The organism is Bacillus sp. PK3-067 (genome assembly GCF_056738645.1).
Map to the genome: position 1 here is coordinate 2,065,127 of NZ_CP096490.1, position 115,343 is coordinate 2,180,469.

119 protein-coding genes, 3 pseudogenes and 3 other annotated features (2 of these 125 running past the window's edge) are annotated in these 115,343 nt (G+C 33.8%); of the genes and pseudogenes, 98 read left to right on the forward strand and 24 right to left on the reverse strand.

From position 1 onward, the window contains the following. Positions 1-421, forward strand: partial view of a bacteriocin-processing peptidase family protein gene (locus M1D73_RS10780; protein ID WP_121868333.1) — the 3' portion only. 3,782 nt of this gene lie to the left of the window's left edge; the window shows 421 of its 4,203 coding nt (coding positions 3,783-4,203); its start codon lies beyond the left edge, outside the window; the stop codon is at positions 419-421. A gap of 92 nt (positions 422-513) precedes the next feature. Further along, positions 514-754: a binding site (T-box leader), on the forward strand. Between the two features lie 53 nt (positions 755-807). Beyond that, on the forward strand, positions 808-3,909 hold the full coding sequence (gene ileS / locus M1D73_RS10785) for an isoleucine--tRNA ligase (protein WP_121868332.1): 3,102 nt from the start codon (positions 808-810) through the stop codon (positions 3,907-3,909). Positions 3,910-3,961: 52 nt separating this feature from the next. On the opposite strand, the gene M1D73_RS10790 is transcribed toward ileS, so the two are convergent. Beyond that, positions 3,962-5,047: a DUF418 domain-containing protein gene (locus M1D73_RS10790; protein ID WP_001093114.1), complete on the reverse strand. Its 1,086-nt coding sequence runs from the start codon at positions 5,045-5,047 to the stop codon at positions 3,962-3,964. 1 nt (position 5,048) lies between these two features. Next, on the reverse strand, positions 5,049-5,633 hold the full coding sequence (locus M1D73_RS10795; RefSeq protein WP_000045218.1) for a TetR/AcrR family transcriptional regulator: 585 nt from the start codon (positions 5,631-5,633) through the stop codon (positions 5,049-5,051). A 330-nt stretch (positions 5,634-5,963) separates the two neighbouring features. Here M1D73_RS10795 and M1D73_RS10800 point away from each other — a divergent pair, with 330 nt between their 5' ends. Beyond that, a complete protein-coding gene (locus M1D73_RS10800) occupies positions 5,964-7,475 on the forward strand; it encodes a M36 family metallopeptidase (RefSeq protein ID WP_000482273.1) in 1,512 nt (503 codons plus the stop codon). Between the two features lie 107 nt (positions 7,476-7,582). Here M1D73_RS10800 and M1D73_RS10805 read toward each other — a convergent pair whose 3' ends face one another. Then, entirely contained in the window at positions 7,583-8,062 is a 480-nt protein-coding gene (locus M1D73_RS10805; RefSeq protein WP_121868331.1) for a hypothetical protein, read from the reverse strand. 222 nt (positions 8,063-8,284) lie between these two features. Further along, positions 8,285-8,498 (forward strand) — a binding site (T-box leader). A gap of 105 nt (positions 8,499-8,603) precedes the next feature. Here M1D73_RS10805 and aspS point away from each other — a divergent pair. The 3 genes from aspS to M1D73_RS10820 all read left to right on the forward strand — a co-directional run bounded on the left by aspS (position 8,604) and on the right by M1D73_RS10820 (position 12,764). Further along, positions 8,604-9,902, forward strand: a complete 1,299-nt coding sequence (gene aspS / locus M1D73_RS10810; RefSeq protein ID WP_000377346.1) for an aspartate--tRNA(Asn) ligase — start codon at positions 8,604-8,606, stop codon at positions 9,900-9,902. Positions 9,903-10,107: 205 nt separating this feature from the next. Then, positions 10,108-10,356: a binding site (T-box leader), on the forward strand. Positions 10,357-10,472: 116 nt separating this feature from the next. Continuing rightward, positions 10,473-11,813, forward strand: a complete 1,341-nt coding sequence (locus tag M1D73_RS10815) for a sodium-dependent transporter (RefSeq protein ID WP_000814537.1) — start codon at positions 10,473-10,475, stop codon at positions 11,811-11,813. A gap of 75 nt (positions 11,814-11,888) precedes the next feature. After that, positions 11,889-12,764: an alpha/beta fold hydrolase gene (locus M1D73_RS10820; protein WP_121868330.1), complete on the forward strand. Its 876-nt coding sequence runs from the start codon at positions 11,889-11,891 to the stop codon at positions 12,762-12,764. A 36-nt stretch (positions 12,765-12,800) separates the two neighbouring features. Here the strand turns inward: M1D73_RS10820 and M1D73_RS10825 are convergent, their stop codons facing one another. Further along, on the reverse strand, positions 12,801-13,376 hold the full coding sequence (locus M1D73_RS10825; protein ID WP_000155287.1) for a nucleotidyltransferase family protein: 576 nt from the start codon (positions 13,374-13,376) through the stop codon (positions 12,801-12,803). 35 nt (positions 13,377-13,411) lie between these two features. Continuing rightward, positions 13,412-14,209 carry a lipid II flippase Amj family protein gene (locus M1D73_RS10830; protein WP_000028911.1) on the reverse strand — a complete coding sequence of 266 codons (798 nt, stop codon included), beginning with the start codon at positions 14,207-14,209 and terminating at the stop codon, positions 13,412-13,414. Between the two features lie 190 nt (positions 14,210-14,399). Here M1D73_RS10830 and M1D73_RS10835 point away from each other — a divergent pair, with 190 nt between their 5' ends. The 8 genes from M1D73_RS10835 to M1D73_RS10870 all read left to right on the forward strand — a co-directional run bounded on the left by M1D73_RS10835 (position 14,400) and on the right by M1D73_RS10870 (position 20,760). Further along, complete coding sequence (locus M1D73_RS10835; RefSeq protein WP_000278486.1) at positions 14,400-15,065, forward strand: HAD family hydrolase; 666 nt, start codon at positions 14,400-14,402, stop codon at positions 15,063-15,065. Positions 15,066-15,269: 204 nt separating this feature from the next. After that, positions 15,270-16,709, forward strand: coding sequence for a GntP family permease (locus M1D73_RS10840; RefSeq protein ID WP_000424332.1), 1,440 nt, complete (start codon positions 15,270-15,272; stop codon positions 16,707-16,709). Between the two features lie 79 nt (positions 16,710-16,788). Beyond that, positions 16,789-17,991 carry an iron-containing alcohol dehydrogenase gene (locus M1D73_RS10845; RefSeq protein WP_001158674.1) on the forward strand — a complete coding sequence of 401 codons (1,203 nt, stop codon included), beginning with the start codon at positions 16,789-16,791 and terminating at the stop codon, positions 17,989-17,991. 180 nt (positions 17,992-18,171) lie between these two features. Continuing rightward, entirely contained in the window at positions 18,172-18,864 is a 693-nt protein-coding gene (locus M1D73_RS10850) for an aspartate/glutamate racemase family protein (RefSeq protein ID WP_000848563.1), read from the forward strand. 95 nt (positions 18,865-18,959) lie between these two features. Then, positions 18,960-19,433 (forward strand): SAM-dependent methyltransferase, encoded by a 474-nt coding sequence (locus M1D73_RS10855; RefSeq protein ID WP_000493257.1) that lies wholly within the window; start codon positions 18,960-18,962, stop codon positions 19,431-19,433. After that, a complete protein-coding gene (locus M1D73_RS10860; RefSeq protein ID WP_001223866.1) occupies positions 19,430-19,870 on the forward strand; it encodes a GNAT family N-acetyltransferase in 441 nt (146 codons plus the stop codon). Before M1D73_RS10855 ends, M1D73_RS10860 begins: the two co-directional genes overlap by 4 nt. A gap of 175 nt (positions 19,871-20,045) precedes the next feature. Further along, complete coding sequence (locus M1D73_RS10865; RefSeq protein WP_001050144.1) at positions 20,046-20,531, forward strand: DUF2975 domain-containing protein; 486 nt, start codon at positions 20,046-20,048, stop codon at positions 20,529-20,531. 10 nt (positions 20,532-20,541) lie between these two features. Then, a complete protein-coding gene (locus tag M1D73_RS10870) occupies positions 20,542-20,760 on the forward strand; it encodes a helix-turn-helix domain-containing protein (protein ID WP_000152532.1) in 219 nt (72 codons plus the stop codon). A 241-nt stretch (positions 20,761-21,001) separates the two neighbouring features. Here the strand turns inward: M1D73_RS10870 and M1D73_RS10875 are convergent, their stop codons facing one another. Both M1D73_RS10875 and M1D73_RS10880 read right to left on the reverse strand, forming a co-directional pair. After that, positions 21,002-21,529 (reverse strand): HAD-IIIA family hydrolase, encoded by a 528-nt coding sequence (locus M1D73_RS10875; protein WP_000181785.1) that lies wholly within the window; start codon positions 21,527-21,529, stop codon positions 21,002-21,004. A gap of 30 nt (positions 21,530-21,559) precedes the next feature. After that, positions 21,560-21,991, reverse strand: coding sequence for a GNAT family N-acetyltransferase (locus tag M1D73_RS10880; protein WP_000009777.1), 432 nt, complete (start codon positions 21,989-21,991; stop codon positions 21,560-21,562). Positions 21,992-22,144: 153 nt separating this feature from the next. Here M1D73_RS10880 and M1D73_RS10885 point away from each other — a divergent pair, with 153 nt between their 5' ends. From M1D73_RS10885 to M1D73_RS10910, 6 genes are all read left to right on the forward strand, one after another. Further along, positions 22,145-22,855, forward strand: a complete 711-nt coding sequence (locus M1D73_RS10885; RefSeq protein WP_000921912.1) for an ABC transporter ATP-binding protein — start codon at positions 22,145-22,147, stop codon at positions 22,853-22,855. Continuing rightward, a complete protein-coding gene (locus M1D73_RS10890) occupies positions 22,848-24,059 on the forward strand; it encodes an ABC transporter permease (RefSeq protein ID WP_000595449.1) in 1,212 nt (403 codons plus the stop codon). The genes M1D73_RS10885 and M1D73_RS10890 overlap by 8 nt, the downstream gene beginning before the upstream one ends. 267 nt (positions 24,060-24,326) lie before the next feature. Further along, positions 24,327-24,914 (forward strand): YpjP family protein, encoded by a 588-nt coding sequence (locus M1D73_RS10895; protein ID WP_001134421.1) that lies wholly within the window; start codon positions 24,327-24,329, stop codon positions 24,912-24,914. 106 nt (positions 24,915-25,020) lie between these two features. Beyond that, the gene (locus tag M1D73_RS10900; protein ID WP_025687389.1) at positions 25,021-25,656 is read left to right on the forward strand and encodes an HAD family hydrolase; all 636 of its coding nucleotides are present in this window, start codon (positions 25,021-25,023) and stop codon (positions 25,654-25,656) included. Between the two features lies 1 nt (position 25,657). Next, positions 25,658-26,044 (forward strand): VOC family protein, encoded by a 387-nt coding sequence (locus M1D73_RS10905; RefSeq protein ID WP_001094664.1) that lies wholly within the window; start codon positions 25,658-25,660, stop codon positions 26,042-26,044. Positions 26,045-26,055: 11 nt separating this feature from the next. Next, positions 26,056-26,988, forward strand: a complete 933-nt coding sequence (locus tag M1D73_RS10910; RefSeq protein WP_000692086.1) for an aminoglycoside phosphotransferase family protein — start codon at positions 26,056-26,058, stop codon at positions 26,986-26,988. A gap of 50 nt (positions 26,989-27,038) precedes the next feature. Here the strand turns inward: M1D73_RS10910 and M1D73_RS10915 are convergent, their stop codons facing one another. Further along, complete coding sequence (locus M1D73_RS10915) at positions 27,039-28,496, reverse strand: serine hydrolase (protein WP_000034322.1); 1,458 nt, start codon at positions 28,494-28,496, stop codon at positions 27,039-27,041. A gap of 198 nt (positions 28,497-28,694) precedes the next feature. On the opposite strand from M1D73_RS10915, the gene M1D73_RS10920 reads away from it, so the two are divergent. The 5 genes from M1D73_RS10920 to M1D73_RS10940 all read left to right on the forward strand — a co-directional run bounded on the left by M1D73_RS10920 (position 28,695) and on the right by M1D73_RS10940 (position 34,008). Beyond that, positions 28,695-29,651 carry a thymidylate synthase gene (locus tag M1D73_RS10920; protein ID WP_000679609.1) on the forward strand — a complete coding sequence of 319 codons (957 nt, stop codon included), beginning with the start codon at positions 28,695-28,697 and terminating at the stop codon, positions 29,649-29,651. A 19-nt stretch (positions 29,652-29,670) separates the two neighbouring features. Next, on the forward strand, positions 29,671-30,159 hold the full coding sequence (locus M1D73_RS10925) for a dihydrofolate reductase (protein ID WP_000637205.1): 489 nt from the start codon (positions 29,671-29,673) through the stop codon (positions 30,157-30,159). 156 nt (positions 30,160-30,315) lie between these two features. Continuing rightward, positions 30,316-32,301 (forward strand): penicillin-binding protein 3, encoded by a 1,986-nt coding sequence (pbpC, locus tag M1D73_RS10930; protein ID WP_001227241.1) that lies wholly within the window; start codon positions 30,316-30,318, stop codon positions 32,299-32,301. Positions 32,302-32,542: 241 nt separating this feature from the next. Beyond that, positions 32,543-33,178: an FMN-dependent NADH-azoreductase gene (locus M1D73_RS10935; protein WP_000170025.1), complete on the forward strand. Its 636-nt coding sequence runs from the start codon at positions 32,543-32,545 to the stop codon at positions 33,176-33,178. 110 nt (positions 33,179-33,288) lie between these two features. Next, positions 33,289-34,008: a lysophospholipid acyltransferase family protein gene (locus M1D73_RS10940; RefSeq protein ID WP_000616577.1), complete on the forward strand. Its 720-nt coding sequence runs from the start codon at positions 33,289-33,291 to the stop codon at positions 34,006-34,008. Positions 34,009-34,049: 41 nt separating this feature from the next. On the opposite strand, the gene trhA is transcribed toward M1D73_RS10940, so the two are convergent. Beyond that, the gene (trhA, locus tag M1D73_RS10945; RefSeq protein WP_000136889.1) at positions 34,050-34,706 is read right to left on the reverse strand and encodes a PAQR family membrane homeostasis protein TrhA; all 657 of its coding nucleotides are present in this window, start codon (positions 34,704-34,706) and stop codon (positions 34,050-34,052) included. 213 nt (positions 34,707-34,919) lie between these two features. On the opposite strand from trhA, the gene M1D73_RS10950 reads away from it, so the two are divergent. From M1D73_RS10950 to M1D73_RS10965, 4 genes are all read left to right on the forward strand, one after another. Next, on the forward strand, positions 34,920-35,105 hold the full coding sequence (locus tag M1D73_RS10950) for a twin-arginine translocase TatA/TatE family subunit (RefSeq protein WP_000492443.1): 186 nt from the start codon (positions 34,920-34,922) through the stop codon (positions 35,103-35,105). A 42-nt stretch (positions 35,106-35,147) separates the two neighbouring features. Next, positions 35,148-35,888 carry a twin-arginine translocase subunit TatC gene (gene tatC, locus M1D73_RS10955; RefSeq protein ID WP_481158019.1) on the forward strand — a complete coding sequence of 247 codons (741 nt, stop codon included), beginning with the start codon at positions 35,148-35,150 and terminating at the stop codon, positions 35,886-35,888. A gap of 329 nt (positions 35,889-36,217) precedes the next feature. Further along, entirely contained in the window at positions 36,218-36,469 is a 252-nt protein-coding gene (locus tag M1D73_RS10960) for a DUF2535 family protein (RefSeq protein ID WP_000629012.1), read from the forward strand. A gap of 154 nt (positions 36,470-36,623) precedes the next feature. Beyond that, complete coding sequence (locus tag M1D73_RS10965; protein WP_001169470.1) at positions 36,624-37,466, forward strand: DegV family protein; 843 nt, start codon at positions 36,624-36,626, stop codon at positions 37,464-37,466. Between the two features lie 329 nt (positions 37,467-37,795). Here M1D73_RS10965 and M1D73_RS10970 read toward each other — a convergent pair whose 3' ends face one another. Next, the gene (locus M1D73_RS10970; RefSeq protein ID WP_001129630.1) at positions 37,796-38,770 is read right to left on the reverse strand and encodes an MBL fold metallo-hydrolase; all 975 of its coding nucleotides are present in this window, start codon (positions 38,768-38,770) and stop codon (positions 37,796-37,798) included. A gap of 335 nt (positions 38,771-39,105) precedes the next feature. On the opposite strand from M1D73_RS10970, the gene M1D73_RS10975 reads away from it, so the two are divergent. Beyond that, a complete protein-coding gene (locus M1D73_RS10975; RefSeq protein WP_000833331.1) occupies positions 39,106-39,693 on the forward strand; it encodes an SCO family protein in 588 nt (195 codons plus the stop codon). A gap of 34 nt (positions 39,694-39,727) precedes the next feature. Here M1D73_RS10975 and M1D73_RS10980 read toward each other — a convergent pair whose 3' ends face one another. Next, on the reverse strand, positions 39,728-40,192 hold the full coding sequence (locus tag M1D73_RS10980; RefSeq protein ID WP_001288085.1) for an Hsp20/alpha crystallin family protein: 465 nt from the start codon (positions 40,190-40,192) through the stop codon (positions 39,728-39,730). Between the two features lie 217 nt (positions 40,193-40,409). On the opposite strand from M1D73_RS10980, the gene asnB reads away from it, so the two are divergent. From asnB to M1D73_RS11030, 10 genes are all read left to right on the forward strand, one after another. Then, positions 40,410-42,311: an asparagine synthase (glutamine-hydrolyzing) gene (asnB, locus tag M1D73_RS10985; protein WP_000333816.1), complete on the forward strand. Its 1,902-nt coding sequence runs from the start codon at positions 40,410-40,412 to the stop codon at positions 42,309-42,311. 93 nt (positions 42,312-42,404) lie between these two features. After that, on the forward strand, positions 42,405-42,764 hold the full coding sequence (locus tag M1D73_RS10990) for a GNAT family N-acetyltransferase (protein ID WP_000627523.1): 360 nt from the start codon (positions 42,405-42,407) through the stop codon (positions 42,762-42,764). A gap of 51 nt (positions 42,765-42,815) precedes the next feature. Continuing rightward, positions 42,816-43,145 (forward strand): hypothetical protein, encoded by a 330-nt coding sequence (locus M1D73_RS10995; protein ID WP_121868329.1) that lies wholly within the window; start codon positions 42,816-42,818, stop codon positions 43,143-43,145. A 102-nt stretch (positions 43,146-43,247) separates the two neighbouring features. Continuing rightward, positions 43,248-44,234 (forward strand): N-acetylmuramoyl-L-alanine amidase, encoded by a 987-nt coding sequence (locus M1D73_RS11000; RefSeq protein ID WP_121868328.1) that lies wholly within the window; start codon positions 43,248-43,250, stop codon positions 44,232-44,234. 238 nt (positions 44,235-44,472) lie between these two features. After that, entirely contained in the window at positions 44,473-45,435 is a 963-nt protein-coding gene (locus M1D73_RS11005) for an ABC transporter substrate-binding protein (protein ID WP_000581989.1), read from the forward strand. Positions 45,436-45,561: 126 nt separating this feature from the next. Then, positions 45,562-46,437 (forward strand): D-amino-acid transaminase, encoded by an 876-nt coding sequence (gene dat, locus M1D73_RS11010; protein WP_000648383.1) that lies wholly within the window; start codon positions 45,562-45,564, stop codon positions 46,435-46,437. A 98-nt stretch (positions 46,438-46,535) separates the two neighbouring features. After that, on the forward strand, positions 46,536-47,183 hold the full coding sequence (locus M1D73_RS11015; protein ID WP_001105288.1) for a nitroreductase family protein: 648 nt from the start codon (positions 46,536-46,538) through the stop codon (positions 47,181-47,183). 258 nt (positions 47,184-47,441) lie between these two features. Continuing rightward, positions 47,442-47,930 (forward strand): putative periplasmic lipoprotein, encoded by a 489-nt coding sequence (locus tag M1D73_RS11020; RefSeq protein ID WP_000713496.1) that lies wholly within the window; start codon positions 47,442-47,444, stop codon positions 47,928-47,930. Positions 47,931-48,055: 125 nt separating this feature from the next. Beyond that, positions 48,056-48,250, forward strand: a complete 195-nt coding sequence (locus tag M1D73_RS11025; RefSeq protein ID WP_033686893.1) for a hypothetical protein — start codon at positions 48,056-48,058, stop codon at positions 48,248-48,250. A gap of 114 nt (positions 48,251-48,364) precedes the next feature. Then, positions 48,365-48,913 carry a cysteine hydrolase family protein gene (locus M1D73_RS11030; protein ID WP_000816764.1) on the forward strand — a complete coding sequence of 183 codons (549 nt, stop codon included), beginning with the start codon at positions 48,365-48,367 and terminating at the stop codon, positions 48,911-48,913. Between the two features lie 29 nt (positions 48,914-48,942). Here M1D73_RS11030 and M1D73_RS11035 read toward each other — a convergent pair. Beyond that, positions 48,943-49,038: pseudogene (locus tag M1D73_RS11035) on the reverse strand (DNA mismatch repair protein MutT); the annotation flags it as partial. A gap of 224 nt (positions 49,039-49,262) precedes the next feature. Here M1D73_RS11035 and M1D73_RS11040 point away from each other — a divergent pair. From M1D73_RS11040 to adhP, 7 genes are all read left to right on the forward strand, one after another. After that, positions 49,263-49,700 (forward strand): Hsp20/alpha crystallin family protein, encoded by a 438-nt coding sequence (locus M1D73_RS11040; RefSeq protein ID WP_001245055.1) that lies wholly within the window; start codon positions 49,263-49,265, stop codon positions 49,698-49,700. 300 nt (positions 49,701-50,000) lie between these two features. After that, entirely contained in the window at positions 50,001-50,894 is an 894-nt protein-coding gene (locus M1D73_RS11045; protein ID WP_000055427.1) for a mechanosensitive ion channel family protein, read from the forward strand. A gap of 158 nt (positions 50,895-51,052) precedes the next feature. Further along, a complete protein-coding gene (gene casK, locus M1D73_RS11050; protein ID WP_001008465.1) occupies positions 51,053-52,171 on the forward strand; it encodes a two-component system sensor histidine kinase CasK in 1,119 nt (372 codons plus the stop codon). A 14-nt stretch (positions 52,172-52,185) separates the two neighbouring features. After that, complete coding sequence (gene casR, locus M1D73_RS11055) at positions 52,186-52,827, forward strand: two-component system response regulator CasR (RefSeq protein WP_000694623.1); 642 nt, start codon at positions 52,186-52,188, stop codon at positions 52,825-52,827. 204 nt (positions 52,828-53,031) lie between these two features. Next, entirely contained in the window at positions 53,032-53,886 is an 855-nt protein-coding gene (locus tag M1D73_RS11060) for a MurR/RpiR family transcriptional regulator (RefSeq protein ID WP_001119642.1), read from the forward strand. Positions 53,887-54,050: 164 nt separating this feature from the next. Further along, positions 54,051-54,914 (forward strand): PhzF family phenazine biosynthesis protein, encoded by an 864-nt coding sequence (locus M1D73_RS11065; protein WP_000704346.1) that lies wholly within the window; start codon positions 54,051-54,053, stop codon positions 54,912-54,914. A 293-nt stretch (positions 54,915-55,207) separates the two neighbouring features. Next, a complete protein-coding gene (adhP, locus tag M1D73_RS11070; protein ID WP_000649120.1) occupies positions 55,208-56,245 on the forward strand; it encodes an alcohol dehydrogenase AdhP in 1,038 nt (345 codons plus the stop codon). A gap of 150 nt (positions 56,246-56,395) precedes the next feature. Here adhP and M1D73_RS11075 read toward each other — a convergent pair whose 3' ends face one another. Both M1D73_RS11075 and M1D73_RS11080 read right to left on the reverse strand, forming a co-directional pair. Further along, the gene (locus M1D73_RS11075) at positions 56,396-57,415 is read right to left on the reverse strand and encodes an ABC transporter permease (RefSeq protein WP_000836565.1); all 1,020 of its coding nucleotides are present in this window, start codon (positions 57,413-57,415) and stop codon (positions 56,396-56,398) included. After that, positions 57,412-58,314 (reverse strand): ABC transporter permease subunit, encoded by a 903-nt coding sequence (locus M1D73_RS11080; RefSeq protein ID WP_000932683.1) that lies wholly within the window; start codon positions 58,312-58,314, stop codon positions 57,412-57,414. Before M1D73_RS11080 ends, M1D73_RS11075 begins: the two co-directional genes overlap by 4 nt. A gap of 560 nt (positions 58,315-58,874) precedes the next feature. Between M1D73_RS11080 and gntK the strand changes: the two genes are divergently transcribed. The 3 genes from gntK to gnd are packed head-to-tail and all read left to right on the forward strand — an operon-like array spanning position 58,875 to position 62,692. Then, on the forward strand, positions 58,875-60,413 hold the full coding sequence (gene gntK, locus M1D73_RS11085; protein WP_000450008.1) for a gluconokinase: 1,539 nt from the start codon (positions 58,875-58,877) through the stop codon (positions 60,411-60,413). 14 nt (positions 60,414-60,427) lie between these two features. Next, complete coding sequence (locus tag M1D73_RS11090) at positions 60,428-61,777, forward strand: GntP family permease (RefSeq protein ID WP_000260208.1); 1,350 nt, start codon at positions 60,428-60,430, stop codon at positions 61,775-61,777. Between the two features lie 18 nt (positions 61,778-61,795). Further along, entirely contained in the window at positions 61,796-62,692 is an 897-nt protein-coding gene (gnd, locus tag M1D73_RS11095) for a phosphogluconate dehydrogenase (NAD(+)-dependent, decarboxylating) (RefSeq protein ID WP_000765995.1), read from the forward strand. 68 nt (positions 62,693-62,760) lie between these two features. On the opposite strand, the gene M1D73_RS11100 is transcribed toward gnd, so the two are convergent. Continuing rightward, positions 62,761-63,438 carry a DUF2711 domain-containing protein gene (locus tag M1D73_RS11100; protein WP_000888154.1) on the reverse strand — a complete coding sequence of 226 codons (678 nt, stop codon included), beginning with the start codon at positions 63,436-63,438 and terminating at the stop codon, positions 62,761-62,763. 225 nt (positions 63,439-63,663) lie between these two features. On the opposite strand from M1D73_RS11100, the gene M1D73_RS11105 reads away from it, so the two are divergent. The 12 genes from M1D73_RS11105 to M1D73_RS11160 all read left to right on the forward strand — a co-directional run bounded on the left by M1D73_RS11105 (position 63,664) and on the right by M1D73_RS11160 (position 77,785). Beyond that, the gene (locus M1D73_RS11105; RefSeq protein WP_000526219.1) at positions 63,664-64,884 is read left to right on the forward strand and encodes a glycosyltransferase; all 1,221 of its coding nucleotides are present in this window, start codon (positions 63,664-63,666) and stop codon (positions 64,882-64,884) included. 34 nt (positions 64,885-64,918) lie between these two features. After that, complete coding sequence (locus M1D73_RS11110; protein ID WP_000420431.1) at positions 64,919-66,073, forward strand: CgeB family protein; 1,155 nt, start codon at positions 64,919-64,921, stop codon at positions 66,071-66,073. A gap of 144 nt (positions 66,074-66,217) precedes the next feature. Then, complete coding sequence (locus M1D73_RS11115; protein ID WP_000780355.1) at positions 66,218-66,754, forward strand: NADPH-dependent FMN reductase; 537 nt, start codon at positions 66,218-66,220, stop codon at positions 66,752-66,754. 1 nt (position 66,755) lies between these two features. Continuing rightward, positions 66,756-67,985: an MFS transporter gene (locus M1D73_RS11120; protein WP_183128501.1), complete on the forward strand. Its 1,230-nt coding sequence runs from the start codon at positions 66,756-66,758 to the stop codon at positions 67,983-67,985. A gap of 63 nt (positions 67,986-68,048) precedes the next feature. After that, positions 68,049-68,606, forward strand: a complete 558-nt coding sequence (locus tag M1D73_RS11125) for a YdcF family protein (protein ID WP_001045715.1) — start codon at positions 68,049-68,051, stop codon at positions 68,604-68,606. A 100-nt stretch (positions 68,607-68,706) separates the two neighbouring features. Next, positions 68,707-69,654 carry an ABC transporter ATP-binding protein gene (locus M1D73_RS11130; protein ID WP_000614069.1) on the forward strand — a complete coding sequence of 316 codons (948 nt, stop codon included), beginning with the start codon at positions 68,707-68,709 and terminating at the stop codon, positions 69,652-69,654. A 3-nt stretch (positions 69,655-69,657) separates the two neighbouring features. Next, the gene (locus M1D73_RS11135) at positions 69,658-71,169 is read left to right on the forward strand and encodes an ABC transporter permease/substrate-binding protein (protein ID WP_000181014.1); all 1,512 of its coding nucleotides are present in this window, start codon (positions 69,658-69,660) and stop codon (positions 71,167-71,169) included. A gap of 213 nt (positions 71,170-71,382) precedes the next feature. Next, positions 71,383-72,810, forward strand: a complete 1,428-nt coding sequence (locus M1D73_RS11140) for a basic amino acid/polyamine antiporter (protein WP_000129444.1) — start codon at positions 71,383-71,385, stop codon at positions 72,808-72,810. Between the two features lie 77 nt (positions 72,811-72,887). Continuing rightward, a complete protein-coding gene (locus M1D73_RS11145; RefSeq protein WP_000391445.1) occupies positions 72,888-73,148 on the forward strand; it encodes a hypothetical protein in 261 nt (86 codons plus the stop codon). A 105-nt stretch (positions 73,149-73,253) separates the two neighbouring features. Continuing rightward, a complete protein-coding gene (locus tag M1D73_RS11150) occupies positions 73,254-75,071 on the forward strand; it encodes an AAA family ATPase (RefSeq protein WP_000766187.1) in 1,818 nt (605 codons plus the stop codon). Continuing rightward, positions 75,061-76,911, forward strand: coding sequence for a hypothetical protein (locus tag M1D73_RS11155; RefSeq protein ID WP_481158020.1), 1,851 nt, complete (start codon positions 75,061-75,063; stop codon positions 76,909-76,911). Before M1D73_RS11150 ends, M1D73_RS11155 begins: the two co-directional genes overlap by 11 nt. 277 nt (positions 76,912-77,188) lie before the next feature. After that, on the forward strand, positions 77,189-77,785 hold the full coding sequence (locus M1D73_RS11160; RefSeq protein ID WP_000487796.1) for a hypothetical protein: 597 nt from the start codon (positions 77,189-77,191) through the stop codon (positions 77,783-77,785). A gap of 96 nt (positions 77,786-77,881) precedes the next feature. Here M1D73_RS11160 and racA read toward each other — a convergent pair whose 3' ends face one another. After that, a complete protein-coding gene (racA, locus tag M1D73_RS11165; RefSeq protein ID WP_000456023.1) occupies positions 77,882-78,424 on the reverse strand; it encodes a chromosome-anchoring protein RacA in 543 nt (180 codons plus the stop codon). 354 nt (positions 78,425-78,778) lie between these two features. On the opposite strand from racA, the gene M1D73_RS11170 reads away from it, so the two are divergent. Further along, positions 78,779-80,134, forward strand: a complete 1,356-nt coding sequence (locus tag M1D73_RS11170; protein WP_000356254.1) for a hemolysin family protein — start codon at positions 78,779-78,781, stop codon at positions 80,132-80,134. 132 nt (positions 80,135-80,266) lie between these two features. Beyond that, on the forward strand, positions 80,267-81,691 hold the full coding sequence (locus tag M1D73_RS11175; RefSeq protein ID WP_065382285.1) for an aldehyde dehydrogenase family protein: 1,425 nt from the start codon (positions 80,267-80,269) through the stop codon (positions 81,689-81,691). A 102-nt stretch (positions 81,692-81,793) separates the two neighbouring features. On the opposite strand, the gene M1D73_RS11180 is transcribed toward M1D73_RS11175, so the two are convergent. Next, entirely contained in the window at positions 81,794-82,186 is a 393-nt protein-coding gene (locus M1D73_RS11180) for a YueI family protein (RefSeq protein ID WP_000247558.1), read from the reverse strand. Between the two features lie 236 nt (positions 82,187-82,422). Between M1D73_RS11180 and M1D73_RS11185 the strand changes: the two genes are divergently transcribed. Beyond that, positions 82,423-83,556 carry a BA2291 family sporulation histidine kinase gene (locus M1D73_RS11185; protein WP_000425086.1) on the forward strand — a complete coding sequence of 378 codons (1,134 nt, stop codon included), beginning with the start codon at positions 82,423-82,425 and terminating at the stop codon, positions 83,554-83,556. Positions 83,557-83,589: 33 nt separating this feature from the next. On the opposite strand, the gene M1D73_RS11190 is transcribed toward M1D73_RS11185, so the two are convergent. Beyond that, positions 83,590-84,339, reverse strand: a complete 750-nt coding sequence (locus tag M1D73_RS11190; protein WP_000083284.1) for a DUF4397 domain-containing protein — start codon at positions 84,337-84,339, stop codon at positions 83,590-83,592. Between the two features lie 949 nt (positions 84,340-85,288). Between M1D73_RS11190 and M1D73_RS11195 the strand changes: the two genes are divergently transcribed. The 10 genes from M1D73_RS11195 (at position 85,289) to M1D73_RS11240 (ending at position 94,772) form a co-directional block, all read left to right on the forward strand. Continuing rightward, positions 85,289-86,599 carry an aspartate aminotransferase family protein gene (locus M1D73_RS11195; protein WP_001205882.1) on the forward strand — a complete coding sequence of 437 codons (1,311 nt, stop codon included), beginning with the start codon at positions 85,289-85,291 and terminating at the stop codon, positions 86,597-86,599. Further along, positions 86,596-87,294 (forward strand): acetate CoA-transferase subunit alpha, encoded by a 699-nt coding sequence (gene atoD / locus M1D73_RS11200; protein WP_000208102.1) that lies wholly within the window; start codon positions 86,596-86,598, stop codon positions 87,292-87,294. Before M1D73_RS11195 ends, atoD begins: the two co-directional genes overlap by 4 nt. Continuing rightward, a complete protein-coding gene (locus M1D73_RS11205) occupies positions 87,279-87,941 on the forward strand; it encodes a CoA transferase subunit B (RefSeq protein WP_000525293.1) in 663 nt (220 codons plus the stop codon). Before atoD ends, M1D73_RS11205 begins: the two co-directional genes overlap by 16 nt. Positions 87,942-87,956: 15 nt before the next feature. Further along, the gene (locus M1D73_RS11210) at positions 87,957-89,225 is read left to right on the forward strand and encodes a peptidase (protein WP_000436698.1); all 1,269 of its coding nucleotides are present in this window, start codon (positions 87,957-87,959) and stop codon (positions 89,223-89,225) included. Beyond that, the gene (gene ablB / locus M1D73_RS11215) at positions 89,222-90,121 is read left to right on the forward strand and encodes a putative beta-lysine N-acetyltransferase (protein ID WP_000878593.1); all 900 of its coding nucleotides are present in this window, start codon (positions 89,222-89,224) and stop codon (positions 90,119-90,121) included. Before M1D73_RS11210 ends, ablB begins: the two co-directional genes overlap by 4 nt. Before the next feature lie 164 nt (positions 90,122-90,285). Then, positions 90,286-91,671, forward strand: coding sequence for an arginine utilization transcriptional regulator RocR (gene rocR / locus M1D73_RS11220; RefSeq protein WP_011110073.1), 1,386 nt, complete (start codon positions 90,286-90,288; stop codon positions 91,669-91,671). A 210-nt stretch (positions 91,672-91,881) separates the two neighbouring features. Further along, positions 91,882-93,303 carry a lysine 2,3-aminomutase gene (gene kamA / locus M1D73_RS11225; RefSeq protein ID WP_000902142.1) on the forward strand — a complete coding sequence of 474 codons (1,422 nt, stop codon included), beginning with the start codon at positions 91,882-91,884 and terminating at the stop codon, positions 93,301-93,303. Continuing rightward, positions 93,300-93,572: a YokU family protein gene (locus tag M1D73_RS11230; protein WP_000995763.1), complete on the forward strand. Its 273-nt coding sequence runs from the start codon at positions 93,300-93,302 to the stop codon at positions 93,570-93,572. The genes kamA and M1D73_RS11230 overlap by 4 nt, the downstream gene beginning before the upstream one ends. A 72-nt stretch (positions 93,573-93,644) precedes the next feature. Continuing rightward, positions 93,645-93,860 (forward strand): YozE family protein, encoded by a 216-nt coding sequence (locus M1D73_RS11235; protein WP_000750717.1) that lies wholly within the window; start codon positions 93,645-93,647, stop codon positions 93,858-93,860. A gap of 249 nt (positions 93,861-94,109) precedes the next feature. Then, complete coding sequence (locus M1D73_RS11240; protein ID WP_000101499.1) at positions 94,110-94,772, forward strand: hypothetical protein; 663 nt, start codon at positions 94,110-94,112, stop codon at positions 94,770-94,772. A gap of 4 nt (positions 94,773-94,776) precedes the next feature. Here M1D73_RS11240 and M1D73_RS11245 read toward each other — a convergent pair whose 3' ends face one another. Further along, entirely contained in the window at positions 94,777-94,932 is a 156-nt protein-coding gene (locus M1D73_RS11245) for a DUF3930 family protein (RefSeq protein WP_000431486.1), read from the reverse strand. 149 nt (positions 94,933-95,081) lie between these two features. On the opposite strand from M1D73_RS11245, the gene M1D73_RS11250 reads away from it, so the two are divergent. From M1D73_RS11250 to M1D73_RS11270, 5 genes are all read left to right on the forward strand, one after another. Then, the gene (locus tag M1D73_RS11250; RefSeq protein WP_000658451.1) at positions 95,082-95,261 is read left to right on the forward strand and encodes a YozD family protein; all 180 of its coding nucleotides are present in this window, start codon (positions 95,082-95,084) and stop codon (positions 95,259-95,261) included. A 110-nt stretch (positions 95,262-95,371) separates the two neighbouring features. Continuing rightward, positions 95,372-95,554 carry a hypothetical protein gene (locus tag M1D73_RS11255; RefSeq protein ID WP_000473371.1) on the forward strand — a complete coding sequence of 61 codons (183 nt, stop codon included), beginning with the start codon at positions 95,372-95,374 and terminating at the stop codon, positions 95,552-95,554. Then, positions 95,554-96,375, forward strand: a complete 822-nt coding sequence (locus M1D73_RS11260; protein ID WP_000872063.1) for a serine/threonine protein kinase — start codon at positions 95,554-95,556, stop codon at positions 96,373-96,375. Before M1D73_RS11255 ends, M1D73_RS11260 begins: the two co-directional genes overlap by 1 nt. Beyond that, complete coding sequence (locus M1D73_RS11265) at positions 96,357-97,112, forward strand: sporulation protein (RefSeq protein WP_000486625.1); 756 nt, start codon at positions 96,357-96,359, stop codon at positions 97,110-97,112. The genes M1D73_RS11260 and M1D73_RS11265 overlap by 19 nt, the downstream gene beginning before the upstream one ends. A 77-nt stretch (positions 97,113-97,189) precedes the next feature. Beyond that, complete coding sequence (locus M1D73_RS11270) at positions 97,190-97,825, forward strand: phosphatase PAP2 family protein (protein WP_000833370.1); 636 nt, start codon at positions 97,190-97,192, stop codon at positions 97,823-97,825. Here the strand turns inward: M1D73_RS11270 and M1D73_RS11275 are convergent. Then, a complete protein-coding gene (locus M1D73_RS11275) occupies positions 97,815-98,696 on the reverse strand; it encodes a cation diffusion facilitator family transporter (RefSeq protein WP_000380385.1) in 882 nt (293 codons plus the stop codon). The two genes, M1D73_RS11270 and M1D73_RS11275, sit on opposite strands and share 11 nt — an antisense overlap. Positions 98,697-99,049: 353 nt before the next feature. Continuing rightward, entirely contained in the window at positions 99,050-99,364 is a 315-nt protein-coding gene (locus M1D73_RS11280) for a thioredoxin family protein (RefSeq protein ID WP_000658787.1), read from the reverse strand. 475 nt (positions 99,365-99,839) lie between these two features. Between M1D73_RS11280 and M1D73_RS11285 the strand changes: the two are divergent. The 6 genes and pseudogenes from M1D73_RS11285 to M1D73_RS11310 form a co-directional block, all read left to right on the forward strand. Next, positions 99,840-99,944: pseudogene (locus M1D73_RS11285) on the forward strand (2TM domain-containing protein); the annotation flags it as partial. Between the two features lie 231 nt (positions 99,945-100,175). After that, on the forward strand, positions 100,176-100,415 hold the full coding sequence (locus M1D73_RS11290) for a hypothetical protein (RefSeq protein ID WP_000960640.1): 240 nt from the start codon (positions 100,176-100,178) through the stop codon (positions 100,413-100,415). A 338-nt stretch (positions 100,416-100,753) separates the two neighbouring features. Beyond that, the gene (locus M1D73_RS11295; protein ID WP_000355695.1) at positions 100,754-101,029 is read left to right on the forward strand and encodes a hypothetical protein; all 276 of its coding nucleotides are present in this window, start codon (positions 100,754-100,756) and stop codon (positions 101,027-101,029) included. 144 nt (positions 101,030-101,173) lie between these two features. After that, complete coding sequence (locus M1D73_RS11300; RefSeq protein WP_000500097.1) at positions 101,174-101,425, forward strand: DUF3947 family protein; 252 nt, start codon at positions 101,174-101,176, stop codon at positions 101,423-101,425. Between the two features lie 137 nt (positions 101,426-101,562). Continuing rightward, entirely contained in the window at positions 101,563-102,099 is a 537-nt protein-coding gene (locus M1D73_RS11305) for a C1q-like domain-containing protein (RefSeq protein ID WP_002183539.1), read from the forward strand. Positions 102,100-102,252: 153 nt separating this feature from the next. After that, positions 102,253-102,828 carry a complement C1q domain-containing protein gene (locus tag M1D73_RS11310; protein ID WP_000122943.1) on the forward strand — a complete coding sequence of 192 codons (576 nt, stop codon included), beginning with the start codon at positions 102,253-102,255 and terminating at the stop codon, positions 102,826-102,828. Between the two features lie 687 nt (positions 102,829-103,515). Here the strand turns inward: M1D73_RS11310 and M1D73_RS11315 are convergent. After that, positions 103,516-103,710, reverse strand: coding sequence for a hypothetical protein (locus tag M1D73_RS11315; protein WP_000412555.1), 195 nt, complete (start codon positions 103,708-103,710; stop codon positions 103,516-103,518). A 265-nt stretch (positions 103,711-103,975) separates the two neighbouring features. Here M1D73_RS11315 and M1D73_RS11320 point away from each other — a divergent pair, with 265 nt between their 5' ends. The 6 genes from M1D73_RS11320 to M1D73_RS11345 all read left to right on the forward strand — a co-directional run bounded on the left by M1D73_RS11320 (position 103,976) and on the right by M1D73_RS11345 (position 109,013). Then, positions 103,976-104,566, forward strand: coding sequence for a hypothetical protein (locus M1D73_RS11320; protein ID WP_000392281.1), 591 nt, complete (start codon positions 103,976-103,978; stop codon positions 104,564-104,566). A gap of 478 nt (positions 104,567-105,044) precedes the next feature. Further along, positions 105,045-106,043, forward strand: coding sequence for a glycoside hydrolase family 25 protein (locus tag M1D73_RS11325; RefSeq protein WP_000540655.1), 999 nt, complete (start codon positions 105,045-105,047; stop codon positions 106,041-106,043). A gap of 202 nt (positions 106,044-106,245) precedes the next feature. After that, positions 106,246-107,097: a peptidylprolyl isomerase PrsA gene (locus M1D73_RS11330; RefSeq protein ID WP_121868324.1), complete on the forward strand. Its 852-nt coding sequence runs from the start codon at positions 106,246-106,248 to the stop codon at positions 107,095-107,097. 402 nt (positions 107,098-107,499) lie between these two features. Continuing rightward, positions 107,500-107,718, forward strand: a complete 219-nt coding sequence (locus M1D73_RS11335) for a hypothetical protein (RefSeq protein ID WP_000864275.1) — start codon at positions 107,500-107,502, stop codon at positions 107,716-107,718. Between the two features lie 249 nt (positions 107,719-107,967). Continuing rightward, a complete protein-coding gene (locus M1D73_RS11340; RefSeq protein ID WP_000050502.1) occupies positions 107,968-108,375 on the forward strand; it encodes a KH domain-containing protein in 408 nt (135 codons plus the stop codon). A gap of 302 nt (positions 108,376-108,677) precedes the next feature. Beyond that, entirely contained in the window at positions 108,678-109,013 is a 336-nt protein-coding gene (locus M1D73_RS11345) for a YolD-like family protein (RefSeq protein ID WP_002024004.1), read from the forward strand. Between the two features lie 208 nt (positions 109,014-109,221). Here M1D73_RS11345 and gerPF read toward each other — a convergent pair whose 3' ends face one another. Next, positions 109,222-109,437, reverse strand: a complete 216-nt coding sequence (gene gerPF, locus M1D73_RS11350; RefSeq protein WP_001141569.1) for a spore germination protein GerPF — start codon at positions 109,435-109,437, stop codon at positions 109,222-109,224. A 207-nt stretch (positions 109,438-109,644) separates the two neighbouring features. Between gerPF and M1D73_RS11355 the strand changes: the two genes are divergently transcribed. The 5 genes and pseudogenes from M1D73_RS11355 (at position 109,645) to M1D73_RS11375 (ending at position 112,214) form a co-directional block, all read left to right on the forward strand. Continuing rightward, positions 109,645-109,980, forward strand: a complete 336-nt coding sequence (locus M1D73_RS11355; protein ID WP_000651907.1) for a hypothetical protein — start codon at positions 109,645-109,647, stop codon at positions 109,978-109,980. A 44-nt stretch (positions 109,981-110,024) separates the two neighbouring features. Further along, a complete protein-coding gene (locus M1D73_RS11360; RefSeq protein ID WP_000915142.1) occupies positions 110,025-110,225 on the forward strand; it encodes a hypothetical protein in 201 nt (66 codons plus the stop codon). A gap of 142 nt (positions 110,226-110,367) precedes the next feature. Continuing rightward, positions 110,368-111,075: an SDR family oxidoreductase gene (locus tag M1D73_RS11365; protein ID WP_000823062.1), complete on the forward strand. Its 708-nt coding sequence runs from the start codon at positions 110,368-110,370 to the stop codon at positions 111,073-111,075. Positions 111,076-111,212: 137 nt separating this feature from the next. Continuing rightward, a pseudogene (locus M1D73_RS11370) lies at positions 111,213-111,887 on the forward strand (DUF6944 family repetitive protein). 114 nt (positions 111,888-112,001) lie between these two features. Next, a complete protein-coding gene (locus tag M1D73_RS11375) occupies positions 112,002-112,214 on the forward strand; it encodes a YqaE/Pmp3 family membrane protein (protein WP_000990233.1) in 213 nt (70 codons plus the stop codon). A gap of 67 nt (positions 112,215-112,281) precedes the next feature. Here M1D73_RS11375 and M1D73_RS11380 read toward each other — a convergent pair whose 3' ends face one another. After that, positions 112,282-112,491, reverse strand: a complete 210-nt coding sequence (locus M1D73_RS11380) for a KTSC domain-containing protein (protein WP_000977081.1) — start codon at positions 112,489-112,491, stop codon at positions 112,282-112,284. A 466-nt stretch (positions 112,492-112,957) separates the two neighbouring features. Between M1D73_RS11380 and M1D73_RS11385 the strand changes: the two genes are divergently transcribed. Continuing rightward, positions 112,958-115,343: the 5' portion of a PBP1A family penicillin-binding protein gene (locus M1D73_RS11385; RefSeq protein ID WP_001293963.1), read on the forward strand. 107 nt of this gene lie beyond the right edge of the window; the window shows 2,386 of its 2,493 coding nt (coding positions 1-2,386); its start codon is at positions 112,958-112,960; its stop codon lies off the right edge, out of view.

Here is a 115,343-nt window from a genome sequence, read left to right on the forward strand (position 1 = left end):
AAGAAAAGCAGAAAAGATTATCTTACAATTAACAGAGCAAACACCGTTTGTAAGTAGAGCATTTCTTGCTTTAGGAGAAATATATCAAAGTCAAGAAAGGTTTGAAGAGGCAATTCATGTATTAGAAAATGCTTCTATACATCATCCAAATGAAACAGCAATTCTTCTTTCTTTAGCATCTTCATATCATGGTGCCGGCCAAACGATAAAGGCAGAAAAAATAACAAATGAAGTATTAATAATTGACGCGAGTGATTTGTTAGCAAGATATGATCGAGCTTGTTATTTAGCACAGTTAAATAGAAATGAAGAGGCGAAGGAAGAGCTTGAATTTGTCCTTCGTGAGGATGAATCGGGATTCTTTGCTGAACTTATTGAGGATGATGAAAATTTAGCAGCATTGCGAGAGTTTGAAAAGTAATTGTATAAGAATAGGGGAAAAAGATAAGGATATATTTTGAATTAGTTGACAATTAGTTGCTAAATGGCATAAAATAACTTTTAACAAAGTATACAAATCTGAAGACGAGAAAGAGTAAAATAGTGAGCTGTTCTCCAGAGAGCCGGTATATTGCTGAAAGCCGGTGTGCAGACGTTATTTGAAAATCATCTCCGAGGAGCCGAGGCTGAAAGTAAGTAAGTCCGGACGGATGTCTACCGTTACAAAGAACACGTATGATAGTACGTTGCTAAGTGCTATTAGTGAAAAAGCTAATAGAATTAGGGTGGTATCGCGGGTAAACCCGTCCCTACTTTATAGGGACGGGTTTTTTGTGTGCTTTAAAATATTCAAAGGAGTGATTGTATATGGAAAAAGTAGATGTAAAAGAATCAGCTGTAGGAAGAGAAATGCGAATTTGCAAACAGTGGAACGAACAAAATATTTTCGAACAATCAATTCAGAATCGAGAAGGCGCACAGTCTTTCGTATTTTATGAAGGACCACCAACGGCGAACGGACTACCGCATGTAGGTCATGCACTTGGACGAACAATTAAAGACTTAGTAGCAAGATATAAAACGATGGCTGGTTATAAAGTGTTAAGAAAAGCAGGATGGGATACACATGGTTTACCTGTAGAATTAGGCGTTGAGAAGCAACTTGGTATTTCTGGTAAACATGAGATCGAAGAATATGGCATTGAACCATTTATTCAAAAGTGTAAAGAGAGTGTTTTCACATATGAGAAGCAGTGGCGCGAATTCACTGAAAGTATTGGTTATTGGGTAGATATGGATGATCCATATGTAACTTTAAAGAATCCATATATCGAAAGTGTATGGCATATTTTGGGGACAATTCATGAAAAAGGATTGTTATATAAAGGACATAGAGTTTCACCATACTGCCCAAGCTGCCAAACCTCATTGAGCTCACATGAGGTTGCGCAAGGGTATAAAACAGTAAAAGATTTAAGTGCAACTGTGAAGTTTAAAGTGAAAGATAGTGAAAATGAGTATTTCTTAGGTTGGACAACGACACCTTGGACACTTCCAGCAAACGTTGCGCTTGCTGTCCATCCAAATATGGAATACGTTAAAGCAAAACAAGAAAGTCATGTATACATTGTTGCGAAAGAACGTGTACAAGAAGTATTAAAAGAGAACTATGAAGTATTATCTGTTCATAAAGGCGAAGAATTATTAAACACATCTTATACAGCGCCATTTCCGATGAAAGAAGTTACAAATGGTTACCGCGTTATTGCAGCAGATTTTGTAACGGGAGATAGTGGTACAGGACTTGTTCATATTGCTCCAGCATATGGAGAGGACGATTATAGAGTTGTTCAAAGTGAAGGATTGTCATTCTTGCACGTTGTAGATGAAAAAGGTGAGTATACAGAGGCAGTACCATTTTTGAAAGGGAAATTTGTAAAAGATTGTGACGTGGATATCGTTCGTTATTTAGCGAAGGAAGGTTTACTGTATCATAAAGAAAAATATGAACATAGCTATCCGCATTGCTGGCGTTGTGATTCACCACTACTTTATTATGCAGGAGAAAGTTGGTTAATCCGAACAACTGCAATTAAAGATACATTTTTACAAAATAATGATTCTGTTACTTGGTATCCGGATCATATGAAACATGGGCGCTTTGGTAAGTTTTTAGAAAATATGGTGGACTGGAATATTAGCCGAAATAGATACTGGGGAACGCCATTGAATGTATGGGAATGTGAAAGTTGTGATCATCAGTTCGCACCGAAAAGCATTGCCGAATTAAGAAAGAATAGTACGAAAGAAACACCAGAAGATTTGGAATTGCATAAGCCTTATGTAGATGAAGTGCAAGTCTGCTGCGGGAAATGCGGAGGCACAATGAATCGTACACCAGAAGTGATTGATGTTTGGTTTGATAGTGGTTCTATGCCATTTGCACAATATCATTACCCATTTGAAAATAAAGAGTTATTTGAAGAGCAGTTTCCAGCGGATGTTATTGCAGAAGGAATTGATCAAACACGCGGCTGGTTTTATAGTTTATTAGCAGTATCAGCACTATATACAGGAAAAGTACCGTATAAACGAGTGTTATCACTAGGGCATGTTTTAGATGAAGAAGGGCAGAAAATGTCTAAAAGCAAAGGAAATGCACTAGATCCAGTTGATTTAGTAGATAAATTTGGTGCAGATGCGCTAAGATGGGCTTTACTTGTTGATAGTGCCCCGTGGAATGCGAAGCGTTTTTCTGAAAGAACAGTACTGGAAGCGAAATCTAAATTTTTAGATACATTAGTCAATGTGTATAGCTTCTACGTTTTATATGCAAATTTAGATGAGTATAATCCGAAAGAAACGTATGATGTAAAGCTTACGAAATTAGACGAATGGGTATTATCAAGATTGCATAGTACAACGAAAAAAGTGAGAACTGCACTTGATGATTATCAATTTACGAATGCAGCTCGTGAAATTGCAGCACTTGTAGATGAAGTGAGTAACTGGTATGTAAGACGCTCACGTAATCGTTTCTGGGAATCTGGTATGAACGCTGAGAAAGCAGCTGCGTATGAGACACTTCATGAAGTGCTTGTAACAATTAGTAAATTAATTGCACCATTTACACCGTTTGTCGCGGAAGACATTCATCTAAATTTAGAAGGAAACAGCGTTCATTTAGCCGATTATCCAGTTGTAAATGAATCACTACTTCAACCAAAATTAGAAGCGGAAATGGATGCTGTTTTACAAGTTGTTGAACTTGGAAGAAGTAACCGTAATCAGCATTCTTTAAAAGTAAAACAGCCGCTAGCAGAACTTGTATTACTTGAGCATAACGAGAATGATATGGATTGGGAATCTTATCGTGATATCGTTATGGATGAGTTAAATGTAAAAGCGTTCCATGTTGAACTCGATGAAACAAAATACACATCATATCAATTGAAGCTTAATTTTAAAACAGCGGGGCCAAAATTCGGTAAAAATGTGAATGCAGTGAATGGTTGGCTAAAACAATTATCACAAGAAGAAGTACAAAACTTTGTATCAACAGGAAGAGCAGTTTACGAAGCAACACCAGAAGGAGAAGTAGTTGTAACTGGTGAAGATGTGTTAGTTGAGAAAGTTGCAAAATCAGGATTCTCTAATACGACTAACGGACAATATACAGTTATGTTAGATACGAATGTAACGGAAGAATTGTTACAAGAAGGAGTAGCGCGTGAATTCATTCGTGCGGTTCAAGAATACCGTAAACAGTTGAATTTACCAGTTAATTTACGAGTCGATATTATTCTTGATACAGAAGAAGAACTACAGCGAACGTTAACGAACCATAAAGATTTATTGGAAGAAAACTTACTCGTTAAACAATTTACATTTGGTCACTTAACGAACGAAGATGATGAACTTTCTTTAGGTGAAACAAAACTTAGAATTAAATTAAGTGCAGCTAATTAAAGAAAAAAGGAAGTTGGAATGATTCCAACTTCCTTTTTTGTATGGAGGTAAATTAACTAGCTAATTTCCTCATAATCCATTCGATAGGTCCTCTAGAAAATTTCTTTCTCCATAATACGCTAAACAAAATACTGAAAATGAAAAATACAGTAGCAAATAATAAAACGAAAAGTAGTGTTTGATGTTCCATTCTATTGAATAGAATTAATGTCCCAATCCCGATAAATACATGACTTACATAATGAGTTAATGTTAATTGACCTGTTTGTATAATGGAAGTAACAAACCAATTATTTTCATATTTTTCAGTAATATAGAGGCAAAGTATTAATATAGCAATAGCAGATCCTGTTGCAGATAAAATGTACAATACATTTGGTAAAACGGGTCCTGTATTAAACAAAAATGTAGCAGCTGCTTTGCCAATGTGTGGAATGAAGTAGTACGTGAGCCCTTTTGATAAAAGTTCTATCAGTATGGTGAATGTAATACCGAGCAAGAGCAACCTATCTCTAATCTTTTTATTATGAAGATCTAATCTGCCAATTATCATACCGATTAAGAAGAATGAAAACCATGGGAAAAAAGGGTGATAACCATTAAAGAATAAATTGCGAAGAAAACCGTTAACTGTCCAGAAGTCTACATAGTTTATAAATGGAGTAGGGCCTCCCCAACCTTCGAAAGCATTGAAAGTAAGCTGAAGAGATTGTGCCAAGAGTAGGATAATAATAGATAAGAAGAGTAATGCTTTTTTTCGGACTGTAATGAGTAAGGCAGCAACGAAAAGGTAAACACCATAGTAGTGTAATATATCCCCAGTCCACTCCATTACGTATAAAAGTAATCCTAAAATAAATAAGAATAGTGCCCGTTTCCATATGATCTTTCGGCTATTAGAAATTTTTATTTTTTCATTTCTAGCAACAGAGGATCTAGTCATTAAAGATATTCCAATTCCAGCAAGTATAACAAACAAGGCAGAAGCTCTACCTTCAAAAAGTGACATTAAAGTTATTAAAAATGGGGGACCATTTCCTTCTGCACCTGTTATCACCATAAAATTAACAAGCAGCATACCAAACATCGCCAAGGCCCTAGCAAAGTCTAAGCCGATAATTCGTTTTTTAGTATTCAATTCAATCCCTTCTTTCAAAAATACTGTTTACAGCTTCCATCCATATTTGTCTATAATCTATATCCACATGTAACATCATAAAATTCCCGACATTATCAAGCACTAATGCTAACATATGAGCTTTTGAAACTAGATTTTTATTTTCAATTAATTGCAGCTCATTTGCTTTTGTAAGGAGTGATTCAAACCCTTGTAAATATTCTGTTTGCACAGTTAGTAATCGATCTTTGTACATATCATTTCTTGAAGATAGTAATACATATTCTTGCAACACACGATTAAAATAAGGATCGTTCTGCTGTTCATCAATTATTTTGAATCCAATTTCAATGCATTTCTCAATAAAATTTTCTTTCGTAAACTCTTCTGTATGGAAGAAGGAAGAAAACTGCATCGCAGCACATAATTCTGTGAAAATACATTCGATTAATGCATCTTTAGATTTAAAGTAATAATAAATGGACGGTTTAGCAATTCCGACTTCTTCAGCAATCATAGAATAGGTCGTTTTAGTAATGCCATGTCCGGCAAACAGTCGATAGCTTGCTTCCATAATTGAAGAGAGTGTTTCTTCACTTTTGCTCATAATAAAGCCTCCTACAAAAAGGTTATATAAATCGTATCATTCATAAATATTTTTTTCAACCTACCGTTAGGTAAAAAATATCCTGTTTTTTACAAAGTAATTTAAAAAGGTTAAGAGTTATGGAAATACTTTAGAAATATATTTCTAAAGTATTGTGTTCACTTTACACATAAATATTGAGAAAATTTCACTTACCCTAAATGGAAAGGTAATAGAAGTGTTCATAGAGAATTACTCGTAGATTCAATTTTTATCCATCCGTTTTGCGGGGAATGATTGCCTAGTGGTAATGGGATAAGGTTGAGCTACTTTATTAGGGGGAGTGGTTCTATGTTTAATAAAAAAATGGTGGCAATGGCAATGACCGTGCCGTTAGTAATGGGGACGATTTCTACGGTTTCGGCATTGGAAAAACAACAGCAAGTAAAGTTAGAAGCTTATTCGCCACAGAAAAAAGCAACTGAATATTTAAAAGAAAATGCTGCGCAGTATGGATTGAAAACAGATCTTTCAGACTTGCAATATATTTCTACAACAGAAACATCAGTAGCTTCATATGTTAGGTTCCAACAAGTTGTTAATGGTGCACCTGTATTTTCAAAACAAATAACAGTTACGCTTAACGGAGAGGGAAAGGGAGTACTCGCTGTTTCTGATTATCAGCCTGTTACAGGTGTGAAGGAAGTAACGACAAAAATTAGTGAAAAAGATGCAATACAAAAATCAATGGCGTATGTTGGAGAAGCAAGTGAGCAAAATTTATGGGCTCCTACAGATAAAGAGTTCGGATATATTGTTGAAGAAGGAATTGCTCGTCCAGTATATAAAGTTGTAGTCCATTCTAATAATCCATTTGGTGCATGGGAAACATTTATTGATGCAGAAAATGGAAAGTTAATTAAAAAGGTTGATATAAACCGAAAAGCTGAAGGGTCAGGAAAAGTATTTTTACCTAACCCAGTCGTATCTAGCGGTAGTAAAGTAGGCTTAAAAGATAATAACGATGCAGATTCAACAGCTCTAACGAACCAACTGAAAACTGTTACGTTAAAAGGTTTAGATGGAACAGGATTTTTAATTGGAGAATATGTAACGATTTCTTCAAAAGCGAAAACAAAATCTACGAATTTACAATTTAACTATACACGCGCAAATGATAGCTTTGAAGATGTTATGTCGTACTATCATATCGACACATTGCAACGTTACATTCAAAGTCTAGGTTTTAAAAATATTAATAACCGTTCGATAAAAGTGAATGTTAATGGTACAACTGATGATAACTCATTCTATTCTCCATCAACAAAAGCTTTGACTTTCGGTACTGGCGGTGTTGATGATGCAGAAGATGCTGGTATTATCGCACATGAATATGGGCATTCGATTCAAGATAACCAAGTTCCTGGCTTTGGTAGTTCAGCAGAAGGTGGAGCGATGGGAGAAGGATTTGGGGACTTCTTAGGTGCTACATATGAAGATGCAGTATCGACTACTGGATATGGTAAAGCATGTGTTGGAGAATGGGATGCGACAGCTTATTCTAGTTCAGATCCAACATGCTTACGCCGATTAGATAATAATAAAGTATATCCGAAAGATATAACGAATGAAGTGCATGATGATGGTGAAATTTGGGCTCAAGGCCAATACGAAATGGCACAAGCTTTTGGCCGTGATGTAGCAACAAAAATCATTTTACAATCACACTGGTCATTAACACCAAACTCTAAATTCAGTGATGGAGCGAAAGCGATTAAGCAAGCGGATGCTCTTTTATATGGCGGACAACATGCTGCTGATATTGATCGCATTTGGGCAGCGAGAGGCATTAGTACGAATTAATATAAAAAGTCGTGGCGTTTATAAGCCACGACTTTTTAATTTGCTTACGAACTGGTACTAGTAAATAAAGCTATATCAATGATAGTGTGAATATATCCGTATCCCATTTATTTTTTAGCTTCTTTAAAAACAAAATGCTCTTTAAATTTTCTAGACTCAACTTTTTGACCATTTCTCATGGAGCGGAAAGGGTGTTCTTGCCATGTAATAATTACATCAACCTCATCCGCTTTTGTAGCAACAGGTAAATTAGCGTGTTCAAATCCAGTTTTTCCACTTGCCAAACGACTTTCCTTTAGGGAAAAGAGTTCATATTTCGTTTTCTTATTTGGTTCGTTGTGGAATACTTCGACGTTTACATTATATACTTCATTATTCCCGACATTCTTTACTGAAAAATGATATGTTTGAAATTCATCTTTTTTAGCTTGAAGCATATTCTTGTTTGTTTTTTTCGGTTTATCAATATTCACTTGCCATCGATCAGAGTTTTGAGAGATTGGTAAAGATTTTGGTGAATAGGCATACGTTTCGTTTACTACAATTAAGCAAAACAAAAGGAGAAAGAAACTAATTGCTTTTTGCATAAACACACCTCGCTTTAAAATTTTTATTAATATGCGTAAATGAATTAGTTTTTATGTAAAAATTGGAAAATATTAAAGGTGTAATTTTGGATGTAATACATAAGAATATGTATTACAAAATTAACTTTTCACACTTTAGAAGAATCTAGGAGTTAGAAAATCAGAATGTTTTAAAAAAGGCTTGCATTTTATAAAGTAAGGAGTTAGAATACTCTGTAAATATAAAAAGTGATGATCAGGAAAAGTACATGGTGCAAAGATCTACAGAGAGCAGCCGGTTGCTGGGAAGGTTGCGATACCGCATGATGGAAAGACACCTGTGAGTGTTGCTTTGAACGTGATTATTAGTAAAAGCAAACGGTACCTACCGTTATCAGGGCTAAGATGGTCAGTATGACAATTTGGGTGGTACCGCGGAAAAAAATCCGTCCCTATTTATAGGGGCGGATTTTTGTATTCTTTGAAAGGGGGTGAGTGACCGTGGATGATGACGATGACAACAATAACGTAAATAAATATAAAATTACTGGAGGGAAAAATAATGGATTCAATAATGAAGCGTTCACTCACAAAAGAATGTACAAAGCAAAGTGGAAAGGTTGTATTACTTCAAGGATGGGTAAAAAAAATTCGGCACCTTGGAAATGTTAGTTTTTTATTATTACGGGACAGAACAGGAGTAATTCAATGTGTATTAGAAAATGAATTGGCCGGATATAAAGTTGATGTAGAAAGTGTTGTCCATGTAATCGGTGAGATAGTCGAGACATCGAAAACAGAATTGGGTGTTGAAGTACTTGCTCATGAAGTGAAAGTAATAAACGGTGCAGAGCCACTTCCATTTGAAATAAATAAAAAGAAGTTACAAGTTGGCTTAGATCAACTACTTAATGAGCGAGTAATATCATTAAGGCATGAGCGAACCGCAGCGATTTTTAAAGTGAAATCTACACTCGTTCAGAGCTTTAGTGAATTTCTTATAGAGAACGATTTCACACGGATCTTTACGCCGAAAATTGTTTCGCAAGGGGCAGAAGGAGGAGCAAATGTTTTTAAGCTTCCATACTTCCAAAAAGAAGCTTATTTAGCACAATCACCACAGTTTTATAAGCAAATGATGGTGGCAGGTGGGTTAGAACGAGTTTTTGAAATTGCACCTGTATATAGAGCGGAACATCATAATTCTTCCCGTCATTTGAATGAATATATATCGTTAGACGTAGAACTTGGTTTTATTCATGATTTTTATGAAGTGATGCAACTAGAAACGGATGTTTTACGATATATGTTTCAACAAGTAGCGAAAAAATGTGAAATAGAACTACAACTATTACAAATAGAAGTACCTGTTATTACTGAAATACCTAAAATTACATTGTTAGAAGCACAAGAAATTTTGAAAAGTAAGTATCGTAAAGAATCTCCTGTAGGGGATTTAGATACAGAAGGTGAAAAGTTACTAGGGAAATATGTAAAGGAAACATATAATAGTGAATTTGTTTTCATTACACATTATCCGAAAGAAGCGAGACCGATGTATACGATGCAAAATAAAGAGAATCCAGCTATTACTGATTCATTCGACTTATTATATAAAGGGCTAGAAATAACGTCAGGGGCACAGCGAATTCATAATTATGAATTGTTACTCGCTTCGTTTAAAGAAAAAGGATTACATCCAGAGAAATTTCAATCTTATTTAAATACATTCCGATATGGTTGTCCACCACATGGAGGTTTCGGAATTGGGTTAGAAAGGATTGTATATAAACTATTAGAATTAACAAATGTACGAGAGGCTAGTGCTTTTCCGAGAGATTGTACTCGTCTTATACCATAAAAAGAATCTTTGCGATTATCGCGAAGATTTTTTTTTAGTTCGTTTGAAAAGATGAAAATATAGACCCTTTCTTTTGCTAATAAGCTTAGTAAAAGTGAGTTATCAATATGAACCATTTCGACAAAAAATCAATATACCCCTTGACAGTTACAAATATAACCGATATACTTCATATTAATTTCAAAAGAAAATATATTCTAAATATTACAATGTGTTGAATAGGAGTAGTAAGGTCATGTATTTGTACAGAGAGCTATGGGTTGGTGTGACATAGTCAAATGACATCCTGAACTCGCCTAGGAGCAGTAAGGTGGAACGGAATTACATTCTTAGTAAATCTTAACGGTTAACCTTCGATATTAGGTTTGTAATCAAACGATTACTACTAAGGTGGATTCATAATGGAATCAATAAGGGTGGTACCGCGTTAAGTAAATGGCTTAGCGTCTCTTTATATAGAGATGCTAGGCCATTTTTTTATTATATGGAAGAAGAAATGGAGGGTTTATTTGAATAGGTTTATAAAATTTATTTATTTATATAAAAAGATTTAATTAGGAGGAAAATGAGATGAAACAGACGGAGCAATGGACTTCGAAATTAGGTTTTATAATGGCGGCAGCCGGATCAGCAATTGGACTTGGTGCGATATGGAAGTTCCCTTATATCGCTGGGAAGAGTGGGGGAGGAGCGTTCTTTTTAATATTTATATTATTTACTGTTTTAATTGGACTACCGCTACTTATAGCTGAATTTATGATTGGACGCAGTACGCAGAAACAAGCAGTTGGAGCATTTAAAAGCATCGCACCAAATACAGGATGGCATTGGATTGGACGCCTTGGTGTTGGAACGTGTTTTATACTACTTTCATTTTATAGTGTTGTAGGTGGATGGGTATTAATTTATTTATTCAGAGGAATAACTGGACAACTGATTACGCCAGGACAAAATTACGGCACATTATTTACTGAAACAATTGGGAATCCTGCTTGGGCTATTATGGGACATTTCGCTTTTATGTTCATTACGATATGGGTTGTATCAAAGGGTGTACAAAACGGAATTGAAAAAGCAAGTAAATATATGTTGCCAGCATTGTTCGTTTTATTTGTCGCTCTTATTATTCGTTCGTTAACACTTGATGATGCAATGAAAGGTGTGAAGTTTTTCTTACAACCAGATTTCTCAAAGATTACTTCGGAAAGTATTTTGTTCGCAATGGGGCAATCATTCTTTGCAATTAGTATCGGGATTTCAATTATGGTTACGTATAGTTCCTATTTAAATAAAAAAGAAAGTTTACCAAAATCAGCAATAACAATTGTTGGATTAAATTTATTTGTTTCATTATTTGCAGGTCTTGCTATTTTTCCAGCCGTATTTTCATTAGGAATGGAGCCAACAGAAGGACCTGGATTACTATTTATCGTATTACCATCTGTATTTAGTCAAATCCCATTCGGTGGATTTTTCTTAACAGTATTTCTTGCACTATTTACATTTGCGACATTAACATCAGCATTTTCTCTACTAGAAACTGTTGTTTCAGCATTAGCAAATGGTGAACAAGAAAAGAGAACGAAATTATCATGGCTGATCGGTTTCGGCATTTTTTTAGTAGGTATACCATCAGCGTTATCATTTGGAGTATGGAGTGATATTACGATTTTCGGAAAGAATATTTTTGATGCAGTAGACTTCTTATCTAGTAATATATTAATGCCACTTGGAGCACTATTTATTAGTATTTTCGTTTCATTCAAAATGGAGAAGAAGGTACTAGAAGCAGAGTTTTTTGTAGGTGGAAATTATGGAAAGAAAGTATTTACTTGTTGGGCATTTTTACTTCGATTTGTAGCACCACTTGCAATAATTATCGTCTTCTTAAATGTAATAGGAATTATTTAATATTAAATGTTATAATATTCAGTAAAAAAAGGGGTGGTGATCATAAAGGAAAATTTGATAGAAGCAGGGAAATACATGAATATTAGAGGGAAAAAGCTATACGTTGAAACACATGGAAATCCTAAAAATAAGCCAGTCTTATACTTGCATGGTGGACCAGGAGAAAGTTGTTATGATTTTTCATTTCATCAAGCGGAACGTTTAAAAGATTCTCTATATGTAATTATGATAGATCAAAGAGGTGTTTGTCGCTCAGAAGAAATTACTGAAGACGAAGCTTTTGGATTAAATGATTTGATTGAAGACTGTGAGGAATTAAAAAAAGTATTACAAATTGAGAAGTGGTCTATAATTGGACACTCTTTCGGTGGATATGTAGCATTGCTTTATGCGTCGATATATCCAAGTTCAATAGAGAAAATAATATTTGAAGGACCAACTTTTAATTTTGCATTAACAAGTAGGGCTTTGTTACAAAAAACAGGGCATTTATTAAAAAAGTATGGAAAAGAAGAAATAGCAAAAGAATGCTTTGCTTATTCATCTAGCGATGCTAGTTCAGAAGAGTTGTTAGAAGCTTATATAAGATTAAGCGCTGAATTAGAAGAAAAAAGAATGGAGATTTACAATAATAAGGAAGATAGGACAGATGAGAGGTTATACAGTGATGAAGAGTGGGAAATATTTTCAAATCGCTCCAAAATTCACTTTGATAGATTAAAATTAGAGGGAGCATGTCATACATCATTATTATCAAAAATAAAAGATGTACAAAATCTAATGTTATTAATAGTAGGAAAACATGATGTAGTAACGTGTGAAGAACAAATTAAAACATTTAATAAAGATGCCCGAAACGGCAAGTATATCGTATTTGAAGAGAGCGGTCATTCACCTCATTATGAGGAAGCAGATAGATTTGCAGAAACAGTCATACATTTTTTGAAATGAAGAAAAGGGTGCTTCTATAAATGAGAGGCACCCTTTCTAAATTTCTGGATATGTGATTGTGATGCTAGGCCACTTACTTTGCCAATTCTTTTTTATAACTCTGTTTTTGTACATATGTAATCGTTCTTTCGATTTAAGAAAATGAGCTGTTGGTTTCACTTGTAAGGAAAGGACATCTTCAATACCACATGGGGCTGTTAAGATAACGTTGTTTAGTTCATCAAGTGTAACTCCTAAAGCCGTTGCTGTTTCAGGGAATTTAGATATAGCATTAACAGAAGAAGAATATGGTGGCATATTATTCACTACATGCATACGAGCTTGATTTTTTACAGACCAAGGGATAGTAGCATCAATATTCATTAATTTCGTTTCTAATGATTGTTCGTATATCTCATCTTGATGTAGACTATCATAATAAATCACATCAACATCAGGCATAGCCGTTTTAGCTTCATAGTCATGTAAAGTATCCCAAATTTTAGAACGAACAAATCCGGCACAAATCCACCAATCAGGTAGCTCTAGTGATTTTGCCATTTGTAATACATTCATCATCCATTCGTCGTTTTCTATTAAGCGAATGATATCTTGTTCTGTTTGTATAGTCATTTGTTATCTCACCTGCTTTTTTTTAGAGAGTAAATTTAATTCATAAGCTTTATAATCCATGTAATCCAGTAAGCACCTGGTATGAATAACAGTTGAGCAAGTAATGTACCAAAAAGTCTAGAAATCATTAGCCAAGCATACATTTTACTCATTGCTTCAGCACCTTCTTCTGATTGAAGAGCTCGCTCTGTTAAAAGAGCAATACGTGGATCTAGTAGCACTGTTAATAAAATAGTAGCAAAACCATTAATAAGACCAGAAGCTGTAGTGGCTTTTGTTGCGAAAGCTGGAATTAAAAAAGAAGCATATAGTGCGGAAAGAACTCCCGCTGTATAAATTGCAGTAGCGAACATGTTAATAAGCATTATACGCTTTGGAATACCGCCGATACGCAGTCTATGAATCATTTCTAACTTTGGAAAGCGGACATATTTTTTTGTGTACTTTAATTTTTGAATGTTATTCGTTTTCATCATTCGAATGAAAGAACCGTCTGTTTCAAAGTTTTGAATGACATATCCAAATAGTTTTGTCAAAGTTGGATACAGTATAATCGCAAGCAATGTACCGATAGAAGCAGATAATAGTACAAGACGTATAATATGCTCTAAATCAATAGAAGGATCTAGTTTTGCTTCGTCCACAATCCCGCCAAGTAAAAAGGCTTGTAGTAAGTTTGACGTTCTTGAAATGAGTAATACGATTCCTACGACGGATAATGCGACAGCAATCTTCTTTAAACGAACCCCCGCTAATCGAATACTATAAGAGCTTGTTTCAACTGCGTGGATTACAATTGTGAAAGCCATTATAAAAATTAACGTAATTGACATTTGTTTCACCAGTTTCTATTAAAATAATTGTAACTTTTTTACTTTATCATATCTATCGTATTTTGTAACTGAAAGTATGTGACATATGGAAATTGATTTTTCGAAAAAATAGATAATGATAGTATAATAGGGAGAAGTGGAAGAGATGTTAGCAGTTATTTATACAGCAAATTAAGTGGAGGAATGAAACATGTATAAAACATTTCTATTTGATTTAGATGGAACTTTAACGGATCCGAAAGAAGGAATTGTAAATTCGGTTTTGTATGCGTTAAAAAAAGTAGGAATTGAAGAAGTACATATAAGTGAGTTAGATTCATTTATAGGTCCTCCTATTCAGCAATCATTCGTAGAGAGATATAATATGAGTGAAGGAGAGGTTGAACGTGCAGTTTTTTACTTCCGTGAGTATTTAAAGCAGCGTGGATTGTTTGAAAATAATGTATACGAGGGGATTCTGAAGCTCTTGCAACAATTAAAAAGTTCAGGGAATCGCATATTTGTAGCAACTTCAAAGCCCACTGTATTTGCGAAACAAGTTATAGAGCATTTTCAATTAACGAATTATTTCGAAGACATCATTGGAAGTAATTTAGATGGTACGAGAATAAAAAAAGAAGAAATAATTGCTCATATTTTACAAAAAAATGAAGAACTAAATAAAGAAGAAATGATAATGATTGGTGATAGAAAGCACGATATAATAGGTGCAAATCAGAATGGAATTGCTTCAATTGGTGTTTTATATGGCTATGGCTGTAAAAAAGAACTGACTGAAGTTAGTGCGACCTACATAGTGAAAGATGTTGAAGAACTGTATCATTTTTGTGTAGAGAAAAATTTAATACAGCAGTAAATATAGATTCTAGCAATCCCTTTATAACGTATGACGATGAATTCGTTTCTGTTTAAAGGGATTTTTCATATGTAATCGAATAATTATAATTAGACATTTTTAGCATAAAAATTTGTATGAATAAGAGGAGGGATGTCAGAATTAAAAGGTTAGTAGAAATTTATCAATAAAATTTAGAATATTCTGTTTAATGGAGGGGTAAAATTGGAGTTAGTTATTATATTATTAGCACTAAGTTTACTTATGTTCGTAGCATACAGAGGTTTTTCTGTTATTTTATTCGCACCGATATTTGCATTATTTGCAGTATTTTTGACAGAACCTAGTTATGTATTACCTTTCTTTTCTAATATCTTTATGGAGAAAATGGTTGGATTTATAAAATTATATTTTCCTGTGTTTTTATTAGGAGCAATATTTGGAAAAGTAGTGGAAATGTCAGGAATTGCAGATTCTATCGCAAAAACAATTATTGAGTTAGTTGGTGAAAAACGTACTATATTAGCGATTGTATTAATGGGGGCTATTTTAACGTATAGTGGTGTTAGTGTGTATGTAGTAGTGTTTGCTGTTTATCCGTTCGCAGCTAAGTTGTTTCGACAAGCTAATATTCCAAAGCGTTTAATCCCTGGAACGATTGTTCTTGGAGCAGTAACGTTTACAATGGATGCGTTACCTGGATCACCACAAATTCAAAATGTAATACCTACAACATTTTTTAAAACGGATATTTATGCTGCACCGATACTTGGGATTGTAGGAGCAATTTTTGTTCTTACAGTAGGTTTACTATATTTAGAGAGTAGACGTAAGAAGGCAAAAGCGGCAGGTGAAGGATACTTTGGTTTTAATGATGGAAATACTGAAATGGCAGCATCTTTGCAAGTAGAACAAAAAAATATGCCATTAATTAATAACATTGAAATCACAAGAGCACAACAACTTATTGCATTTATACCACTTATTTTAGTAGGTGTAATGAATAAAGTGTTTACTATTATGATACCGAAGTGGTATCCAAGCGGTTTTGATTTTTCTGCAATTGGTATGAAAGCATTTGGAAAAGTAGAATTAAGTGCAGTAGTAGGAATTTGGTCTGTAGAATTGGCACTTATTATAGGGATCTTAACAACGTTATTATTATATTGGAAGCGAGTAGTAACAGGTTTCCAAGCTGGATTGAATACAAGTATTGGTGGAGCGCTACTTGCAACGATGAATACAGGAGCTGAGTTTGGATTTGGTGGTGTCATTGCAGCACTTCCAGGTTTCGCAATTATGAGAGATGGCATCTCTGCTACTTTCACAAATCCGTTAGTGAATGGTGCAGTAACGACGAATATTTTAGCTGGAATTACAGGCTCGGCATCAGGAGGAATGGGAATAGTATTAAGTGCAATGGGAGATAAATTTATTGCAGCGGCCAATCAATTTGATATTCCATTAGAAGTTATGCACCGTATCGTATCAATGGCATCAGGAGGAATGGATACACTACCACATAACGGGGCTATTATTACTATTCTTACAGTAACAGGATTAACACATAAACAGTCATATAAAGATATATTTGCTATTACAATTTTGAAAACGGTTGCTGTATTTTTAGTTATCGCATTCTATACTTTAACAGGACTCTATTAAAAAATTTGAATCGTAAAGATTCATCAAATCGATAATTTATGTTATAAAATATTAATTAGGATAAGAAGGGGTGGGGGACTTGCAAGAGGTTTCTGAGTTTCGTATGCCAAAGTCGGTATTATATGGAAGGAATTCGCTTGAAAAACTGGGAGAACAATCAAAAAAGTTAGGGAAAAGAGCTTTTATAGTTACTGATACAATTATGGAGAAATTAGGATATGTTGAAAAGTGTATGCAACAACTAAATAAGAAAGGTATTACTGTTAGTACATATAATAAAGTGGATGCTGAGCCTACAAATATACACGTATTAGAAGCGTTATCTCTTTGTAAAGAGGAAAAGTGCGATTTTATTATCGGTATTGGTGGTGGAAGTTGTATTGATGCTGCGAAAGCGGTAGCGGTTTTATATACAAATGGTGGAGAAGTTGAGGATTATGTCCAAAAGGATATTAAAATAGAAAACAATCCACTACCACTTATTGCAATTCCAACAACTTCTGGTACTGGATCGGAAGTTACAAGTGTAGCAGTAATTACGAATAAAAAAACAGATGTAAAAATGATGATGAAGCATCCTAGTTTTATACCGAAAGTAGCAATTATAGATCCAGTTTTGACAAGTTCGTTACCCCCACAAATTACGGCAGCAACAGGAATAGATGCGTTATGTCATGCGATTGAAGCTTATATTTCTAAATTTTCACAACCACTTACAGATGTACTTGCTCTTTCAGCTATTGAAAGTATTATGAAATATTTACGTATAGCATATGAAGATGGACGTAATATGGAGGCAAGAGAAGCGATGATGATTGCTTCTTTACAAGCTGGAATTGCATTTTCTAATGCATCAGTTACATTAGTTCATGGAATGTCAAGGCCAGTGGGAGCATTATTTCATGTACCGCATGGAATATCAAATGCCATACTATTACCTACAGTGTTAGAGTTTACAAAAACAAGTGCAATGAAAAGGTTAGCAAAAATTGGACGTAGTTTAAATAAGGATTTGTATTCGAATTCTGATGAGGAAGTAGCAGACTACACACTTGGTGAAATAAAAAAACTTTGCTTTGATCTTCGTATTCCAAATTTAAAAGAATACGGAATCGATGAAATTGAATTTGAAAATGCTATTTCTAAAATGGCATCAGATGCAATTGAAAGTGGTAGCCCAGCTAATAACCCACGTGTTCCATCATATGATGAAATCAAAGAGCTGTATCGAGAGTGTTTTAATTATAAGTATAAAGAATTTATAAAAACATCAGATTGTTAATTTCAGAATATTCTATAAAAATTTCCTTGGAAATGAAAGTAGAATTATTCTTTATTATTTCCATATTTCCGTTAAAACAAGACTTTATATTCCAAACTTAAAGTCTTGTTTTATTATGTATAATATACACAATAAAACGTTGTTATTAGTTTTATAAAAATAGTTTAGGTAGGTGTTTATATGAAAACGATAGGTCTTATAGGTGGCATGAGTTGGGAATCAACTTCTGAATATTATCGAATTATTAATGAAGAAATAAAAGAGAGATTAGGAGGGCTACATTCAGCAAAATGTTTGATTAATAGTGTGGATTTTGAAGAGATTGAACGATGTCAATCTAGCGGAGATTGGGATGGTGCTGGAGAAATTCTAGGGAATGCGGCATATTCATTACAAAAGGGAGGAGCAGACTTTATAATCATTTGTACAAATACAATGCATAAGGTAGTTGAAAAAATAAAGGAAAAAATTGATATTCCAGTCTTACATATTGCTGATGCAACTGCAAAAGAAATTAAAAGAAAAGACATTCAAAAGGTTGGTCTGCTTGGAACTAAATATACAATGGAGCAAGATTTCTATAAGTCACGTATTGAAGAGCATGATATAAAAGTAATAGTACCATCAGGAACAAATAGAGAAAAAGTAAACGAAGTAATATATACAGAATTATGTTTAGGAAAAATAGTAGTTCAATCTAGAGAGTATTATAAAAGGGTTATAGAAGAATTAGTACAAGAAGGAGCACAAGGAATTATATTAGGTTGTACGGAAATAGGTTTATTAATAAAGCAAGAAAACGTATCAGTCCCGATATTTGATACGACCCATATACATGCAATTGAAGCGGTCAAGGTAGCTTTAGATAAATAGATTATAATTATATTATGTAAACTTAATTCGTATATCTGGAAAACATTCAGAAAATACTTTATAATGTAAGTGGTTACATTTGAGGGGGAATGCGTATGTTTTCAGTTCAACCAATCGCATTTGTACATAATGAAAGAAAGGAAATAAAAGATGATGAGTGGGGAGAAGTAAGATCCCGTATAACTTTAACTGAAATGTATGCAGAAAAAAGTATACAAGGGATTGAAGATTTTTCTCATATTGAAGTTGTTTTTTATTTTCATAAAGTAACTGACGAGCAAATTCAGTATTTTGCTAGACATCCTAGAAATAATAAGGATTATCCTGAAGTAGGTATTTTTGCACAGCGCGGGAAAAATCGTCCGAATCGCATAGGTGTAACAATTGTAAAGGTGATCAAAAGAGAAGGTAAATCAATTATTGTTGAGGGATTAGATGCTATTGATGGCACTCCTATATTGGATATAAAACCAATAATGAAAGAGTTTATGCCGACAGAAGAAATACACCAGCCTAAATGGGCAACGGATATAATGAGACAGTATTGGAAGGGGAATGGAGTAAAATGAGAATATATGAGGCAACAATTGCAGATTTAGATGGACTGGCATCAGTTTTTAATAACTATCGCATGTTTTATAGACAAGATTCTGATTTAGAAGGTGCAAAAGTATTTTTACGAAATCGAATTGAGAAAAAAGAGTCCGTTATTTTCGTAGCAGTTGAAGACGGCGAATATATTGGGTTCACACAACTATATCCATCATTTTCTTCCATTTCAATGAAAGAATTATGGATTTTAAATGATTTATTTGTACAAGCGGCGAAGCGTGGAGCCGGAACAGGTAAAAAATTATTAGAAGCTGCTAAAGAATACGCATTAGAGAATGGAGCAAAAGGTGTAAAATTGCAAACAGAGATTGATAATTTATCAGCACAACGATTATACGCTGAAAATGGCTATTTGAGAGATAATCGTTATTTCCATTACGAATTAACGTTTTAAAAAATTAAGTTGAAAGAGGCATTTTCAAGAAAAAGAATTTCTTTGTAATGAGAAATTCTTTTTTATTTTTGCCTAAATTAAAAAACATGACAAAAATAAAACGATATTTATTTATTGTTAAACAATAAATGTTGTGATAAAATTATGTTGCCATTAAATAAGTGAGGTATTGTAAATGAATCTTAAACGAAGTTCAACAATGTTCTTAAAAGTAATTATTTTTCTTGCTGGAATTTCAGTGCTTGCTTTATGCATATTTTTAGTGCCGGAAATGGCGGATTTCACAGCGAATTTGTATCCTAACATTACTCCGATAAAATATCTTGTTTTCATTGTAATGTATGGAGCCGCTGTGCCTTTTTACGTTGCTCTTTATCAGGCTTTCAATCTTTTACAGTACATTGATGAGAACACAGCGTTCTCGGAATTATCAGTAAAGGCGTTAAAGAATATAAAGCGCTGTGCAATTACAATCAGTGGTTTGTATGTATTAAGTTTGCCACTTTTTTATTTTATAGCGAAAAAAATGGACCCTCCTATTGGGTTAGTGGGACTCATTATCGTTTTTGCTTCGCTCGTTATCTCCGTTTTTGCTGCTATCCTCCAACGACTTATACAAGAGGCAATTCACATAAAATCAGAAAATGATTTGACGGTTTGAGGTGGCGGATATGACAATCATTATTAATATTGACGTCATGTTAGCAAAACGAAAAATGAGTGTAACGGAGCTTTCAGAGAAGGTTGGAATTACGATGGCGAATCTTTCTATTTTGAAAAATGCGAAAGCAAAAGCGGTTCGTTTTTCAACATTAGAAGCGATATGTAAAGCTTTGGAGTGTCAGCCAGGGGATATTTTGGAGTATAAAAACGATGAGAATACTCAATAAAAACAGATAACAAATGTAAATAATAGAAGTCAATAAAGAAGGGATAGCCACTAAGCTATTTCTTCTTTACGTTAATTGCTGTTACTAATAAAAAATATAATTTGAATTGCAATGTTTGCGTATCAAAAGGGAACTTGCTACCTTTTGAGGTGATCCGTTTTGTGGAATACAATTATTTGCCAAAAAGGCTATTTTAACTATGTTTTAAATTATTTCGGGTGAATCAAGATTTTCATTTGTATTATAGTTGATTTAAAACCCAGTTTGTTGCATCTTCAAAGTTATCTGCAATGTAGTTTGGTTCAATATGTGCCCATTTGTCTCGGTACGTATGCAAAGCATCATACCCAGCGCCTGTTCGGACTAGAATCGTAGTCGCATTTACTTTTGCTCCTGCAACAATATCAGTCCAACGATCACCAACTACAGCACATTGTGTTAAATTAAGTCCATGTTTTTTTGCTGCTTTAAGCAGCATGCCTGTACTTGGTTTACGGCATTCACAACCATCACCGTGTTTATGAGGACATACATAAATATCATCAAAACCGAAGCCTTCTAATTCTTGTACAAAATCGGCTACAGTTGCTATTCCATCTGCGATACCGGGTTGATTTGTGAAAGAGAAAATTTTTATATTTTTAGCTTTTAGTTTTTGCAAGGATGTTTTTGTGAATGGAAATAATGTAAAAGATCCTGGATAATGTATTGTAGTGTCACCACCAATTGTACCGTCACGATCAATGAAAATTGCTTTAATGTTTGTCATAGTTATAGTCCCTTCACTTTATAAAGTAGTTTAAAAATATTTTACAAATCGGTAGCCATTTACTTCATAACCTAATTTTTTGTAAAAAGGATGAGCTTCTACTCTTTTTGTTCCACTAACTAGCCATGTGCCAATGCAATTATGTTTCTTTGCTAATTGCTCGGCATAATCCATCAAAACTTGTCCAATGCCTTTCCGTCGTATGTTAGAATCAACGCTAATAATTGAAATCTCTCCATAACGTGTTACATCTTCTAAATTTTCACGTATACGAAATCCAAGTAATCCAAATATAGCTTCTTCTTCCTCGTAAACATATAAAAAATCAAACGGACTCATTTGTACGAATTGTAGGCGGTTGTTCATATCTTCATAGGAAATAGAGGAACCTTTTAATTCTTTCGTTAAAGAACAAAGTGCGTCTATATCATCTATCGTTGCTTCACGAATTTGAAAAGACATATTATCAACTCCAATAAAATGTAATCAAACATTTAATATTCTGTTAAAAAATGTTTTTTCCTGCTATGAAAATAAATATTTTATAATGATATATAGATAGTTATATGTTATTCTTTTCCTTGATTGTATTGGAAATGGAAAGAAGGGGAATGCATGTTAAAAGTAAATATCCGCTCAGCTGGATATGAAATAGGCGAAAAAACAATTCATGATATAGTTTTTTCTATCGAAAAAGGTGAACTAGTTGCTCTTATTGGAGCAAATGGTGCTGGGAAAAGTACGACGATTAAAACGATACTCGGATTACTTGTAAATATGGACGGTGAAATATCATTCGGTGAAAAGAAAAATCCGTATGCATACGTACCAGAACATCCAACATACTATGATTACTTGACGCTCTGGGAACATATTGAATTATTAATGGCAGCTCGTGGAAGTGAAATGGGAAGTTGGGAAGAACGAGCGGAACAATTATTACATACTTTTCGAATGAATAAGCATAAACATGAGTATTTATCAAAGTTTTCAAAAGGCATGAAACAAAAGTCTATGCTAATATTGGCGTTTTTAACTGAGCCAGATTTTTATATCATTGACGAACCTTTTATCGGTTTAGATCCAGTAGCTACGAAAGAGTTTTTAAATTATTTATATAAAGAAAAAGAGCGCGGGGCAGGAATTTTACTTTGTACGCACGTATTAGATACTGCTGAAAAAATTTGTGAAAGATTTTTACTCATTTCACAAGGTACATTAGTCGCAGATGGACATTTAGAATCTATTCAAATATTAGCGGAAATGCCGGGTAGTTCATTATTAGACTGCTTTGATGTAATTGTAAGGCGTGAACAACATGATTAAACAACAATTTTATAAGAGATTACGCCATGAACTTGAGCGGAAATGGAAGTCTATACGTTCGGTAACAGATTGGACAGTCGCATTATATATTATTCCAGCACTTATATTTATGGGAATCTATTATCGATCGCTATGGATAAATGAATTATCAACGGAAGAGACGATTTATTTCGGATTAGGATTACTCGCATTTTATCTAGTAACATATCCAAGAGGAGTTCGTTCATTTTTTGAGCAAGCGGATAGTTTATTTTTAATTTCGTATGCAACACATATGCGAAAATTAGTCCAGTATGGCATGATGTACACATTTGTTCGAATAGCGATAACGAATATAATAGTAGTCGTTATTATGTTACCAGTGTTGATGAAAAGTATCGAAGTAACAGAGATACAAGTCCTATTATTTTGGGTATTCTTTACTATATTTCGATTTATGTTGTCGTTGTTAACGAGATTTGTTCATGTACATGTGGGGAAACGATGGGTTTTATGGATTGTAAAAAATGTAGTATTTTCTATGAGCGTGTCCTTTTTTGGAATTAGTTTATTTTTTATTTATAAAAATCCGTTGTATTCAATTCTATTTATCGGTCTAGTAATTTTCTTAAGTAGTGTATTAGTAAAAGAGAAAATGAATTATAAAAAGTTCTTTTTTAAAGAAATCGAGAAAGAAAAGGAGGAAAGCATGCGCTGGACGAGCGGAATTATGCAAGTTGGTGGTCATGCGGCTAAACCGAGTAGTTCGAATAAAAAACCGTGGATGTTTCCGCGCTCTAAAAGACTTTTAGGGAAAAAAGCTGATTCTCGTATTGTCGAATCTTTTTTGAAAGAATTTTTCCGTACAAGTACTGCACGAATATTTTATATTCAAATTGTATGTATCAGTACTGCAAGTATAATTATGACTCCAAGGTGGATTGCAGCTATTGTTCTCGTATTTGCTGTAGTTGCAATTTCTCGCTATGCACGTGATTATTGGAATGAATTTACGAATAAGATGTTTCTTCGTTTATATTGTGATGAAGGGAAATTACTATTGTTAAGATGGAAGGCAGATCGTTATTTACTACTACCAGCAATACTTTTATATGGAATAGTTATACTTTCACAGTTTTATTTATTGCCAGCTGTGGTAGGCAGCGTTGTTTTTATTTTATTAATTGTATGGATTGTATTTGTACCATTAAAAAAGAGCCAGTGACGGCTCTTTTTCTAGTCTGTAACACATTGATAAATAAAATATACTAAAACGAGTATACTTGCGGCGGAATACATGACATCTAAAGTCATCTGATCGCCTCCTTATTGTTGTTGTATTTTTATTGTATGAAATCTTACAATTTCATATTCAAGTGAAAAATATGTGAACGTTAACAAAATTGTAAAGTGCAAAAATTACAATCATTTTGTATAATAGAAGAAACCACCGTTATATAAAAAATAATGAGTGAAAGGGGAGGGAACATAAATGCCAAATTGGTTTAGAAAAACCTTAGTCGCATTAATTACCGTGTTTACATTTGGTTTAGTGACGCCTCCTTCCATATTACTTGATAATGCCAAAGCTGCGGACAAGCCTACGAGCACAGCTGGGCAACAAAGTTTGGAGAGCACGTCCTATACATATGAAGAAACGAATGACAGGTTAACCACCGATACTTTTATTACTTATGCAATGCAAGAAGCAGAGAAGCAGTCGATGCAAAAGTTTGGTACTAAAATTGGTCCAGTAATTGAAGATGAGTTTAAAGATGTAATATTACCGAAAATTGAAGAGGCAATTGCTGAGCTTGCTAGTGATGTACCAGAAGATTCACTACAATCATTAGCGATTTCTCAAAAACCAGCTGGTGGAAATAATGAGAAGATTTTTCACGTCTACGATACGAAATCTGGAAATGATTTATTGCGTTTCCATGTAAGAAGAGATCATCCACCGCAAGATGGTTATTATTTTAATTTCCATTACCACCGTTTTGATGATGGATACTCTGGACATCATGAGTTAGGAAATATTTATTGGAATACGAATGTACCACCGAAATGGTTGTCTTAAAAAGAACAAGAGAAAATCTTGTTCTTTTTTATTTTTATAGAAGGGACAGACAACTATGTTGTTGAATAACATAGGTTTAGAAAAAAGAAGCAAAGGGAGTATGGGAATGCAAAAATATATTGTTTTTGACTTTGATGGCACATTAGTAGATTCACAAAATATATTTGTACCGATTTATAATCAACTTGCTGAAAAACATGGGTATAAAGCAGTAAAGGAAGACGAAATTGAACATTTACGTAAATTAACGATGCCAGAGAGATGTAAACAACTTAATGTACCACTGTATAAACTACCGATATTAGCGTTGGAATTTTATAAATTATATCAGCCTGCTATAAAAAATCTCGTTTTGTTCCATGGGATGAAAGAAGTATTAGATGAACTACATAAAAAAGGCTACGGAATTGCAGTCATATCATCGAACTCAGAAGAGCATATTCGGGCGTTTTTACACAAGAATGGTATCGAAAATATTCAAGAAGTGTATTGTTCTAAAAATTTGTTTGGTAAAGATAAAATGATAAAAAGATTTTTGAAATCAAAAAAAATAACAGAGAAAGATATGTTATATGTCGGTGATGAACAGCGAGACGTAGCAGCGTGTAAAAAGGCTGGAGTGAACGTAATTTGGGTATCTTGGGGATATGATGTTATTGAAACAGTGAAAAAAGATGCACCAGATTACATGGTTCATAAGCCGATGGAAATTGTGCAAGTAGTACAAGGAGCGTATTCTTAATATGAATACACTGCGAGCAGGCATTCATCATATTGAATTTTGGGTAGCAAATTTAGAGGAATCCATTTCTTTTTATAATAAGTTGTTTTCCATAATTGGGTGGAGAAAGTTAAATGAAATAGCATATAGCACAGGAGAAAGTGAAATATACTTTAAAGAAGTAGATGAGGAAATTGTAAGGACGTTAGGGCCTAGACATATTTGTTATCAAGCTATTCATAGAGAAGTAGTTGAGGAAGTAGCAGATTTTCTTTCTAGTACGAAAGTGAAGGTAATACGTGGTCCAATTGAAATGAATCATTATTCGGAAGGTTACTATACGATTGATTTTTACGATCCGAATGGATTTATTGTAGAAGTTGCCTATACACCAAATGCAGAAATGTAAGGGGAATAGATATGAAGATAATTACAGCATGGCAAAACAATATACAAATAGTAAAAAATGCAGTGGATATTAAAGAAATTTCTAAAGGTTTTTCACCTGATAAGAAATATATAATTACGAGTGCGAATAATGATAAATATTTATTGCGGACAGGCGATATAAAAGAGTATGAAAGAAAGAAAATAGAGTTTCAAATTTTAAATGAAATGCAAAATCGTAGTGTGCAAGCACAAAAACCAATTGAAATAGGTTTGTTGGCAGAAGAAGGTTTATGCTATGGCATCTTTTCGTATTTAGAAGGGGAAGATGCGAAGAAGTTATTGCCTACGTATTCACCAAAAGAACAATATGATATTGGTATAGAGGCAGGGAAAGATTTAGCAAAAATGCATACATATGAAGCTCCTAATAATATACTTCCATGGTATGAAAGAGCAATGAAAAAACATAGTAAATATTTAGAGGCATATAAAACATGTGGAATAAACATAAAAAATGATGATAAAATCATAAAGTTTATTGAAGAAAATGAAATATATTTAAAGAACCGCCCAAATCGATTTCAACACGATGATTTTCACTTAGAAAATATAATTGTACGGGATGGAAAATATGTAGGTGTTGTTGATTTTAATGGCTACGATTGGGGCGATCCACTTCATGATTTTGTGAAAATTGCACTGTTTGCAAGGGACATTAGTATTCCGTATTCAATCGGACAAATAGAAGGATACTTTAATAGAAAAATACCAGAGGAATTCTGGAAATTATACACGGTGTACGTTGGTATGACAGTTTTCTCCTCAGTTGTCTGGACATTACGAGCAGCGCCGCATATGTTAGATGATATGTTAGAGCGCCTTACTATAGTTTTAGAGGATCATAATAACTTTGAGTTATCGAAGCCAATTTGGTTTCAATCAGATAAGATTGATATGAAATAGAAAAGGTAGGTGTGATTCGCACCTACCTTTATTTTTTACCATCAAAATACTTATTTAATTTTCTTAAATGTAAGCGGCTGAGTACTTAATGTAGCTGGTACATGTAACTGAAGGGATGGGAATTCACCACTTACATTCATTTCATAAGCGAATAATAAGCTCATTTTCATTTGGAATAAGTCAACTTTTGCAGAGAAGATGTCGTAATGATGATGCCCTAATTGAATATCCATTTCCATAAATTGTACATATAACGAATCATCTCGTTTGTATACTTGTAATGTTCCGTATGCAGGATGTTCAAAAGTACCAGTATAATCCTCTAACTTGTGCGAAGGTGTAGTCCCTTTAATTTGTTCAGGGAGGGATTCAGTTGCTTCTTTCATCATTTCCTTCATTTTTTTAGTATCTTCTACAGCACGTTTATGCCAATCAATGGATTCTAATTCAAGTAGTTCGTCATAAATTTGATTAGCGAGATAAGTAGGAAGTAATGTTCCTCCAGCATTCGTTAAAATGACAAGGCCTATGTTTTCTGTTGGTATGAATGAAACAAGCGCTGAAAATCCATCGATATTACCGCCATGATGAATCACTTTTTTACCACGATAAGCGCTAATAAACCAACCAAGACCGTAACTATTTAATGGAGATTCAGGGAGTGATAAAACCGGTTGGTCTGGAATTGAATTGTGTGGTGTATACATTTGTTGTAATAATTCAGAGGAGATTAATTCATGATCTCCAAATTTTCCTTCATTTAAGTGGAGAAGTACCCAATTTGCCATATCTTCAATTGTGGAATTAATACACCCAGCAGCGCCAACTGTATCGATGTTACGGAATGGAACTGCTTTTATTTCACCGTCATTTTCAATGTAAGGTAAAGCGTAATCATCTGTAGTTTGTGAATCGTTAACAGAGAAGTTTGTATGTCTCATATTTAAAGGTTCTAAAATATGTTCTGTAGTGTATTGCTCCCACGTTTGATTTGTAATGTTTTCAACAATGTAGCTAATTGTTGCATACATTAAATTGTTATATAGAAATGCAGTTCGGAACGGTGCATCAAGTGGTAAATGTTTTATTTTTTCAACGAGATCTTTTCGAGATAAGGAAGAACTGTACCAAAGAGCCTCATGACGACTCACTCCAGTTCGATGAGAAGCTAAATCCCGTCCTGTAACTTGTGAGCTAGCAAGTAGTTCAGATAAAGTAAAGTTAGGTATATAAGACTGGATAGGGGTATCCCAATTAAACTTTTTTTGCTGTGCTAACAAGCTTAATGAAAGTGTGCCAAATGCTTTCGTTGAGGAACCGATTGCGAATCGAGTATTCGGTGTAACAGCCTCTTTTGTTTCTATATTACGATAGCCGAAACCTTCTGAAATAATAACTTCACCGTCTTTTATAACAGCGACAGCAGCACCAGGAACATTTAAATCCTTCATCATTTTTTCAGCCGTTGTTTGTAAAGAAGTCATAACAGGCGTTTCAATTTTAGACATACTTCTAACCTCCAAATATAAATTTTGTTCTACCGCACTATACTTTCGGTAATAGAAAATGAAAACCTTTTTATATTTGGAAAGTTAATAATTTTGTAAGAATTAGCGCAAGAAATTTTATTAATTAGGATTATTAAATTTATCATTTTTCATGTTATGATAAATTGCATATACGATTGAAAGAAGGTTTTCCTACATATGAAACATGCTGAAAATGAATACTTAAATTTATGCCGCCATGTAATGGAACATGGTACGAAGAAAGAAGACCGTACAGGGACAGGCACTGTATCTGTATTTGGATATCAAATGCGTTTTGATCTAAGTAAAGGTTTTCCTTTATTAACAACAAAGAGAGTACCGTTTCGCCTTGTAGCAAGTGAACTGCTTTGGTTTATGAAAGGTGATACAAATATTCGCTATTTATTGCAGCATAATAATAACATTTGGAATGAATGGGCTTTTAAGAGCTGGGTAGAAAGTGATGAGTATACTGGTCCTGACATGACTGATTTTGGTCTTCGCTCACAACAAGATGAAGAATTTAAAGTACAGTACGACGAGCAAATGGAATTGTTTAAAAAGAACGTTTTAGAAGATGATGAGTTCTCAAATAAATATGGTTATTTAGGAGACGTTTACGGTAAACAGTGGCGTGCTTGGAAAACGACAGCTGGTGAGACACTTGATCAATTAAAAGATGTAATTGAAATGATTAAAAAAACACCAGACTCACGTCGTTTAATCGTTTCTGCCTGGAATCCAGAAGATGTACCAAGTATGGCCTTACCGCCTTGTCATACGCTATTCCAGTTTTATGTAGCAGATGGAAAGCTTTCTTGTCAGTTATATCAAAGAAGTGGTGACATATTCCTTGGGATTCCATTTAACATTGCAAGTTACTCACTACTAACACATTTAATTGCACATGAATGCGGACTTGAAGTGGGAGAATTTGTTCATACAATTGGTGATGCACACATTTATACAAATCATTTTGAACAAGTAGAAAAGCAATTGGCACGTGAACCACGTCCATTCCCGAAACTTACATTAAATCCAGATGTGAAATCTGTTTTCGATTTTGAAATGGAAGATTTAACGATTGAAGGATACGATCCGCATCCAGCAATTAAAGCACCGGTTGCAGTATAATTGTAGAGGAGATGAAAAAATGATTGTTTCATTTATGGTCGCTATGGACGAAAATAGAGTAATTGGTAAAGATAATAATTTACCTTGGCGTTTACCGAGTGAATTACAATACGTGAAGAAAACAACGATGGGTCACCCGCTTATTATGGGAAGAAAGAACTATGAAGCGATTGGTAGACCACTGCCTGGAAGACGTAATATTATTGTAACTCGTAATGAAGGGTATCATGTTGAAGGTTGTGAAGTTGTTCATTCTGTAGAAGAAGTGTTTGAACTATGTAAAAATGAAGAAGAGATTTTTATTTTTGGTGGAGCGCAAATTTACGACCTCTTTTTACCTTATGTAGACAAGTTATATATAACAAAAATCCATCATGCATTTGAAGGAGATACATTCTTCCCAGAAATAGATATGACAAATTGGAAAGAGATTTTTGTAGAAAAAGGTTTAACGGATGAAAAAAACCCATATACGTATTATTACCATGTATATGAGAAACAACAATAATAAAAAAAGATTGATGTGAGAATTCGCATCAATCTTTTTATTTATATTCACCAATATAAGTTTATAGATGAGATTCGATAGTGCTATAATGATAGGTAGCATGTAAAAATGCTAAAATTTTCAAAAGTACTAATATAGAAAGAGGAGGAGAATCGATTGAGAAAGATATGGGGGATTCTTTTTCTTTGCTTAACATTCATGTTAGTTGGATGTGGTAAAGAAGAAAAACCACAAGAAGCGTTTGATACATATGTAAAAGCGTGGAATAAACAAAAATTTGCAGATATGTATGATCAACTATCAAAAAATGCAAAAAAAGATATTTCAAAGAAAGAGTTTACTGAGAAATATGAAAAAATTTATTCTGGTATCGAAGTGAAAGACTTAAAGGTAGAAACAGGGGAAGTAAAAGAAGATAAAAAAGATGAAGGCCCTGTTCCTTTTAAAGTAAGCATGGATACAGTTGGTGGTAAAATTACATTTGGTCATGAAGCAAAAATGGTGAAAGAAAAAGATGGAGATAAAGAATCTTGGAAAATAGATTGGACTCCTGATTTTATTTTCCCAGGCATGACGAAAGATAGTAAAGTGCGTATGCAGACAACACAGCCAAAACGTGGTGAAATATACGATCGTAATGGAAAAGGTCTTGCAACGAATGGGAAAGCTTCTGAAATCGGATTGATTCCTGAAAAGTTAGGCGATGCTGCTCCGCAAACGAAAGAAACAGTAGCGAAGTTATTAAATATGTCTGTAGAAGAAATTGATCAAAAATTAGCTGCTAAATGGGTAAAACCAGGGTATCTCGTACCAATTGGAATTTTGCCTGAAGGGGCAACACAAAATACGTACATTGATTTACCAGGTGTTTCAACAAAACCTGTAAATGTTCGTACATATCCGTTAGGGGAAGCAGCAGCTCATCTGACTGGTTATATTGGAAAGGTAAATGCTGAAGATTTAAAAACGCTACAAAAGAAAGGCTATCAAGCTGATGACCCAGTTGGTAAAGCTGGTTTAGAGCAAGTATTAGAGGAAAAGCTACGCGGTAAAAAAGGTGGCCGTGTCTTTGTAGAAGATGCGCAAGGAAAAGAAATTAAAAACTTGGCAAAAACAGATGCTGTTGATGGAGAAAATGTAACTTTAACTATTGATAGTGTTGTTCAAGAAAAAACGTATAATGAAATGAAGGGCGAAGCTGGTTCAAGTGCAGCAATTAATCCGAAAAGTGGAGAAACAATTGCACTAGTAAGTAGTCCAGCATATGATCCTAATATAATTGCACGAGGGACATCGAAGGCACAACGCGAAGCTTGGAATAATGATCCGAAAAAACCAATGACAAATCGCTTTACACAATTGTCGGTACCAGGTTCTGTATTTAAACCTATTACAGCTGCAATTGGTCTTGAAACGAAAACAATTAATCCAAAAGAAGAGTTGAAAATTGAAGGATTAAAATGGACAAAAGATTCTTCTTGGGGTAATTACTATGTAACGCGTGTGAAAGATGCAAATCCGATTGATCTTGATAAGGCGATGAAATACTCGGATAATATTTACTTCGCACAAGAAGCTTTGAAAATCGGAAAAGACAAGTTTATGAGTGAAGCAAAAAAATTCGGATTCGATGAGAAACTACCAATTGAATATGGATTCCCTGCTTCTAAAATTGCAAATGACGGCATTAAAAATGATATTCAAATGGCAGATACGGGATATGGACAAGGACAAGTATTAATGACTCCTCTTCATTTAGCTTTAACGTATGCGCCAATTGTAAATGATGGAACGATTCCGTCACCGTATATTATTAAAACAGATAAACAACCAAAAGCTTGGAAAGAAAATGTAATTTCTAAAGGAAATCAGGATATATTAAAAACTGCAATGACGAAAGTAATTAATGATCCAGATGGTACAGGGAAAATTGCTAAAATTGATGGTATGACTCTTGCTGGAAAAACAGGTACAGCGGAATTAAAAGTATCAAAAGAGGCCGAAGGAAAAGAACTAGGTTGGTTCGCTGCATTTGATTTAAATTCGCCAGATATGGTCATTACAATGATGATTGAAGATGTAAAAGGTAGAGGCGGAAGTAATATTCCAGCTGAAAAAGTAAAACATGTATTTCAAAAATAATATGTAATAGAAGGCTATCTCTATAGGTTGTAGAGGTAGCCTTTTTATATGAAAGAGTTTGTAATATCTGTATACTAAATTTTAAGGAAACAAAGTAAATCATTAACTTACGAAAAAAAAGTAGCTATTTTTTATTGACATTGATTAAAACTTTTTATATTATACTTACATAAGGTAAGTTATTAACTTTTAAAAAACAAATCTTGAATTAAAGATAAAGAGAAAAAAGGGAGAGAATACAATGACAAAAGTACTATTTATTACAGCAAATCCAAATTCAGCAGAAGGTTCTTTCGGAATGGCAGTAGGGGAAGCTTTCATCGAAGCTTATAAAAACGAACATCCACAAGACGAAGTTGTAACAATTGATTTATTCAACACTACAGTACCAGCAATTGATGCAGATGTATTTGCTGCTTGGGGTAAATTTGCAGCAGGTGAAGGCTTTGAAGCTTTAACTGAAGTTCAACAACAAAAAGTAGCAGCAATGAACACAAACTTAGAAACATTTATGAATGCAGATCGTTATGTATTCGTAACTCCAATGTGGAACTTTAGCTATCCACCAGTAGTAAAAGCATACTTAGATAACGTAGCAATCGCAGGTAAAACATTCAAATATACTGAAAATGGTCCAGTCGGCTTATTAGAAGGTAAAAAAGCACTTCACATTCAAGCAACAGGTGGCGTATATTCTGAAGGAGCATACGCAGCTGTAGACTTCGGTCGTAATCACTTAAAGACTGTATTAGGATTTGTCGGTGTGAATGATACTGAATATATTGCAGTTGAAGGCATGAATGCAAACCCTGAAAAAGCACAAGAAATTAAAGAAGCAGCAATTGCTAATGCTCGTGAATTAGCAAAACGTTTCTAATATAGAATGCTTAAAAAGTCCGAACACTTGCTGTTTGGACTTTTTTTCTTCTTTTTCCTTCGTTTGTCTAGTATAATGAAGGTCGGAATGATAATAGGTGGGGGTTCTGTATGATTCAAACGTTTTTTAAAATCTTTTATTTAATTTTAATCGTAATTGCGATTACACCGAGAATGTGGCGTCTTAAAAGACAAGTAAATACGATGGCGCCAAAAGAAAAAGATAATGCTGTGTATAAAACGACAAATTGGTTTGGTAAGAAAATGGTACGTGTAGCTGGAGGGGCAGTAGAAGTGAAAGGACTTGAAAATGTTCCGAAAGACAAGCCAGTACTAGTTGTAAGTAATCACCAAAGTAATATGGATATCCCTGTTTTACTAGGTTACTTAAATAAACCAATTGGATTCGTTTCAAAAGCAGAGATTAAAAAGTTCCCAGTTGTACCAACTTGGATGGAACTTATGAATTGTGTATTTATGGATCGTAGCGATCGTCGTCAATCTCTTCAAGCGATTAAAGATGGAATTGAACTATTAAAGAATGGACATTCTATCGTAATTTTCCCTGAAGGAACGAGAAGTAAGGGTGGCGAAGTTGGAGAGTTTAAGGCTGGTAGTTTTCATCTGGCAGTAAAGTCAGGTGTAGCAATTTTACCTGTAACGTTAGATGGTACATATAAGATGTTTGAAGCGAATGGAAATCGTATGAAGCCAGCTCATGCAACAGTAACAATTTCTAAGCCGATTACACCTGAAGATTATGCGAATATGGATATTAAAGAATTAACGAAGCATACACAGGAAGTTATCGCATCACAATTACATAAGTAATAAAAAAGGATTCAGCTTATAGTAAGCTGAATCCTTTTTTATTATGCTGTAGGTAAGACATAAAAGAGTACACAGAAGAACATCATCGCACTACCACCTAAAACGAACAGGTGCCATATGGCATGGTTGAAAGGTAGCTTTTCCCAAAGGAAGAATATAGCTCCGACAGAATATAAAATTCCACCTGCTAAAAGTAGTGAAAAACCATGTCCAGTTAGATTTTCATAAAGTGGTTTAATGGCAACGATTATGAGCCAACCCATAATGATGTAACATAAAGTTGAAGCCTTTATAAAGCGACGTACAAAGAAAATTTTGAAGACGATACCTCCGATTGCTAGTGTCCATATTATAGCAAGCAACGTCCATCCTAATGGGCCACGAAGTGTAATAAGTAGAAAAGGAGTATACGTGCCAGCAATCAATAAGTAAATGGCTGAATGATCTAAAATAGTAAATATTTTTTCTACTTTAGGATGATGAATGCTATGTAGCAATGTTGAAAACAAGTACAGTAAGAACATGCTTACACCATAAACAGTAAATGCAACTACAGCTGATGCGGTACCGTGCTTAGAAGCATGAATAATCAATATGATTAAGGCAGGGATGCTTAAAATGGCACCGATACCATGTGTAATTGCATTTGCAATTTCTTCTTTTACAAATTGGGTCATTCGTGTCATTTTTTCAGTCATAATGCAAATCCTTTCTACTATCATAAAATAATATGTCATTTCCCTTACCATATCATACACAAGAGCAATAGAAAATGAAATTTGTATAATTGATTATATTTTTGAATTTTTTTGACAAAAGACAATGGATTTGTTGACGTTTTCAAACTTTTTTGACAAAATAAAATTATGTAATAGTAGGACAAGGAAACTACTAATAAAGGGGATGGGGAAATGTTTTCAAATATTGGCTTTCCAGGGTTAATTTTAATTTTAGTAGCAGTACTCATTTTATTTGGACCTAAAAAATTGCCGGAAATCGGGAAGGCTTTAGGGGAAACGTTAAAAGAGTTTAAAAAATCAACGAAAGAATTGACAGATGACGCATTTCAAGAAAAGGAAAAGAAAGAAAAAATGTAGTGTATTTTCCTTGTAATGGATAAATAAAGTGTGGTGAACGAGATGGAAAATCGGGAAATGAGCGTAGTAGAACATATTGTTGAGCTTCGAAAAAGAGTAATATATACGGTGTTATCCTTTGTACTATTTTTAATTATTGGATTTACTTTTACAAAGGATATTTATTTTTGGCTTGTAAAAGATTTACCAATGAAATTAACTGTTCTCGGTCCAAGTGATGTATTGTGGATTTTTTTCTCGATTGCTACAGTATTTGCTATCGTTTGTACAATTCCTTTTGCTGCTATACAAATTTGGTTATTTGTAAAACCGGGTTTACATCCAAATGAACAAAAGATGACAATAATGTATATACCGGTATTGTCTATATTATTTATTGCAGGTTTATGTTTTGGATACTTTATTGTAATGCCGTTTCTATTTCACTTTTTAACTACGATAGGTAATGACATGTTTAATACGATGTTTACGACAGAAAAGTATTTTCATTTTGTACTTAATTTAACAGTTCCATTTGCTGTGATTTTTGAATTGCCAGTCGTTGTAATGTTTTTAACTAGTATTGGAATACTTACGGCGGAATTTTTAATAAAAATAAGAAGGTATGCTTACGTAGCATTAATTATCATTGCATCTTGTATATCACCGCCAGACTTTTTATCTCATAGTTTAGTTGCAGTGCCGCTTATTTGTATTTATGAAGTAAGTATTGCGTTATCAAAGGTTGTTAGTAAGAGGAAAAAGAAAAGAGAAGAAATGCAGTCGAAAAGTGCCTCGTTATAAAGGCACTTTTTTATTTATTTGTTATACTATAGCTATAAACGTATACAATATATAGAAGAAAAAAATTATAGAATCTCCAAAATTTAGACAAACTTTGCGCTTTTATAAGCTTATACTAAATGTATTAAACAATTGATGGATAATGAGATTCCCGTCTCAGAGATATTTAGGACGGAAAGGTGAATTAGGTGGAGATGAATAGAGTATAAATCTTCTAGCCATAAGGACTACAGAAATCATATAAGTCTGATTTTACTCCACTTTAAACAACGTGTTACAGCGCAAAGTAGAGGAAGTTCAAAAATCCAATGAAAAAGAGGATTGATATTGTGATTACGAAAAGTTTTTATTTCACTCATTCAACAGGGGATTGCATTAAAATATTCGAAATCCCTGTCCTACAGGCACAGCATCCATTATCGTTTCTAATTCAGTCTCGTCTTCAATTATTTATTGCAAAAATTCAAAAACAAAAACACCCAAGATTTTCGTATTCTTTCCGTGAATATTTACAAAATTGTTTGAAGTGGAATGATTATTTAAATGTATATAAAACAAATACCCTTGAAAAAAATGCATGATACGAAGTACGGACAGGGTTAGTAAACTCTGTCTTTTTCATTTTAGATATGAAAATATAATTAATTTGATGAAATTTCGTTCCAAATTGTTGAAAGCAATGGGAATACTAGTATAATAACAAGGAGAGCGTATTGGAAAGGGAAGAAGTATAGTATGCAAAAAATTAAAATTGTAACAGATTCAACGGCAGATTTATCACAAGACGTAATCGAAAAGTATGACATTCATGTTTTACCATTATCAATCTCTGTAAATGGACAAACATATTTAGATCGCGTTGATTTACAACCTGACGAATTTATTGAAGAAATGATTAAATCAGAGGAATTACCAAAAACATCACAACCAGCTATGGGTACATTTGTAGAAATGTATGACAAGCTAGGGGAAGATGGAAGCGAAGTCCTTTCTATCCATATGACAAGTGGAATGAGCGGTACTGTAGCAACTGCAAATAGCGCTGCATCAATGACTGATACAAAAGTAACAGTTGTTGATTCTCAATTTATTACACATGCTTTAGCATATCAAGTAATTGAAGCTGCAAAAATGGCAAATGACGGACGCTCACTAGAAGAAATTTTAAAACGTGTAGATGAAGTAAGAAAGAATACTCGTTTATATGTAGTAGTGGATACATTAGAAAACTTAGTGAAGGGTGGACGTATCGGTAAAGGAAAAGCGTTTATCGGTTCTCTACTTAATATAAAGCCAATTGCTAGTCTTGAAGACGGTGTTTATAATCCTGTAACGAAAGTTCGTAGCCAAGGCCAAATTGTAAAAACATTAGCTAAGTTATTTGAGCAAGATACGGCTGGAAAAGTCGTAAAAGCTGTTGCAATTCCGCATGCGAAAGCAATTCCTTTAGCTGAAAGTATGAAAGCGGCGGTTGAAAAAGTAAGTGGATTTGCTCAATCAGAAATTTTCTATACAACGCCTATTATTAGTACTCATACAGGTCCGGGCGCAATCGGATTTATGTATTTAGCAGAGTAATAAAAAAGCTACTTGAAAATATATTTCAAGTAGCTTTTTTATGTAAATAGAAAGTAAGAAATAAGAAGAGCTACACAGGCACTACCGCTAATGATATAGCGAGTCTGTAAATATTCATTCATAGAAAACACCCTTTATCCCGCTATTTGTGGACAGTAAAACTCTCTACCTCAAGTTTAGCTGGAGCAAAGAGGTTAGGTAGCGGGCTGCCCGTAAAAGCTTGATTGGTGAAGGCAAATAATCAGTGGGGATGAAGAAAACCCACTAATTAAAGTTTCACTATAGGATTTTCTATATTATATGTTGGATATAGAAAATCAGTCATTACGTTACACATGTAAAGTTTCAATTTTTTCGTTTATTTGCTTATTATTTGTTGCGTTACTATAAATAAAAGTTTGACCTAAAAAGAGTACATGCAGTTGTTCCCACGGTAACATGCGCAAATTCCAATTATTTCGAAGTCTAGTTATTGCTTCACGAGGTGTTTCATCGGCGAGTGCAAAAGCTCCGTAATGCATTGGTATAAAATGCGTAGCATTTAAATCTAAATAAGCTTGCACGGCCTCTTCAGGTGAAACATGAGATACTTTCATAAACCATTCTGGTTCATAAGCGCCAATGGGCATAAGAGCAATATCAATTAAAAAGCGTTCACCAATTTCTTTGAAACCTTGGAAATAGCCACTGTCACCACAAAAATATATGGTTTCCATAGTCGTTTCATTATCAATAATCCATCCACCCCAGTGAGACGTATTCATATCAAATAAGAATCTTCTCGTCCAGTGCTGAGCGGGTACGAAGTGAAAAGAAACTTCGTTAATTATCGTACTTTCCCACCATTTATACTCTTCTACATGTTTAAATTTCTTACGAGTAAATAATTTTTTTAATCCAATAGGTACAAGATATAGAACATCATCATTCAACTGGCGAAGAGTTGAAAAATCTAAATGATCATAATGACCATGTGAAATAAGGACAATATCAATTTTAGGTAGTGCTTCTATAGAGAGTCCAGGTTCTGTAAGTCTTGGAACTAGCTTTAATTTATTAGCCCATACTGGATCTGTTAATATATTAAGTCCATTCGTTTGGATAAGAAAAGTGGAATGCCCAATCCATGTGATAGTCGTTTTTTCAACATTACTTTGCAAAAATGCACTTTGTTTAACGGGTGATTGTTCTACTAAGAAAGAAAAATCTTTTTTGTTTTGCTTTCGTTCTTTACGCCAGCGTAAAAAAGAGCGAATTGATTTTTTGGTACTAACATTATCCATATTTTCATAGCGCTTTGCCATGAACATCACCTCATTTAAAATCGTTGTATTTGTATTGTACCGAAATGTTGTTAAGGAATACAGTGTAAAACATGGATTAATGTTTAAGGAATTGTTAAAAAATAGGGAGAGGTATTTACAAAAGTAACAATAAAATTAGTTTTATCACTTTTATTTAGAGAAATAATAGTAAAAAAATATATTTTGTCTAGTAATTCGCTTGAAATAAAAAAGTAACATACGTAAATTCGTACGATTTCGTGAACAAATGTAGTAAACAATTTTCTCGTAGTGTTAACTTTTGTTATTATAAACATAACCTATTTAAATTTAGGATAGAGAAAAGAGGTTTATAAATGAAGCGTTATCAAAAAATAATTGGTCTTATGGTTGTATTTTGTCTCTTTGTACTTGCTGGATGTAGTGAATCAGGTTCAAAGCTTCGTAAACCATTAAATTGGGATTTAGAAACCTTCCAATTTACCAATCAAGATGGAAAGAAATTTGGTACAAAAGATTTAAAAGGGAAAGTTTGGGTTGCAGATTTTATGTTCACAAATTGTCAGACAGTTTGTCCACCAATGACTGCAAATATGGCCAAGCTTCAAAAGATGGCAAAAGAAGAGAAATTAGACGTTCAGTTTGTTTCATTTAGTGTAGATCCAGACCTTGATAAGCCAGAAAATCTGAAAGCTTTTATTCAAAAGTTTACAGAGGATACTAGTAACTGGAATTTATTAACGGGGTATTCGTTAGAAGATATTACAAAGTTTTCAAAAGATAATTTCCAATCACTTGTAGATAAGCCGGAGAACGGTCAGGTCATGCATGGTACATCATTTTATTTAATTGATCAAAACGGAAAAGTAATGAAAAAGTATAGTGGCATTAGTAATACGCCATACGAAGACATTATACGTGATATGAAGCGATTAGTGGGTTGAAAATAAGGGTGCATAGCACCCTTATTTTTTTGCATTAGTCTATCGATAAAATGTCATGTTGCTGGGGAAGTTTCGGCGCCCGAATTTCTAATACGCCGTTTTGATAAGAAGCTTTTGCCGCTTTTTTATTAATTGAATACGGCAATTTAATCAATCTTGATGCTTCTGAAATGGAACGTTCTCGGCGATAATAGTTATGGGATGTTTGTTCTTCTTCCTCTTCAAGTATCTCTTCTTTTACAGAGACTTTTAAGTATTCACTTTGTATTTCAATTTGGATTTGTTCTTTTTGTATACCTGGTAGTTCAGCTGTAACAACGAGTTCTTCACCAACTTCATATAAATCTACAGGGAATGTTAATAAACGGTTTCCTTTTTGGAAAAAATGATTTAAATCAGCGATTACATTGCGAAGAGGTGTTTGCTCGAAGAAATCATCAATTTGCTTTAAGTAATTACGAACCGGTGGGCGAGAAGAATCTTTTTTTTCTTCACTCATGGTATTCCCTCCTAGAAATCAATTTGCAATATCATATGACAAAAGCGGAGAAAGGTGAGTGCCTAGTTTTCATGTTTTCATAAAAAATTGTTAAAAATGTGAAATGGAGTGATTTTTTTATAGTTTTTGGTCGCCATATTCAGTTGATTATGCTAGTATAAATAGGGTTGATATAGTAGTATAGAGACAGAATGAAAACTGAAAGAGGGTAAGAAGTATGTGTGGTTTTGTAGGATGTTTATGTGAAAACCCTAGAGAGTTTTCAGAAACAGAAAAACATCAATTTGAAAATATGAACACGATGATTTTCCACCGTGGTCCAGATGACGAAGGATATTTTCGTGATGAACATGTACAATTTGGCTTCCGCCGTTTAAGCATCATTGACTTAGAGGCAGGACATCAGCCGCTAACTTATGAAAATGATCGATATGTAATTATTTTTAATGGTGAAATTTACAACTATGTAGAATTACGTGAAATGTTACTTGAAAAAGGTGCAACGTTTGCAACGCAATCTGATACAGAAGTTATCATTGCATTGTATGCACATATGAAAGAAAAATGTGTAGATTACCTTCGTGGTATGTTTGCATTTATGATTTGGGATCGTGAAGAAAAGAAACTTTTCGGTGCACGTGATCACTTCGGTATTAAACCTTTATACATCGCACAACAAGGTGATACTACATTCTTCGCATCTGAGAAGAAAAGTATTATGCATGTGATGGAAGATAAAGGCGTTAATCCAACGTCACTACAACATTACTTTACGTACCAATATGGTCCAGAGCCAGAAACTTTAACAATTGATGTTAATAAAATCGAGCCTGGTCATTATTTCGTAAAAGAAATCGGTAAAGAGATGGAAATCCATCGCTACTGGAAACCTTATTTCAACGCTTCAAGTGCAACGAAAGAGGAGCATATCCAAGCAATTCGTGATGTGTTATATGATTCAGTAAAAGTGCATATGCGTAGTGATGTACCAGTAGGTTCATTCTTATCTGGTGGTATCGATTCATCTATCATCGCTTCTATCGCAAGAGAAATGAATCCAAATCTTTTAACATTCTCTGTTGGTTTTGAGCAACGTGGTTTCAGTGAAGTTGATGTTGCGAAAGAAACTGCTGAGAAATTAGGCGTTAAAAACCATAACGTATTCATTTCAGCGAAAGAATTTATGGATGAGTTCCCAAAAATCATTTGGCATATGGATGATCCTTTAGCTGATCCAGCAGCTGTACCATTGTACTTCGTTGCGAAAGAAGCACGTAAACATGTAACAGTTGTTCTTTCTGGTGAAGGCGCAGACGAGCTATTTGGTGGTTATAACATTTACCGTGAGCCAAACTCACTAAAAATGTTCTCTTACATCCCTAGTCCAGGTAAGAGCGTTCTAAAAGCATTAAGTGGTGCTCTTAAAGAAGGATTTAAAGGTAAGAGCTTCCTAGAGCGTGGATGTACACCAATTGAAGAGCGTTACTATGGAAATGCTAAAATCTTCCGTGAAGAAGAAAAAGCTGAATTAATGAAGTATTACAATGAAAGTGTTAACTATATGGATATCACGAAACCATTGTATAACGAGATTAAAGATTATGATGATGTAAGTAAAATGCAGTACATTGACATGTTCACATGGTTACGCGGTGACATTTTATTAAAAGCTGATAAAATGACAATGGCAAACTCATTAGAACTTCGTGTACCGTTCTTAGATAAAGAAGTATTCGATGTTGCATCTAAAATTCCAACTGAATTTAAGATTGCTAACGGAACTACGAAAGCTATTTTACGTGAAGCAGCACGCGGAATCGTTCCAGATCACGTATTAGATCGTAAAAAACTTGGATTCCCAGTACCAATTCGTCACTGGTTAAAAGACGAAATGCATGATTGGGCTATAAATATTATAAACGAAAGTAAGACAGAGCATTTAATCGACAAACAGTATGTATTAAACTTACTGGAAGCACATTGTGCAGATAAAGGCGATTATAGCCGTAAAATTTGGACTGTACTTGCGTTTATGGTATGGCACCAAATTTATGTTGAGCATAAATACGATACGAATAAGTTCCATGAAGAAACAAAACGTGCGTATAGCTTAGTTTAATTAGAAAAACCTTAAGATCGCATACGGTCTTAAGGTTTTTTTCATAAATAGGAAGTATTATTGATACAATAATAGTAAAAGGATGGACAACATATGATTACGTTTGAGAAAGTTACTGTAGAAAATGAAAGCGTTGTTAAAGAAATGTTTAAATCGCATAGTTTAGGTGAGAAAAAGGTACAGTACTGTGTGAAAGTTGATGATACATATATTGGTGTAATAGATTATAGTGTACAAGAGGAACGGGCTGTTTTATCACAGCTAATTATTCATTTTGATTACCAAGGTTACGGTTATGGTACAAATACGTATTTTACATTTGAAGAAATGATGAAACAAAGAAATGTGAAAGAAATAAAAGTGCTACAAGAGAAATTAACAGAAAAGGCGAAGTCTTTCATAGAGAGTTTTGGTTTTACTTCAGAAGATGAAGAGTATGTAAAGAAAATATAACGATGATTATTTATGCGATACAATAAATATAAGGCAGGTGGATGTATGACGATGACTTCTGGTCTTGTATTAATTGGAGGGTGCTTTATAGTAGCAGAATTATGTCATACAATCATTCGGAAAAGAATGATTAAGAAAAAAAAGCCGTATGAATTACAATACGTCCCTGTCTTTTTCATTATGTTTTGTATGCTTAGTACATTACAAAATCTAATAAACTTTCCACCACTTGTAAATGTTTTTTTAAAGTTCGGTTTACTTTATAGTGGTGTTGGAATAGCACTTTTATTTATTTTATTTTGCATACGTTATGTTCACTATCAATCGTATATATTTATTTTAAATTGGTTAAAGCAAGATGATAGAAACCGCCTTACATAAGGCGGTTTTTTTATTTGCAATTGTAACAGAATTTGTACATTTCACATAAAATAGGACGAGTAGAAATGCAAACATATTACAAGAAAGGGGCGGGGCAATAAAATGAAACTTGTTATAGACGCAGGGCATGGTGGATATGATTCTGGTGCTGTTGGTAATGGTTTAGTAGAAAAAAACTTAACACTTCAAATTGCTAGACGCGTTCGAGACATTTTAACGGTAAATTACCCAATTACAATTAAAATGACACGTGATAGTGATGTGTTTATTTCTTTATCTGAACGTGCTAATATTGCTAATGCTTTCAGTGCGGATTATTTTATTTCATTTCATATTAATAGCGGCGGGGGTACAGGTTTTGAAAGTTATATTTATAATGCGTTATCCAATAGCAGCACTGCATATGCAAAGCAACAAAAAATGCATACAGCTGTCAATCCTGTATTAACAAAATATGGTCTTCGTGATCGAGGAGCAAAAAAAGAAAATTATGCGGTATTAAGAGAAACCGCAATGGATGCAATTTTAACTGAGACTGCTTTTATTGATACAGCTTTTGATGCAAATTTATTAAAAAATCCACAATTTATTGAAGATCTAAGTCAAGCGTATGCAAATGGAATAGCAGCTATTTTTGGAGTAACTCCAAATCCACAACCTCCTAACCCACAACCGACACCTCAAACGAAGGGAGTCGCTTATGTTCTTGGGAAAAATGTAAATTTAAGAAATGGTCCATCAACTTCTTCCTCAGTTATTCGTCAATTAAATTCTCCAGAATCTTACGTTGTATATCAAGAAAGTAATGGATGGCTAGATTTGGGGAATGGACAATGGGTGTATAATGATCCTTCTTACATTAATTTTGTAAAGACAAGCAATAGTGATGGAAGCCCGATTGGGGTTGCATATATACAAGGGATGAATGTAAATTTAAGAAGTGGTCCATCAACTACATCTGCAGTTATCCGCCAATTAAATTCTCCAGAATCTTATTTAGTATATATAAATGAAAATGGTTGGTTAAACCTTGGGGGAAATCAGTGGGTATATAATGACTCAGCGTATATTAAGTATACTCAATATTAGGAATTGAAATGATAGTGCAATATGGATGCGTATCCTTGTTATGTATAACAAGGGTACGCATTTTAATAACAACATTTTTTTCATACTTATGCACTATGTTTTAAAAAGAAACATTAGAAAAGCGGATAGAATCTAAATAGTATATATTAAAAAAGTTTTCTGATATACATTGACAATGTATGTAAGATACATTAATCTTTAAATGTTAATGATAATCGATTTCATCTAGGGAGGACATATGATACATACTAAAAAACTAATTATGTTCTGCATTATGATACTCATGGTTGTAATTGCAGGATGTAGTAAAGAAGAGAAAAAAGAAAATAATATATCAGCGAAAGCAAAAGATTCATATACGGTAAAGCATGCAATGGGTGAAACGACAGTAAATGGTACACCTAAAAAAGTTGTTGTTTTAACAAATGAAGGCGCAGAGGCTCTCCTAGCTGTGGGCGTAACGCCAGTGGGGACTACGAAACCACGTGCTGGTGATGAATGGTATCCTCATTTAGCGAAAGAGTTAAAAAACACGGAAGTTGTAGGAACTGAACGTGATATTAATTTAGAGGCTGTAATGAAGCTTAAGCCAGATTTAATTATCGGAAATAAAATGCGTCATGAAAAAATATATGATCAGCTAAAAGAAATCGCACCAACTGTTTATGCAGAAACATTACGCGGTGATTGGAAAGAAAACTTTACACTTTATACAAAAGCTGTAAATAAAGAAAAAGAAGGGCAAAAAGCTCTTGATGATTATAAAAAACGCATTGAAGGAATGAAAGAGAAGTTAGGCGATAAATTGAATTCTAAAGTTTCTATTATTCGTTTCGTGCCAGGTGATGTTCGTATTTATCAAAAAAACTCATTCTCGGGCGTTGTTTTAAATGATATTGGATTTAAACGACCACCATTACAAGATAAAGATGATTTTGCGATAAAAGGAATTACAAAAGAGCAGATTCCAAATATGGACGGAGACTACTTATTCTATTTCACGTCTGATAAAGATGCAGATAAGAATAATGAAGGAAATTCGTTAGCGAAGGAATGGACAGAAGATCCACTCTTTAAGCAACTACAGGCTTCTAAAAATAATAAAGTATTCCAAGTGGATGAGGTAATCTGGAATACAGCAGGCGGTATTAAAGCTGCGAACCTTATGTTAGATGATATTGAAAAATATTTCCTTAAATAAATGATAAAATACATCACTTTTACGAAGTGATGTATTTTTAGTTTGCGAAAATACAGAAAATTCCTTCTTTCAGGGTGTCATAAGTTGTACAATAAAATCAATCATGTGAAAAAGGAGTGGGGAAGAATGAAAGCTACTCATAAAGATTGGATCTTGTTTAATGGGAGAATGATTAATACGAAAGAAGAACAGCCGATGGTAGCATTAGAAGAGAGAGGCTTCCAATTTGGTGATGGGATTTATGAAGTATTTAGATTATACGATGGCAAGCCTCATTTATTAGATTTACATTTGGAACGATTCTTTAACTCTATGGCAGAAATAAAACTAATTCCACCATTTACGAAGGAAGAATTAGTAGAAGAGTTATATCAAATGATTGAAAAAAATCAATTTCAAGAAGATGGGAATGTATATTTACAAATATCAAGAGGTGCACAACCGCGCAATCATGTATATGAATCAGATTTACAACCGACATATTTTGCAAATCTTGTTTCGTTCCCAAGACCAGTTGCTTCAATGGAGGCAGGGATTAAGGTGACAGTAGAAGAGGACATCAGGTGGAAGTTTTGCCATATAAAATCTTTAAATTTGCTTCCTAATATCATGATCAAAAACAAAATAAATGAACAAGGGTATCAAGAAGCAATATTAGTACGAGATGGTATTGTGACTGAAGGGTGTCATTCCAATTTCTTTATCGTGAAGAATAATAAGTTGATTACACATCCAGCGGATCATTTCATTTTACATGGTATTACACGTCATTATGTAATTACATTAGCGAAAGAGTTACATATCGATGTAGAGGAACGAGAGTTTTCATTACAAGAAGTATATGACGCTGAGGAGTGCTTCTTTACAGCGACGCCACTTGAAATATTCCCAGTCGTTCAAATTGGTGATGAACAGTTCGGGGCTGGTGAAAGAGGACCAATTACGAAAAAACTACAAGCTGCATACGAAGAGAGTATTCGTTTGTTTAAAGTGACAAATTAATCATGAAGAAAAAAGCTGGTATTCTTCCGGCTTTTTTTCATGATATAATTCAAGCATAGGACAAGTTTTGAAAACGCTGTAAAAAGGGGATTTAATATATGAATTATGAAGATTTTAAAGAAGTAATTCACGGAAGACGAAGTGTTAGAAAGTTTACAGATCAAGAAGTATCTACTAATGATATAAAAGAAATAATTGATTGTGCTCGTTACGCACCAAGTGATACGAATTCACAAACGTGGGAATTCTTAGTTATCATGAATCGAGAGAAGATTAAAGAAATTGAACAAATGACGTGGGATGCATTACATAAACTTGCGGCAAAAGCAGCAGAAAATGGAGAAGAGAAAGCAGGGAAATTACTTACACGTTCTTTCGGACCATATGCAACAGCTTTCTCGGAGGCACCAGTATTAATCGTATGTTTGGCAACACCATATGAATCAAAGTTCCGTGAAAAGATATTTGATCCAATTGCTTTTGTTCCAAATTCAGTTTGGGAGGAAGAAGGCATTAAGAGTAGCTGTTTAGCGGCACAAAACTTAATGTTAGCTGCACATGCAAAGGGACTTGGTACTTGTCCAATGACAGGGCCAGTATTGCTAGCTCAAGATGAACTGCGCCAATATTTACAAGTTGAGCCTGAAAAACAAATAAATATGGTTATTTCACTCGGATTTCCGAAAGATAAACCGAAGAAACTTCCAAGAAAAGAAGTAGATGAGATTACAACGTTTGTTTTTTAATTGCTGTATAGAAAAGACATTGAATTAACAATGTCTTTTTATTTTTGAGGGTATGTAATTCATATGTTGGGCTAAAATGATAGATAAGAGGAAATTACTATTTATTTCATAAAAAAAATTAATGTTCTATTAAGGAAAGTATGATACATTAATCGTGAGCAAGATTCTATTTGTTCATGAAAGTGTTGAAAGTAGTCTCAAAATTTAAAAGTTATTTTTGTATAATAAATTATAATGAAGTTACAGGGGGGATGAATTTTGAAAAAATTCATAATCACTGGATTGTCTGTATTGTTATTAGTTGGTTGCGGTGCTCCACAGGAAAAAGAGGACGCGCAATCAAAACAGGAAGAACAAGTTGTAAACGCAAGTGATGAGAATATGGTTGTATTTCCTGAAGGAGCAATGTCAATTGGAGAAGGGAAAGTAAAAGTTATTACTCCAGATGGTACTTCTGAAAACGGCAATATACCGACTGTATTCATCAAAAAGGATACGTTAATTCAGCAAGTTGAATTAGAACTTTCTAATTTTCAAAGTGATAAAGAAACATTCGTATTTGTAGATCAAATGTATACAGATAAACATCAAGTAACTAGTACAACGCAGACAACAGTGCAGTTAAAAGAAAAAACGCTGGAAACAGGTAGTCATACAATTACTGCAGTTCAGTATGAAAACAATGACCCGAAAGGAAAGGTTATTAGTTTTAATCAAGCAACATTTGAGACAAAACCTGCGTCTTAATAAGAATAAAAAGTACATTACTCAAAAAGTAGTGTGCTTTTTTGTTTGGACTAAAGTGGGCAAGAGTGAATAACTTATTTCATTTTCTAATACGATTAAATAGGAAGTAATCACTTGTTACTACTATGACAGAGAAAGAGGTTGAATACGTGAATGGGTGTATTCGTATCATTTTGATTAGCCTAATGATGGCAGTAATTTGGTTTACGATACAAGAGTTTATGCAAATAACGCTCAATTATCAAATTCATGACTTGTTAATAGGAGCTATTTGTTTTACCGTTGTTTATCTATTATATGATAAACTCGGACTAAGGTAAGTTTCAGAAGAAAAATGTAGGTATTTCATTTGAAATGTCGAATAGTACATACGATGTCGTAATAACAAATTTTCTATTGTTTACTGTGAAACAGAAGAAGGAGAGATAGTGGTTATGAAACGAGCTCTTATTAATATTGATTATACATATGATTTTGTAGCGGAAAAGGGTGCTTTAACTTGCGGGAAACCAGGACAGGAAATTGAGAAGGAAATTGTACATATAACGAAGCAATATATTGAAAATGGAGATTACGTTGTCTTTGCTATTGATAAACATGAAGAAAATGATGTATATCATCCAGAATCAAAGTTATTCCCACCTCATAATATAGCTGGTACAAGTGGAAGAGATTTGTTTGGTGAATTACAAGATGTGTACGAAACATATAAAAATGCAGAGAATGTATATTATATGGACAAAACGCGATACAGTGCGTTTGCTGGAACGGATTTAGAGATGAAGCTAAGAGAAAGAGGAATAGAAGAAGTTCATCTTGTAGGTGTTTGTACTGATATTTGTGTTCTTCATACAGCAGTAGATGCTTATAATAAAGGGTTTAAAATTGTTGTTTATGAAAAGGCGGTTGCATCTTTTAATGCACAAGGGCATGAATATGCACTTGGACATCTTAAGTCATGCTTACATGCAGAAGTGAAGTGAAAAAAGAGGCCTTTAAAAAAGGTCTCTTTTATTTGTCCATGTTCATTGAAAACAGCTACAGCAACTCCTGCTAGATTGAGTGGTCTTGATCCGACAACTTTTCTAAGTTCTTCAATATATCCCATTGTATGTAACCTCCGTAAGAAAAAAAAGAGCAAATAAACTATTCGTTATTATGTAAATATATTCCTCTTTATAAGGGGAGAGATGACATATAACTTATTTGTTTTATTTGGTAAAATATACATCAAAAAAGGTCAAACAAAAACTTTGACCTTTTTTGACCAAATGTTATAATAAAGGCAGAAAGAGATAATCTTTCATTCATAAATAATAAGGAGGAAAAAATATGCGTAATTTATTTCCAGAGATAACAAAACGTCAAAATGGCATTTTTGATTTTGGGCCTTCTTTATTAGAAGGGATGACAGATGCTTTCTTTAAGCCACTGAACATGGATACTTTTAAAGTAGATGTTCATGAGCAATCTGGTAAATATACTGTGAAAGCAGATTTACCAGGTTTTCAAAAAGAAAACATTCAAGTTGATTTTGAACAAGATATATTAACGATCCAAGCAACGAATCATAATGAAGTAGACGAAAAAAATGAGAATGGCACATATATTCGTAAAGAACGTTCTATAGGTTCTGTAACTCGACGCTTTAATTTTAAACAAGTTGAGGAAGAAAATGTTAAAGCAAATTATAAAGATGGCGTACTGACAATTGAATTGCCAAAATTGAAAGAAGAAAAAAGTAGTAAGACAACAATTAATATTGAATAAAAGAGCTGATAAATTCAGCTCTTTTTTTACGTAGTTAATGAATAAATGAGTTGAAATCGTAATGAGATGAATAAAGTTTTAACGTATAAAAAAATTTCACGATTCGCTCCCCCTTAGGTTATTAAAAAGGGTATATTTAAAGGGAAAGGAAAAAGAACACCTAGACATACTGTTTAAGGTGAATTAGTAATAGAGTCAAAATACATAGTAAGGATAGTGGCATTTTAGATTAGGATAATAGATTTTTCTGGAACAAACTTAGGCGATTATGAATTTTTTAATTAGTAAGGAAGTGGTTAAATGAGCTTATTAACGTATACTGAAGAATTTTTTAATTATGTAAGAGAGTTTTTACTTTTAAGATTTTTACTATTTGCTTTAGTTTTAATCATTATTTCTTTTGTAATAAACCGTATTATTGATTGGTTTTTTAGGAAATCAAGCTTTTTTGATGAAGAGGTAGAGCAGACGATTCAAAGTGTAATTCGATCTATTTTTAGATATATCATTATCATCAGTCTTATCATATATTTAATTAGCCAATTTGTAGATATAAAAAGTATTATTGCGGGTGCAGGGATAGCTGGAGTTGTCATCGGTTTTGCTGCACAACAGATGCTAAAAGATGTTATATTAGGCTTTGCAAGATTAGCGGACAAAGAGTTTCGGGTTGGTGATTTTGTAACTTTTAACGGAACAAATTCAGGAACTATTGAAGAGATTAGTATTCGTTTTATGCAAATTCGTGAATGGTCAGGAAAACTACTTACCATCCCGCACGGAGAGATTAGAACGATACAAAATTTTAATAAAGGATGGATGCGTGTAATTGAACGCATCACGGTAAGTTATCAGGAAGATCCAACAAGAGTGAAGGAATTGTTAGAAGAAGTATGTGTTATATGCAATGAAGAATTGAATCAAACTCTTTATAGAGTAGAGGATGAGGCTGTTGAACCATTTAAATACGTCGGTGTTACAGACTTAAATCCTAACTTGAAATATGTTGGCTATGAATTTTGTATTACAGGTTTAATAAAGCCAGAAGATTATTTTGAAACTTCTAGACAAGTAAGATTTGAATTAATGTCTATGTTCCATAAGAATCAAGTGCAAATGCCAGCAGCGAATATGGTTGTTACTACTGAAGGTTTACAGCATATCCATGGTGGACAATCTTTATCGGACAGCTAAAGTAGAATCGTTTGTTAACAAAAATTCTGCTTCCAACATTGGATAGAATAACAATAATAAAATGATTGATATAAAGAAAGGGCTGAAGGAATTCGGTTCTTTTTTTATTTATAGAATTTAGAAATTTCTTAATGTTATAATTGTAGTTGGTGATGAGAATGAACTTTGAAGAAAAAGAGATGCGTCGTTTAGAAGCATTAAAAGAAATTGCTGAATTATTAAATGAAGCAACAAACTTACAGGATATGTTAGAAAAAGTGTTGCATACATTGTTACAAGTAATGAATTTACAAACAGGGTGGATATTCTTTATTGATGAAAGTGGAAAGCACAGCATGCTTGTAGACGAAAATTTACCAGAGGCTCTTACGTGGCAAAAGAAGAAGCCGATGTGTGAAGGAAACTGTTGGTGTGTAGAACGTTTTGTGAATGGGAGATTGGAAAAAGCGACTAATATTATTGAATGTAAGCGAATAGAAGATGCAATTGAATGTAATTGGGGAGAGACAGAAGATGTTACACATCATGCGACAATTCCGCTTAGGTCTGGATCAGAAAAATTTGGTCTACTAAATGTGGCTGCACCTCATAAGACTCATTTTTCTGAGGAAGAGTTAGCGTTATTAGAATCAATTGCATTTCAAATTGGAACGACAATACAACGTATTCAATTAGTTGAGAAAGAACGTAAATATGTAGTGGTAGCGGAAAGAAATCGACTTGCACGTGATTTACATGATTCAGTAAAACAATTGTTATTTTCTATTATGCTAACAGCGAAAGGTACTCTGAATATGACGCAAGATAGAGAATTGCAAGAGATGTTAAGTTATATTGGGGAATTATCACAAGAAGCATTACAAGAGATGACGCTATTAATTTGGCAATTAAGACCTGAAGGATTGGAGAAAGGATTAGCAGAAGCAATTCAAAATTACGGGAAGTTATTAGGAGTTCAAGTGGAAGTTCGAATTGATGGGATGGTTTCAATTGGGGATGAAATAGAAGAAGTTTTATGGCGTATTAGCCAAGAGGCGCTACATAATTGTAAAAAGCATGCTTCGTGTGAAAAGGTACATATTCTTTTGAAAATAGAAAATAACCAGTTACATTTTTACATAGAAGACAATGGAATAGGATTTATACAAGAACAAGTAAGGGAATCAGCACTTGGCCTGAAAAGTATGAAGGAACGTATTCAGTTAATGAAGGGATCGTTTCAAATTATAACAGAGCTGAAAAAGGGTACAAAAATAGAAATTCAATTGCCGATTTGAAGGGGAGAATAAGGTTGAAGATTAAACTGCTACTAGTTGAGGACCATCATATCGTTCGAAGAGGACTTGTATTCTTTTTGAAAACGAGAGAAGAATTTGAAATTATTGGGGAAGCGGAAAATGGCGAAGAGGCATTACATTTCATGCAAAAAGAAAGACCAGATGTCGTACTAATGGATGTATCGATGCCGAAAATGGATGGAATTGAGGCAACAAAACGTCTAAAGCAATATGATGAGACAATAAAGGTACTTATATTAAGTAGTTTTTCAGAGCAAGATTATGTTATACCAGCACTTGAAGCTGGAGCAGATGGTTATCAATTAAAAGAAGTACAACCTGAGCAACTTGTCGCTTCTATTATTGCAGTACATCAAGGAAATGCGAATTTTCACCCGAAAGTAACACCTGCATTAATGGGGCGTTCTGCAGTAAAGAAGGAAGTAGAAAATCCTTTTTCAATGTTAACGAAAAGAGAGCAAGAGGTACTTCGCGAAATTGCGAAAGGAAGAAGCAACAAGGAGATTGCAGCAGAACTTCATATTACAGAACAAACTGTGAAAACACACGTTTCAAACGTTTTAGCTAAATTGGAAGTGGATGATCGTACGCAAGCCGCATTATACGCAGTGAAACATGGGGAGAATTATTCATAAGCATGAATAATTCTGTTATATCGTATGACAGAATACATAGGAGCAATTAAAATTTATAGTAATCCCTAATATAGGTTTTTCTTCTTTCGATAATTAGGTACAATAAAGTGAAACTCTAATCAGTGGGGGACCATCCCCACTGATGATTAGTTTAACTAATCGGTTTTTACAGGATAAAGCTACGATGGAAGGGGAGGATATGCTATGCCTGGTACAAGAAGTGGGATTGGAAAGATTCAGGCTTCGTTAAATGGTTTATCACCGAAATTGCGAAGTATTGCCGAACATATTTTGAAACATCCACAAGATGTTGTACATAAATCTATTACAGAATTAGCTGAAGTTACGAATAGTTCCGAAGCTACGATATTCCGCTTATGTAAACACCTTGGTTTGCAAGGTTTTCAAGATTTAAAGATTACATTAGCTCGTGAAATTGTACATACACCGATGCAAAATATTCATGAAGAGGTATCAGCAGAAGATAGTATGGTAACTGTTGCTAAAAAAGTTTTTCATTCGCATATTACAGGACTGCAAGATACTTTACATTTGCTTAATGAAACGGCACTTGAGCAGGCTGTACGAGCCTTACAAGAAGCAAGTCGAATTGAGTTTTATGGAAATGGTGGCTCTGGTATTATTGCAATGGATGCGTATCATAAGTTTATGAGAACGGGTATTTCTTGTATCGCTCATACTGATTCGCATTTTCAAATTATGGGAGCAGGTTTACTCTCGGAAAATTCAGTTGTTATTGGTATTTCTCATTCTGGTAGCAATAAAGGATTACTTGAAGCGTTAGAAGTAGCGAAAGCAAGAGGAGCCAAAATTATTGCGATTACGAGCTATAAGAAATCAGCATTAAGTCAACTTGCTGATATAACGTTATATACATCAACACGTGAGACTGAATTCCGCACAGAAGCAAGTTCATCACGATTAGCACAGTTAAGCTTATTAGATACTTTGTATGTAGGGTTGTCGTTGCAGCGACAAGAGGAAACTCTAAAAAATTTACAAAGTATACGTGAAACGATTTCGATGAAGCGAATATAAAAAAAGCTCTTCAAATGAAGAGCTTTCAGACTGTAGACAAACTATTTTTGGAGAGTTCAAATGCTAAAAATAGTTTGTTTCTTATTTTAGGGATAATTTATCCAATGGAATTTATATGTAGTGCTTTCTATACTATAATTTACTATAAGTGAGGAAGATGTCTTATGAAAATATCTGTTTATGTTGCAAGTGCATTTAGCAAGGAGCATAAAGGCGGAAATAAAGCAGGAGTGGTATTTATTGAGAATACAAATACATTGACCACTACTCAAAAAATCGAAATAGCCAAACAACTGGGTTATGCGGAAACCGCATTTATATCAGAATCTGAAATTGCTGATTATAAATTTGAGTATTTTACTCCAAAAGAAGAAGTTGATTTATGTGGTCATGCCACAATTGGCTCTTTCGCGATACTGATGCATTTAAATAAACTTTTCAGGAATCGCTATACGATTGAAACGAACAGCGGTGTTCTTACTATCACTATAAAAGATGACATCATATTCATGGAACAAAATAAACCGAGATTCTATGATGTTGTATCTCCAAACGAGTTCATCGACTGTTTTGATAGTAAAGATATAGACAATAAATACCCAATTCAAATTGTCTCCACTGGCTTAAAAGATATTTTAATTCCTATAAAAAGCGAAATACAATTACATGCATTGCAACCTAATTTTGAAAAAATTAAAGAAATCAGCAAGTATTATAATGTTGTCGGGATGCATTTATATACTTTTAATGACAATCGAATTATATGCAGAAATTTTGCTCCACTATACGACATTAATGAAGAAGCAGCGACTGGAACTTCAAACGGTGCATTAGCTTGCTATCTTTATGAACAGCACTATTTGCAAAAAGAAGTCTATGTATTTGAACAAGGTTATTCTTTACACTCGCCTTCCGAAATATTAGTTAAATTAGCAACCAATACCAAGAATAAAATAGAAAAAGTTTATGTTGGTGGCAAAGGCTATTACTGTGAAACTAAGTGTTTAAATATAGAAAATATTGAGTGAAGAGCTTTTTTATCGATGAGAAGTTTGTTACTTTATTTTCTTTTAGAAATGTATGACTTACTTATAGTCAGTGATAAACTCTCATTTTTAAAAATTTAAAATAAAGACCGATTTATGTAATAATTCAAATATTGTTCATAATTTCACAAATTGTTTATGAAGTGTCATGTTATGATGAAGATGTAATGATGATTGAACACTTAAATTTGGTACAATAACTAGCCAAAGTAGTGAAGAAAGTAGTTGTGAGATAAACTCATTAAAATGCTAAAACACTAAAGGGGAGATCACATATGAAAGCAGTAGTGGTTAATAAAAACAGCAAAGCAAACATCGAAGTGATTGAAAAAGAATTACGTCCGTTACACTCAGGTGAAGCGTTAGTAGATGTAGAGTATTGTGGAGTTTGCCACACTGATTTACACGTTGCGAATCATGATTTTGGTAACACTGATGGCCGTATTCTTGGTCATGAGGGTGTAGGTATTGTTACGAAAATAGCTGATGATGTTACTTCACTAAAGATAGGTGACCGTGTAAGTATTGCATGGATGTTCCAATCTTGTGGACGTTGTGAATATTGCGTAACTGGTAGAGAAACATTTTGCCGTGAAGTTAAAAACGCTGGTTATTCAGTGGATGGTGGTATGGCTGAACAATGTATCGTTACAGCTGATTATGCGGTAAAAGTACCAGAAGGATTAGATCCTGCTCAAGCATCATCAATTACTTGTGCTGGTGTAACTACATATAAAGCTATTAAAGTATCAGATATTAAACCTAGTCAACCTATTGTAATCTATGGCTGCGGTGGATTAGGTAACTTAGCTATCCAATATGCTAAAAATGTATTTGGTGCAAAGGTAATCGCAGTAGACATTAATGACGATAAATTAGCCTTAGCGAAAGAAGTTGGTGCTGATATGACTATCAATCCAATTTCTCAAGGTCCTGCTGATAAAATTGTGCAAGAGAAGTTTGGTGGCGCTTATGCTGCGGTAGTAACAGCAGTCTCTAAAGTAGCCTTTAACTCAGCAGTTGATGCAGTACGTGCTTGCGGTAAAGTAGTTGCAGTAGGGCTACCAGTAGAAACAATGGACTTAAACATCCCACGACTTGTACTGGATGGAATTGAAGTAGTTGGTTCTCTAGTTGGTACTCGTAAAGATTTGGAAGAGGCGTTTATGTTTGGGGCAGAAGGAAAAGTAGTGCCGGTTGTTCAAACTTGTTCGCTAGATAAAGTACAAAATGTATTCGAAGAAATGGAACAAGGTAGAATTCAAGGGCGTATGGTAATTGATTTTAAAAAACATAATTGTGATTGCAAATAATTCACTTTAAATATAAAAAACATGAGTCTAGCAAAGGACATGTAAAAAAGTTAGACAGCATAAGAAGATGATCCCTGTATTTAATAGGGATCATCTTCTTTATTTTCTACTAATATCGATGCCAATTAATACTTCATTAATGAGAAATGATTAAAGGTTTACTTTATTTGCAAACGAAAAGGAATCTTTATGTTTAACAAATTTTTTATGATCTGGAACGTTTTGAATTGCTACAATTTGCGAATCTCTTGCTTTCAGTGCATCTTGAATCCCGATGGTCATAAGCTTAATAAATAGAATCGTAATAAAGAATGAAGCGAGAGTATAAAAAATAATCCACCATGAAAGATTCATTTCATTACGATTTAATCCAATAAGACCTGCCCAATCATTAGATAGAGAAACAGGTTTGAGCACTCCGTCATAGAGTTCACGCATTTGTATGCCGCCAATTACAATGTTAAGCAACGCTAAATGGATAACGAGTATGAGTGTTTGGACGATATGTTCCATAAATAATACAAATAAGCGGTCAAGTAATAAGACTCGTAAGTGTTTTTTTATAATATGAAAACGACTAGCCCCCAGTAATTGTGAACTTAAGATGTAATCTTGTTTCATAAATTCATCAACCTCTGAGGATATGTATAAAGAAAGTGTAGGCAGAGCGACGAAAATAAGTACGAGTACTTGATAAAACGTAAATGAAATATTTGGATCTACCCCATCAGCATTTGATGTGATTATAATATTAACGGGCGTGATGAGTATAAATGCGATAAATAGAGTTGGAATGTAATAAAAAACTTCTGAGCATGACTGGAAAAATCTCTTGAGTTTTGGAGCAAATAAACTTAAGAGGATTCCTATACATGTTCCGCATAAAATTCGAAAGAAGCTAATTGCCATGGCTAATAAAATAGTGAATTTTGCTCCTTCTACAATTTGTAAGAAAACAGACTCTCCAAAACGATCAGATCCAAAAGGTGGAATTAACGATGGCGGAAAGGGGGCCTTTCCAAGTAATTCGTTATTGTCATTGTAAAGTAACTGAGGAGGTTTTGGGATGTTATCTTTAAAGAACCAACTATAAATAAAACTAGCTGAAATAAGTATGAATAGATAAGTAAAGCCGATTAAAAAGCGTTTTGATTTCCAAATAGATTTCATAATGATACTCCTTTCAATTGCTTTTTCCATCTATTCATCATGAATGAGACTATTTGGAAAATAGCATAAAATGGTAAAATAATCATAACAAGTATGATAAATGCAGCTGGAGGTGAAACAAACGCCTTATTAAATAAAAATTGAATAATGCCTTCCATATTAAAAACAAATTCTAAAATGAATAAATTAGAAAGTAAGAAAACAAAAATCGTTTTTAAATGGTGGAAGAAGTGGATAGATATATTTTTGAATAAATGAATGCATAGTATATAACTTGATGAAAGGCCTTTTCCATATGCAACCTCTACGTAATGTTTTCCTTGCTCTTCTTTTATGTATAACACCATCATCCGAAACATTTGTAATGTAGGTAAGACAGCTAATGATAAAATAGGGAGTAAATAAGCTCGATTTTCATTAAAGGAAATAATAGTGACAGGAGATTCCCCAAATTTCTGAAGTACCCATATGAAAAATATTTGCAAACAGATCATCATCATCATATCAGGGACAGCTTCTAATATGAACACAATTCGGTTTATCCATTTTTTTATATAATCTTTTGCTAAAAAATAAAAAAATGCCATGCTAGATGATAAAAAGAGAGCAAGAAAAAAGGCTAAAAATAATATAGTAAATGAATATAGGTAAGGTTCTAAAACAGTTGGAAATAATGGTGTTTTTTTGAAATGGCCAAACTTCGGGTCTGATCCTATAATCACTAATGATTCAGGGGAAAAAACTTGTTTTAACATAGTAACGGTCTGATTAAAAAAATAAATTGGTTGAAAGGTAAATCCTTGTTGAGTGATAAATAAATAAGGTAAATTTAATAATAGTAAGAGTGATAAAAGAATTGATGAAAGCTTAATTGTGAATTGAGATATTTTATTTAACATTAAATCCCTCCGACATCTTTTTACAACATTATACAATAAATTTCGTGTTATTGTTTTTATTTTTCTGAAAAATAAAAATACTTTTCGGTTTTATAGTATGCAAGATATATTTACAAGATAAAAAAGTGATAGTAGGGGGCCACGCTCTATGTTTATCAAGATAAAAGACTAGTGAACCTAAAACAATAAATATGAGTAGAATGCACAGAATTCTCATTCTGCGGTTAGTTACTTTTCTTGGCTTGATGGTGATGTTACGTGACCGCTAAAAATGAATATTGCTTTTCAACTTTTTCTTCAAGCAAATAAGTAGAACGTATGGAGGATTATGTATGTGTTGTTAATGAGAGGAAAGAGTGTATTGCGTAACGAATATAACGTAATTTTACCGCATGGAAAAGCTAAATTTAGTATATAAGTGAAATGGAATGAGGGGATTTATTTTTGGTATGAAAAAAATTTTCTTTTTATAACTTGATAAATGAAAAAATATTTTATATACTAATTCATGTAAACGGTTTACTAAATCGTATTTTGCTAGTAATGAAGGGAAGATTCGCATGGAAACAAGGGGGAGAGTAATCGGGATTGATATCGGTACCACAAGTACAAAAACGGTTGTGTTCACAGAAAAAGGAAAAGTCATTGCATCACATGCAATCGATTACCCAATTATTCAACCGAATGTAGGATGGGCTGAGCAAGATCCTGATGTAATATGTGCCGCTGTATACAAAAGTGTAAGCGTTGCCATCGAAAAAGGTAATGTATTACCAGAAGATATTTCTTCAATCGGTATTAGTACAGCTATGCACGCATTAATTGCAGTAGATGAAAATGGTACGCCATTAACGCGTTCTATCATTTGGGCAGATAATCGAAGTACGAAGCAATCAGAAAAATTATTACAACAAATGAATGGGCATGAAATTTATAGACGTACAGGTACACCGATTCATCCGATGTCACCACTTTCTAAATTGTTATGGATGAAAGAAGAGGAACCAGAGTTATATACAAGTGCCTATAAATTCATTTCCATTAAAGAGTATGTGATTTACCAATTATTTTCACGCTACGTAGTTGATTATTCGATTGCTTCTGCTACAGGGTTATTTAATTTAGAAACATTAAACTGGGATGAAGATGTTTTAACTATGTTACATGTGTCATCAGAAAAATTATCAACCCCTGTACCAACTACATATATTTTATCAGGTATGAAGCCAGAGTTAGCACAGAAGATGGGGATAAGTGCAGAAACACCAATTGTCATCGGAGCAAGTGATGGGGTTCTTGCAAATGTAGGAGTTGGTGCGATATCACCGGGTGCGGCTGCAATTACGATTGGAACGAGTGGTGCGGTTCGAACAATCTCATCAAATATAAATACAGATGAGAAAGGGAGAACGTTTTGTTACGCATTAACAGATGAGCACTGGGTAATCGGTGGTCCAACGAATAACGGCGGAATATTACTGAGATGGTTACGTGATGAATTTGGTAGTCCAGAGCAAGAAGTAGCAAGAAAGCTCGGCATTGATCCTTATGATTTATTAATTAAATATGCAGAAAGCGTACCAGCTGGAGCGGATGGGCTATTGTTCTTACCTTTCTTATCTGGAGAACGCGCACCTTACTGGAATGCAAATGCTCGTGGTACATTCTTTGGAATCAATCTTCAACATAAGCGAGAACATTTTATACGTGCAGTGATGGAAGGTGTTTGTATGAGTGTATATTCAGTAGCACTCGCAATCAGGGATTGTACAGGGCCACTTACTGAAATACGAGTTTCAGGAGGGTTTGCAAAATCTGCATTTTGGAGACAAATGTTGTCCGATATGATGGGAAAAGAATTGCTTGTACCTGAAAGTCATGAAGCATCTGCGCTTGGGGCAGCGGCAGTTGCTTTATATGCTGTAGGAAAAATTGATTCTCTTGAAGAGGTAAAGGATTGGATTGATATTGTCCATCACCATGTACCGAATAAAGAAAATACGGCTATATATTTAGAAATGTTTTATATGTATGAACGACTTTACAATCGCTTGAAAGAAGAATTTGATTGTATAGCTGCTTTCCAACGTAAACAATAGGGGGATTGGGAGAAATGGTAGTTGGGATCGTACTAGCGGCAGTTGTCATACTACTTTTACTTATTACGGTAGTAAAATGGCATCCATTTGTCGCATTAATTTTAACAGCAATTGGTGTAGGATTAGCAATGGGAATGCCTTTAATTGGAACTTCACCAAAAGATCCAGGGATTATTGATTCTATTAAACTAGGGCTTGGTAATACATTAGGGTTTTTAGCAATAGTTTTAGCACTAGGAACGATGCTTGGAAAAATGATGGCCGAATCTGGTGGTGCTGAACGTATCGCTAACACATTAATTAATCGTTTTGGGAAGAAACGAGTTCACTGGGCGATGATGTTCGTTGCATTTTTAGTAGGGATTCCGGTATTTTTCCAAGTTGGATTTGTACTATTAATTCCGTTAGTATTTACAATTGCGTTAGAAACTGGGGTATCACTTATTACAATTGGTATTCCGCTAGTAGCAGGACTATCAGTCGTACACGGACTTGTTCCACCGCATCCAGCGGCAATGGCGGCAGTTGGTATTTTTAAAGCAGATGTAGGGAAGACAATTTTATATGCGTTAATTGTCGGACTTCCAACTGCAATTATTTCAGGTCCACTTTACGGGAAATGGATTGGTGCTCGTATACATAAGGAAGTACCATTAGATATAGCGGAGCAATTTGTTGAAAAAGATAATAAAAAAGAGCTTCCTAGCTTTTGGAATACATTGTTTACAATTTTACTTCCAGTATTTCTTATGCTTGGTGCATCAATAGCAGAAGTTGCATTAAATAAAACGAGTCAACTAGCACAAGTATTACACTTTATTGGAGATCCGATTGTGGCTTTATTAATTGCAACCATTTACTCTTTCTTTAGTCTTGGATATGCAAAAGGTTTCTCAAAAGATAAAGTGTTACAATTTACAAATGATTGCCTTGGACCTATTGCAAACATATTGTTAGTGATTGGTGCAGGCGGCGCATTTAATAAAGTATTATTAGATTCTGGAATTGGAACGACAATTGCAGATATGGCGAAAGAATCACATATTTCACCGATATTATTAGGGTGGGGAATTGCGGCACTAATCCGAATTGCAACTGGATCGGCAACTGTTTCTATGATGACAGCAGCTGGTATTGTTGCGCCGATTGCAGCAAGCACACCAGGTGTAAATGTTGAATTATTAGCACTTGCAACTGGTGCAGGGTCATTAATTTTATCACACGTGAATGATTCAGGATTTTGGATGATTAAAGAGTATTTCGGAATGACTGTGAAAGAAACATTATTAACATGGACTGCAATGGAGACTATATTATCTGTAGTAGCACTTGGGCTAATTTCGATATTAAATATATTTGTATAGAATAGGAGATTGATTAATATGAAACTAGGTTTAATTGGATTAGGAAAAATGGGATTTCCATTAGCTGAACACTTATATGAAGACAAGCATGAAGTAGTTGTATACGATGTAAATAAAGAGCTTGTTGAAAAGGCAGGAAAACTAGGAATTACTGCACGTCATACATTAAAAGAAATGATTGCTGAACTAGAAGCTCCTCGTACAATTTGGGTAATGGTGCCTGCAGGAGAAGTTGTAGAGTCAGTACTAAAAGATGTATATCCATTATTAGATGAAGGTGATATCGTTATTGAAGGCGGAAATTCATTCTATAAAGATACGTTACGCCGTGCTGAAGAAGCAAAAAGCTTCGGATTACATTATGTAGATATCGGTACATCAGGCGGTGTAGAAGGAGCTAGATACGGTGCTTGCTTAATGGTTGGTGGAGAAAAAGAAATTTACGACCAATTAGAACCTTTATTTAAAGATTTAGCAGTAGAAAATGGCTATTCTTATGCTGGCCGTGTTGGTAGTGGTCATTTCTTGAAAATGGTTCATAACGGTATTGAGTACGGCATGATGCAAGCAATCGCTGAAGGATTTGAAGTACTAGATAAGAGTGACTTTGATTTCAATTATGAAGATGTTGCAAAAGTATGGGCTAACGGATCAGTTATCCGTGGTTGGTTAATGGACTTAACTGAAAAAGCATTTGCAGAAGATCCGAAACTAGATGGCATTAAAGGTGTAATGAACTCTTCAGGAGAAGGAAAATGGACTGTTGAAACTGCACTTGAACTTCAAGCTGCAGCACCAGTTATCGCTATGTCATTATTTATGCGCTATCGTTCTCAGGAAGATGATACATTCCATGGAAAAGTAGTTTCAGCATTACGTAATCAGTTCGGTGGACATGAAGTTGTGAAAAAATAAGGATGTTTTTAAAAAGAAACTTGTGTATAAGCGCAAGTTTCTTTTTTATAGTTTAAGAAATTACTAATTTAAAAATACCAATCAATCATCGTTTTTTTGTCACAAATGATAGCTTCAACGTTCATTGAATGAACAATATATTCTATATTTTCTTCTTTAGCTAATAATAAGGTTGTAAAGGAATCGTATATACTCATAAACGCATACTCATTATCTTCGCCAGTAATAATTAACTCATTATTGCTAATGTCCCAAATATCTAATGGAGTAGTATTATTTACCTGTAATAATCCGTTTGTATCAAGAATTGGTTCAGAGAAATATAGATTTTTTGCACCTTTAGAACCGAGGAGTTTAAGTAATTTGTGTAATAAAAATATAGACGTATAATCTTCTGTTGGATAATAAAGATCTTTTTTTAAGTTTGAATGTAGCTTTTCAGCTAAATCCTCTCTTTTATATTCTTCTGAAAGGGCACTAATGGAAGTCAACATGGCCATTGCTAGGTCTGCGTATGAATGTAATCCACTACAAGACATCATTTCCTTCCAAGAAACGGATTTCCCATTATAAATGATTTCTTCAGCGCTAGGATAGATGTGCTCATATGGTCTTTTTCTCACAGACTTTTCCCATCCTAAAGGCATTTGGATAAAAGGATGTAGCAATATAGCTGCAGATTTAAAGTTTCTTGGTAGTTGTTCTAAAATTGGTGATTTGTCATCTAGCCAAATGTAATCCAACAAAATATAACCTCCTCTTAGACTTTGAAATGTACGGATTCCCGTATTATGTTTTTTGTATTGATTGTATCAAATATAAAGCGAAGCATGAAATATGTCCCAACATAAAAGTAAGAATAAATAAAATGAAGTTTTCATAAATAGTAAAAGGGTGCTTATGTCATCAGTATAGCTAAGAAATGTTGTTACATATGAGAAGAGCGTGTTAATAAAATATGAGGTGGTTAAATGGGAAATGAGCAAGTGAAGTCTGTAAAGGAAGAAAAAAAGTTATGTCTTTGTATGATCGTTAAAAATGAGTCTAGAATTATGGAAAGATGTTTAAATGCAACAAAATCAATTGTAGACTTTGTTTCTATTTGTGATACTGGATCGACGGATAATACGCCTGAAATTATTGAAAATTGGTGTAAGGAAAATGAGATACCTGGGACGGTTCATCATGAGCCGTTTAAAAACTTTGGTTATAACAGGAGCTTAGCTGTTTCGTTAGCGCAAAAAACATACCCAGAAGCAGATTATTTATTAATATTAGATGCGGATATGATTTTAGAGGTTGATCCGAATTTCGATAAAACGAGCTTAACGGAAGATCATTATCTTACATTACAATATGATGTTCATATTAAATATTGGCTTACACGTCTTTTAAAAGCTTCTTTACCATGGAAATCTGTCGGTGTTACTCATGAGTATTGGGATATAGATCGTTCAAAAGTTGGAGCGAATTACAATACGAGGGTAGCTCGGTTAGAGACTCTTGTCGTGAATGATCCCGGAGATGGCGGGAGCAAAGCTGATAAATTTGAAAGAGATGAGAGGTTGTTGTTACAGGGAATAAACGACCCAGAAACAACGCCAGATTTGCATATAAGATATTTATTTTATTTAGCTCAGACTTATTTTCATTTAAGTCAATTTGAGAATTCAATTAAATGGTATAAAAAACGTGTGGAAGCAGGAGGATGGGTTGAAGAGGTATTCTATTCGTTATTGCGAATAGGATTTTGTTATGAGCAGTTAGCAAATCGTTCAGCAAATAAACAAAATGAAGTGACAGATGCTGATGAAAAAGAAACTGTTAAAGGGCAAGAAGAGCAATATTTAGCGTTAGCTGTTTTTTATTTTCAAAAAGCTTGGGAATATAGACCAACCCGGGCTGAACCATTATACCAACTTGCAAGGTTGTATCGATTACGATCTCAAAACAATATTGCTTTGATGTATGCTCTGCAAGGGAAGGAAATTCCTTTTCCAAAGGATGATCTACTATTTGTAGATTATCATGTGTATGATTACTTATTTGACTATGAAATTTCTATTAGTGCTTTCTATATACCTCATAAAAAGCATTTAGGGGCGGTGTCGCAAAAGTATTTGGAATCGATAAAAGAAAAGATTCCATTTCATATAGCAAATATAGTAGAGAATAATGCGAAATTTTATTAAATACATTTTCGATTAAAGGAGTAGTGGAGTAATCATGGAATTAATACGATGGGCGATTGAACTAGGAGAATCGGTGCATGGAAATACGTATGAAGAATTGATGCCACTACTAGACTATTATTATGATCGTGATCATTTAAAAGCGTATTGTATCGCAAATCTTCTTTTAAACATGGATGTATTAGATGAGGACCGGGAAAGAATCGAATTAAGAAGATGCATCGCTGCTTATTATGCTGGATTATATAAAGTAGCAAGAAAACATGCAAATGAGTTGGTACTTAAACATCCGGATGTAGATCTATATAAAAATAATTTAAGATTAATGGAAGTTTATTTGAATAAAGAATATGATTATTGTCTTTTTATATGCCCAAAGACATACGGTAGTTTCATAGATGTTGCGCGAGCTTTAAAGTGGAGGTTGGAGCAGGAGGGAAATACAGTAATTATATCAGAAACAATACTGGAAAATGTAAAGAATACAGTTGTTTTTGGAGCACATACATATGCATATAACCCGAACCTTCTTCCGAAAGATGCAATTGTTTATAATTTAGAACAGCTATACGAAGGAAGTCCATATGCGCACCCCCTTTATTTAATATTATTAAAAGATAGAGTGATTTGGGATTATAGTAAACAAAATATAGAATGGCTTAAACAAAAAGGGGTAGGAAAAGAAATAAAACATGTAGAAATGAACTATGCTCCAACTTTGGAAATAAAAAAAGATGCGTTTGAAGATGAAATTATTGAAGATATTGATATTCTGTTTATAGGTGCTCTTAATCCGAGGCGACAAGCTATTTTTGATCATCTAAAAGCGATTGCCCCGAATTTAAATATAGTTTTTAAAAATAATGCGTGGGGAATTGTTAGAAATGAATTGATTGCTAGAGCTAAAATTATATTAAATATTCATTTTTATTTATCAGGAATTCTTGAAACACCTCGCGTGTCTTATGCAGTCGCAAATAAAAAATTTATTATTTCCGAAAATAGTAATCCAGAAGATGAGGTAGAGTGGCCAGGAATTGTGTTTACTCCGTACGAAAAAATAATTGAAAACGTAATGAAATATATAGAATTACCAGAAGAACGGAAAAGATTAGCGGAAAAAGCATATAATCATTTTGAAGCAAATGAAAGTTTAGGTACATTGAGCATGAGAGATGAAACAAAGTAATTGTACAAAACTCATACGAAAGTATGAGTTCTTTTTTGTTTATCATACTATTTTATGAAACAAGTTAACTCTTTATATTGTGTTTTGTATAGAAATTTCTGATAATATATAAGTAGAACTTGAAAACAAAGGGGAGAAATAATCATGAAACTAGTCGTTATTAACGGTACACCAAGAAAATTTGGTCGAACTCGTGTGGTGGCAAAATATATTGCGGATCAATTTGAAGGGGAATTATATGATTTAGCAATTGAGGAGTTACCTTTATACAATGGAGAAGAGTCACAACGTGATTTAGAGGCAGTAAAAAAATTAAAAACGTTAGTGAAAGCTGCGGATGGGGTTGTATTATGTACACCAGAATATCATAATGCGATGAGCGGTGCGCTGAAAAACTCTTTAGATTACTTAAGTAGTAGTGAATTTATTCATAAACCAGTTGCATTGTTAGCGGTTGCTGGTGGCGGTAAAGGTGGAATAAATGCATTAAACAGCATGCGAACGGTCGCTAGAGGTGTTTATGCAAATGCAATTCCAAAACAAGTTGTGCTTGATGGATTACATGTGCAAGATGGTGAACTTGGAGAAGATGCAAAACCATTAATTCATGATGTAGTTAAAGAATTAAAAGCATATATGAGCGTATATAAAGAGGTGAAAAAACAACTAGGAGTGGAATGATATGTCCTCACTTTATCATGATTCTCGCTTGTATTACATTCTAGGAGCCAATAGTCTATCTGCTATTGGTTCCGGAATTGTTATGATAACGATTCCTTGGCTGTTAATTAAAGAGAGTGGAGGAGAGACAACATTTGGTTATGTTTCTATCATTGCAACCCTCATTATGTTTTTATTAACACCATTCATTGGGCAAAGTATTGATCGTTTTTCAAGAAAATCTTTATTGCTATGTAACGAAGGAATCGGAATAGCCGTAATCGGAATAATGGTTATATGGGGATTTGCTGGGCAACCTTATCATTCTATTCACTATATTCTTATTTATATAGCCGGATCATTCTACTATTTATTGTTTTATCCTACAATATTTGCGTTCAACCAAGAGATATTTCAAGCAGAACATTATAAAAGTTTAAGTGGAACGATGGAAATACAAGGACAGTTAACACAAGTTATTTCTGGAGCGGCTGCGAGCTTCTTAATTGAAATTGTATCTTTGAAGTGGATTTTGTTAGTAGACATGTTAACTTTTGCTGGAGCATTTTTTCTTTTCTTATGTATACCGTACGTAAAGAAAAAAGAAGTGAAAAGAAAAATAACATTTAAGAAGCAATTGTTTGAAGGAATTCACTTTATGAAAAAACGTCCTAAGCTCTTTTGGTTCTTACTGGCCACTTATATGCCGTTTATAGGTGTTATGATGGCAAATTATTTAATACCAGTTTATATTTCGGATATACTTAAAGCCAATGCCTCTGTATACGCAATAGAGGGCACGATGTACGGTGTCGGAGCGGTTGTTGCAGGAATCTGTATTCCACTCATAATGAAATATGTAAAAACAGAAGTTTCAATCGTTATGACGATGTTCATTTATGTAATTTCAATTACCGTAATGATTATTGAACCTTCCGTAATTTTCTTATATGGACTTGCAATTTTTCATGCAGTTGGAAATGCGGGTACAAGAGTGGCGAGAAATGTATTGATGATGGAGGAAATTCCAAACGAAGTAATGGGACGTGTAGACAGCTTATTTCGCCTAATTGGTACTGGAATACGAATTGTATTATTAATGCTGTTTACAGCGGGTGTATCTAAAGCCGGAGTAATGCTTCCGTTTTACGTATTAAGCTGCATATTGATCTTCTCATTAGGAATCGCTATTTATTATGTACTATCACAACGTAAAGTAGCGGCGAATGTTTCTAATAAATCACTCGTTTAAAAAACACTTCTGCCGCCCTTTCTTTTTCTGTATAATAAAAAGAAAGGGAGTGCAAACTTATTTATGAACAAATGGATCTTTCTTATCATTTTATTATTACCGCCACTATACATCATTTATATGACGTTTAGAATGAACAAAGTTGCTCGTGAAAAGTTGAGCTATCACTCTCCGTACGTTCTTATACTGGGTGCAAAGTTATTTGGAGATAGACCGTCTTTATCTCTTCAAAATCGTTTGGATGTAGCGGTGGAGTATTTATTTTCCCATCCTGAAGCGAAAGTAATTGTTTCAGGTGGTCAAGGAGAAGATGAAGATATACCGGAAGCTCACAGCATGAGAAACTATTTAATGGTACACGGTATAGATGAGAGTCGTATTTTAATAGAAGATCAATCTACAAATACGTATGAAAACTTAAAGTTTAGTATGGATTTATATAATGTGAAACATGCAGTAGTTGTAAGTAATACGTATCATTTATATCGAACGAAAATAATTGCAAAGCGTTTAGGCATGAAGATGGAGGCACTAGCTGCTGAAACACCAATTCGTTCTAAGAGAAAAATGTATGTTCGCGAATATGCTGCTATTATGAAAACAATATTGTTCGACCGTTAGAGCTCAAATGTGAGCTCTTTTTTAATTTAAAAGCGTATCATTTGAAATGAATGCCATATTCCATCAAAATAAAGGAAACAACATTAAAGGAGTTGTATTTGTGATTCAATTTAATCATGTGTCAAAATCGTATGAAGATGGCACGAAAGCAGTGGATTCATTGCATTTAGAAATTAAAAAGGGAGAATTTTTTGTTCTCATCGGTCCGAGTGGATGCGGGAAAACAACGACAATGAAGATGATTAATCGTTTAATCGAAACGACTGAAGGATCGATTTTAATCGATGGGAAAGATATTCAACAATATAATATAAACGAATTACGTTGGGATATAGGATACGTGTTGCAACAGATTGCTTTGTTTCCTCATATGACAATTGCTGAAAATATTGCAATTGTTCCTGAAATGAGGCAATGGAGCAAAAAAGAAATTAAAGCACGCGTCGATGAATTGTTACATATGGTTGGATTAGATCCGGATATTTATCGAAATCGTATGCCTGATGAATTGTCAGGAGGACAAAAACAACGTGTCGGTGTCGTGCGAGCATTAGCTGCAAACCCGAAAATCGTTCTTATGGATGAACCATTTAGTGCGTTAGATCCATTAAGTAGGGAACAGCTTCAGAAGGATATTGTACAGTTGCAAAAAAAGATTCAAAAAACAATCGTATTTGTAACACATGATATGCAAGAAGCATTATCACTTGGAGATCGCATTTGTATTATGAAAGAAGGAAAAGTTGTTCAACTAGATACACCAGAAGGAATTATACATAATCCGAAAAATGAATTTGTAGAGGAGTTTATTGGAAATCGCGGACGAACTTGGTATCAGGGGAAAAGTATAGCAGATGTATTGCCGCTTGATCAAAGTGTGCAATTAGAAGGGCAGGCGCTATCATTACATTCTTCTTTACAAGAAGCGTTAGTTCGTGTGCGTGATGAGGAGGTCGTTCCAGTTGAAAAAAACGGTCAATATATTGGAGCGTTAACAAGTCGTCATATTGTCAATTACATTGTTGAACAAATGAAGGAAAGAGGCTAAACAGTGACTAATTTTATACAAACGTTCCAAGAACGAAAAATAGAATTACTAACTGCATTAAGTGAGCATTTACAAATATCGCTTATTTCATTATTTTTTGCAGTAATTATAGCGGTGCCACTTGGCATCTTATTAACAAGAAAAGAACGAATGGCTGAATTTATAATAGGAACTTCTGCAGTAATGCAGACAGTGCCATCACTTGCATTACTCGGACTATTAATTCCATTAGTAGGAATCGGAAAACTTCCAGCGATTATCGCATTAGTTGTGTATGCACTATTACCTATTTTACGAAATACATATACAGGAATAAGGGAATTAGATGAATCTCTAATAGAAGCCGCGAAAGCTATGGGGATGAATAGTTGGAGAAGATTGTGGAAGGTAGAACTTCCTCTTGCATTGCCTATCATTATGGCCGGTATTCGTACAGCGATGGTATTAATTGTTGGAACGGCTACATTAGCAGCTCTCATTGGTGCTGGTGGGCTCGGTAAGCTTATACTATTAGGTATAGATCGAAATGATCATGCACTTATCATTTTAGGGGCCGTACCAGCCGCGTTACTCGCTTTATTCTTTGATATAGTACTTCGCATACTTGAACGACCGAAACGCTCTTCTAAGCGTGTTATATTGACGATATGTATTGTTTGTATAATGATTGCTTCTCCATTTCTTTGGAGTACAGAAAAGAAAGATATTGTTATTGCGGGCAAACTTGGATCAGAACCTGAAATTTTAATTCAAATGTATAAGCAGCTTATTGAACAAGATACAGATTTACACGTACAATTAAAACCAGGTCTTGGAAAAACAGCATTTGTATTTGAAGCGTTGAAATCAGGGGAAGTAGATATATATCCAGAATTTTCAGGAACAGCTTTATCTACTTTCGTGAAAGAAGAACCAAAGAGTACAAATCGTGATGAAGTATATGAGCAGGCTCGCATTGGAATGGAAAAGAAATATAATATGATTATGTTGAAGCCAATGGAGTATAACAATACATATGCACTAGCTATGCCGAAAAAAATAGCAGATCAAAAGAATATAAATACAATTTCTGATTTAGGGAATGTTGCACAGGAAGCCAAAGTAGGATTTACATTGGAATTTGCTGATCGTGAAGATGGTTATAAAGGAATGCAAAAATTATATAACTATAAGTTCTCGAATGTTAAAACGATGGAGCCGAAGCTGCGTTATAGCGCAATTGAATCTGGAGATGTTAACGTAATTGATGCATATTCAACAGATAGTGAATTGGAGCAATACGGACTGAAAGTGCTGAAAGATGATAAAGGGTTATTCCCACCTTATCAAGGAGCACCATTATTAAGAAAAGAAACGTTACAGAAATATCCTGAACTTGAAAAGGTATTAAATAAATTATCTGGAAAGATTACAGATGAAGAAATGCGAAAAATGAATTATGAAGTTAACGTAAATGGTAAAAGTAGTGAAGAAGTCGCAAAACAATTTTTACAAAAAGAGAAGTTACTTCGTTAAATTTACAAGAAATATACAAATTTATATGTTTGAAATGACCGTTCATTACAAAATGAGCGGTTTTTTTGTGCATACTTATACATTTTTTCAAAAAAGTATTCCATTTTTGCTTATTTTCTTTTAGAATAAGTAATGTTTTCCTGAAAAAATATAAGAGAAACGTCTATTAGAGAAAAAGGTGACTTTAATAGTTGAACGAACATAACACCTAGAATGACAGATGGGGTGGTACAAATAGAAAAGAAGTTAGGATTTTTTCCATTAATCGCATTAGTAGTTGGAACAATGGTTGGTGGCGGTGTTTTTAGTTTACCGCATGATTTAGCAGTAGGAGCAAACAGTGGTGCAATAATAATTGGCTGGTGTATTACAGCGATGGGAATGATTCCACTTGCGCTCGTATATCAAACGTTAGCAAGACAAAAACCGGAACTTGAAGGTGGAATTTATAGTTATGCACGTGCTGGTTTCGGTGAATATATTGGATTTAATAGTGCTTGGGGATATTGGCTAGCAGGAATCTTAGGTAATGTCGCAACAATTATGTTACTGTTTAGTACATTAGGTTATTTCTTTCCAATTTTCAAAGGAGGAAATAATGTTGCGTCTATCGTTGGGGCATCACTTTTATTATGGACACTTCATTTTTTAATTTTATTTGGAATCCGTGAAGCTTCTATTATGAATGTGATCGCAACAATAGGGAAGTTAGTTCCAATCGTTTTATTTATTGTTGTAATGGTAACAGCCTTTCGCTGGGACACATTTACACATGATTTTTGGGGAGAAGGAACGATCTCACTTTCCGCTATACTTGGTCAAGTGAAAAATACAATGCTTGTAACACTTTGGGTTTTCATTGGAGTTGAAGGAGCGGTTGTATTATCTGGAAGAGCGAAGAATAGTCGAGATGTTGGTAAGGCAACAGTATTGGGACTTATTTTAGTAATGTCCATTTATATTTTAATTTCTGTCCTGTCAATGGGAGCTATGACAAGAGGCGAACTTTCTGTGTTAGAAACTCCGTCCATGGGACATGTATTAGAGCACGTTGTTGGTCCATGGGGTGCAGTTGCGATTAACATCGGATTAGTTGCTTCACTTGTCGGTACATTAATTGGCTGGTTTTTACTTGTTTCTGAAATTTCTCATGTAGCAGGAAAAGATGGCGTATTTCCGAAAGTCTTTACGAAAACAAATAAGAAGCAAACACCGCACATGGCATTATGGATTTCAAATGGTGTTGCCCAAATTATATTTATCATCGTTTTGTTTTCGGAATCAACATATCAAATTATGTATTTCATTGCATCAACATCAATTTTATTACCATATTTATTATCAGCGTTATTCCAATTTAAATTAGTCATTACAAACGAACTAAAAGACGCTAAATTAAAAAACGGAGCGTTAGCTTTAATTGCTTCTATTTACTCTGTATGGCTTCTTTATGCAGCTGGTTTAAAGAATTTACTACTCGTTTCAATTGTGTATGGAATTGGAATTATTGTTTACACGTTTGCAAGAAAAGAACAAGGGAACCGTTGCTTTGTAGGTGCAGAGAAGTATGTGATGTGGGCAATTATTGTTGCGGCTATCACATCAATATATATGTTATTAACTGGAAATATAAAAATGTAAAAAGTCCTTTTCATTTAAAGGGCTTTTTTCTTTGTTTAGAGAATATTTACTACATAAGATATTCAGGAGGGATGAGAATGGAAGAAAAAGAACAGTTGTCTAGAATAATTGATTTAGCTAGTGAGTTAAGGAAAGTATTAGTGCAAGAATCTTTTTTTAATCATCATCCTGAACTAAGAGGAGTCATTGAAAATTTAGCAAGTTCTGTTGAAAATTTGGCGGAATTACAAATAAGTAAAGATGAAAACGCTGAAGATCGATTACGTTACGTACTTGCGAAAATGAAAATTGCTCATAATGCAATTTTACAAGAGAAAAAAGCATTTCCTTCTCATTAATATAAGTTTTTATTTTGAACCTGGCGGATAACGTCAGGTTTTTTATTTCTAGTTTTTCGTTTCTTTCATACACTAAGAATAGTATGAAAAAAGAAGGTGACTAAGGTGAAATTACATAAAGCTCTTCAGCCAAGTTTTATAAAACGAATGTACTATATGAGATTTTTAGGGAAATTTACAAAAGCTGAGAAAGAGAAGAGTGGAGAGAATTTCTTTGTACACTGCTTATCGCCAATACCATTCACTTTACAGGAACAATTTACAAATGAACCATATGTATTTGAAGGGTTATGTAGCAATAAAAAGAATGAAAAAATCTTTTCGGAATTAAAGAAGAGGAAATTAGAAAAGCAATTAGTAATGTTTCGTCTTTATTATGAAAGAGGAAATGTATACGTGGAGTTAATATGTACAGAAGAACCGAAAGAAATAGCAAGCAGCTATAAAATGATTCCGGCACCTAAAGTTACAAATCATAAAAAAAGAGAATCTTTAGAGCGAAAACTTAGCAACGGTTATTTATCATTTCTTATGCCAAAATTTCCGAAAGACTTTGAGCCTCCCGAATTATTGTGGCACGATGGAAGACTGTACGGAAACATATCCCTAAAGTCATCAATTAGCTCAATCGCCTATTTTGAACAGAAACGTGAATGTAAATATATAAACTGCAGTGACTGGACGAAGTATGTAGAAATAGCGGTAGAAGATCAATTATATTTTGTAAGTGATTATGTATATGAGCAATTAAAAAAACGAATGCATGAAGAAGGTAAGCTAGTTGAAGTAGAGGATATAAAAATACAAAAAGATGAATGGGAATGGGATGAGCGTGAATCGTCCTTTTTACAGTATGTACAAAGTATGGTGCATAATAAAGGGTTATATTTGGATGAAACGGATATTTATAATTTCCATATAAGTGTAAAAACAAATATGTTAACGATTCTTGGTGGTATACCGGGCGTTGGGAAATCACGTTTTGTGCAAACTTATGCAGAAGCATTAGGGTTACAGTATGGGGAAGAGTTGGTTTGGATTCCAATTTCGCCATCGTATCAAGAACCACATGATTTACTTGGTTACCTTCATCCAAATGGTACTTTTATTGAATCTGAAGCGAAGTTAGTTAGGACGTTAATGAAGGCGAAAGAAAATCCAAATCAACTGTATATAATCGTTTTTGATGAAATGAACATGTCTCATATTGAGCATTGGTTTACTCCGTTTCTATCTGTTCTTGAACTTGAAACAAAAAATCGTATTTTAAACTTGTATGAGGGTGTACAGGACATAGAGAATTCAATTCCATCAACAATTGAAATTGGAGAAAATATTATATTTGTAGGTACTGTAAATTTTGATGAAACAACGAAAGAGCTCTCTGATCGATTATTAGACCGAACGAACCTAATAACGTTACAGAAAATTCCGTTTTGTGAGATGGGCATGGAACAGGGGAAAGTCGTATTACATCCACCTTTGAAAGTAACGGCGGGAGAATTTCGGATAAATTGGATGAGAAATAAAGCGATGATTGAAGTGTTTTCTGAAGAAGAATTAGAGCTATTAGATAAGTTGCATGTCGTATTGTCATCACATGACGCGTCTAAGGGAATTTCTTTCCGATGTGCAAATGCAATTGCGACTTATTTGCAAAACATACCGTTTCAAAATAACCATACCTATATGATTAGTAGAGAAGAGGGGTTTGATTTACAAATAAAGCAGCGTGTATTGACGAAAATCAGAGGGACCGAAATGATGGTTGGGCCTTTACTTTCTGAAGAAGCAAAAAGGGGGGCGACCTTAGTACCTCTTTTGCAATCTACACTTGCAAACAGAGTATCTACATTTGAACACTCTTTAGCATATATACGAGAAAAACGTAGAGAACTGGAGTTGTATGGATATGCAAAATGAAGGGCGTTATGAAACAAAAATCGTTGATACGAATGAAACGCTCCCTTTTGTATTAAAGTTAATCATTGGAAATGAGGGGAAAGGAGATTATATTTTATTAAATCGTCTTTGTACATCTACTACAGCATTAGTTCAATGTATTTATAAAGTACAAGAATTAAAACCAATAAGATTGCAGTACAATTATGAAATCCCAATGAATGTTACTTTTATATGGAATAAAGTATATGAGGGACAGAAAAATATAAAAGAGGCTCAATATGAAATAAATGAAAAAAAACAAAGAGTATTAATATATGAACACGGGAAAACAGAATTCTTTTATCCATGGCGCTGTGGTCTATACCATTTTGAAGTGCGTATAGAAGATACAACGTATTATGGCGCATTTCAAATCGTACCGAAAAACTTTTTTGATGATCAATTTGAAATGATTCAAGACTATGTGAAGTCAATTTTAAATGAGTTGATTTTGGATAGAGGTTACTATAAAAAAACCTTCTCTGCACTTAGCGATATTGAGGATTCTTCTTATTTAGTGTTACTTAGAAAGTTACCGCAAAAAATGAAAATGATAAAGCAAATCTTTAAGAAAATAGAATCAAGCTCAAAATTTATAAATGAATATAAATGGGAAGGAAAAGAGCGAAAGCCAACAAGAAAAGGAACTATAGTGGCAGAACGAAAACCTTATGCCAAACATTATAATCGTAAGTTTATGGAACAAAAAAATAGTAAGGAAAATGCATTTCTTAAATATAAAGCGATGCAATTTTATCATTATTTAATTGAAGCTAAAAGTTTTTTACGTCAAACAATTGAAATATTAGAAAGAGAAAAAAAGAAAAAATCAGAAGAGTTTCAAGCTGTAAAAACGATTATACAAACAATTGAGCGTAATGGATCAGTAACCGATAGAGAGAAGCAAAAATATAAAAATATACATTTACTAAAAGAAGCCGATTTACGAAAGAGCTCAATGAAAATACAAGAATATAAAATATTGGCGCATATTGTGCATGAAAATGTACAATACTTTCAAATGTTAATGCACTCTTCATTTTGGAGGGAAGTTACTGAAACAAGTAACATGAACTTACATGATTTACCGATACCATATCAACAATTACTACATCATTTAGAAGTACTCCCGCAATATACGGATCAATCTCCATCATTATTATTTGTTTATAAGCCAACGTTTTTAGTGTATGAATATTACGCTTTTTTTATCGTTATTTCACTTTTAGAGCAAATTGGTTTTGAGGCTAGAAACTCCATCCGTGAACAAATACAAGAACATTTTTATGTAGATGGATTACAAGATGGAACGACAGTAGTTTTAGAACGAGATGATATAAAGGTGCATGTCGCATTTAATGACTTAATTGAAACACATCCTCTTATTGCATTAAGTAAAGGTAGTAATTTTTACAATGGTGAGGATACGAAGAAGCCAGATATTCGCTTAGACTGTTATGTAAAAGAAGATGGGAAATACGTATATAAATCTTCTATTATTATTGAAGTGAAGTATAGTCCAATGTACAATATTTTTCAGCACGTCGGAAATACGAAAGCAACTGAGCAAATGTATAAGTACTGGTCTATAAAGTATGTAGAAGAACAGGATGGAAAGCGAGTCTATTATCGAAGGTCAATTTATGAAGTCATTTGTGTATATCCAGGAAGCCATATGCATAGTAAAAAAATTGAGTCTGGATGCGGTGTTTTCTTGCAGTTATATCCATATAAGACGAAACAAGGGGAAGAGAAATTAGCTGGAAAACATGGGATGGTACAAATTTTTGAAAAATGGCTAAAAAGCATTAAGAAGTAAAAGAAATCCTTTTTCATAAAGGATTTCTTTAGATTAAGAAGAATTATATGCTGTATGGAAAGAAACGTAGTGTAATTTAGATTTGAAAAGTGCTACAAATGTGTTATTAAAAGGAATGTAAGCGCGGGATAAAAGTCGATTAAATTGGAATCTAATTCATTTTGCAGAATATAATAAGTCATAAATATTTTTAGTTGCATACGAAGATTTGTTCTTATATGATAGATAGTGAAAGCGTTATCAAAAAACAGAGCGGCGATGGGAAAGGCGGTTAAATATGTTCCAGCGTGTTCAAACAAAGGAAGAACATTTTGGGTTCGAGCAACTATGGGGAGATTTTTGTGAAGAAAGAAACTTAATGTTCGTAGAACGTAATTTAAATCCATCACGATTTTTATTAATAGAAGATGAACATCCTATTGGTACAGTAGAATGTATTAAGTATACGGTACCTGAACAATCGAATTCTGAGTTTTTCTATCCATTTTCTAAAAATGATTTAGTAAAAGATTTGAAGAATGTATATGAAATAGGCAAGTTAAGTATTTCGAAAACGTCTCGTGGAAGAGGACATTTCAAAAGGCTAACAGCTATTTTATTTATACATGCGTTAGAAACAAAAGCTGAATGGTACATTGCAGCAGTAACAAAAAGAATGTATATGTATTTACTTACACTTGGTTTTCCAATTGAACCAATAGATAATCCTTTTCAGTTTCATGATACTTTACAAGGTGTACCAGTAAGAATTCATGCTCGAAAAGGGGTTACGCATTTGTATTCTTTAAAAGAATTTCGTGATGTGATTCAAGGGAATGCTCATGCACAGGCATTAATTACAGAATACAGTAAAAATATTATGTTAACGAAATAAAGCGAAGTGAATATGTATAATAAAGAGAATAATATTTGTATAGGATATAACTCTTCATTAAAAAAGACCCTTATTATTTTAATAAGGGTCTAAAAATTATAATCCAAATATACTAAAAATCATTTTGCGGCGCTTCGGTTTCTTTTCTCGTTCATATGTTGGTTTTGAATCCGGAGTAATATAAATGGGTTCTTCTTTCGTTAGGGCAGCTTCTAACTTTTGAATTCGCTCTAACATTTCCTCCATTTCACGACGGTGTTGTAAAAGTTGGTACGTGACGACATCATTTGCCTTATCTTGCATTTGTTCTTCCATTCGATCAAGTCTTCTCGTAATAGTGTTTAATTGATTAGCTAATTGCTCAAAATCATTCGATGATATGTTTTGAACAATTGTATTAACTTGAGTTTTTAATTCCTCAACTTCATTTGAGGAAGCCTTTTGAGTAGATTGAGAATTTTGAGATTGCTCTATTTGAAATCGATGGTGTTCTAACATTTGATCGACATCCTCTTGTGTGAAAATAAAGTGGCCATATTTGTTTTTCTCTATCGTAAGATTTAATTGTTGCGCGATCCGGACAACAGCCTTTGGGCTAACACCTAATTTCTTTGCGATAAATGGTGTTTTATATTCCAAAATAATCCCCCCTATATATATCCTGTTGAATGATTTCGAGCTATGAAGTAAGTTCCCTTCTAGTGCGACAAAAGAAGTGTGGAATCGGCAAAGAAAGTGTTTTTTCACGAAATTGAGTTGAGGAGAATAGTTCTTTTAAATAAAAATGTCTTATCGTAACATTTAGAATAATTTGACGAGTGTAAATGAATTAGATTATCATAATGATAAATATCTTTTTTATGTATGCATATAATATATAAAAAGGTGGTTGCTAATGTAGAATTTTGTTAGATTATTAGAATGCTTACTTCACTTGAATAAAATTAAGTAGGAGGTGGCTTCCTTGCTTACAAAGTAAGTAAGGAAAAGTATTTGGACATATATAGTATAAGTATAGTGATTGTTTTAATTGCCTTAACGGCATTTTTCGTTGCAGCAGAATTTGCAATTGTTAAAGTGAGAAGTTCACGAATTGACTATTTAATTGCAGAAGGAAATAATCGTGCAACATCGGTCAAAACAGTCATTACAAACTTAGACGAATATTTATCTGCTTGTCAGTTAGGAATTACTGTTACAGCTTTAGGAATTGGGTGGTTTGGTAAACCTGCGTTAAAGCAAATGTTTGATACGCTTTTTGCAAATTGGAATATCTCTACTCAACTAGCAGACATTTTTGCTGTAACTTTAGTATTTTTGTTAATTACTTTTTTACATGTTGTAATAGGGGAATTGGCCCCAAAAACATTTGCAATTCAAAAATCTGAACAAGTGAGTTTGCTTGTTTCTAAGCCGTTAATTTTCTTTTATCGTATTGCATTCCCATTCATTTGGCTATTAAATGGTTCAGCTCGAATCATTACGAAGCTGCTAGGGCTGAAACCGCCGAAGGGGCATGATGAGGTTCATTCAGAAGAAGAATTACGGTTGTTAGTTTCAGAAAGTTATAAAAATGGTGAGATTAATCAATCTGAATATAAATATGTAAATAAAATTTTTGAATTTGATGATCGGATTGCAAAAGAAATAATGGTACCTCGAACTGAAATGAATATTATAAGTAAAGAAATGCCTGCTGAAGAAGCTTTGCAAAAAATGTCTCGCGAAAAATATACAAGGTATCCAGTTGTTGATGGCGACAAAGACCACGTAATAGGTTTTGTGAATTTTAAAGATATTTTTACTGAGTTTGTACAACATAAAGCTGTTAATAAGAAGACAGTAGAGCAATATGTGAGACCAATTATTTTAGTTATCGATTCTATTCCAATTCATGATTTGTTTTTAAAAATGCAAAAAGAAAGAACACATATTGCTATATTGATAGATGAATATGGTGGGACATCTGGACTTGTTACTGTTGAAGATATTTTGGAAGAAATTGTTGGAGATATTCAGGATGAGTTTGATACGGATGAGCAGCCAGAAATTCAAAAGGTTAGTGAAACGAAGACGATACTAGAGGGAAAAGTACTTGTTAGTGAAGTGAATACGTTATTTGGTTTAGGGATTGATGATGATGGTGTTGATACAATCGGTGGTTGGATTTTAACGAAGAATATAGAGATTGCTGAAGAGGATTCCATTGAAATTGAAAATTATAAGTTTTGTGTGAAAGAATTAGATGGACATTATATAAAAAGATTAGAAGTTACAAAGATAGTAGAATCGATTGTTATTTTAGAAGATGAAAAACAAATTTCGTTACAAGAGCAAATTAGCTCGTAAACTCTGCTATATAGCAGAGTTTTTTTGAGCATAATGTTTTTTGAGGGATAGGGGCTATGATACAATGACATAAGTTGAACCTTTCACTAGGTGAAGTATTGTTGTATACATATATTTGGAAGGAGAAGAAGTATGAAAAAGCATTTATATATAAACGGAAGTTGGAAATCTGTAAACACGTATAAACCATTATACGCACCATATTCTGAAGAAACATTAGCGGAAATTGCACAAGGAACGGAAGAAGATGTAAAAGAGGCTGTTACTGCTGCAAAAAATGCAATGACAAAAATGAATAAATTATCTGCATATGATCGTGCGACTATTTTAGAGAAAGTTGCACAAAAAATGGATGAAAGAAGAGAAGAATTTGCAGAGATTATTGCAAAAGAAGCTGCAAAACCAATACGTGCTGCAAGGGGAGAAGTAGATCGTACTGTTCAAACGTACAAATTTGCAGCTGAAGAAGCGAAGCGTATATATGGTGAGACATTGCCATTAGACGCCGCACCTGGTGCAGATGGGCGTATTGCATATACAATCCGAAAGCCGATTGGGGTTATAGGGGCTATTACACCATTTAATTTCCCATTAAATTTAGTAGCGCATAAAGTTGGACCAGCAATCGCTGCCGGAAATACAGTTGTATTAAAGCCAGCTGATCAAACGCCATTATCATCTTATGCATTAGTTGAGTTATTTGAAGAGGCAGGATTGCCAAATGGAGCTTTAAATATCATTTCTGGCCCTGGCCCCACGGTTGGTGAGGCAATCGTCAAAAATGATTACGTTGCTTCTATTACTTTTACAGGAAGTCCAAAAGTTGGAATCGGAATAAAACAAAAGGCTGGGCTAAAACGAGTTACGTTAGAACTAGGCTCAAATGCTGCTGTTATTATTGATGAAGATGTAGAGTTAACAGATGAAATAATTGAACGTGTAAAATGGGGAGCATTTGTTAATAATGGGCAAGTTTGTATTTCAGTACAACGTGTTTTTGTACATGAAACGAAAATACATGAATTTCTCTCAAAGCTAAAGAAAGCGATGGAATCAGTTGTTGTTGGTGATCCATTGCTTGAGGAAACGGATGTATCAGCTTTAATTTCAAAAAAAGATGTAGAGCGAATTGATATGTGGGTTCAAGAAGCAATTAAGGAAGGAGCAACTGTTTTATGTGGTGGTAAGAAGCAGGATGCAAGAATTTTTGAACCGACTGTATTAACAAATGTTCCAGATCATGTATCTGTGCAGTGCCAAGAAGTATTCGGTCCACTCATGACAGTAAATACATTTAAAGAATTTGATGAAGCGATTGAGCAAGTAAATAATTCGCGTTACGGCTTACAGGCAGGAGTATTTACAAATAATTTATTTAAAGCAATGCGTGCAATTGATGAGCTAGAGGTTGGTGGTGTCATGATTAATGATATTCCAACGTTCAGAGTAGATCATATGCCTTATGGTGGTGTGAAAGAAAGTGGCACGGGACGCGAAGGAATTAAATATGCAATAGAAGAAATGACAGAAATGAAATTAGTATGTATTAAAAAATAAAGTGGAAAAACTTAAAACTTGCACTAAAAAACGAGTAGGAAATGTTTACGATTCCATACTCGTTTTTTACGCTTCTAGTAACTATTTAATTAAGTGTAACTTTTACTTCATTTCTTGTTTGAAAATAGTATCTTCTACATAAATTTGTTCTTTATCTATAGCAGTAGCATGAGTTAATACTAAACCGATTGGTGTTTTTGTATCTTTATTTTGAACAATTGTAAAAGGAACATTTTTTTCGTTTGCTAATTTAATGTATTTTGATAAATGTGGGTAAGCAATGCCACCATTTAGGAGGAGTTGTAATGATTGAGAAGAGCGCATGCTACCCGCCACTTCAGAGTATACATTACTTTGCATTACTTGACCGATTGTTAAAGCGATTTCCACACGCTCACGTAATGTAGTTAAATACATATTACGTTCTTCTGGTTTGTTTTGCTTTTGGCCGTAAATGCCTTCTTGGAGATAATCTTCCACATTTTTATTTACCATATTTTTCACACCTTTCATTTTCTATTGTACGCAAGAAGTAAAAATGATGCAAAAAAAAGTCGTTTTGACTACGGAAATAATGAAAATATGTGAAGGAAAAAGGGGATTTGTATACAATTAGTTAAATAAGAAAGAAAAAATAATTTTATCAACAGAAATTAACAAAATGTGACAAAAATCTATTAACGAATCGTATTTTTTGTGTTAATATTCAAAATATAAAGGGTATTCGTCGTATGGAAATGGAGGGAATGGAGGTTTTTCCAATCGATAAGGATATTAAAGAAATATTTTGTTCACACTTGAAAAACAATAGGCACCAATTCGTAGAGAACTGGAAAAACAAAATGATAATTTCCGAAAAAGATCCATTTAAACTAGAAGTAGTTCAAAATGGAGAGGATTTACTAGAGTTAATTATCGAACTTACTATGGAAGATAAAGATATAAATTATCTTCAACCGTTATGTGAGAAAATTGCTATTGAACGTGCTGGAGCAGATGCGAATATTGGAGATTTTGTTTATAACGCAAACGTGGGAAGAAATGAACTTTTCGAAGCGATGTGTGAATTAGATGTTAGCGCTCGTGAATTGAAACCAATTATGGCAAAAATACATACTTGTTTTGACAAATTAATTTATTATACCGTTTTAAAATACTCGGAAATTATATCGAAGAATTTAGAGGAAAAACAGCAATATATTAACGAAACACATAAAGAAAGGCTGACGATTTTAGGGCAAATGTCAGCTAGTTTTGTACATGAATTTCGTAATCCGCTTACTTCCATTATGGGGTTTGTTAAATTATTAAAGGCGGATCATCCGAGTTTATCGTATTTAGATATTATTTCTCATGAATTAGATCAATTAAATTTTCGTATTTCGCAATTTTTACTCGTATCGAAAAAAGAAATGTGGAATGAATCGGAACGGTTTTGGCTTAATGACTTGTTTCAAGACATTATACAATTCTTATATCCGAGTTTGGTCAATGCGAATGTTTTGATTGAAAAGAATTTACCGTATCCAATTCCGCTTGTTGGTTATCGGAGTGAAGTGAGACAAGTATTTTTAAACATATTAATGAATTCAATTGATGCTCTTGAATCAATGAAAGAAGAACGAAAAATTATCATTGATGTATTTGAAGAAGATCAAGCTATTCGAATTGTGATAAAAAATAATGGACCAATGATTCCAGCTGAAAATGTAGAAACGATTTTTGAACCATTTGTAACTACTAAAAAGTTAGGAACTGGTATTGGATTATTTGTATGTAAACAAATTGTGGAAAAACATAATGGATCCATTATGTGTCGATCAGATAACGATTGGACAGAATTTCAAATTGCATTTCAAAAATAAACAGTCTACACCAAATGAATGGTGTAGACTGTTTTAATTTGTGAGTATAACGGCTTCTAATTTAGGATCTTTAGTTGAATAACCTACTATTGAAATTGTATAAATAACATTTGGTTCAACATTGAATTTTGGTATAGTCAATAAAACGTTTTTATTATCTGCGAGTGAAATTTCAATATCTGCTGTACCAGGGCTAACTTGCAAAAAATCTGTTATTTGTTTAAAGAGTACATTTTCAAATAAATGATCCCCATCTTTTAAATCTACGTTTACAACAGGGGTATCTGGAGAGAAATGTGCAAACCGTATTTTGGCTTGACCAGCTGGTAAATGTGTATTATCAAGTATAGGCTGTAATTGTAGGTGATTATCACTATTTATTGCAGCAAGAGTATAAGTATGATTTCCCATTATTGGTACCAACGCTGAAAAGATTGGAGTTTCATTTCCGACAGGAACAATATCTATACGGTATTTACCTTGCACTAATGATAAATAAGGGCTGAATTGCTTAAATGAAATATTTTTAATAACCTTTTGTCCGTTTACTAAAATGTCAACCGCTGGTATATTTGGATCGGCATGAAAAATTCTTATATGTGACGGTAAAGCAGCTTCTTGTGAGTCTCTTGTTTCATACGCCTGTACAAGTTTTGATAGTGCATCGTAATATTTCATATATAATTCTATATATTTTTTAGGATTACGAAACTGATAGTAACGTGCGAGTTGTTCGTATTGTGTAACTTCTTGTCCATATTTTTCGATTTCAGATTGAGACATGAACATTCCTCCTTTGTCATCATTAAAACTATATGCGAAGCAAGAAAGCGGTTATGCACAAAAAATGATTTTATAAAGGGAAAATTAAAAATTGACAACAAATATGTTTTCATAAAGAGGTGCTGGTGCTTACGAGAATTTCGCAGAGTAAAGCGGTACATATGACTGTACGAAAGTAAAATAAATGCCAAATTGAAAGTGCATTTGAATTAACATATTGAATACATGTCCAAAAATCGCTAGAAAACTAGGGATTTTTTTAATTATAGGCAAATACACATACAAAGTGATAATTGTCCTACATAAATTATAAAGGAAAGATACTTTGAATCTGAGGAAAGGAGTGCCACTTCGGGATAGGGATATCCCGATAGTAATTGTGAATGAAGTTATGAAAAGGTTTTGTGTTATAGGCTGTAGGATGAATTTGTAAACTTCATTTTTCTATTTATTTTAGCAATTGACAGTATTAACCCATAAGAGAGCGTCATGACGAACTGATTAGTGTGGTTAATCGGTTCTTTTTTTATAGTTTAAAACTGAAAAGTTTACATAATGAATAGGAATCTGAATTGATTAGTAAGGTGGGTGTCGAAATTTGTTTTAAAATATGCAATTTAAAGTAGGATAATAGGAAGGAGTTTAACGGGAGTTCCGTCGAAGTGTACAGAATGTCGGCATTTAAGGACAGTTGGCATTATGCTATAAAAACATTTGGTGATGTAGTCATTTCATATAAAAAGGAGGGTTATTTGGGCGTATAGAAAAGGGTTGGTCTTCGGTTTTTTAGTTCTGAATTTTCTGTTTTATAAAAATTTTTAAGCACTCATTTGTATATTTTATAATAGTTTTTTGATAAATTCACTGCTTTTGCAGAGGATTCTTTTTTATGAAAGAAACGTCAATTTTCTTCATATATATATACAAATTGGAGAAATGGGGGAGCGCTATGCGCGATTACTTAATTAAACCACTTGTTGGTCAGCCGTATCCAATGATTTCACATGGAAAAGGTGTTTATTTGTATGATCAAAATGGCAATAAATATTTTGATGGTTCGTCAGGAGCAATTACGGCAGGTATTGGGCATGGCGTAAAGGAGATTGCAGACGTTATTAAAAAGCAAGCTGAGGAGATTGCTTTCGTTTATAGATCACAGTTTACGAGTGAACCAGCTGAAAAATTAGCGAAGAAGTTAAGTGATTTAAGTGTAGGAGATTTGAACTGGAGTTTTTTTGTAAATAGTGGCACGGAAGCGAATGAAACAGCTATGAAAATTGCAATTCAGCATTTTCAAGAGCGAGGTATTCAAGGGAAACATAAAATTTTATCAAGATGGATGAGTTATCACGGTATTACGATGGGTGCTTTATCGATGTCTGGGCATCCACTACGTAGACAACGTTTCGTATCTATTTTGGAAGATTATCCGACTATACCAGCTCCATATTGTTTCAGATGTCCTGTTCAAAAGGTATATCCAACTTGTCAGCTGGCATGTGCGACTGAACTAGAAAGATCAATTGAAAGAATTGGTGCAGAGCATATTGCTGCTTTTATTGCTGAGCCGATTATCGGAGCAGCTGGAGGCGCGGTTGTTCCGCCGAAAGACTATTATAAAGTCATTAAAGAGATTTGCGACCATTACGATATTTTATTTATTGCGGATGAAGTAATGACTGGGCTCGGTCGTACTGGAGCATGGTTTGCGATGGAGCATTGGGGCGTAGAGCCGGATATTATGACACTTGGTAAAGGGTTAGGAGCGGGATATACACCGATGGCAGCGACAGTTGTAAGTGATCGTGTTATGGAACCAATATTACGTGGATCACGTTCAGTAATGAGCGGTCATACGTTAAGTGCAAATCCATTGTCTGCAGCAACGGCTTTAGCTGTTATTGAATATATGGAGAAACATAATCTTCCTGAAAAAACAGCAGAAAAGGGAGAGTATTTAATAAAAGGCTTACAGAAAGTTCAGCAACAATCGACAATCATTGCTGATGTGCGCGGAAAAGGGTTGCTAATCGGGGTAGAATTGCAACCGTTTACAAAAGCGTCAGAGCTTATTTCAGTTGCAGCTAAAAATGGTCTGCTGTTATACCAAGCAGTTTCAGGGCAAGCAGGAAAAGAAGATAGTGCACTGCTTGTAGCACCGCCAATGACAACTACATATTCCGAGTTAGATGAATTACTTTCAATTTTCTCTAAAAGTGTGGAAGAGATGATGCAAAAAGGAGGGCATAGTATCGCATGACAACTATTACAAATACATTCGGTAAATTAAAAGAAATTGAGGAAGTAATTTCTTTGTTCCATGATGATATGACATTGATGTTTGGGGGATTTGGAGGGATTGGATCCCCTCCATCTTTAATACAGGCAATTTTAGAAAAAGGCGTTACAAATTTAAATTTAATTGGAAATGACACTGGATTTCCTGATGTAGGTATCGGTCGTCTTGTTACAAATGAAAGAGTTAAATCAATAATTACTTCTCACATTGGCTCCAATCCAAATGCAGGAAGGCAACTAAACGAGGGAAGGTTACAAATTGAGTTTTCTCCGCAGGGAACATTAGCAGAGCGTATTCGCGCTGGTGGCGTTGGTCTTGGTGGTGTTTTAGTTGATGTTGGTGTTGATACGATTGTGGAAGAGGGAAAACGAACAGTTGAAATGAATGGTAAGACCTACTTAGTTGAAACAGCATTAACTGCTGAAGTTTCAATTGTATATGCGAAAAAGGCAGATCCGTTTGGTAACCTTGTATTTGACAAAAGTGCACGAAATATGAATCCCCATGTAGCTATGGCTGGGGATATAACAATTGTAGAAGCAGAAGAAATAGTCCCGCTTGGAAGTTTAGATCCAGAGGAAATTGTCGTTCCAGGTGTTTTCGTAAATTATATTGTACCGTCGGAAGGAGTGAACTGGAAATGGGTATGGGCGTAGAAGTGAGGGATAAGATTGCTAGGCGTGCGGCGAAAGAAATACAAAATGGTATGATTGTAAATTTAGGTATTGGCATACCATCGCTTGTACCAAATCATTTGCCTGAAGATATAAATGTTATGTTTCATGCGGAAAATGGAATCGTCGGCATGGGACCAACGCCAAGTAAAGGGAATGAAGATGAAAATTTGTGTAATGCAGCAGGTTTACCAACTTCTCTTATAACAGGAGCGAGTTATTTCGATAGCTGCACAGCGTTTGGGATGATTCGAAAAGGTTTGCTAGACATAACGATTCTTGGTTCATTACAAGTAAGTGAAAATGGTGATTTAGCAAACTGGATTGTACCTGGAAAACGTGTTCCAGGTATTGGTGGAGCAATGGATTTAGCACAAAAAGCGAAGCGGGTCGTTGTTGTGATGAATCATGTTGATAAGTACGGAAATGCAAAAATTGTTTCAGAGTGTACATTGCCATTAACTTCAAAGAAATGTGTAGATTTAATTATTACTGATATGGCAGTCATGGAGGTAACTCCGAGTGGACTTATATTACAAGAATTAATGAGCCCATACACAGTAGAAGATGTAAAACGACATACAGAAGCTGATTTTCAAATTAGTTCTAACTTACTAGTAATTGAATGAAGGGAGATGTAATATATGGAGCAATTAAAAAAGCAAGTTTGTGATTATATTGAGAGCCATGAAGAGGAAAGTGTGAAATTTTTAAAACGATTAATTCAAGAAAAGAGCGTATCTGGTGATGAAAGCGGTGCGCAGGCAATTGTGATTGAAAAATTACGTGAATTAGGTTTAGAGCTCGATATATGGGAGCCTTCTTTTTCTAAAATGAAAGATCATCCTTATTTTGTATCACCCCGTACAAGTTTTTCAGATAGCCCAAATATTGTAGCAACTTTAAAAGGAAGTGGCGACGGGAAATCTATGATATTGAATGGGCATATTGATGTAGTTCCAGAAGGGGATGTGAATCAGTGGGAACATCATCCTTATAGCGGTGAGAAAATCGGAAATCGTATATATGGCCGTGGAACGACGGATATGAAGGGCGGAAATGTCGCACTTATGCTTGCGATGGAAGCGATTATTGAATCTAACATTGAATTAAAAGGAGACATCTATTTTCAAAGTGTAATAGAAGAGGAAAGTGGCGGAGCAGGGACATTAGCAACTATATTACGAGGATATAAGGCAGATGGTGTCATTATTCCGGAGCCTACTAATATGAAGTTTTTCCCGAAACAACAAGGTTCCATGTGGTTTCGTCTACGTGTAAAAGGGAAAGCTGCACACGGTGGAACGCGCTATGAAGGGGTTAGTGCAATTGAAAAAAGTATGTTTGTTATAGAACATGTAAGAAAGCTAGAGGAGAAAAGAAATAGTCGAATTACAGATCCGTTATTTAAAGAAATTCCGATTCCAATTCCAATTAACATTGGGAAAATTGAAGGAGGGAGTTGGCCAAGTTCTGTTCCTGATGAATTAATTTTAGAAGGAAGATGCGGTGTTGCGCCGAATGAGACTATAGAGGCGGCAAAAGAAGAGTTTGAGAATTGGATTGCTGAATTAAATGATGTGGACAATTGGTTTGTTGAAAATCCAGTAGAAGTAGAATGGTTTGGAGCGAGATGGGTTCCTGGTGAACTAGAAGAGAATCATGAACTCATTACGACACTTCATCACAACTTTGTTGAAATCGAAGGGAACGAACCAATTATTGAAGCATCTCCGTGGGGGACTGATGGAGGTTTATTTACACAAATTGCAAACGTACCAACAATAGTATTTGGTCCAGGAGAGACGAAAGTAGCACACTATCCAAACGAATATATAGAAGTTGATAAAATGATAGCTGCCGCAAAAATTATTGCATGTACATTACTAGATTGGTGTGAGGTGAAAAAATGAAATACTATGAATCTTTTAGAGAACAGACGAATTGTTATACAGTAGAAGGTGTTTTAGATTATTTTAATAAGCGTATTCGGGTAGATCACTATACAGGAAATGTTGAAAGTATTATACAGACAATTGACGAACTAGCAGAGAAACATTCTTTCACTAAATGTATTATTAAAGGAAAGGGAGAGCATGTTTCAACATGGCTCTCTTTCGGTTTTTTGTTGGAAGCAACGATACCTCATTATTTTCAAGGACACGATGCATACTTTTTTGTGAAATATAATAATGATGAAAGACGAAATAGTATGCATTGGATTGAGGAAGATACTATATTAAGCGGTGTAAAAGGAAAAGAAATAAAAGAAAAAGTAGTTCCAGAGAAATTTTTGCTGAGAAAAGCGACTGAAGAAGATGCAGAAGAATTAGCAACTGTATTCGGAAAAGTATTTGAAGTGTATCCGACACCTTTAAATGAAGCGAGTTATGTATTACAGACGATAAAAGAAGACGATACAATTTACTACGTGTATGAATTTGAGGGGAAAATTATTAGTACAGCATCTGCAGAAATGAACATAAAGGAAGGGAATGCAGAATTAACGAATTGTGCTACTTTACCTGAATACCGTAAACATGGATTTATGAAAAGTTTACTAATTAAATTAGAGGAAGAACTTCAAGAAAGATCTATTTTCTGCTCCTATACAATTGCTCGATCGCTTTCTTTCGGAATGAATGCTGCCTTTCATCAATTAGGCTATACGTATACAGGAAGACTGGCGAATAATTGCTACATTTTCGATAAGTTGGAAGATATGAATATATGGGTGAAAGATCTATCTAGCTATTCGAAAGCAGTAAAACTTCCGCCTCAAAATTTGGCTGTAAAGCAAAACAGTTAGGTGGAGCTGGGTGTTTGAAAAAGCCGTACTAATTAGAGTTTCGAGTTATCTAATGAAAATATGAAATTGATTAAAATTATAGAACGGAATCGTCATGCTTACAATCGCACATAGGTGTGCCGAAAATTCGGCATGTAATTGCTGGATTTTCGGCAAGAGGGGGGATGACATTGCTAGCAGTTTCGACACAAGAAGTCATTGAAGCGATTTTGGGCAGTATTGATGAGGCTATACACGCTGTAGATGAAAATGGAATTACAATATTTTATAATTCTGTAGCTGCAAAACACGATGGATCGAAGATTGAAAAAGTGTTAGGGAAACATCTGTTAGAAGCGTTCCCGTCTTTATCAAGGGAAACGAGTACATTGATGAAAGTACTAGATACAAAAAAACCTATCGTACATCAGGTACAACATTATCAAAATTTAAATGGTGAAGATGTTTGTACAGTAAATACGACGTTACCTATTTTTATAGATGGGAATATTGCTGGGGCTGTTGAAATTGCAAAGGATTACTCTACAATTCAAAAGCTTACTGACACAATTGTTGACTTACAGTCGAAAATAAAGCGATCATCTAGAAAAAAAGTGATTAAAAAGCACGCTGCATTTGAGACGATAGTGACAAATGATACGCGGTTTAAACAGACGAAAGAGTTAGCACAAAAAGTAGCACCAACAGACGCGAATGTTTTAATATATGGTGAAACAGGAACAGGAAAAGAACTGTTCGTACAAGCAATTCATGAAGCTTCTAAAAGAAAAAACAAGCCATTTATTGCACAAAACTGTGCAGCTTTACCAGAGTCGCTATTAGAAAGTTTATTGTTTGGAACGACAAAAGGAAGCTATACGGGAGCGATTGAAAGAGCTGGGCTATTTGAACTTGTTGATGGTGGTACATTATTTTTAGATGAACTGAATTCAATGCCTCTTGATTTGCAGGCAAAAATGTTACGAGTGTTAGAAGATGGAGTCATTAGAAGAATTGGTGATAATAAGACGAGAAAAGTAGATGTTCGTGTTATTACCGCGATGAACCAGCCTCCAGAAATATGTTTACGAGAGAATAAAATTCGCACTGATTTATATTATCGCTTAAACGTATTTTCATTATATATCCCACCGCTTCGTGAAAGAACTGAGGATGTACTATTATTAGCATCTTATTTTTTGAAAGAATATAATAAAAGTTATAAAAAAGGTGTACTTCAAATTGATGAGGAAGCGAAAGATAGACTGCAAGCTTATCAGTGGCCTGGAAATGTACGGGAGTTAAAACATACGATTGAACATGCTGTTATTATTGCAGAAGGGAATACATTAACAGCCAATTGTTTACCACGTACATTTCGGAAAGAGAAGTTTTCGAAGAAGAAGGGTATAATGCCACTTAGAGAAGCACTTCATCAAACAGAAAAAGAATTAATAGATCAAGCGTTGATTGAAACGGAAGGGAATATATTACAAGCCGCAAAAATGTTGGGTATCCCTCGTCAAACGCTTCAATATAAACTGAGCAAGTACGACAAAACCGCCGAATAATCGGCGGTTTTTGTGTGTTTGCACCAATAAAAGAGCGTTTACATATATAAAAAGTAATGAATATGATGTTAAGTATTGATTTCATACAACGCTTAAAAATATTTTTTCGCTTATGTAATAGGGTTCTCCGCACATTTACTTATCAACAATGTAAAGTTGGCATAACTATTGCTTATATAAAGGATGAGCGTATAAAAAGGGGGAATAGCAATGTTACATGATGTATACAAACCAAATCGTCACTGGAAGGATATCGAATTATGGAAAGATGTTACTGAAGAGCAATGGAATGATTGGGTTTGGCAATTAACGAATACGATCAAAACGTTAGATGACTTAAGAAAAGTAATTAACTTAACACCTGAAGAAGAAGAGGGCGTTAAAATTTCAACGAAAACGATCCCGTTAAACATTACACCGTACTATGCTTGGCTAATGAATCCTGATGATCCACGCTGTCCGATTCGGATGCAATCAGTACCGATTTCGGAAGAGTTATATAAAACAAAATATGATTTAGAAGACCCACTTCACGAAGACGAAGATTCACCAGTTCCAGGGCTAACACATCGTTATCCGGACCGTGTACTATTCTTAGTAACAAATCAATGTTCTATGTATTGTCGTTACTGTACACGTCGTCGTTTTAGTGGACAAATTGGAATGGGTGTACCGAAGAAACAATTAGATGATGCAATTGCTTATATTCGTGAAACGCCACAAGTACGAGATGTATTAATCTCCGGTGGTGACGGACTTCTAATTAACGATAAAATTTTAGAATATGTATTAAAAAATTTACGAGAGATTCCGCATGTTGAGATTATTCGTATCGGAACGAGAGCACCAGTAGTATTCCCACAACGTATTACAGAAAACTTATGTAACATTATTAAAAAATACCATCCAGTATGGTTAAATACACATTTCAATACATCTATTGAAATTACTGAAGAATCGAAAAAGGCATGTGAAATGTTAGCGAATGCTGGTGTTCCAGTCGGAAACCAAGCAGTAATTTTAGCTGGTATTAACGACAGCGTTCCAATTATGAAAAAACTTATGCATGACTTAGTAAAAATCCGTGTACGTCCATACTACATTTATCAATGTGACTTATCTGAAGGTATCGGTCACTTCCGTGCACCAGTATCTAAAGGTCTTGAAATTATTGAAGGTTTACGTGGACACACATCTGGTTATGCTGTTCCGACATTCGTTGTTGATGCGCCAGGTGGAGGCGGTAAAATTGCACTTCAGCCAAACTATTTAATCTCACAAAGTGCAGATAAAGTTGTGCTTCGTAACTTTGAAGGTGTTATTACGACGTATCCAGAGCCAGAGAGCTATATTCCAGGAAGAGCGGAAGGATACTTTAAAGAGATTTATCCGAACTACGAAGAAAAACGTTCAGATGTTGGTATCGCAGGTCTTATGAGCGATAAGAAATTTAACCTCGTTCCAGACGACTTACAGCGTATGAACCGTCGTAAAGACTACGAAGATAATGATACTCATGCATCTTTAAAAGATAAACGTGATAAGCGCGATCAATTAAAAGATAAAAAATATCAAGCACAAATGGCTAAGTTAGAAGAAAACGACAAAAAAACTGAGGGTGATGCAGTATGAATTGTATGTGGTGTGACAGTACAGAAGCGAAAGAAAGCTTGAATACTGTATATTGGGAATTACCAGATGGTACGAAAGCCATTGAAATCCAAGAGACACCATGTATTTCTTGTTCCTCGTGCGGGATGGACTATCAATCAGACCATACAGTAAAAGAAATTGAAGATCAATTATTCTTAATTTACACGAAAGATTTACCAAAACAACTAACATATGAAGAATTAATGGGAAGACCGCGTCTATTAAAAAGAAATTATTTCGACTTTTAACCAGCTTTTATGCTGGTTTTTTTCTTTTTTGCCTTGTATAATGTACCCAAGTTAGAAAGGTAGGGAATATTTTTGAAAAAGACATTTTACCATTATATGATGAAGCATCGTGCAGCTTTATTTAGAAATGAAATTTCAGATTTAGCAGAGGCGATGTATGATGATTTAAGTTTTCCGAAGCAATCTGAAGACTATGATGAAATTAGTTCATACTTAGAGTTGAGCGGAATGCTAGAAAGTATGTCTATATTTGATGAAGCCTGGGATTTATACATACAAGATAGATAAAAACTATTTGAAAACATACAGAATACATTACTTTATTTAAAGTGAAGTATTCTGTATGTTTTTTATTATGAAATTTGTTGATTTGAAGCTAGTCTAGTTACTAGCTTTTTTTTGAGTGCAATGTAAATTTTATAAGATTATATTTTTTATTGAAAAAATTTATGAATATAAGCTTCTGTGATAAGCGTTTTTATGTAGGTTGCATATACTGATATCAAAATCACGACGTCAAAAAAAGGAGAGATAGAGATGGCAAGAAAAAAACAACCTAAATACAACGTAGGGGACATAGTCGTGATTACGCTATATGGAACCGTTGGGAAAATCACAAATATGAAGGTTTTAGATGGAGTTTATGTATACGAAGTCAATAATCACGATGGATTTTACGTAGAGCAAACATTGCAGCACGTTACAGAGCAAGATATGAAAAAGGGCGATACGGAGTGGATTGAATTAAATTATAATTTCACGTTTGGTGATCTTGTGCAAGTAACTGGATATGATAAAGATGTTTTCCGTATTGTTGGTTTTCGTACAGAAGTATGGAGATATAAGAATGACGCATGGGAAGATACAATTTATGAATTGTCACGGATTACGGATGGTGAATGGTTAGAAGCGGATGAATCAGATTTAACGTTACTCGCCAATGCTCAAACGGCAAATGCAATTTTGAAGAAAATGAAACAAGATAAAGCAGGTATGAATAAATTAGATTTAGGAAAGTTAAAGTCAATTAACAACTCGAAAAAAGTGAGTGTTAAGACGAATCGTCAAGAAATCATTGATGGATTACTTGATATTTATAACGATTATCAATTATTGTTCGATACATTTAAAGATGAAGAATATAAAATTGTAATGGATGTTGTTCATAATTATTTAGTTAAATTGACAGAGAAAAAATAGTTAACTAGAAAGAGAGAATAAATTGAACAACAACATATGCAGTATAAGGTATGCCTACAACTATTAAAAAAATAAAAAGCCACTTTATAAGAGAGTCTGCCCATTGATCTTCATGCATGAACTCTTCTTTTGTTTGTCCTACTTCATATTGATTTTCCATTATTATTTCCCCCTTTGAATAGCTTGTACTACAATCGTATGCATCTCGTCCAAAGCTTATGACCTATAAAAAAATAAAATCTATTTTTCTAATCTCATATACATAATTTTGAGATTTTTTCATAAAACAGAAATAAAGGAGTGATGCTCATGAAGGAAATTGAAGTCGTGATTGATACGGAAGAGATTGCGGAGTTTTTTTATGAGCAACTAATTGAAAGAGGGTACGTCCCAAAACGAGAAGAAATTGAAGATCTCGCAGATATTACATTTGAGTATTTATTAGAGAAATGCATGATTGATGAAGTTTTTGATGAAGAGGATGAATGAAAGTAACGACGGGCATAACTCGTCGTTTTTTACTCTTTACAAACCTGTCACAAATATAGTCAATAATTATTGGTATAATGAAAAGGAAATTTTACTCAAGAGGTGAAGGAATGTTCAAAAAAATTATTGATTCTTTATTAGGAAAGAAAAAATATCGTTCGTATTCAAGTAGTGATTATCGTCGTAGAGGGCGCTCGTATTCAAGTAGCGATTATAAACGACGTTCATCTGGTTATGGACATCAACATTATAAAAGAAAACGTAAAAGCCGTAGCTTCTTTTCAAGTAGCTGATGAAATGGCGTCGTGTACTAGCATTATTTGATAGACCACTGCGAAAAAATACAATTGTTGCAGAGCGTTATAAAATTGAATCAGTAATTGGAATGGGCAGTTATGGGGTTACATATGTCGTTAATGATTTACAAATAAATAGATATAAAGTCTTAAAACAATTAAGACAAAGTAAACAAAGATATGAGTCTGGTAGAAAATCATTTGAACAAGAGAAAATGATCTTACAAACATTAAATCATCATGCAATTCCTAGTCTATATGATCATTTCCTATGGGAGAAAAAGAGCTTCTTTGTGATGGAGTACATGCCTGGTAAAAATTTTGAAGATTATATTTTCATAGATGGGTATGTATATACAGAACGTGAAGTTTTTGAGATTTTATATGAAATATTAGAAATTGTATCGGTGTTTCATAGTGAAGGCATTATTCATCGAGATTTACGCATTCCAAACATACTAATGAAAGAAAATCAAATTAGTATTATTGATTTTGGATTGGCTAAATGGAAAGGTGAGGATGATGAGCGAGCTACAACTTACGAAGGTGAACAAGCTTTGATGCGAGAAGTTCACTTTCGTAGCGACTTTTATGCGCTCGGTCATTTCTCATTATTTTTATTATATGCAGGATATGAATCTAATGAAAAACAGGAAAAACCATGGTACGAAGAATTAACTTTGGAACATTATAATCGTGAAATGCTTATGCGAATGTTACAAATAAAAACGCCGTACTATGAGAATGTACAAGATTTAAAACAAGATGTAGCTTCTGCTTTAGAAAGGATGGAGACTCCATGTTTCAAAAGTTTTTAGCAAGCGTTGGTATTGGAAGTGCAAAGGTAGATACTGTTCTTGAAAAAGATGAGTATATTGTTGGGGAAGAAATAGTTGGAAAGGTTCATATAACTGGAGGTTCAGTTAGCCAACAAATTGAAAGCATTTACTTAACATTATCGACGTCGTATGTACGAGAAGTGGATGATAAAAAAGTAACAGCAACATATGATTTAGAGCGAGTACGCTTAACAGAACCTTTTTCTGTAGAACCGAATGAAAAAGTTGAAATTCCATTTTCTTTTCCAATGCCAATTGAAGCACCACTTACACTTGGTATGAAAACGGTTTGGATTCATACAGGTCTTGATATTAAACGTAGTATAGACCCAAGTGACCGCGACTACGTTCAAGTGTTACCTAATGCATTATTAAGTAGTGTTTTAGATAGTGTAAATGAATTAGGGTTTAAAGCACGTCATATAGAATGTGAAGAATTACCGCATCGATTACGTAAGCAAGTTCCATTCGCACAAGAATTTGAGTTTATTCCGGTTTCTGGAGAGCATTATGGGAAATTAGATGAATTAGAATTATTAATCTTGCCACGTGCATACGACCGACTAGAAATTATTATGGAAGTAGATAGAAAATCCCGTGGTTTAGCTGGATTATTCGCTGAGGCGCTTGATCTTGATGAGAAGGTGATTCGTTTTACCGTAACAAGAGAAGATATCCCTGAGATGAAGCAAAAAATTAATAATTATATTTTTTAATAAACTATGCATAAAAAAGAAATGGAGAGGAAAACTAAAACAACCGCTCCATTTTTTTGCATAGTGAGGTTATGTATGTGAAACGATATCGACATTTATACTTGCTAAGTTTTACGTTACTCATTTGTTTTGTCGTATTATCACTTTCGTATCATACCGCTTGTATTGAGAACTTTGACAATATAGTCGCACATTTTATTCAAAGCTTTCGAAACGATTATTTGACGACCTATTTTACTTGGGTGTCTTTTATCGGTTCCAAAAGAATATATTTTCCATTACTCATTATTCTTGTAATGTATTTTCTCGTTAGAAAAAAGTTACTTAGTGCGTTACTTCTAACAATTAATTACTACGGATCTCGTTATTTAAACAGTATGCTTAAACTATGGTACGAACGAGCAAGACCTGATGTCACGCAGCTTGTTACTGCAACTGGATATAGTTTTCCGAGCGGTCATACGATGAATGCTACTGCTTTTTTAGGATTTATTGCATACGTCACAATTACTGAAGAGCGTATTTCGTTGCATAAAAAATTGTTAATTATTCTTATAGCAAGCTTTGTTGTATTATCTATTTCAGTTAGCCGAATATATCTTGGCGTGCACTATCCATCTGACATATTAGCAGGATGGGCAGCTGGCGGTAGCTGGCTCGTTTTATGTGTTATATTCCATAAAACGTTCATAAAAAAAGAACCTATGTCATAATAGGTTCTTTTTTCATTGGCTCAACATGAATGTGTGCATGGTAAATTCCAAATTTTTTGCGCAGCATAGCTTCGATGTTGTCGGTAATACAGTGACTTTCTCCAACATCCATGCGAGCATCTACTTCAATTGTAATATCAACGTACGTTTGATTCCCATACATACGTGCTCGAATATCTACAATGTTTTCCACACCGCCAATATGCTCAATAGCATCAGCGTATTCTTCCATTTTATCAGGATCAATTCCATCTGTTAGCATATGAGAAGATTCTACGAAAATCTCCCATGCAGTTTTACAAATAATAAGACCGACAATTAAAGCGGCAATAGGGTCTAAAATAGGCATTTGGAACTGAGAACCGACAATACCTACTACGGTACCAATACTTACGAGTGCATCTGATAAATTATCCTTTGCAGCGGCTTCTAATGATTTACTTTTTGTTCGTGCTGCAATTTTTTTCGTATACAAATACACGCAGTACATAACGACAGCAGAAAATAAAGCAACCCATGCAGCGAGTACATTAGGCGCTGCTTGTTTCGGATTTAAGAAAGATTGAATGGCACTAATAACAACTTCTAATCCGACTGTTGCCATAATGAAGGACGCAACAAGTGATGCGATTTGTTCGGCACGCGAATGCCCATACGGATGATCTGGGTCACGAGGTTTACGAGATATTTTTAGACCAATTAATATCGCTAAAGAAGCACCGATATCCGTTAAGTTATTTAAACCGTCAGCGCGTAATGCGCTAGAGAGGGTAATATAACTGATGATGATTTTCATAGAGGATAAAAATATGTAGGCCATAATGCTGACAATAGCACCTTTATCAGCTTCTTTATGAGAAAGAGTATCCATTTTAATCACTCACCTTTCTTTAAAGGAATTTCTTTCTATAAATAGAGTATCAAACGAAAGTCGTGTGGGTCTATACAAACATTGTTGACGTTTTATAGCTTTTTAAGAAGGGGATAACAAAGTTTCGTAAAGGAAAAATATGTTGAAAAGTACAAAGTCAAGGTGTGAACCTAATTGGAGTTTATTTACTAAAGAGATAGGAGGGTAGATGGATGAGGAAACGAATACTTTTCTTACTACGTATTATTCTTATCATGACAAGGTGTAATTCATTAAACGATGAAAAACTTCAAAAGATAATTGTGAAAATAGATGAAAACCCTCTGAAAAATATTTTCCAGAGGGCTTTCATTTTAGTATGCTTCTAAAAACTCAGTAACTTGCTCTTCTGTTTTTGCATTAGCACTATGTAAGTGGCCTAGCTTCTCACCGTTTTGGTATACAAGTAAACTTGGAATACCCATTACTTGATACTCTTCAGCGATACTTGGAAACTCATCTTTATTGATAGAGTACCATTCAAATTTATTGAACTCTTCCATTACATCTCCGATAAAGTTGTCCATACGTACGCAATCTGGGCACCATGTAGTAAAGAACTTAACAACTACAGGCTCCTCGCTTGCGATGATGTCTTTGAATTCTTGTTCTGTTTTAATTTCTTTCATAAGTAAAACTCCTTTCAATATCACACGAATTTATATGCAAAATTCGTATTTGCAAACATGTTGCAAACTTATTATTTGTTTTTTAGTTTTGTAGTTCGTTCACACTTATAAAATTATATGTAACATGACTGCGCTACTAAGTGTGAAAATAATGGAACCTCACTTTTCTTTATAAGCTTTTTCCAGGATTGTGTCAAACTTTTGAATTTTATACAGAAATTAAAGAAGCCCACACTTTGATTGAGTATGGGCAGAGTGACTAAAATTAATCGCTTATTAATTTCGAATAGATATTTAAATCGATAAGCTTTCCAGCTGATTTTTCGCTCTTTCTCAGAATCCCTTCTAGATTAATTAACTTTTATTATACAAGAAAATAACTACATTGAACAAAAGCGTTAATTGGAGGTAACGAAATGACAAACTCATCAATTGAATATTGCGTTCAGTGTGATTAAGAAAGTGGTGTATAAAGATGGGACGAGATGAGAGTTACTTCCGAGCTAAAAAAAGAGTAGATAATTTAAAATCATTTTACATGCATTTAACCATCTACATACTAGTCAATCTGATGCTTTTTTACTTTTTAAGTAGTGAATTAGCTATTTTTTATTTTATAAAGAAATAACTCCGAAGCTCATATCCTTTCATGATAATATAAGGTGAAGAGGAGGGCCTTCCCTCTAATTATTAGTACACACTAATAAGGTTTTACGGGTAGTTAATTTTTTATCTAACTTCCTCGTATGTACTGAATTTTAATGTGAAAATGTTCGTTAATAGGAGATAAAAGAAAAAAGAGGATATATGAATGCTTGTATTAGGTTTTATATTAATTGGTTTAGGTGTTTTTATTGTTTGTCTGACTGTAATTGATGGAATCAGAGAGACAAAGGAACATAGTTTCAGTGGGTTTAAAGATTTTATTATTATTGTGCTGGTGCATATTATAGAAATAATCAGTGATTTATGGGGATTCCGATTGCTATTTATATTGATAGGATTGGTTTGCATCGGATTTGGCGTTGCTATTTTAATAGTGGAATTGTAGTGGAAGATAAGTAAAGGGCATCTAATTAAGATGCCTTTTTATATTAATTCCAAAAATTGAATAAGGTTAGAAATTATATGGTTGTAATGGGAATTGAGGGATATGAATAAAAAAATTTTATCCCGCTATTTGTCGGGCAGTAAATACCCCCACCTCAAAATTCAGCGGAAGCAAAGAAGTTAGGTGGAGTCGGGCTGCCAGTAAAAGCCCGATTGGTGAGAGCTGATTAAAGTTTCACTTTATTAGGGATTTGCCTTAAACATTTATTACAGTCAAGAATATTTATAATAATATGAACTAAAAAAGGTCCAATTTTTGTAATGTTGGAGGGGATTATTGTGGACATAACTCAAAGCGTATCAAGAATAGTGGTTAATGGGAAAGACCTTTCTTTCACTTCAGTTCAAACCTCTGCATGGAATCATGGACCTGTAAATGATTTAATCGTTACGACGAATCAGAGAGTGAATGAGCTTTATCAATTCATGTGGTCGCAAGTACCGGTTACGATTTCGGTATATTTCCTTCAAGGAGCGGATTTACTTAGGTTCGTTAGGGTTGCGGGAATTAATGAGCGTGTAACAGGAGAATATGTATATCATTTCATTTGGTGATAAGAAGGAGTCAAAGTAGTCTAGCAGCTACTTTTTTATTTTGTCATTTGAATATAAGCGAGCGGACTAGCTTTATAGTACCCACTGAAATAAAGAATCATAATATAATTTGTAATAAATTATACGGGAAGGGAGCTGAAAATCATGTTTTATTCATATTTTAATTCTGAAACTGGTATGCGACCAGCGTATGGTACATCTATAACGTATAGTGGAGCACAAAGTACAGTCCAAGCTATTCAACAAGCATTGCAAATGCAACAACAATTGCAAATGCAGCAGCAAGGTGTACAACCGTATTATTCATCCGTAGAGTATTTTTACCCAGTACATCAAGTTACACCGTACGGAAGTTCTTTTCTGGCTATTCCATATGGGACTGTATACAACTTATAACTAGTAAGGAATGAAGTGGTGTATATAAATAAGGGTGCAGGTTAATAGCGCCCTTATGAATAATAAAAATAGCTAGTCCAAACCTTATAAATCAATCTTACATAATATGTAGTAATAAGTTTGAAAGGGGAATTAGTATGTCTTGTTATTACTACTGTAAGTATTGTAAAGAGTATAAAAAGAAGCATCATGATTGTTGTAAGAACACTTGTAAGTGCCATGATAACAAGGACAATCTTGTTAGAGCATCGGCATTTAGAGCTAGAAATACTGTGAATCAAAATGTTCCTGCTAATACTTTTGTGAAAGTGTTATTTCAAAATGAACAATTTGATTTAGCGAATGAGTATAATCCAGCAACATCTATTTTTATGCCGAAGACTAAAGGTGTATATTCTATTATTGGAACGATTGGTTTCTTTCCAAACGATCCAACTTTAAATTATAGAGCGCGTGTAGAAATTCGTGTGAATGGAAACGCAGCGATAGCTATAGATAATGACTTTTTTGGTCCAATAAGTTTTGGAAATGTCGTAAGTGTTTCGACGATTGTTCAATTGAATGCAGGGGATGAAGTTGAGATTTATGCACAAAGTAGTATAGATGGAGTTTTAAGTCCTTTAGAAGATGGTGCACATTTTGAAGCAGCAAGATTTCCTTCTCCAATTAAATAAAGTCATTAAACAATGAGTTTGCAGAAGCTTAAAGGTAAACCCTCACCGAAATGGTGAGGGTTTTTTAATCTATTAAAAATAGTAACAGGTCGTCCAAGCTCTTCTAATCTATATAGCATACTATGTAAAAATAAGTGTAAAGGGGGACTCACTATGTCTTATTATTACTGTAAGTATTGTAAAGATTACAAAAAGGAAAGTCATGATTGTTATAGGAAAAGTAGTAAATGTGATAGGAAGTATGTAAAGGTGAAGTGTTGTGATGATAAGAAAGAGGAGCTTGTAAGGGCATCGGCATTTAGAGCTGTGAATACAGTTAATCAACCTGTTCTAGCAAATACTCCTGTTAAAGTATTATTTCAAAATGAACAATTTGATCTAGCGAATGAATATAATCCAGTAACGTCGATTTTTACTCCGAAAACTAGAGGGGTATATAGTGTATTAGGAAATATAACATTTTCTCCAAATGATTTTAATGTAAATTACAGAGCTAGAGTAGAAATTCGTGTAAATGGCAATCCGGCAATAGCGATAGATAATGATTTCTTTGGAACAGGAGTATTTTTTAATAATGATGTTTCCGTAACTACTATTCTTCAATTAGAAGCAGGAGATTTAGTTGAAGTTTTTGCAGAAAGTAGTATTGCTGGCGTAATTGTACAAAATGTTAATGGTGTAAATACGGTTCACTTTGAAGCGGCAAGATTTCCTTCTCCAACTAAATAAAACTGATTATTAAATGTTTTTTAGTAGGTTTAGTTAATCCCCTTACCAAATGGTGGGGGATTATTATTGTTTTTCTAAAATATATAAGTAAATAGGTAAAGCGTAGTTTAATTTGTAGGGGCTTCAACCTTCTTCAGATAATAAACAGAATAATAAGTAACATGCTTGTAAAAACGCATTGTTAGTAAGTTTACTAGTTTTCTTATAGAACAAGAAAGACGGAATACATAAAAGATCGTATCATTATGTTTTTTCTTTACCATATAGAAATTATATATTGAACATAGATTTGTGTAGGGAATGCTAATACACTGAAAAGAATAGCATAAAGGCGATTACACTATATAAAAACAAAATCAATCCTAAGATGAGTAGTATTGGATGCAACTTGAACATATTTGACCTCCTTGAGTATATAAAGAATTTTAATATATTGTTGGTCAATTTAGAAGGGGGACGGTTACATAAAAAAAGAGCATACATAAAAAGTACGCTCCAAAGAAAGATAGGTTTTATGAGTGGATAATCTCCATACGATAATATATGTTCTTTTCATAAAAACGTGTGAAAAATCAATGAATTATCAATGGAATATCATAACATGAGTAATTTTAGTCTAGGAATGCAATTATTTTCTTTCTCGGTTATTTTAGGTAATAAAGTTGTGAAAATCGTGCATTATGCGGACTAACAACGGGATAGCGATCGTACTTCCGTTACATATTTCTTAAAGTCTGGGTATTGCGTGATAGTTTGACATTTAGGGGTGCATAGTTGATTAATTATAGACACATTTGTAATTACTTCGTTACAAGGACCGAAAAATGTAATTTTTAGCTTTGAATTTGGTGGGATTTTGAACACGATAGGTTTTTTTTCCATGAAATCAGCTCCTAATATTGAGTATTATAATTTAATGGATATAGAGTCGTATTAGTATAATATGAAATTTCAGTGGATTTGCTTATAATAAAGAATTTTATAGTAGTAAAAGTGCTTAAAGATGTAAAGGGGAAATTGAGAATGGAAAATAAAATGTTTAATTAATATAATCAATAAATACGCAAATGGTTAATATAACTAATGCATTTTTTTGTTTGTTACATATTATGTTAGTAAGAATGGTATAAGGGGGTAGTATAAAATAGTGGAAGAAAATGTACAAGCTCAGCTTTCGCCACCGTGGATCACATATTTTAATGAATTAAAAAATTCAATAGGTGCTGATCCAACTGTTACAGTTGGGCCGCTTATTCCTGTTGGTGGTAATTATATTATTTTAGTGCATGCGTTAAGCAACGAAAAAGCGAGAGCATTAGCAACGCTTTTAAAATCTTTTGTACAATTTGGGAATGTAAGTGTGACAGTTATTGTAACGAATAATGAGAATGAAATTGTAAATCCATTTCCTTGTCCACTAGATGCATTTGAAATAGCTCATTTATTTCAAGTAGCACTAGAAAATAATCCTTATTTTGAACAAGTTGTGGTACAGCCTCAGTTCCCTGGCGGACCGAATGTTGTTTTTCCGGTTTTCGCTGCGGAAGTCATTCAGTTTTTCAATGACGATATTTCTAACTTATGTCAAACGTTTACAGGTGTTGCGGCCAATGTGTTTCGTGATGTAATGAATGATGAGGTTTGTGGTATCCCAATTCTATTTTCCACAAGTTGTGTTATGAGCAGTGAAAACTCACAATTACAAAATACAGATTTAGCACCAAAGTTGTTTTATTAAACTGTAAAAAGACATTTTCAGTAATAGAAAATGTCTTTTTTATGCACCAATAGTGTTCAGGTTGGAAAATTGCAATTTAATAGGAGTAAACTTCAATTAATTGAAATTTTTCTAAATCTCAAATTTCATGTAGAGGTAGTAATTTTGACTTAAGAATATATAGAAAATGAGGGATGAAATTTTTTAGTTGAAAGGAAATCGATACTGAAAGTTATAATTTAATAATACAGGAGATTTTTTTTAATATCTGTAAAAATGATTGATAGGACGAGATTACATAATAAATGAATAGTAGGGTATATTTCGAATGTTTTATGTGGCATACATGTTAAAGTTGATAGAAATATTTCTGAAAGAGAATATATTTTGAAAAACAGTAAAGATTCTTTTTATTTATATTATAGATAGCTAGTTTTAGAGAGAGGAGGCTTACAATAAAACAAGCTATGAATAAGACATTCAAAAGGAGCTGGAATGTATGGGGTATATTGTAGATATTTCAAAATGGAATGGAACTATTAATTGGGATATTGCAGCATCTCAGCTAGATTTAGTGATTGCTAGAGTTCAAGATGGCTCTAATACGGTGGATTTTATGTATCAAAATTATGTTAGTGAAATGAAAAAGCATAGTATCCCATTCGGTAATTATGCTTTTTGCCGTTTTATATCTATTGCTGATGCAAAGAAAGAGGCACAAGATTTTTGGAATCGTGGTGATCAATCAGCTAAGTTTTGGGTGGCGGACGTAGAAGTTCAAACGATGGCAGATATGCAAGGCGGGACACAGGCATTTATTGATGAATTACGCCGTTTAGGTGCGGAAAAAGTAGGATTATACGTAGGGCATCACACGTATTTATCATTTGGAGCATGTAATATTGAAGCTGATTTTGTATGGATCCCTCGTTATGGAGGGAATAAGCCAGCATATCCATGCGATATGTGGCAATATACGGATTCAGGGAATGTTCCTGGGATTGGGAAATGTGATCTGAATCGATTAGTAGGAAATAAGTCACTTTCTTGGTTTATAGATTCCAACAAAGCAAATCAATCTAACATAGTGTATACACAGCAACCGAATGGCATTGGTATTGCAGTTTCGAAATATCCTGATGGATACGGAATAAATTTATATGAAACTCCCATGACCCCTCAATTTACAGGTGCACTCACTCAGAAAATTCCATATTTAATCTTAACAGGTTATTGGGGAGGCGGTGAGCAAGATATGATTTGTTTAGAGAACGATAAGCAGTGGGCATATTTAAAACATTTTAATGTGAAATGGTTTTATGCAACTTCGAAATATCCTGTCGGTTACGGAGTAAATTATTATGAAGAGCCTGAATGTATGAATTATAAAGGGAATATAGATGGATCGACATCTTTTCGAGTGTGGGGTAGAGTGGGAAATGCGGTAGATATCGGGCAGAATAGTTGGATACCTGAAAAACATGTAATTATTAAGTAACTATAGCGGCAGTATTGTTTTTAAGGAGTATGTAAAGAGTCTTCTTACTATACATAATAGTAAGAAGACTCTTTACGTTTAAAAATGAAAATACATGATACATAGTCTACTCATATGAAATGAATTACATGTAGAAAACACACTGTTTTCACAATGACTGTGTATAGTTAATTTGCATAATGATAAAAGTGAGGTATTTGAATTGAAAAAGAAAAAAATATTTATTGGAACAATTATTTCATGCGTGATGCTAGCATTATCTGCATGTGGTTCCTCAGACAACGTAGTAACATCAAAAGTAGGGAATGTTACAGAGAAAGAATTAAGTAAAGAATTACGACAACAATATGGAGAAAGTACTTTATATCAAATGATGTTAAGTAAGGCATTGTTAGATAAATATAAAGTTTCAGATGAGGAAGCAAAAAAGAAAGTAGAAGAAGCAAAAGATAAAATGGGTGAGAACTTTAAATCGACTTTAGAACAACTTGGATTGAAAAACGAAGATGAATTAAAAGAAAAAATGAAGCCAGAAATTGCATTTGAGAAAGCGATTAAAGCAACAGTTACAGATAAAGATGTGAAAAATAACTATAAACCAGAAATGAAAGTAAGTCACATTTTAGTGAAAGATGAAAAAACGGCTAAAGAAATAAAGGAGAAAGTAAATAATGGTGAAGATTTTGCTGCCTTAGCAAAACAGTATTCAGAGGATACTGGTTCAAAGGAACAGGGCGGGGAAATATCTGGTTTTGCTCCTGGGCAAACAGTGAAAGAATTTGAGGAAGCTGCGTATAAATTAGATGCAGGCCAAGTAAGTAATCCGGTTAAAACAACTTACGGTTACCATATTATTAAAGTGACGGATAAAAAAGAATTGAAGCCATTTGATGAAGTAAAGGATAAAATTCGTAAAGATATAGAACAACAAAGACTACAAGATACGACAGGTAAATGGAAACAACAAGTAGTCAATGATTTATTGAAAGATGCTGATATTAAAGTGAATAATAAAGAATTTAAAGATACATTTAAATTTCTAGAAAAGAAATAATGACTGTAATCATAATTAGAAAAGGGAACTCATATAGAGTTCCCTTTTCTAATTAGTGTGTGAGTTATAAATAGATAGTAAGACAATACAATATTACATTTAAATATTAAGAATTACAATGGAAAATTATGGTTTATAATTATTTCAACGAAAGTGGATATTCTACGGTTTTCATTATGCAAGTTTATTACATATATTTACTCTTTAATAATGAATATCGAACATAATTTAAAAAATAATACATATAATGTTTTTGAATAAATATTTAACATGGATAATTAGTAAAAAGCTGAGCATTCGATTGGAAAGGATGTTCTTTTTGTTGTGAAAATTTTAGGATAAAGAATGAATCGTTTTAAACGCATCATTTACCACATCAATAAATTAAGGTGGGGAGAATATATGAAAGTAATCTTTCAAGGAGAGGGCGGAGCGAAAATTTTTGAGTCATATGATGAAAATATAAGTGATTTATTAGTTATATTAAAAGAAACGAAAGGGATTAAAATTGGGATGGTTGAGTATAAAGTGTTAAAGTACGAACTTAATTATTTTCGTCATCCGAAAAAAGCGGATACAGAGAGAGAGTTACATATAATAGTACAACCTAAGTATATGTAATAAAATATAATAATAAAAATCACTGATTCAGTTTTGTAAAGTTCCATAGAGTATGTAAGAAAAGAGAGTGTTGTAAATGCTCTCTTTTCTTATGCTTTGTGAGTTCGTTCATCATAGTATATGTTTTCAGTTATAGATGGTTAATAAACGATAAAAATTTAAAACTTTTTCGTTTAGGCAGGGATTTTATATTTGAGTAAATAAATATACTATGAAGTATTTTTTATACGAATATTGGAGGAGTATAAAATGAGTTTAGCAAGTTACATAGGCTGTAATGTAGAAATTCCGTTAACGGATCCAGATTCTAATGATGTAATTGTTTTTGGACCGTGTTTTTCAGATGAAAGTATGCTTGAAATTGTACAAGATTATCAATTCCAAACAAATTACACATATGAGGTTTCAACTAATTGGGGAATTGAACTGGTCGAGTGGCAAAATGTAAAGGAAAAAAAAGAAGCGAAAGAAAAACTTTTAACTTTATGCAAGATTATGGAAAGTTATTTGGAAGATGGAGACTATTTCGAATTATTTAGTTGTTGGGTTGGTGATGAAGATAAGGAACGAGTAGGGGAATTGAACTTAAAAATAAATCATTTTAATATAGATGAATTATGTATTCTAGAAAGAACATTAGTTAGGATAGAAAAATAAGCTTTGAATATTTTTTAGAAAAAGGCGATTTCACTTTGTGTGAAGTCGCCTTTTAGTTTTTATATGCATTTTATATAAGAAATGAAAAGTTTATTTGATAAAGGAAAAAATATGGAGATAAATAAAATTATGTTTTTTGTTAAGAAATAATAAGTATAGCTCTTCTCAAAGGAACGTAAGTTCGTGTATAATAAGAACGAATGTTCTTTTAAGAGGTAACCTAATTATAGTTTAGTAAGTATTAAAAATAACTAAGGGATAGCATGAATAAATAAATGTATAAATGATCAAGGAGATAAAAAATGAACGATGTAAAGATACAAAAAGAAGAAAGAGAGTGGGTTCCGTTTACAGTAATGTCCGAACAACTTTTAAATATGAGAAAGATTATTGGAGAGAAATTAAAAGTACAAAAACCGCTTTTAACAAATGAAGCAAAAGAGAGGATTTCTGATAAATTATTAACGTCATTACTGTCTGAGAAAGAAATATTGGTAACATATTTTGAAGATGGTTACATATTAACAAGCTACATGACTGTTGTACATATCAATCCGGTAAAACAAATTGTAATTTGTACAGACGCCTTTTATAAAACTTACGTATTTAACGCTATGGATATTATTGAAATAATGTAAAAGAAGCTGAATATTAAATGGCAGCTTTTTTTATTTCTGATTTATGAGACAAATAATATAAGAAAAAGCAGCTAGCTTTGTGCTAGCTGCTGAGCCCCAGGGAAAGGGAGAAAAAGATAGGGTACTCCAAAATCGATAAGAGCTGTCAAACAGCCTGATTATAGTATAGACAAATTAAAATTTTCTATACAAAAAGTTGAACATAAGATTAGGCTGTACCCACTTGGTTTTGATCTGCAAGGTCAGAATCAAATGTATTGGTCGCGCTAACACCGCTAAAAGTATTAACAACAAAACCAACGTTTGATGCGCCGGAACCATTATAAGCTTTCGTATTTTCTTTCGGAGAAACGTTGTAGAAATCACCTAAGTTAAATGATCCATTACTATTTTGTACAACTAAATTTCCTACAACTGATGGCATAATTTTCACCTGCTTTATAAAAAGTTGTTAACATTACTATATGGAGTTATAGTCCAGATGGTTCATATAATAAAAATTGTGGAATAGTAAAACGTTTGGAGCATGGATTTCAATAAAAGTGTGTTAAAATTAATATAATAAAGTTGAGTAATTTTTTTAAAAAATTTGTATAATTGATATATATGAAAATAAAGGAGGCAAAATGTAATGAAAGATATTATGAAAAAAGTTGATTTAACAGATGCCAAATCAAGTAATCTTGTTGCACTAATTTATAGTAATGAAGTTATATTAGTTGAAGACGCATTTTGTCCAAATGAAATAAAATTAAAGTTTAATGAAATTGCAATTTTATCTGCAATTAAAACAGCTCATATTGCGAAAGTGTCTATTAGGAAAGAACTTGAAGCGCTTTTTCATGATACGGGTGTTATATTAGTGAAACAAAATGTTGATTATGGTAGTAGCCAATCTATTACCATGCATTTTGAGCAATTTAAAAAGTTGCAAGATGAGATTGAACATTTAAATAAAAGTATGTAATAAAGCAGCTAAATAAAGGTTCTATCATAAAGGTGGAATGTGTTGTGTTGAAAAAGTGGTTTAAAAATTATTTGGGTGAATCGCATTGTAAACATAAATATATTTTTATTAAGATGCAGGATAATGAGGATTTTAAAAAAGGTACATTAGGTGTAGTTTATATTTACCAGTGTGAGAAATGTGGAAAAGAGAAGTTGAAATGTAAAAACAATAATGAAATAAACAATGAATTTTTAGATATATAGCAAAAAGTAACCATGATGGTTACTTTTTTTGTTTATGTATACAATATCAAAACCATTACTAAAGTATGAGTTGAGTTAATACTATAGTAAATCGCTGAATAAAAATGAAGAGAGTAAGATATAGGGAAGGAGGATGAGAGAAATGAAGCGAAAAGAAATTAGTAAATCTGTAATTATTACAGGCGTGACACAAGGGTTAGGGCGTGCGATGGTTGATCGATTTCATGAATTAGGGTGGAACATATATGGTTGTGGACGTTCAAAAGATAAAATTGAAGAACTAAAAAAACAGTACAGTAAAATACATGATTTCCAAGTAATTGATGTTTCAGATTCTCAGCAAGTTAACAATTGGGCAAATTATATACTTAATACACATACAGCTCCCGATATGATAATAAATAATGCATCGATTGTAAATCAAAATGCACAACTTTGGAAAATTACGGCTCAAGAATTCGAAAATGTAATGAATGTAAACGTGAATGGTGTAGTAAATGTAATAAGAGCATTTGTTCCAGCGATGGTAGCTAGGAAAGAAGGAATTATCATTAATATGAGTTCTAGTTGGGGGAGAGAAGGTGAGGCTGAGCTTGCGCCATATTGTGCCTCGAAATTTGCTATTGAAGGTATCACTAAATCTATGGCCCTGGAATTACCCCATGGCATGGCTGTAGTTGCTTTAGATCCTGGAGGGAGTATTAGTACTCCAATGCTGAAGTCATGTGCGCCACAATATATAAATGAATCGCCTACACCTGAAACTTGGTCACATAAAGCAATTGAATATATATTGAATATAACAATAGATAAAAATGGAGATTCATTGACATGCCCAGCATGCATATAAAAGCACCTTTAAGGTGCTTTTATATTAGTAGCACATTATATCATTCACAAAATTACATCTAAAAAATAAAATAAAAGATTAAGGGTGAGATTTGTTTGTTTTGAAAGCTTTAGAAAATATTTAAATAGGTGATAAAAATGAATCCAAGCAGTTTAAAAGTGACAGGGGCATGGTTTCAAGTGGGAGGGAATCTTACAGCTGCTATTGGAACGACAAGAGGATTTATTGGAGAAGAGAAAGTTGAATCGGATCTTGTTATTGTAGGAAGCTCATTACAAGCCCTCGGATATATATTACAAATCATTGCGAGCAATTATGATGATGGGGAAGAAAAAAGAGAAAATCAAAATATAGGCTTAGAGAATCAAAGTAAATTACTTGATTAAATAGGAATTGAGTTATTAGCATTAGGCAATATATCAAATGTAATAGGAACATATTTTAATATAAATGAACAATTGAAAGAAAATGATTATCTTATCATTACAGGGAACAGTTTACAATCGATCGGTGCTTTTTTAGGAGTAGAAGCAGCTTTGTTGGATATAAATGTATTACAGAAAATTATTATACTGGGTAACTCCATGCAAAGTTTAGGGGCTGGATTACAAGCGTATCAAGGTGTTTCAAATGTATTGAAAGATGAGAGAGAAAATGAAGATAGTATTTTTGATAAGAAGGATGAGAGAATCATTGCACTCATTGGTATTTGGATACAAGCGATAGGAACGTTAATTTCTGCAATTGGAGTAACTGCAATAGAGGAAGAAAATAGGCTAGAAAACAATAAAAAGTCTGAAATACTTATTTAAATAGAAGGAGATACATTGATTTTAGAGGTAGGTTAAGATTAAAATGGTAGTAGGTTTTTTTGCGTATATTTTGAAAAGTGATATATAAAATACAAAATAAGGAGTTTTCAAGGGATGATGTATTTATTAGCAATTCTTCTTCCACCTGTTGCTGTATTATTTTGTGGAAAACCAATTCAGGCAATCATAAATTTCATATTAACATTAATATTTTGGGTTCCAGGAGTTATACATGCAATTCTTGTAGTGCATGATAAAAAAGCTGATCGGCGTTTGAAAAAACAAATTCAAGCATATGATGAAATTAATAAGAGGAATCGAAGATAATTCATCTGCAAAATGTTTTTAAAAGAAAGGAGGATTAACCTCCTTTCTTTTTTAGTGGGTGTTAAGTTTAGATTTTTGTGTGGCGGAAAGAATTTTTAATGTAAGTATTATGATAATAACTTTTAGATTGTGCATGTAATAGGCCAGTATAAATACTTTCTGGTACATTAAAGAAATCGTACATACCATTCTTTAATTGGATTCGCAAAATCATAGAAAAAGGATTATAACCAACAGCAACTATATTTTTTGAAATTACGGGAGATAGCTTCATCATTACGCAACTCCTCACTTTTTATTTTTAATACTTTTTTGTAGATGTTGAGGTTGTGATGTTGAAATCCTTATAATTTAAGAGGTATTATACTTATATGCAATATATTAAATGTTTGTTATACGTAATTATAAGGAAGTTCACACGAAGTACATATCGTTGTGCTATTTTTATTTCACCTTTGATTTATAAATAAGAAAATATTGACCATTTGAAAAAAAGGTATATTATTTATACGAGGTATTAAAAATTCACTTTTTACATTCTATGCTTCAAGGGGCAGCGTTATTAGGAAAAATAGAAGTGAAAATAGTTTGTATAAGAAGTATTCTAAAATTTATAATCTGTGAATTGGGAAAATATTGAATGCTCCAGGTCAATATACTTTCTTAATCAAATTTATTTTAGAAAGTGACCTCAATATTTTTAAGTAAATCAACGGGAGAATTGAAAGGCAGGAGAAAGTAACATGTCAGAAAATTATCGTTCTCGAGAGGAACGACGACAAGTTAAAAAGAAAAAACAACCAGCTTCTAAAACACAAAAGCCAAAAGGTAAAACATCATTCTTTCGCAAGTTTTTAATCACTTGTTTATTACTTGGTATTGTTGGTTTAGTGGCAGGGGTTGCTACCTTTTTCGTAATGATTAAGGATGCACCAAAACTTGAGAAAGCAAAACTTGTTAATCCGTTATCCTCAAAAATTTATGATAAAAACGGGGATTTGGTATATGAATATGGAAAAGAAAAAAGGACGAATGTTACGTATGAGCAAATACCTAAATTAGTAGAAAATGCATTTTTAGCGACAGAAGATTCACGTTTTTATGAGCATAGCGGAGTAGATTTTAAAGGTACTGCCCGTGCTGTTCTAGTAAGTCTTAAAGGGGATTATGGTTCTCAAGGTGGAAGTACGATAACACAGCAAGTTATAAAAAACTACTTCTTATCAATGGACAAAACACCAAAGCGTAAGGCGCAAGAAATATATTTAGCTTATAAGCTAGAACAACAGTATTCAAAACATGAAATATTAGAGATGTACTTAAATAAAATTAACTTAGGAAACCGTTCATATGGAATCGCAACAGCAGCACAAAACTACTATGGTAAAGAATTGAAGGACTTAACATTACCAGAAGTTGCGATGCTTGCAGGTTTACCGAAAGCACCGAATAACTATGATCCAACGAAAAAAGAAAATGTTCAAAAAGCAACAGAAAGAAGAAATGTTGTTCTAAGTTTAATGAACCGACATGGATATATAACAAAACAGGAAATGGAAGAAGCATCAAAAGTTGACGTAGAAAAGGGGCTTAAGCCTGCAGCTCAACTACAAACAATGCCATACCCTGCATTTATGGATGCAGTTGTGAAAGAAGTAGAAAAAGAATTACCAGATGCTAATATCGGTTCTGACGGTTTAGAAATTTATACAACGTTAGATCCGAAAGCACAGAAACTTGCTGATAATATTTTAAATAATAATATCATTGATTATCCGAACGATAAATTCCAAGGTGCATTCACATTTATGGATACGAAAACAGGAGAAGTTCGTGCTATAGGTAGTGGCCGTGGAGAAAATAAAGCTGTATTTAAAGGGCATAATATGGCAATTGAATTAGATCGTGCAGCTGGTTCAACGATGAAGCCGATTTTCGACTACGCTCCTGCAATTGAATATTTAAAATGGGCTACGTACCATCAAATTGATGACTCTCCATTTAAGTATTCAACGGGACAAGAAGTACGAAATGCAGATAGAAGTCATATGGGTCCAATTACAATGCGTGAAGCATTAAAAATGTCGCGTAATATTCCTGCAATTAAAACTGCAAAAGAAGTAGGGATTAGTAAATCGAAAGAATTCTCTGAGAAACTAGGTATTACATTTAATACAGCACCGACAGAATCGACAGCGATTGGTACAAATGAAGTATCGCCAACTGAAATAGCGGGTGCTTATGCGGCATTTGGTAATGAAGGTAAATATACGAAACCGCATTTTGTTAAGAAAGTCGTTTATCCAGACGGTAAGTCACAAAGTTTTGGACAAAAACCAAAACAAGTTATGACAGATTCTACCGCATACATGATTACTGATATGCTTCGTTCTGTAGTTACATCAGGTACTGGTACATCGGCAAATGTAGGCTCTTTAGATGTAGCTGGTAAAACGGGTACGACAAACTATTCATCAAAGCAATTAGCTCAATATAAAATTCCAGAAAGTGCAACTCGTGATAGTTGGTTCGCTGGATATACACCGCAATATACGATGGCAGTATGGACTGGGTATATGAAAGATGGTAAAGACGAGTATATTAGTAGTAAAAATACGAAAATTGCACAGTTGATCTTTAAAGAAATGATGAGCGAAATGGCTACAGATAAATCACGCTTTAAAATGCCAAGTAGTGTTATTCAAGAAGGTAGTGAGCTACGTATAAAAGGTGAAAAACGTGATTCATCGCCAAATACTAGCGTACCGGATACAACGGAGCAACCAAAACAAGATCAACAGCAAAAAACTGAAGAAGAGAAAAAGCAAGAAGAATTAAAGAAACAAGAAGAACTGAAAAAACAAGAAGAACAAAAGAAACAAGAGGAACTTAAGAAGCAAGAAGAACAAAAGAAACTAGAAGAGCAAAAGAAACAAGAAGAACAAAATAATGGAAATGGCCAAGGAACGACACCTCCAGCAAATAACGGAGGAGGTCAAGGAAATACGACACCTCCAGCAAATAATGGAGGAGGTCAAGGAAATACGACACCTCCAGCAAATAATGGAGGAGGTCAAGGAAATACGACACCTCCAGCAAATAATGGAGGAGGTCAAGGAAATACGACAC

What these genes read in the sequence shown, in the direction of transcription:
- ileS (WP_121868332.1), top strand. Translation starts at nt 808, where the DNA reads ATGGAAAAAGTAGATGTAAAAGAATCAGCTGTAGGAAGAGAAATGCGA.
- M1D73_RS10795 (WP_000045218.1), bottom strand. Translation starts at nt 5,633, where the DNA reads ATGAGCAAAAGTGAAGAAACACTCTCTTCAATTATGGAAGCAAGCTAT.
- M1D73_RS10800 (WP_000482273.1), top strand. Translation starts at nt 5,964, where the DNA reads ATGTTTAATAAAAAAATGGTGGCAATGGCAATGACCGTGCCGTTAGTA.
- M1D73_RS10805 (WP_121868331.1), bottom strand. Translation starts at nt 8,062, where the DNA reads ATGCAAAAAGCAATTAGTTTCTTTCTCCTTTTGTTTTGCTTAATTGTA.
- aspS (WP_000377346.1), top strand. Translation starts at nt 8,604, where the DNA reads ATGGATTCAATAATGAAGCGTTCACTCACAAAAGAATGTACAAAGCAA.
- M1D73_RS10815 (WP_000814537.1), top strand. Translation starts at nt 10,473, where the DNA reads ATGAAACAGACGGAGCAATGGACTTCGAAATTAGGTTTTATAATGGCG.
- M1D73_RS10820 (WP_121868330.1), top strand. Translation starts at nt 11,889, where the DNA reads ATGAATATTAGAGGGAAAAAGCTATACGTTGAAACACATGGAAATCCT.
- M1D73_RS10825 (WP_000155287.1), bottom strand. Translation starts at nt 13,376, where the DNA reads ATGACTATACAAACAGAACAAGATATCATTCGCTTAATAGAAAACGAC.
- M1D73_RS10830 (WP_000028911.1), bottom strand. Translation starts at nt 14,209, where the DNA reads ATGTCAATTACGTTAATTTTTATAATGGCTTTCACAATTGTAATCCAC.
- M1D73_RS10835 (WP_000278486.1), top strand. Translation starts at nt 14,400, where the DNA reads ATGTATAAAACATTTCTATTTGATTTAGATGGAACTTTAACGGATCCG.
- M1D73_RS10850 (WP_000848563.1), top strand. Translation starts at nt 18,172, where the DNA reads ATGAAAACGATAGGTCTTATAGGTGGCATGAGTTGGGAATCAACTTCT.
- M1D73_RS10855 (WP_000493257.1), top strand. Translation starts at nt 18,960, where the DNA reads ATGTTTTCAGTTCAACCAATCGCATTTGTACATAATGAAAGAAAGGAA.
- M1D73_RS10860 (WP_001223866.1), top strand. Translation starts at nt 19,430, where the DNA reads ATGAGAATATATGAGGCAACAATTGCAGATTTAGATGGACTGGCATCA.
- M1D73_RS10865 (WP_001050144.1), top strand. Translation starts at nt 20,046, where the DNA reads ATGAATCTTAAACGAAGTTCAACAATGTTCTTAAAAGTAATTATTTTT.
- M1D73_RS10870 (WP_000152532.1), top strand. Translation starts at nt 20,542, where the DNA reads ATGACAATCATTATTAATATTGACGTCATGTTAGCAAAACGAAAAATG.
- M1D73_RS10875 (WP_000181785.1), bottom strand. Translation starts at nt 21,529, where the DNA reads ATGACAAACATTAAAGCAATTTTCATTGATCGTGACGGTACAATTGGT.
- M1D73_RS10880 (WP_000009777.1), bottom strand. Translation starts at nt 21,991, where the DNA reads ATGTCTTTTCAAATTCGTGAAGCAACGATAGATGATATAGACGCACTT.
- M1D73_RS10885 (WP_000921912.1), top strand. Translation starts at nt 22,145, where the DNA reads ATGTTAAAAGTAAATATCCGCTCAGCTGGATATGAAATAGGCGAAAAA.
- M1D73_RS10890 (WP_000595449.1), top strand. Translation starts at nt 22,848, where the DNA reads ATGATTAAACAACAATTTTATAAGAGATTACGCCATGAACTTGAGCGG.
- M1D73_RS10895 (WP_001134421.1), top strand. Translation starts at nt 24,327, where the DNA reads ATGCCAAATTGGTTTAGAAAAACCTTAGTCGCATTAATTACCGTGTTT.
- M1D73_RS10900 (WP_025687389.1), top strand. Translation starts at nt 25,021, where the DNA reads ATGCAAAAATATATTGTTTTTGACTTTGATGGCACATTAGTAGATTCA.
- M1D73_RS10905 (WP_001094664.1), top strand. Translation starts at nt 25,658, where the DNA reads ATGAATACACTGCGAGCAGGCATTCATCATATTGAATTTTGGGTAGCA.
- M1D73_RS10910 (WP_000692086.1), top strand. Translation starts at nt 26,056, where the DNA reads ATGAAGATAATTACAGCATGGCAAAACAATATACAAATAGTAAAAAAT.
- M1D73_RS10915 (WP_000034322.1), bottom strand. Translation starts at nt 28,496, where the DNA reads ATGTCTAAAATTGAAACGCCTGTTATGACTTCTTTACAAACAACGGCT.
- M1D73_RS10920 (WP_000679609.1), top strand. Translation starts at nt 28,695, where the DNA reads ATGAAACATGCTGAAAATGAATACTTAAATTTATGCCGCCATGTAATG.
- M1D73_RS10925 (WP_000637205.1), top strand. Translation starts at nt 29,671, where the DNA reads ATGATTGTTTCATTTATGGTCGCTATGGACGAAAATAGAGTAATTGGT.
- M1D73_RS10935 (WP_000170025.1), top strand. Translation starts at nt 32,543, where the DNA reads ATGACAAAAGTACTATTTATTACAGCAAATCCAAATTCAGCAGAAGGT.
- M1D73_RS10940 (WP_000616577.1), top strand. Translation starts at nt 33,289, where the DNA reads ATGATTCAAACGTTTTTTAAAATCTTTTATTTAATTTTAATCGTAATT.
- trhA (WP_000136889.1), bottom strand. Translation starts at nt 34,706, where the DNA reads ATGACTGAAAAAATGACACGAATGACCCAATTTGTAAAAGAAGAAATT.
- M1D73_RS10950 (WP_000492443.1), top strand. Translation starts at nt 34,920, where the DNA reads ATGTTTTCAAATATTGGCTTTCCAGGGTTAATTTTAATTTTAGTAGCA.
- tatC (WP_481158019.1), top strand. Translation starts at nt 35,148, where the DNA reads ATGGAAAATCGGGAAATGAGCGTAGTAGAACATATTGTTGAGCTTCGA.
- M1D73_RS10965 (WP_001169470.1), top strand. Translation starts at nt 36,624, where the DNA reads ATGCAAAAAATTAAAATTGTAACAGATTCAACGGCAGATTTATCACAA.
- M1D73_RS10970 (WP_001129630.1), bottom strand. Translation starts at nt 38,770, where the DNA reads ATGGCAAAGCGCTATGAAAATATGGATAATGTTAGTACCAAAAAATCA.
- M1D73_RS10975 (WP_000833331.1), top strand. Translation starts at nt 39,106, where the DNA reads ATGAAGCGTTATCAAAAAATAATTGGTCTTATGGTTGTATTTTGTCTC.
- M1D73_RS10980 (WP_001288085.1), bottom strand. Translation starts at nt 40,192, where the DNA reads ATGAGTGAAGAAAAAAAAGATTCTTCTCGCCCACCGGTTCGTAATTAC.
- asnB (WP_000333816.1), top strand. Translation starts at nt 40,410, where the DNA reads ATGTGTGGTTTTGTAGGATGTTTATGTGAAAACCCTAGAGAGTTTTCA.
- M1D73_RS10990 (WP_000627523.1), top strand. Translation starts at nt 42,405, where the DNA reads ATGATTACGTTTGAGAAAGTTACTGTAGAAAATGAAAGCGTTGTTAAA.
- M1D73_RS10995 (WP_121868329.1), top strand. Translation starts at nt 42,816, where the DNA reads ATGACTTCTGGTCTTGTATTAATTGGAGGGTGCTTTATAGTAGCAGAA.
- M1D73_RS11000 (WP_121868328.1), top strand. Translation starts at nt 43,248, where the DNA reads ATGAAACTTGTTATAGACGCAGGGCATGGTGGATATGATTCTGGTGCT.
- M1D73_RS11005 (WP_000581989.1), top strand. Translation starts at nt 44,473, where the DNA reads ATGATACATACTAAAAAACTAATTATGTTCTGCATTATGATACTCATG.
- dat (WP_000648383.1), top strand. Translation starts at nt 45,562, where the DNA reads ATGAAAGCTACTCATAAAGATTGGATCTTGTTTAATGGGAGAATGATT.
- M1D73_RS11015 (WP_001105288.1), top strand. Translation starts at nt 46,536, where the DNA reads ATGAATTATGAAGATTTTAAAGAAGTAATTCACGGAAGACGAAGTGTT.
- M1D73_RS11025 (WP_033686893.1), top strand. Translation starts at nt 48,056, where the DNA reads ATGACAGAGAAAGAGGTTGAATACGTGAATGGGTGTATTCGTATCATT.
- M1D73_RS11030 (WP_000816764.1), top strand. Translation starts at nt 48,365, where the DNA reads ATGAAACGAGCTCTTATTAATATTGATTATACATATGATTTTGTAGCG.
- M1D73_RS11040 (WP_001245055.1), top strand. Translation starts at nt 49,263, where the DNA reads ATGCGTAATTTATTTCCAGAGATAACAAAACGTCAAAATGGCATTTTT.
- M1D73_RS11045 (WP_000055427.1), top strand. Translation starts at nt 50,001, where the DNA reads ATGAGCTTATTAACGTATACTGAAGAATTTTTTAATTATGTAAGAGAG.
- casK (WP_001008465.1), top strand. Translation starts at nt 51,053, where the DNA reads ATGAACTTTGAAGAAAAAGAGATGCGTCGTTTAGAAGCATTAAAAGAA.
- M1D73_RS11060 (WP_001119642.1), top strand. Translation starts at nt 53,032, where the DNA reads ATGCCTGGTACAAGAAGTGGGATTGGAAAGATTCAGGCTTCGTTAAAT.
- M1D73_RS11065 (WP_000704346.1), top strand. Translation starts at nt 54,051, where the DNA reads ATGAAAATATCTGTTTATGTTGCAAGTGCATTTAGCAAGGAGCATAAA.
- adhP (WP_000649120.1), top strand. Translation starts at nt 55,208, where the DNA reads ATGAAAGCAGTAGTGGTTAATAAAAACAGCAAAGCAAACATCGAAGTG.
- M1D73_RS11075 (WP_000836565.1), bottom strand. Translation starts at nt 57,415, where the DNA reads ATGAAATCTATTTGGAAATCAAAACGCTTTTTAATCGGCTTTACTTAT.
- M1D73_RS11080 (WP_000932683.1), bottom strand. Translation starts at nt 58,314, where the DNA reads ATGTTAAATAAAATATCTCAATTCACAATTAAGCTTTCATCAATTCTT.
- gntK (WP_000450008.1), top strand. Translation starts at nt 58,875, where the DNA reads ATGGAAACAAGGGGGAGAGTAATCGGGATTGATATCGGTACCACAAGT.
- M1D73_RS11090 (WP_000260208.1), top strand. Translation starts at nt 60,428, where the DNA reads ATGGTAGTTGGGATCGTACTAGCGGCAGTTGTCATACTACTTTTACTT.
- gnd (WP_000765995.1), top strand. Translation starts at nt 61,796, where the DNA reads ATGAAACTAGGTTTAATTGGATTAGGAAAAATGGGATTTCCATTAGCT.
- M1D73_RS11105 (WP_000526219.1), top strand. Translation starts at nt 63,664, where the DNA reads ATGGGAAATGAGCAAGTGAAGTCTGTAAAGGAAGAAAAAAAGTTATGT.
- M1D73_RS11110 (WP_000420431.1), top strand. Translation starts at nt 64,919, where the DNA reads ATGGAATTAATACGATGGGCGATTGAACTAGGAGAATCGGTGCATGGA.
- M1D73_RS11115 (WP_000780355.1), top strand. Translation starts at nt 66,218, where the DNA reads ATGAAACTAGTCGTTATTAACGGTACACCAAGAAAATTTGGTCGAACT.
- M1D73_RS11120 (WP_183128501.1), top strand. Translation starts at nt 66,756, where the DNA reads ATGTCCTCACTTTATCATGATTCTCGCTTGTATTACATTCTAGGAGCC.
- M1D73_RS11125 (WP_001045715.1), top strand. Translation starts at nt 68,049, where the DNA reads ATGAACAAATGGATCTTTCTTATCATTTTATTATTACCGCCACTATAC.
- M1D73_RS11140 (WP_000129444.1), top strand. Translation starts at nt 71,383, where the DNA reads ATGACAGATGGGGTGGTACAAATAGAAAAGAAGTTAGGATTTTTTCCA.
- M1D73_RS11145 (WP_000391445.1), top strand. Translation starts at nt 72,888, where the DNA reads ATGGAAGAAAAAGAACAGTTGTCTAGAATAATTGATTTAGCTAGTGAG.
- M1D73_RS11155 (WP_481158020.1), top strand. Translation starts at nt 75,061, where the DNA reads ATGCAAAATGAAGGGCGTTATGAAACAAAAATCGTTGATACGAATGAA.
- M1D73_RS11160 (WP_000487796.1), top strand. Translation starts at nt 77,189, where the DNA reads ATGTTCCAGCGTGTTCAAACAAAGGAAGAACATTTTGGGTTCGAGCAA.
- M1D73_RS11175 (WP_065382285.1), top strand. Translation starts at nt 80,267, where the DNA reads ATGAAAAAGCATTTATATATAAACGGAAGTTGGAAATCTGTAAACACG.
- M1D73_RS11180 (WP_000247558.1), bottom strand. Translation starts at nt 82,186, where the DNA reads ATGGTAAATAAAAATGTGGAAGATTATCTCCAAGAAGGCATTTACGGC.
- M1D73_RS11185 (WP_000425086.1), top strand. Translation starts at nt 82,423, where the DNA reads ATGGAAATGGAGGGAATGGAGGTTTTTCCAATCGATAAGGATATTAAA.
- M1D73_RS11190 (WP_000083284.1), bottom strand. Translation starts at nt 84,339, where the DNA reads ATGTCTCAATCTGAAATCGAAAAATATGGACAAGAAGTTACACAATAC.
- M1D73_RS11195 (WP_001205882.1), top strand. Translation starts at nt 85,289, where the DNA reads ATGCGCGATTACTTAATTAAACCACTTGTTGGTCAGCCGTATCCAATG.
- atoD (WP_000208102.1), top strand. Translation starts at nt 86,596, where the DNA reads ATGACAACTATTACAAATACATTCGGTAAATTAAAAGAAATTGAGGAA.
- M1D73_RS11205 (WP_000525293.1), top strand. Translation starts at nt 87,279, where the DNA reads ATGGGTATGGGCGTAGAAGTGAGGGATAAGATTGCTAGGCGTGCGGCG.
- M1D73_RS11210 (WP_000436698.1), top strand. Translation starts at nt 87,957, where the DNA reads ATGGAGCAATTAAAAAAGCAAGTTTGTGATTATATTGAGAGCCATGAA.
- ablB (WP_000878593.1), top strand. Translation starts at nt 89,222, where the DNA reads ATGAAATACTATGAATCTTTTAGAGAACAGACGAATTGTTATACAGTA.
- rocR (WP_011110073.1), top strand. Translation starts at nt 90,286, where the DNA reads ATGACATTGCTAGCAGTTTCGACACAAGAAGTCATTGAAGCGATTTTG.
- kamA (WP_000902142.1), top strand. Translation starts at nt 91,882, where the DNA reads ATGTTACATGATGTATACAAACCAAATCGTCACTGGAAGGATATCGAA.
- M1D73_RS11230 (WP_000995763.1), top strand. Translation starts at nt 93,300, where the DNA reads ATGAATTGTATGTGGTGTGACAGTACAGAAGCGAAAGAAAGCTTGAAT.
- M1D73_RS11240 (WP_000101499.1), top strand. Translation starts at nt 94,110, where the DNA reads ATGGCAAGAAAAAAACAACCTAAATACAACGTAGGGGACATAGTCGTG.
- M1D73_RS11245 (WP_000431486.1), bottom strand. Translation starts at nt 94,932, where the DNA reads ATGGAAAATCAATATGAAGTAGGACAAACAAAAGAAGAGTTCATGCAT.
- M1D73_RS11250 (WP_000658451.1), top strand. Translation starts at nt 95,082, where the DNA reads ATGAAGGAAATTGAAGTCGTGATTGATACGGAAGAGATTGCGGAGTTT.
- M1D73_RS11255 (WP_000473371.1), top strand. Translation starts at nt 95,372, where the DNA reads ATGTTCAAAAAAATTATTGATTCTTTATTAGGAAAGAAAAAATATCGT.
- M1D73_RS11260 (WP_000872063.1), top strand. Translation starts at nt 95,554, where the DNA reads ATGAAATGGCGTCGTGTACTAGCATTATTTGATAGACCACTGCGAAAA.
- M1D73_RS11265 (WP_000486625.1), top strand. Translation starts at nt 96,357, where the DNA reads ATGTTTCAAAAGTTTTTAGCAAGCGTTGGTATTGGAAGTGCAAAGGTA.
- M1D73_RS11275 (WP_000380385.1), bottom strand. Translation starts at nt 98,696, where the DNA reads ATGGATACTCTTTCTCATAAAGAAGCTGATAAAGGTGCTATTGTCAGC.
- M1D73_RS11280 (WP_000658787.1), bottom strand. Translation starts at nt 99,364, where the DNA reads ATGAAAGAAATTAAAACAGAACAAGAATTCAAAGACATCATCGCAAGC.
- M1D73_RS11290 (WP_000960640.1), top strand. Translation starts at nt 100,176, where the DNA reads ATGCTTGTATTAGGTTTTATATTAATTGGTTTAGGTGTTTTTATTGTT.
- M1D73_RS11300 (WP_000500097.1), top strand. Translation starts at nt 101,174, where the DNA reads ATGTTTTATTCATATTTTAATTCTGAAACTGGTATGCGACCAGCGTAT.
- M1D73_RS11305 (WP_002183539.1), top strand. Translation starts at nt 101,563, where the DNA reads ATGTCTTGTTATTACTACTGTAAGTATTGTAAAGAGTATAAAAAGAAG.
- M1D73_RS11310 (WP_000122943.1), top strand. Translation starts at nt 102,253, where the DNA reads ATGTCTTATTATTACTGTAAGTATTGTAAAGATTACAAAAAGGAAAGT.
- M1D73_RS11315 (WP_000412555.1), bottom strand. Translation starts at nt 103,710, where the DNA reads ATGGAAAAAAAACCTATCGTGTTCAAAATCCCACCAAATTCAAAGCTA.
- M1D73_RS11325 (WP_000540655.1), top strand. Translation starts at nt 105,045, where the DNA reads ATGGGGTATATTGTAGATATTTCAAAATGGAATGGAACTATTAATTGG.
- M1D73_RS11335 (WP_000864275.1), top strand. Translation starts at nt 107,500, where the DNA reads ATGAAAGTAATCTTTCAAGGAGAGGGCGGAGCGAAAATTTTTGAGTCA.
- M1D73_RS11340 (WP_000050502.1), top strand. Translation starts at nt 107,968, where the DNA reads ATGAGTTTAGCAAGTTACATAGGCTGTAATGTAGAAATTCCGTTAACG.
- M1D73_RS11345 (WP_002024004.1), top strand. Translation starts at nt 108,678, where the DNA reads ATGAACGATGTAAAGATACAAAAAGAAGAAAGAGAGTGGGTTCCGTTT.
- gerPF (WP_001141569.1), bottom strand. Translation starts at nt 109,437, where the DNA reads ATGCCATCAGTTGTAGGAAATTTAGTTGTACAAAATAGTAATGGATCA.
- M1D73_RS11355 (WP_000651907.1), top strand. Translation starts at nt 109,645, where the DNA reads ATGAAAGATATTATGAAAAAAGTTGATTTAACAGATGCCAAATCAAGT.
- M1D73_RS11365 (WP_000823062.1), top strand. Translation starts at nt 110,368, where the DNA reads ATGAAGCGAAAAGAAATTAGTAAATCTGTAATTATTACAGGCGTGACA.
- M1D73_RS11375 (WP_000990233.1), top strand. Translation starts at nt 112,002, where the DNA reads ATGATGTATTTATTAGCAATTCTTCTTCCACCTGTTGCTGTATTATTT.
- M1D73_RS11380 (WP_000977081.1), bottom strand. Translation starts at nt 112,491, where the DNA reads ATGATGAAGCTATCTCCCGTAATTTCAAAAAATATAGTTGCTGTTGGT.